This window comes from Crenobacter intestini (assembly GCF_004919095.1).
Classification (GTDB): Bacteria; Pseudomonadota; Gammaproteobacteria; order Burkholderiales; family Chromobacteriaceae; genus Craterilacuibacter; species Craterilacuibacter intestini.
Genome location: NZ_STGJ01000008.1, coordinates 33,964 through 143,650, shown reverse-complemented (window position 1 = coordinate 143,650; position 109,687 = coordinate 33,964). Strand labels below are relative to the sequence as shown.

The following is a 109,687-nucleotide window of genomic DNA, read 5'->3' as shown; positions in this document are numbered from 1 at the left end:
CCCGCATGAGCGACACCGTCAGCCTGATGCACGAACGGCTCGCCGCGCTGTCGCCGTCCCTCGTTGAAATCGACGACGAGAGCGCGCGCCACGCCGGCCACGCCGGCGCGCGCGATGGCGGCCACTACCGGCTGACCATCGTCAGCGTCGCGTTCGAAACGCTCGGGCGCGTCGCGCGCCACCGCCTGGTGTACGACTCGCTGGGCGACATGATGCAGGGGCGCATCCACGCGCTGGCGATCAGCGCGCACACGCCCGACGAATCCACACCCCGATAACAAGAAAGCAGGAACACACATGAAGAAAACCAAGCTCGCGCTGGCCCTCGCGGCCATGCTGTCCGGCCAGGCCTTTGCCGCCTCGGTGAACGGCCAGGCGATCAGCCCGGAGCGCATCCGCGCCGCCGGCGAGATGATGCAGGCACAAGGGGGACAGGCCGCGCCGCAACAGGTGGTCGACCAGCTGATTACTGCCGAAGTCTTGCGCCAGGAAGCGCTCAAGCGCGGCATCGACAAGCAGCCGGCCGTGCGCGCCCAACTGGACAACCTGCAGGCGATGACGCTGGCCGACGCGCTGCTGCGCGACCATGTGAAGCGCAACCCGGTAACCGATGCCAAGCTGCGGGCCGAATACGACGCGCTAAAGGCGCAGATGCCGGCCAAGAAGCAGTTCAAGGCGCGCCACATCCTCGTCAAGAGCGAGGCCGAGGCGAACGCGGTGATCGACGCGCTGCGCAAGGGCAAGCCGTTCGCGCAGCTGGCGAAGGAAAAGTCGCAGGACCCGGGCAGCGCGCAGCAAGGCGGCGAGCTGGGCTGGAGCGCACCGGACGTCTACGTCAAGCCGTTCGGCGACGCGCTCGCCAAGCTCTCCAAGGGCCAGGTCACCGCGACGCCGGTGAAGACCGACTTCGGCTACCACGTGATCCAGCTGGAGGACGTGAAGGAAGAGTCGCTGCCGCCGCTGGATTCGATCCGCCCGCAACTGACCCAGCGCGTGCAGGGCCAGATGATCGAGTCGTACATCCAGTCGCTGAAGGCCAAGGCGCAGATCGCGCAGTAAGCGCTGCTCCGCAAACCCCAAACCGCCCCGAGGGGCGGTTTCTCATTTCAGGCAGGCTCAGGCTCGGGCTCGGCCAGGCGCCAGCGCGCGCGGGCCTTTTGGCACTGCGCGCTACCCTCTTCCAGTTGCCGGCACACCGACGGGCGCTGCGCATAGACCGCGCAACCAACCTGCTGGCCGACTTCGCCTTGCAGCGCGGCGCACCGCGGCGCGTCCGACCAGGTACCGACCATGCAGCGACGCCAAGGGTCGAGCGGCTCGGTCAGGGCAGCCGGCACCGTGCCACCGCCGTCGTCGGCTTCCGCCCAGTAAAAGGACACCCGGAAACTGGCGCAACACGCGCCACAAGTCATGCACAGTGACATCGCTCAAAAAACAAAAACGAAACCGCCACATATTTTATAAAAACGCTATTGCAAGACAAGTAGTATGCAGAAGAGATTTTACAGCCCGCCAAGATTGACAAGCGGCTAGTCGGCACCCATACCGTGTAGGTCAACCATCAGGAGAAGACTATGCGCGCCCTCATTCCCGCCCTGTTCGCCGCCGCCCTCGCCCCTGCAGCGTACGCTGCCCCGACCATGCAGCCCGGCCTGTGGGAGATCACCACTGAAGTGACGGTCCCCGGCCACCCCGGCCCCATCCCGCCGATGCGCGTCGAACAGTGCTTCACCGCCGAACAACTGGCCAAGACCGAACACCCGCTGCCGCAGATGCAGGGCTGCACGCTCGACGACAGCCGCCGCGACGGCGACATCACCCGCTGGCGCATGCATTGCGACAACAAGCAAGGCCGTATGAGCGCGCAAGGCGAAATCCGCTACGGGCCAAACAGCTACAGCGGCGGCGCGAGTTTCACCCAGACCGTCGACGGCAAGCCGATGACGCTGACCCACCGCTACCAGGCCAAGCGCGTCGGCGTCTGCCCGAAACCCTGAGGAGGCATGATGAAGAAAGTACAGCGGCTACTCGCCTGCGCGGCCATGCTCGCGGCGCTCACCGCCCACGCTGGCGCGCAGGTTCCGCCCGCACAAGCCATGCCGCAGGGCATGACCCCGGGCATGATGGGTGGCGGCATGATGAACAGCGCCCCGGCGCCGCTGCCCGGACGCGACCTCACTGCGGGCGCGCGGCTCACCGGCGAGTACTGCAGCCAGTGCCACCGTGCGCCGCTACCGGGGCGCGAGCCGCCCCTGGCGTGGCCGGGCATCCTCAAGCACATGCAGGCCTACATGCAAAAGGCCGGCGGCCAAATCCGCCAACCGACGGCGGCCGAGATCAGCCAGATCGCCGCCTACCTCGAAGGACACCCCTGGCAGTAAGCCAGCCCAGGCTGAAGAGGCGCTGGCGGTGCGCGATATGCAGCACCGTCAGCACGACCGCCAGCCAGATCGGGCCGTAGGTCAACAGCCGCGCCGGGGTCATCGGCTCGCCCATCACCGTGATCGCCAGCATGAAGAGTAGCACCGGCTCAACGTAACCCAGAATCCCCATCATCCCCAGCGGCAACAACCGGCTCGACGCGAGGTAGCACAACAGCGCGACGGTACTGATCAGGCCCAAACCCGGCAGCAGCAGCCAGAAGCGGCCGTGCTCGAGCACGGCGATGCTCGAGGGCGCCTCCAGCCTCAGCATCCACAGGGCAAACGGCAGCAGCAGCAGCATCTCGAGCGTGAAGCCGGTCAAGGGCTCGAGCTTCACCCAGCGGCGCAGCACGAAGTAAGGCGGGTAACCCAGCGCGACCACCAGGGTCGGCCACGCCAGCGCGCGCGTCAGCCACAACTCGTGCAGCACGCCCGCGAGCGCGCAGGCGACCGCCAGCCACTGCATGCGGTACAGGTGCTCGCGGTAGAGCACGCGCCCGAACAATACCATGGTCAGCGGCAACAGGAAGTAACCCATCGCCACCGACATCGCCTCGCCGTTGACCGGCGCCCACATGAACAGCCATTGCTGCACACCGAACAGCGCAGCGAGCGCGGGCAGCGCCCACCACAGGTGCGGCTCGTTGCGGAAACGCGCAAGCAGGGCCGAAAACGCCGGCCACTGCTGGCGCACGTGCAACAGCAGCAAGGCGCCAGGCACGGTGAACAGCACCCGCCACGCGAAGATAGACATGCCAGAGAGCGGCGCGAGCAGCAGGGTATAGCCCGAGAGCACCGCGAACAGCACCGAGGCCAATACGGAGAGCGCGATCCCCGCCAGGGGAACGCCGGAAGTTGGATTCATCGATTGTCAGATAGAAACGCGCGGTTTTTGGCCACGCAGGTAGAAGCGGTAGTAACCGACCAGGTTGCCGCCGAGGAACAGCACCTCCATCAGCACCGCCATCGGCGAGCCGATCGCCGCGTTATGCGTGATCCAGATCAGCGTGCTTACCATGATCAGCACGCGCATGCGCTTGTCGGAGCGGCTGAACATCGCGAAGTTGGGCAATAGCGCGGCGGCACCGCCCAGCAGGCTCAAGGGTCCGGCCCAGGTGGCGGCGACCGCGGCCACCGTCAACGACACGAACACCCACATCAGGCGACGCGACGGCCCACGCAGGCTGACCAGGTTGCGCGTGGCGGCGAGCGCCATCATCAGCAGCGCCGTCCAGTGCCCGAGCAGGCCGAAGTGCACGCCGATGAGCACGTTGGCGCAGACGAGGCAGTACACCACATGGCGGCGCTGCCGGAACTGGAAAGTCATCGCGTCGAAGCACATGGCCAGCGCGATGCACAACTGCGACAACAGGAACGGAGTCATGGCGGCGGAAAAACAGGGCAAATGCTTGCGATCTTAGCACCGCAACCGCCATGCCGCACGCATGGCCCGCACACTCAGGCGCCGACGCGCAGGTCGGTGCCGTCGTCCGTTGCCACCGCTGCGTAGGACAGTTGCCCGGGCAGCGGGTAGGCGCACTCGCCGCGGGTCAGGGCCGCGAGCACCGGCGCCACGACAAGCGCGTCGATCGCGGCAGCGTCGCAGAGCGCTGCCAGCGGCAGCGTGTACAGCCATTCGTCGCCGTACGGCGACTCGGACTCGTCCCAGCGCACACGGCCGCCCTCGATCGCCGCCCACGGCTGCCATGCCGTCGCCGGGAAGCCGATATACGCGTCGTACTCGAAGCTAAACTCGCACGCCCAGTGCGCGACGTGCACGACGGCTTCGGCGACAGGAACGCCGCCTGCCGTCAGCGGCAGGCCGTTGCCGGCGACGCTCACCTGGACATTGATCCACGCGACTTCGACGTCGCGGCGGTTCTCGCGCGCCATCAGGGGCACGCTCAGCGCGAGCGCGACCTGCTCGCCGCCGATTTTCTGCACTTCGTAGAGGGGCTTGCCGGTCTTCAGCCCCTTTTGCGCGCCGATGGCCTCGGGCAGCCGCGCGCGCAGCGCGTCAGACAGTGCGCAAGCCGCGCGCCACGCTTGCCGTTGACCGGCGGTTTGTTCAGTCATGAGGATTCCCGCGTTTCAAGGACAGGCCGGCATGATAAGGCAAACGCCCCGTACTGTCCGCCCGTGCGCCATGCAGCGGGCAAAGCACCTGCCGGCCGGGCATGAATATAACTAAATAGACTAATAGAACGTAAAAGCCACGCCCGTTATTTATAATGGTGCCTCAACAACCCGCGAGGTAAGCACAATGGACATTCGTGACAGCAACGGCAACCTGCTGCAAAGCGGCGACACGGTGACGGTGATCAAGGACCTGAAGGTCAAGGGTTCGTCGGCCGTGATCAAGCGCGGCACCGTTTTCAAGAACATCCGCGTCAGCGAGGACGACGACGAGCATGTCGAGTGCCGCAACGACAAGATCAAGGGGCTGATGCTGAAGACCTGCTTCCTGAAGAAGGGCTAAGCCGACCCGGCGGCGAGCGCCGCCGGGCCTTGCACGCTCAACGCTCGTGCAGCTTGAATTCGCCGATCAGTTTTTGCAGCACCTTCGCCTGCTCGCGGACTTCGTCGGCCTCGTGCTTGGCCAGGTGAACGGTCAGGGTATTCGACTCGACCAGCAGGCTGATCCGCTGCATGCTCTGCGCGACATCGTCACTGGCGACACTCTGCTGGCTGGCCGCCGCGGAAATCTGCTCGGCCATCTGCGAGACCTGCTCGGACGCGCTGGTCACGCCGTCCAGTTCGCCCACGCTGGTGCGCAGGCCGCCGATGCCGGCATTCACCTCGCGCACGGCCTCTTCCATCGCCGCGACCGCCTCTTGCGTGACCTGCTCGATGTCCTTGACGGTCTGGCCGATCTCGCCGGTCGACGTGGTGGTGCGCTCGGCAAGCTTCCTCACCTCGTCGGCCACCACCGCGAAGCCGCGGCCCTGCTCGCCCGCGCGCGCCGCCTCGATCGCCGCGTTCAGTGCGAGCAAGTTGGTCTGGCTCGCGATCTCGGCGATCACCTGCGTCATGTCGCCGATCCGCCCGATCGACTGGTTCAGCCGTTCGATGGTGCGGCTTGACGCGTCCACCGCCACCACTACGCGTTCGGTCGCGGCCATGCCCACACCGATGCTCTCGCGCGTCTGCCGCACCTGCGCAAGCGTACGCTGCGCGGCACCGGCCGCATCGCCGGCATGGCCGGCGACTTCCTGGATAGACTGGGTGAACTCCTCGGTCACCGACGCCACCGCGACCGCGTCGCCCTGCTGGCGGCTCGACTGCTCGACCACCTCGTCGGTGCGCGCGTCAAGTTCGGCGCAGCGCGCGTTGATCTGCCGCGCGCAGGCGTGGATCTCGTCGAGCATCGCCTTCAGCGTCGCCTGCATCACCGCGAGGTCCGCCTGCAGCACGCCGGTCTCGTTACGGCCGTCGATCTCGATGCGGTCGGTCAGCTTGCCTTCGGCGATGCGGTCGAAATACGCCATAACCCGCCGGATCGGCACGACGATCGAGCGCGTCAACATCAGGCCCGAGATCAGCGCGACCAGCACCGCGCCGAGTAGCGCGCCCAACTGCAGCCAGCGCGCACGATCATTCACGGCGCTGGCCTGTTCGTAGCGTTCCTGAGCGTGCTGCTTGAAGGTGTCGACCAGCGCCTGCCCGTCGTTTTGCATCTGTGCGTACAAGGGGTTCACATTCACGAGCAACACCTTGTTCGCCTCGGCGAACTGGCCGGCCTTGATCAGGTCGCGCATCACACTGATGCCCTCCTTGGAGTAGCGCTCGCGCGTCGCCGAGAAGGCGTCCAGCATGCGAACTTCCTCTTCGGACAGCCCGGGCTTGGCCAGTTGCTGCAGCGTCTCGTTGATCTTGGCGCGGTTGGCCAGCGTGGCGTCGACATGCTGGACCACCTCGTGCTCATGCAGCGCCGCTACAGCCGTGGCCGGGTCGTGCTGCAGGGCCAGCATCATCTGCGAACGGTTGTCGGCGAGCAGGAACATAACCCGGTCCACCTGCATCGCAGGGAGCATTTCCTGCTCGTACAGTTCGGCCATCTCGCGCTGGTTGCGCTCGAGCGTGAACATCCCCTGCATGGCCGCCCCGGCGCAGCAAAGCACCACCACCCCCATCGCCGCCCACACCCTGGTCTTCAGCCCAAGGTCGGACCAGAAGCGCTTTTGTTTGGGCAAGGGCCGCTTGGGCTCGGCGCGCAGCGACGCGTACGCCGCTTCGGCGCGGGCGACCGCGTCCTCGGCTGGCGGCGTGCGCACCGACATATAGCCGATCACCTGCCCGTCACGCTTGACCGGGACGACGAAGGCCTCGACCCAGTAATAGTCGCCGTTCTTGCAGCGGTTCTTGACGAGGCCGCGCCACGGGTGCCCGCCCTTGACCGTCGACCACAAGTCCCCAAACGCCTGCGGCGGCATGTCAGGATGGCGGACGATGTTATGGCTCTTGCCGATCAGCTCTTCGCGGCTGAAACCGCTGATTTCGACGAAGGCGTCGTTGGCGTAGGTGATCACGCCTTTAAGGTCGGTCTTGGAGACCAGGTAGCACTCGGCAGGAAATGGCACCCGGTTCTGGGTGACGGGCTGGTTGATTTTCACAGGTGGCCCCTATCTATCTTGCGTTACAGCAAATCCATAATTAATCAAAAAGGATTATATAGATAGCCGCCGAATCCAATCCGGCTAATGCATTGATGTTTGCCTGTAATCAAATACCCGAGACATTAATGCAATAGCGGCGCCAGCCCTTGCTGCCAGGCGGCGAGCTTTTCGGCGAAGGGGCGCGCGTGCGCGGGGCTGGTCGACGGCAGCGCGATGCAGGGAATGGCCTGCGCCAACTGGCGCCAAGCCCCCGCGTACGCGGCCGCCCCGTTGCAGGCGACCGCGACGAGCGAAGGCAGGCGCGCGCACAGCGCGGTGAGATCGTTGGCCGCCACGTCGCGCATGGCCGCATCCAGGCTACCCGCCCGCCTGGCGCTGCCGACCACGTCCCACAGGCCGACCCCGTGTGCGAGCAGGCAGGCGAGCCGCTCAGCGTAAGGTCGGGATACGAGGTCGGGGGTGAGGGTCAGCTCGGCCATGATCGGCCAGAACGCGTTACGCGGGTGCGCGTAGTACTCGGCGGCAGAGAGTGAGGCATCGCCCGGCAAGGAGCCGACCACCAGCACGCGGGTATGCGGGTCGACGACCGGCTCGAAACAATGCTTGCGCATTCAGAACAGCGAACCCTGCGCCGCATCCAGCAGGCGGCGCACCGGACCGAAGCTCTTGCGGTGCTCAGGCAACACCCCCAGCCGCTCGATCGCCGCCAGGTGCTCGGCCGTCGGGTAGCCCTTGTGGCGGGCGAAACCGTAACCGGGATGGCGCGCGTCAAGCTCATGCAGCTGCGCGTCGCGCACCGTCTTGGCGAGGATGGAAGCCGCCGAGATCGCCGGCTCCAGCGCGTCGCCCTTGACGATGGCGCGCGCGGGCACCAACAAACCCTTGGGCACGCGATTGCCGTCGATCAGCACTTCCTGCGGCGTCACGCCAAGGCCTTCGACGGCGCGCCGCATCGCGAGCATGGTCGCGTGCAGGATGTTCAGCGTGTCGATCTCGGCGACGCTTGCCTCGGCGACGCACCAGGCCAGCGCCTGTTCGCGGATCAGGGGCGCCAGCGCGTCACGCTTCGCCTCGGATAGCTTCTTGGAGTCGGCGAGCCCCGCGATCGGCCGCGCAGGGTCGAGGATCACCGCGGCGGCGACTACATTGCCGGCCAGCGGCCCCCTGCCCGCCTCGTCCACCCCGGCGATCAGCAGCGTGCTCACCGGGCGACCTCCAGCACCGCGCCGGCGGCAAGCTGGTCGGTGTCGGCGAGCAGGCTCTCGTGCAGGCGGGTGAACTCGGCATTGAGTTCGGCCTGGTAGGCCTTGTCGTGCCAGATCCGCGACACTTCGGCCGCGAGTTTCTCCGGCGTCGCGTCGTGCTGCAGCAACTCCGGCACCAGCGGGCGGCCGGCCAGGATGTTGGGCAGCCCGACCCACGGCAGGCGGATCTTGCGCTTGACGATGCGGTAGGTCAGCGCCGAGAGCTTGTAGGCGATCACCATCGGCCGCTTGGTCAGCGCGACTTCCAGCGTGGCCGTGCCGCTGGTGACCAGCACCACGTCGCTGGCGATCATCGCCATCTGCGCGTGGCCGATCAGCTTTCTGATCGGCAAATCGTGCGCCTTGCAGCGCGCGACGATCTCGTCGAAGCGCGCCATTGTCGCGCGGGTCGCCAGCGGCACCAGGAAGGTCGCGTCGGGAAACTCGGCGAGCAGCAAGCGCGCGGCCGCCAGGTAAGGCGGCGCCATGTAGTCGAGTTCGGACACCCGCGAGCCCGGCAACAGCGCGAACACCGGCGCCGCCCGCGGCAGGCCGAGTTGCTCGCGCATCGCGCGCGCGTCGGGCATCATCGGCACCTCGTGCGCGAGCGGATGGCCGACGAAGGTCACCGGCACGCCGTACTTCTCATACAGCGGCGGCTCCATCGGGAACAGGCACAGCATGCGCGACACCGACTCGCCGATGCGCGCGACCCGCTCGGGCCGCCACGCCCACACCGAAGGGCTCACGTAATGGACGGTCGGGATGCCGGCTGCCTTCAGCTTTTTTTCAAGCCCAAGGTTGAAGTCCGGCGCGTCGATGCCGACGAACACCTGCGGGCGCTCGGCCAGCAAGGCCTGCTTCAGGCGGCGGCGGATGCCCAGCAATTCGGGCAGCCGGCGCAGCACCTCGAGGTAGCCGCGCACGGCGAGCCGCTCCTGCGGCACCTGCGTCTTCAGGCCGCGCGCGACCATGCGCGGCCCGCCGATGCCGGCGAACTCGGCGTTCGGGTGCCGCGCGCGGATCGCGTCGATCAGGTGGGCGCCCAGCACGTCGCCGGACGCCTCGCCCGCGACCATCGCGACCTTCAGCGCGCCCGGTTTTTCGAAGAGCGGCATTGTCAGCGGATGATCCCGCGCGCCGATTGCGCGAAGAAGCGGTCGAAGGCGGCAAGCTCGGGCTGGGCCGCCGCCAGGGCGGCGATCTCGGCCTTGGCCTCGTCCAGCGTCAGCCCCTTGCGGTACAGCGCCTTGTACGCGTTCTTCACCGCGCGGATCGCCTCGGGGGAGAAGCCGCGGCGCTTGAGCCCTTCGCTGTTGATGCCGGCAGGCTCGGCGCGGTTGCCGGCGGCCATCACGAACGGCGGCACGTCCTGCGTCACCGCGCTTGCGAACGCGGTCATCGCGTGCTCGCCGATCACGCTGAACTGGTGCACGCTGGTGAAGCCGCCCAGGATCACCCAGTCGCCGACGTGCACATGGCCCGCCAGCGTGGTGTTGTTGGCGAAGATGGTCTTGTTGCCGACCTGGCAGTCGTGCGCGAGGTGCACGTAGGCCATGATCCAGTTGTCGTCGCCGACCCGGGTGACGCCGACGTCCTGCGCGGTCCCCAGGTTGAAGGTGCAGAATTCACGGATGGTGTTGTTGTCACCGATCTCGAGGCGGGTCGGTTCGCCGGCGTACTTCTTGTCCTGCGGGGCGGCGCCCAGCGAGCAGAACTGGAAGATGCGGTTGCCGCGGCCGATGCGAGTATGCCCCTCGATCACCACGTGCGGGCCGACCCAGCTGCCCGCGCCGATCTCGACGTCGGGGCCGATGATCGAATACGCGCCGATCTCGACGTCGTCGGCGATCTTTGCGCGCGCGTCGACGATCGCTGTCGGATGGATGGCCATGCTTACACCTCCCGCTTCGCGCACATGATCTCGGCTTCGCACGCGACCTGGCCGTCGACCAGCGCGCGCGCGCTGTATTTGGCGATGCCGCGCTTGGCCTGCAGCTGCTCGACCTCGAACACGAGCTGGTCGCCCGGCACCACCTGGCGCTTGAAGCGCGCCTTGTCGATGCCGACGAAGAAGTACAGCTCGTTTTCGGCACGGCCGCCCGCGCTCTTGATCGACAGGATGCCGGCTGCCTGCGCCAGCGCCTCGATGATCAAGACGCCCGGCATCACCGGGTAGTCGGCGAAATGGCCGACGAAGAACGGCTCGTTAATGGTCACGTTCTTGATCGCGCGGATGCGGGTGTTCGCCTCGAAGTCGAGAACGCGGTCGACCAGCAAGAAGGGGTAGCGGTGCGGCAGGTGGCGCATGATCTCGCGCACGTCGATGGTCACGGCTTCGTTCATTGTTCTTTTCCTTGTTGCGGTGTAGAGGAGGCCGGCTCGGCGGCCAGGCGCTTTTCCAGCGACTTGACGCGGCCGGCGAGCGCGTCCAGGTGGCGCAGGTGGACGGCGTTGGCCATCCACTCCTTGGCGGTCGACATCGGGTAGCTCGACGCGTAGTTGTCGGGTTTCTTGATCGACTTGGAGACCAGCGTGCCGCCGCCGATATGGGTGCCGTCGGCAATCTCGATATGGCCGACCATCATCACCGCGCCGCCCAGCGTGCAGCGCGCGCCGACGCGGGTCGACCCGGCGATGCCGGTACAGCCGGCGATCGCGGTGTGTTCGCCGATCTCGCAGTTGTGCGCGATCTGCACCAGGTTGTCGATCTTGGCGCCGCGGCGGATCACCGTATCGGCGAGCGCACCGCGGTCGATGGTGGTGTTGGCGCCGATTTCGACGTCGTCCTCGATCAGCACGCGGCCGGTCTGCGGGATCTTGAACCAGTGGTCCTTGTCCCAGGCGAGGCCGAAGCCGTCGGCGCCGATCACGGTGCCCGAATGGATGCCGACGCGCGCGCCGATCACGCAGCCATGGTAGACGGTCACGTTGGCGTAGAGCGTGGTGTCGTCGCCGATCGTCACGTCGTCGCCGACCACGGTGCCGGGCAACAGGCGGCAGCGCTCGCCGACGACGGCACGCGCGCCGACCACCACGTTGGCGCCGATCTCGGCGGACGCGGCGACGCAGGCGGTCTCGTCGACCACCGCGCTTGCGTGCACGCCGCCGATGGCCACAGGCGCCGGGTTCAGCAAGGCGGCGACGCGCGCGAAGTAAAGGTAGGGGTTGGCGGCGATAATCAGGCTGCGCCCGTCCCGTGCGGCGGCCGCCTGCATGTCCTCGCGCACGATCACGCACGAGGCGCCCGACGCGTCGAGGTCCTTGCGGTACTTGGGGTTGGCGAGGAAGGTGATCTCGCCTTCGCCGGCGCCGGCGAGCGGCGCGAGGCACGCGACCTCGCGGTCGTCCCCGATGAGTTCGCCCCCCAGGGCGGCGATGATTTCGGTCAGTTTCATCTTGCGCAACAAAGCCGACTTGCGTCGGCTCTCGCTGTTAAGCCCGCCAGCGGCGGGCTGTGGTCACTAATAAAGGCCGCTCAGCGTTCGAGTTCCTTGAGCACCCTCGGCGTGATGTCGAGCTTGGGGTTCACGTAGACCGCGTCCTGCAGGATCAGGTCGTACTGCTCGCGCTCGGCGATCAGTCGCACGATGCGGTTGGCCCGCTCCTGCACCGATGCGAATTCCTCATTGCGGCGCTGGTTCAAATCGTCGCGGAATTCTCGCAGTTTGGCCTGGTACTCGCGCTCGAGCGCGGAGAGCTCGCGCTCCTGCGCGCGCCGCGCCGCGTCGTCGATTTTCTTGCCAAGCTGCGCCTGCAGGGCCTTCGCCCGCTCGGCCATCCGCTTGAGCTCGGTCTCGCGCGGCGCGAACTCGCGCTCGAGCTTCTTCTGCGCGGCCAAGGCCGGCGCCGATTCGCTGTAGATACGCTCGATCTTCACATAGCCGAACTTGAACTCGGCCGCCAGTGCCGGCATGGCCGCGCCCAGCGCGGCCACCAATAGCAGCACATGCTTTTTCATCTGGGCTCTCCTTGCTTAGAACACGGTTCCCAGCGTGAACTGGAAGCGCTGCAGCTTGTCGCCCTCTTCCTTCTTCAGCGGGAACGCATAACTGAACTTCATCGGGCCGACCGGCGACAGCCACGCCAGCGCAAGGCCGGTCGAATAACGCAGGTAGTCGGACGCGCCGCCGGCTTCCTTCGGGTCCCACACGGTGCCCGCGTCGAAGAACACGCTGGTACGTACCGAGCGGTTGTCCTTCATGCCAGGGAACGGGAACAGCAACTCCACGCTGCCGTTGACCTTGCGGGTACCGCCGAGGTAGTCGGTCTCGCCGTCGTTGTCGTCGTCGGCGTTCGGGCCCAGCGAGCCGTTGTCGAAGCCGCGCACCGAACCGATACCGCCGAGGTAGAAGTTCTGGAAGAACGGCACGTCCGGCGTCTTGCCGTAGCCGTTGACGAAGCCTGCCTCGGCGCTGGTCGCCAGCACGAAGGTTTTGCTCAACGGGTAGAACCAGGTCGCGTTGCCGGTGACGCGGTAGAACTGGATGTCGCCGCCAGGCAGGCCTGCCTCCAGGCGGGTGCCCAACACACCGCCGCGGGTTGGCCACAGGGCGCTGTCGCGGGTGTCACGACCCCAGCTCGCGCTGCCGGTCAGCGTGGTGTTATCCGGGCCATACTTCTCGACGAACTCCTTGTAGCGGTTCGGGCTGTCCTCGAACAGGGTCAGCTTGGTATTCTCCGCGCCGAGGCCGAGGTTGACCCGGTCGTATTCGGTCAGCGGCACGCCCATGCGCAGGCCGAAACCGGTGGTCTTGCTCTTGTAGCGGCTCTGGTCGACCGCGTCCGGGTCGTACACGCGGTGGTAGAGATCGTAACCCAGGCTCACGCCGTCCGGCGTGAAGTACGGGTCGGTGAACGAGATCGACGCCTGCTTGTTCGACTTGCCGTTGGAGAAGGCGACGGCGACCGACTTGCCCGAACCCAGCACGTTGCTTTGCGACACCGAGGCGGACAGCTGCAGGCCTTCGCCCTGCACGAAGCCGACGCCGGCCTGGATGCTGCCGGTCGGGCGCTCCTTGACAGAGATGTTCATGTCGACCTGGTCGGCAGTCTCGGTGACCGGCGGCGTCTCGATGTTGACGGTGTCGAAGTAGCCGAGAAGCTCCAGGCGCTCCTTGCTGCGCTTGATCGCCGCCGAGTCGTAGGGCGCGGCCTCGAGCTGCCGCAGTTCGCGGCGGATCACCTCGTCGCGGGTGCGGGTATTACCGGCGATGCTCACGCGGCGCACATAGGTCTTGCGGCCCGGGTCGACGAAGAAGGTCAGCCCGACCACCTGGTGCTCGCGGTCGAGTTCCGGCACCACGTTGACGTTGGCAAACGCGTAACCCTCGGCGCCAAGCTTGTCGGAGATGGCGGCGACGGTGTCGTTGACCTTCTCGCGGGCAAACAATTCGCCCTCCTTCACGGTCACCAGCGGCAGCAGTTCCGCCTCGGGTACCTTGAGGTCGCCCGCCAGCTTGGTCTTGCCGACCTTGAACGGCTTGCCCTCGGTCACGTTGACGGTCAGGTAGACGTCCTGCTTGTCCGCGCTGATCGACACCTGCGTCGACTCGATATTGAATTCGGCGTAGCCCTGGTTCTGGTAGAAGGCCTTGAGCTTCTCGAGGTCGGCCGACAGTTTCTGCTTGGAGTACTGGTCGTCCCGTGCGATCCAGCTCATCCAGCCGGACGGCGCGAGCGAGAACTCCTCGAGCAGCGTGTCCTGGTCGAAGTCGCGCGCGCCGACGATGTTGATCGCGCGGATCTTGGCGGTCACGCCTTCGGTGATGTCCAGCCGCACCGCGACACGGTTGCGGTCGAGGCGGGTGACGGTCGGCGTGATCTCGACCGAGTACTTACCGCGGCTGTAGTATTGGCGCTTGAGTTCCTGCACCGCCTGGTCAAGCAGCGCCTGGTCGAAGATGCGCCCGTCGGCGAGGCCGTTATCCTTCAGCGCCTTCTTCAGCTGTTCCTTGTCGAATTCCTTGGCGCCGTCGACGGTCAGTTGCGCGACGACCGGGCGTTCGGACACGGCGACGATCACCACGTCGCCCTCGTGCTCGACGCGCACGTCGTTGAAGAAGCCGGTCGCGAACAGCGACTTGATCGCCTCGGACGCCTTCTGCTGGTCGAAGGTGTCGCCGACCTTGACGGGGAGGTAGCTGAACACGGTGCCCGGCTCGGTCCGCTGCAGCCCTTCAACCCGGATGTCCTTGATCACGAAACTTGCGTCGGCGTGGGCGCCGGTGGCGGCGAACGCCAGCGCGAGCGCGGCGACGAGCGTTTTGGATTTCATTCGATTATCAGCCTCCGAGCATTCGGCCCAGATCATTAAAAAGGGCAATCATCATCAGTGTCAGGATCAGGGCTAAGCCCAGCCGCTGCCCGATCTGCTGGGCGCGTTCGCTCAAGGGACGCCCCCTGACCAATTCCGCGACATAATACAGCAAGTGCCCCCCATCCAGCACGGGTACGGGGAGCAGGTTGAGCACCCCGAGGCTGACGCTGATCACCGCCATGAAGGAGAGGTAGCTCTGCCAGCCCATGCTGGCCGTCTTGCCAGCGTAGTCGGCGATGGTCAGCGGCCCGCTGATCGCGTCGAGCGAGACCTGGCCGACGAACATGCCGCCCATCATCTTGAGGGTCTGCGCCGACATCCGCCAGGTGCGCTCAACCGCCTGCACCAGCGCGCCGAAAACGCCGTAATCGACCGGGCGGCGCAAGCTGGCGAGCCACGCCTCGTCGAGCGCCGGCGCGGCGCCGATCCGCCCCTGCACGACGCCGCCCGCCTCGACGGACGCAGGTCGCAGCGCAAGCTGCAGCGTGCGCCCGGCGCGCTCGACGCCGACCTGCATCAACTGGCCTGGCCTGTTCTGGATCGCCACCACCCATTCACCCCAGCCGGCGACGGTACGGCCGTCCAGCGTCTTCAATATGTCGCCCTTGGCCAGCCCCGCCTGCTCGGCGGCGCCACCGGGCTCTACAAACGCGATCTTGGGCAGGAAGCGCTGCGGCAGCACGCCGATCCGGCCGACGGTCTTTTCGTCCAGCCGCGTCAGGCCGAAGCGTTCGAGGTCGACCGGCAGGTTGAGCACCCGCTGGCCGCGTTCGACTTCGACGACGAGTTGCCCCGCGCTGCCGACCCCTTCGGCCATCGCCGAGCGCAGTGCGTCCCAGTCCGCCACCGGCTCGCCGTTGACGGCGCGCACGGTGTCCCCCGGCAACAGGCCCGCCGCCGACGCGGCGCTTTGCGGCACCACCATGCCCACGCGCGGCGCCAGCGTCTCGCCGCCGGGCAGCAGCACCGCGTAAAAAAGGACGATCGCCGTCAGGAAGTTGGCGAGCGGACCGGCGACCACGATCGCGATACGCTTGAACACGGACTGCGTGTTGAAGGCCTGGCTGCGCTCGGCCGCGTCGACCGGCCCTTCGCGCTCGTCGAGCATCTTCACGTAACCGCCCAGGGGCACCAGCGCGACCACCCACTCGGTGCCGCCGCGCACGAAGCGCAAGATCGGCTTGCCGAAGCCGATCGAGAAGCGCAACACCTTCACGCCGCACCAGCGCGCGACCAGGTAGTGGCCGAATTCGTGCACGGTCACCAGCACGCCGATCGCGACCAGGAAGGCGACGACGGTCAGCATGCGGCGATCCGTTGCCAGGCCCACGCGCGCACTTCGGCGTCGCGCGCGAGCAGCGCGTCGACCGAGCCGCTAGCGATAAGGTCCTGCGTGGCGAGCGCGTCCTCGATCAGCGCGGGGATGCCGGAGAACGGGATGCGCCGCTCGAGGAAGGCGGCGACCGCGACCTCGTTGGCGGCGTTGAGTACGCAGGTCGCATCCCCGCCCGCCTCCAGCGCCTGGTAGGCCAGGCGCAGACAGGGGAAGCGCGCAAGGTCCGGCGCCTCGAAGGTGAGCCCGGAGAGCGCCATGAAGTCGAGCGGCGCGACGTCCGCCCGGATACGCTCGGGCCAGGCCAGCGCGCAGGCGATCGGCGTCTTCATGTCGGGCTCGCCAAGCTCGGCGATCACCGAGCCGTCACGGTAGCGCACCATCGAGTGGATCACGCTTTGCGGGTGGACGACGACCTCGATGTCGGCGGCCGGCACATCAAACAGCCAGCGCGCCTCGATCAGCTCGAGCCCCTTGTTCATCAGGCTCGCCGAGTCGACCGAGATCTTGCGCCCCATCGACCAGTTCGGGTGCGCGCACGCCGCCTCGGGCGTCGCCCGCGCGATCGCGTCTGCGCCCCAGGTACGGAACGGGCCGCCGGAGGCGGTCAGCACCAGTTTCTCGACGCCGGCGGCGCGCATGTCGCCCGACCACGCGGCCGGCAAGGACTGGAAGATCGCGTTGTGCTCGCTGTCCACCGGCAACAGCGTCGCGCCGCAGCGCGCCACCTCGCGCATGAAGAGCGCGCCGGCAACCACCAGCGACTCCTTGTTGGCGAGCAGCACGCGCTTGCCCGCACGCACCGCGGCCATCGAGGGCGCGAGCCCCGCCGCGCCGACGATGGCCGCCATCACCACGTCAGTCTCGTCTAGGGCGGCGACGCGGCACAGCGCATCCTCGCCACACAGCACCTCGGTGGCGCAGTCGGCTTCCGCCAGCAGCGTGCGCAGGCGCCGCGCGCCCGCGTCGTCGGGGACGACCGCGAAGCGGGCCGAAAAACGCACGCACTGGGCGGCCAGCCTGTCCAGTTGCGAGAAGCCGGTCAGCGCGACCACGTGGTAGCGCTCGGGGTGCAGCGCGAGCACGTCGAGCGTGCTGCAACCTATGCTGCCGGTCGCGCCCAGTACGGTAACGCCGAGTGTCATGAGGGATTCCTTGTCAGCCGAACAGCACCAGCAGCGCGTGGGTGACGGCCAGCACGGCGATCAGGCTGTCGATGCGGTCGTAGACGCCGCCGTGGCCGGGCAAGAGTGCGCTGCTGTCCTTGATGCCCGCCGAACGCTTGAACCAGGACTCGAGCAGGTCACCCTCGACGCTGACCGCGGTCAAGGCGAGCGCGACCGGCAACAGCGCCGAGAGCGGCAGGGCCACCTGCACCCAGCCCAGCCGGGTAACCAGCACCGTATAGACGCACACGGCGATGAGCGCGCCGTACACGCCTTCCCAGCTCTTGCCCGGGCTGATCGCCGGCGCGAGTTTCCTGCGGCCGAAGGCCTTGCCGGAGAAGTACGCGGCGACGTCGGCCACCCATACGAGGCCCATCACTGCAAGCAAGGACAACCCTGCATCAGGCTTCGGGCGCAAGCCCACCAGCGCGAACCAGCAAGGCAGCAGCATCAGCCAGCCCAGCAGCATCGCGCGCGCGCCCGAACCCAGCACCCAGCGCCTGGCAAGCCACATCGGCGCGCCTACCAGCCAGAAAGCGAGCACCGCCCACTGCGCGGCGGCAGGCAATTGGAAACCGGTGGACCAGGCCGCGCCGGCCAGAGCCGTCGATACCGCGAGGTAACCCCAGCGCAGCGCACCGCCAATCGCGGCCATGCGGGTGAACTCCCACAGGGCGACGACGACGATCAGCCAGGAGAAGGCCGCCCAGGCAGCCGGCGGCAGCGCAAACAATGCATATAGCATTATCGGCAGCAGGACAAGGGCGGTCAGGATGCGGGTCTTGAGCATGTCAGCCTCGCTGCGCCTCGGGCGGCAGCTGTTCGCTGGTGCGGCCAAAACGCCGCTCGCGCGCACGGTAAGACGCGAGCGCGGCGTCCAGCGCGCTACGGTCGAAGTCGGGCCACAGCAGGTCGGTGAAATACAGTTCGGTGTAGGCAAGCTGCCACAACAGGAAGTTGCTGATGCGCTGCTCGCCGCCGGTACGAATGAAAAGGTCGGGCTCGGGTGCATCGCCCAGCGACAGCTGGCCATACAGCTTGGCCTCGTCGATTTCGCGCACACCCTCGGCGATCAGGCGGTTGACCGCCTGCAGCACGTCCCAGCGGCCGCCGTAGTCGGCGGCGATCGAGAGCGTCAAGCCGGTATTGCCGGCCGTGCGCGCCTCGGCCGCCTCGATGCGTGCGACCAGTTCCGGCGCAAAGCGCTCGCGCGCGCCGATCACCCGCAGGCGGATGTTGCGCTCGGCCAGGCGCTCGACCTCGCGCTCAAGTGCGCCTATGAAGAGCCCCATCAGGAAGGAGACTTCGTCCGGCGGACGGCGCCAGTTCTCTGTCGAGAAGGCAAACAGCGTCAGGTAGCCGACGCCGAGCTCGGCGCAGGCCTTGACCGTCTCCCGCACGGCGTCCAGGCCCTTCTTGTGCCCGGCCACGCGCGGCAGCAGCCGCTTCTTGGCCCAGCGGCCGTTGCCGTCGAGGATGATCGCGATATGGCGCGGCACCGCCGAAACCGGCGGCACCGACTGGGTGGAAGTCGTGTTCAAGACGGCCCCTTACACGGCCATCAGGTCGGTTTCCTTGGCCGCCAGCGCCTTGTCGACCTCGGCAATGTACTTGTCGGTCAGCTTCTGGATGTCGTCCTGCGCGCGGCGCTCGTCGTCCTCGGTGATCGCCTTGTCCTTGATCAGGTTCTTCAGCTCGTTGTTCGCGTCGCGGCGGATGTTGCGCACGGCGACACGCGCACCCTCGGCCTCGCCACGCACCACCTTGATCAGGTCGCGGCGGCGCTCTTCGGTCAACATCGGCATCGGCACGCGGATCAGGTCGCCCATCGACGCGGGATTCAGGCCGAGGTCGCAGTCGCGGATCGCCTTCTCTACCTTGGCAAGCATGTTCTTTTCCCACGGCTGCACGCCGATGGTGCGCGCGTCGATCAGGTTGACGTTCGCCACCTGGTTGACCGGCGTCGGGTTGCCGTAGTAATCGACCATGACGTGATCAAGAATGCCGGTATGCGCGCGGCCGGTACGGACCTTGTTCAGGTCGTTCTTGAAGGCCTCGAGCGATTTCTGCATCTTCTGCTCGGCCGTGTTCTTGACGTCGTTGATCATGTTCACTCCACTTTCTCAATCGGAAAAACAAGGCGGAAAGCGGCGATACGCCGTTTCCGCCCGTCAAAATCTGTAATGGTTCAGCAGTGTACCAGCGTGCCTTCGTCTTCGCCAAGCACGACCCGGGTCAGCGCGCCCTGTTTGAAAATGCTGAACACCTTGATGTTCAGGCCCTGGTCACGGCACAGCGCGAACGCGGTCGCGTCCATCACCTTCAGGTTGCGGCCGATCGCCTCGTCGAAGGTCAGCGTCTGGTAGCGCACGGCCTCGGGGTTCTTCTTCGGGTCGTCGGTGTACACGCCGTCGACCTTGGTCGCCTTGAGCATGATGTCGACGTTCATTTCCATGCCGCGCAGCGCGGCCGCGGTGTCCGTGGTGAAGAAGGGGTTGCCGGTACCGGCGGCGAAGATCACCACCTTACCCTCTTCCAGGTACTGGATCGCCTTGCCGCGCACATAGGGCTCGGCAACCTGCTGCATGGTCAGCGCGGACTGCACGCGGGCGATGATGCCGGCGTTTTCCATCGCGTCCTTCAGCGCCAGCGCGTTCATCACGGTCGCCATCATGCCCATGTAGTCGGCGGTCGCGCGGTCCATGCCGGAAGCCGCCTGCGAGACGCCGCGGAAGATGTTGCCGCCGCCGATGACCACCCCGACCTGCACCCCCAGATCGACGACCTCCTTCACCTGACCGACGATCGCCTCGATCGTCGCGCGGTTGATGCCGTAGCTGTCGTCCCCCATCAGGGCTTCGCCCGAGAGTTTCAGCAGGATGCGTTTGTAAGCGGGAGTCTGGCTCATGGTGACCTCGGTCCGGATGGTTTGGGTATGTATATTTGCAAAACGGCACCCCTCGGGGTGCCGTCGGTTCAAGGCAGCTTGACGCTTAGACCTTGGCAGCCGCAGCGACTTCAGCCGCGTAGTCGACCACTTTCTTCTCGATGCCTTCGCCGACCACGAACATCGCGAACGCGTTGACAGACTGGTTCGCGTCAGCGAGCAGTTTCTCGACGGTGATGTCCGGGTTCTTGACGAACTGCTGGCCCAGCAGGGTCACTTCGGCCAGGTACTTGCGCACGCGGCCTTCGACCATCTTCTCGGCGATCTCGGCCGGCTTGCCTTCAGCCATCGCCTGCTCTTTGTAGATGCGGCGTTCGGTTTCCAGCGTTTCGGCCGGCACCTGGTCCTTGGACACGCAGATCGGCTTGGAAGCGGCGATGTGCATCGCGACGTCGCGGCCCATGGCCTCTTCGCCGTTGATGTCGACCATCACGCCGATCTTCGCGCCGTGCAAGTAGGTTGCGATGGTGCCGGTGGTTTCGAAGCGTGCGAAACGACGCACGTTCATGTTCTCACCCAGCTTGGCGATCGCAGCCTTGCGGATTTCTTCGACGCTCTGGCCGTTCACTTCAACAGCGAGCAGCGCCTCGACGTCGGCCGGGTTGGCCTTGGCAGCCGCTTCGGCAGCCGCGCGCGCGAAGGACAGGAAGGTCTCGTCCTTGGCGACAAAGTCGGTTTCGCAGTTCACTTCAACCATTGCGCCCACGCCGCCTTCAACGAAAGTCGCGATCACGCCTTCGGCTGCGGTACGGCCGGCCAGCTTGGAAGCCTTGTTGCCGGACTTGATGCGCAGGATTTCTTCAGCCTTGGCCATGTCGCCTTCGGCTTCAACCAGTGCCTTCTTGCACTCCATCATGCCCAGACCGGTCGCAGCGCGCAGGTCGCCAACCATTTTTGCGGTGATGTCCGCCATCTTCAATCTCCTGGATTATGTAAATCGGGTATCAAGGTCGGAAAAAAGGGGCTTGCGCCCCTTTGACCGATCCGCTTACTCGGCAGCTGCCGGTTCGGCGGCGACGATTTCCTGGATGGCCTGTGCACGGCCTTCCAGCACCGCGTCAGCGATGCCGCGAGCGTACAGGCGGATCGCACGGCTGGAGTCGTCGTTACCCGGGATCACGTAATCGATACCGTCCGGATTGTTGTTGGTATCAACAACGCCGATCACCGGGATGCCCAGCTTCTGCGCTTCGACGATGGTGCCCTTCTGGTAACCGGTGTCGATCACGAAGATCGCGTCCGGCAGGCCCTTCATGTCCTTGATACCACCCAGCGAGCGCTCGAGCTTGTCGACTTCGCGCTGCAGGTCCAGCAGTTCTTTCTTGTTGAAACCGGTTTCGTCCGCGTTGGCGAGCAGTGCGCTCTTTTCTTCCAGACGCTTGATGGACTGCTTGACCGTCTTGTAGTTGGTCAGCATGCCGCCCAGCCAGCGGTGGTCGACGAAGGGCACGCCTGCGCGGGATGCTTCTTCGCGGATGATGTCACGCGCCTGACGCTTGGTGCCGACAAACATCACGGTACCCTTGTTCGCCGACAGGCGACGAACGTAGTCCTGTGCCGAGATGAACAGCGGCAGGGTCTTTTCCAGGTTGATGATGTGGATCTTGTTACGGCTGCCGAAGATGTACTGATCCATCTTCGGGTTCCAGAAGCGGGTCTGGTGGCCGAAGTGTACGCCGGCTTCCAGCATTTGACGCATGGTCACGGTGGTGCTCATTCAATAAACTCCCAAGGGTTATGCCTCCATTCGCGCAAAAATCCTTGCGGACACCCTTTGGCGCGAATGTGCGTGATGATCCCCGGCCATTCCGGGGACGCGGGATTCTAGCACCGAGCCTGCCGCCGCTCAAGCGTCATCCCGCTCCCGCGCGCGCTCGCGGCGGCGCACGCGGCGCATCCAGCCGATCAGCACCACCGGCAGCACACCGAGGAACAACAGGTAAAACACCGTGGCAAGCACGCTCTCCTGGGCGAGCGAGAACATCAGTACCACGTACAGCCAGCCTATCAGCGCAAGATACATATCCGTGTCAAACAACCGTTTGAAAAATTGCTAAAAGCATAACAGAATGGAGACCCTCCTGATCAGCCCGGCCTGCCATGCACACATCCTTCACCCAGCGCTTCGGCGTCGACCTGCCGCTCGTCTGCCCGGGCATGTCCTATATCGCCACCGCGGAGCTTGTCGCCGCCGTCGCCAACGCAGGCGGGCTCGGCATCCTTGCCAGCGGCCCGCTCGGCCCAGATGCCACCCGCGCCGCCATCCGCCGCATCCGGCAACTGACAAACCGGCCGTTCGGCGTCGGCTGCACCTTGCTGATGCCGGGCAGCGCCGACAACGCGCGGGTCGCGATCGAAGAGCAGGTTCCGGTGATCAACTACTCGCTGGGCAAGGGCGAATGGATCGCCGAGGCCGTGCACGCTTACGGCGGCAAGGTGATCGCGACCGTCACCAGCGAGAAGCACGCCCGCTCGGCCGAAGCCGCAGGCGCCGACGCGCTGCTCGTTACCGGCCACGAGGCCGCCGCGCATGGCGGTGCAGTCACCTCGCTCGCCCTGATCCCCGCCGTGCGTGCCGTCAGCGACCTGCCCGTCATCGCGGCCGGCGGTTTCGCGAACGGGGCCGGCCTTGCCGCCGCGCTGACGCTCGGCGCGGACGCCGTCGCCATGGGCAGCCGCATCGCGACCACCCGCGAGAGCCCGCTGCACGACAGAAGCAAGGCCGCGATCGTCGAGCGCGGCGTCGCCGACACCCTCTACTCGAGAAACTTCGACGGCCTGCCCTGCCGCGTGATGGACACCCAGCACGCCCGCAGCGCCACACGCCGCCCGCTACCCTTGCCGCTGGCCAGCCTGCGCTCAGTCAGCATGGCAAGGCAGATGGGCATGTCGCCACTGAGAGTCGCGCTCGGCGGCCTGCTGCAAAACCCGTGGGGATTGCGCCAGCTCGCTCAGTTCGGCGCGGCGACCGACAGCATCCGCCGCGCCGTCGAGGATGGCGACCTTGAACGCGGCGTGCAGCTGATCGGGCAGTCGCAGGGCCTGATCGCCGACGTGCCGACCGTCGCCGAACTGTTTGCCCGCGTGATGGCCGAGGCAAACGCCAGCCACGCGCGCGTAGGCACCCTACTCCAGCCGTAACGGCGCCGCGTGCTCCGACAGCGGCCACGCGAGACGCGGCAACCTGAGCGAAGGGTCCTGCCGGTAAAACGCCACCAGATGGCGGTAAAGCGCCGGGTAGTCGTCGGCGACCCAGTGCGGCGTCTCGAAGAAGGCTTCGGAGAGCACCGCGAAAAATTCCGCCGGGTCTTCGCCGGCGTAAGGGTCGAGCCAGCCTTCGTGCCCCGCGTCAAGTTCGGCGCAGAACGCCGCGTATGCGGCGCTCCAGTCGCGCGCCCACGCCTGGCGGTCCATCCCCTTGTGCAGGGGCGGACAGCCGTTGGGGGCCCCATCCAGCATGTCGAGCTTGTGCGCGATCTCGTGGATCACCACATTCCAGCCGTCGAGCTGCGCCGAATCGACCGCGTCGGGCAGCGACAGCACCAGCGGCCCGTCCGAGCGTGCCTGCCCGATCAGCACCTGCTCACCCTCGTGCGCGAGACCGGCGTGATCGAGCCACAAGTCACGCGTGACAAAAGCGTCCGGATACAGGATCACCTCGCGCCAGTCTGCCAGCGCAGCGGCGCCCAGGCCCAACACCGGCAAAGCCGCCTGCAGCGCGATCGCGGCCACCGCGTCGTCCTCCAGCGCCCCATCGTCGACGCGCACCAGCGACTTGCCGTCGATAAAGGCGAGCGCCAGTTGCGCCAGGCGCTCAAGCTCCGCCTCGCTCAAGCCGTCCAGCACAGGCAAATGCGCCGCCACCTGCACCAACGTGGCGAGCCTTGCCTCGTCGCGCCGCCGCGCAGCGGGCCACCAGCGTTTCCAGAACATCACCCCTCCTGCACACCAGGCGTAAAAAAGCCCGCGCAACAAGCGCGGGCCTCTTGGACAGCGAAAGCTCAGTTACCCGACTTCAGGCCGAACGATTCGGCGGTCTCGCGGGCGACGCGCGACTCGTCTTCCAGCAGCGCCTTGATCGAAAGGCGGACGCGGCCGCGGTCGTCGGTCTCGATCGCCTTCACGCGCACGACCTGGCCTTCCTTCAGGTGGTCGGACACGTTCTTGATGCGCTCGTTGGCGATCTGCGAGATGTGCACCAGACCGTCCTTGCCCGGCAGGATGGACACGATCGCGCCGACGTTGTTGTCGAGGATCTTGACCACGGTACCTTCGTAGATCTTGCCCACTTCGACTTCGACGGTGATCTCTTCGATCTTCTTGCGGGCGGCGTCGGCGCCTTCCTGCGTCACCGAGGCGATGGTGATGGTGCCGTCGTCCTCGATATTGATCTCGCAGCCGGTTTCCTTGGTGATGCTGCGGATGGTCTCGCCGCCCTTGCCGATCACTTCGCGGATCTTCTCCGGGTTGATCTTCATGGTGAAGAGGCGCGGCGCGAACTCGGACAGGGTCTGCGGGCCTTCGACCGCTTCCTGCATCACGCCGAGGATGTGCAGGCGGCCTTCCTTGGCCTGCGCCAGCGCGACCTGCATGATTTCCTTGGTGATGCCCTGGATCTTGATGTCCATCTGCAGCGCGGTCACACCTTCGGCGGTACCGGCCACCTTGAAGTCCATGTCGCCGAGGTGGTCTTCGTCACCCAGGATGTCCGACAGCACGGCAAAACGGTTGCCTTCGAGGATCAGGCCCATGGCGATGCCGGCCACGTGCGCCTTCAGCGGCACGCCGGCGGACAGCAGCGCGAGGCAGCCGCCGCAGACGGACGCCATCGACGAGGAACCGTTCGACTCGGTGATTTCCGAGACGACGCGCATGGTGTAGCTGAACTCGTCCGCCGGCGGCAGCACGGCCATCAGCGCGCGCTTGGCCAGACGGCCGTGACCGATCTCGCGGCGCTTGGGCGGGCCCATGCGGCCGGCTTCACCGGTCGAGTACGGCGGGAAGTTGTAGTGCAGCATGAAGCGGTCGGTGTACTCGCCGGCCAGCGCGTCGATGATCTGCTCGTCGCGGCTGGTACCCAGCGTCGCGGTCGCGATCGACTGGGTTTCGCCACGGGTGAACAGCGCCGAGCCGTGTACGCGCGGCAGCACGCCGGTACGCACGGCGATCGGACGCACGGTGCGGGTATCGCGGCCGTCGATGCGCGGCTCGCCCGACAGGATCTGGGTGCGGACGATCTCGGCTTCCATGCCCTTGAAGATCGCCTTGATCTCGTTGGCGACCAGGGTCTCGGTCTCTTCGGTGATCAGCGCGGACTTCACGGCGTCCCATGCTTCGGCGAGGGCGGCGGAGCGCAGCTGCTTCTGGCGGATGCGGAAGGCGGCGGCGATCTTCTCGCCAGCGATCTCGCGGATCTTGGCGGTCAGCGCCTCGTCGTGCGCCTTCGGCGCCCAGTCCCACATCACCGGGTTGACTTCGTCAGCCAGCTCGTTGATCGCCTTGATGGCGGCCTGCATCGCGTCGTGGCCGAACACCACGGCGCCCAGCATCACCGCCTCGGACAGCTCCTTGGCTTCGGACTCGACCATCAGCACCGCGCGGTCGGTACCGGCGACCACCAGGTCAAGCGCGGAGGTCGCAAGCTCGGTCTTGGTCGGGTTCAGGATGTATTCGCCGTCGGCGTAACCGACGCGGGCGGCGCCGATCGGACCGGCAAACGGCAGGCCGGAGATCGCCAGCGCGGCGGACGCACCGATCATGGCCGGGATGTCAGAATCGACTTCCGGGTTCAGCGACATCACGGTCGCGACGATCTGCACGTCGTGGTAGAAGCCCTCGGGGAACAGCGGGCGGATCGGACGGTCGATCAGGCGGCTGGTGAGGATTTCCTTCTCGGACTGCTTGCCTTCGCGTTTGAAGAAGCCACCCGGGATCTTGCCGGCGGCGTAGGTACGCTCGAGGTAGTCGACGGTCAGCGGGAAGAAGTCCTGGCCCGGCTTGACGTTCTTGGAGCCGACGACGGAAACCAGCACGACGGTCTCGTCCATCGACACGAGGACGGCACCGGAGGCCTGACGGGCGATTTCGCCGGTCTCGATGGTCACGGTGTGGCGGCCGTACTGGAAGCTCTTGGTGATCTTGTTGAACATGGGGAACCCCTGTTGATTTGGTGAACCTTCGCCGATAACGGGAACCCCTAGAAATGCCGGCCGGATGGGACCGGCATTTCTAGAGGCACACCCCGTCAATTTCGGCGCTGAAACCTGATAAGAAAAAGTCGCAGCCTAGGCTGCGACTTTTCCCGGCTATCCGCTTACTTACGCAGACCCAGACGGGCGAGCAGGCTGCGGTAGCTGTCGACGTTGGTGCGCTTGAGGTAATCAAGCAGGCGACGACGACGGCTAACCATCTTCAGCAGGCCGCGGCGGCTGTGGTGGTCTTTGGTGTTGGCCTTGAAGTGCGGGGTCAGATCGTTGATGCGGGCAGTCAGCAGCGCGATTTGCACTTCCGACGAACCGGTATCGCCTTCCTTGTGCTGGAAGTCCTTGACGATGTCTGCTTTCTGAGCGGCGGTGATGGCCATTTCTTAACTCCAATTTGATGAAGGGCTTGCGCCCGACAAGCAAGGCGAGCCTAGACCCATCCTTGCTTCGCTTAGTCGGCGACCTTGGTCGCCATGAGCCTGGCAGGATGCAGGAAACCTGCCTCCCGTACTTCTCCCAGACCCAGGAAGTCCCGTGTCAACGCTCGGTAAACGCGGAACCGCGGCATTATTGCACGATCCTGGTCGAATTGGACAGCCATGCCGTGCATGAAACGCGAAAAATCCGCCTCGTCCAGCGCGTGTTCGGGCAAATGGCCGACCAGCACGTCGACCGGCAACAGGCAGACGTCACGCCCTGCTTCGTCCATTTCTTCCAGCGCGGGCAGCGTGCACGAGGCGTCCAGCGTGAAGCCGGCGGTCGCGGTTCGGCGCAGCGCCGACAGGTGCGCGCCGCAACCGAGCGCCTCGCCGATGTCCTCGCCCAGCACCCGGATATACGTGCCCTTGCTGCAACGCACGTTAAGCTCCGCGCTCACGCCGTCGAACGACAAGAGCTCAATCGAATGGATGGTCACCCGACGCGCCTGCCGATCGATTTCGACCCCGGCACGAGCGTACTCATAGAGCGCCTTGCCCTGGTGCTTGAGTGCCGAGTACATCGGCGGCACCTGGTCGATCACGCCGGTAAAACGCGTGATCGCCGCACGCAGCGCCGCCTCGTCGAAGGCCACCTCGCGCTCGCTGATCACCTCGCCCTCGGCGTCGCCGGTCGTCGTCTTCTGCCCGAAGCGCACGGTGGTGCGGTACGCTTTGTCCGCGTCGAGCAGGAAGGACGAAAACTTGGTCGCCTCACCGAAGCACACCGGCAACAAGCCGCTGGCGAGCGGGTCGAGCACGCCGGTGTGGCCGGCCTTGGCCGCCTGGTACAGCCTGCGCGCGTGCTGCAGCGCGCCGTTGCTCGACACGCCCAAGGGCTTGTCCAGCAGCAGCACGCCATCTACTACACGCTTGACCCTGCGAAACTGCGTCATTCTGCCGCGTCGTCCGCAAGCTTGCCGCGGTTCGCCGCGTCCTGGCCCGACACCTCGTCGATCAGCCGGCTCATGTGCACGCCACGCTCGATCGACTCGTCGTACACGAAGTGCAGTTGCGGCACTGTAAACACCTTGAGGCCGCGCGCGAGTTCGCTCCGCAGGTAGCCGGCCGAGTGGTCGAGGATTTCCTGCGTCAGCGCGCGCTTGTCTTCCTGCATCACGGTGTAATAGATCTTGGCGTGCGAGTAGTCGCGCGTCACTTCAACCGACGTGATCGTCACGAAGCCCACGCGCGGGTCCTTCAGGCCGGCACGGATCAGCTCGGCAAGATCACGCTGGATCTGGTCGGCCATGCGGTCGGCGCGGGAAAAGGTCTTCCTAGCCATCTTGATGTCCTTTTGTTTCGTTCAGCAAAAAGGCGGGGGCGCCGGGCTTGCCCGGCCGCCACCCGCCTTGCGGTCCGCCGTAGGCTTACAGCGTACGCGCGACTTCGACGATCTCGAACGCCTCTAGCTGGTCACCTTCGTGGATGTCGTTGAAGTTCTTCAGCATCAGGCCGCACTCGTAGCCCTGCTTCACTTCCTTCACGTCGTCCTTGAAGCGCTTGAGCGACTCGAGTTCGCCGGTATGCACGACCACGTTGTTGCGGATCAGGCGTACCAGCGACGAACGCTTGACCAGGCCGTCGGTCACCATACAGCCGGCGATGTTGCCGACCTTGGACACGGTGATCACCTGACGGATCTCGACCATGCCGGTAATGGTTTCCTTCTTCTCCGGCGCGAGCATACCGGAGAGCGCCGCCTTTACCTCATCCACGGCGTCGTAGATGATGTTGTAGTAGCGGATGTCGACGCCTTCGTTCTCGGCAAGCTTGCGCGCGGCCGCGTCGGCACGCGTGTTGAAGCCGATCACGATGGCCTTGGACGCGATCGCCAGGTTGACGTCGGATTCGGTGATGCCGCCGACGCCCGAGTGCAGGATGTTGACGCGGACTTCGTCGGTCGACAGCTTCTGCAGGCTGCCCGCCAGCGCTTCGTACGAACCCTGCACGTCGGCCTTGATGATGATCGACAGCGATTGCACCTCGCCTTCGGCCATCTGCGCGAACATGTTCTCCAGCTTGGCCGCCTGCTGCTTGGCCAGACGCACGTCGCGGTACTTGCCTGCACGGAACAGCGCGATTTCGCGTGCCTTCTTCTCGTCGGCCAGCACCATCGCGTCCTCGCCTGCCTGCGGGACGTCGGACAGTCCGAGGATCTCGACCGGGATCGCCGGGCCGGCCGCATCGACCTGCGCGCCGTTCTCGTCGATCATCGCGCGAACACGGCCGAAGGCGGTGCCGGCGAGCACGACGTCGCCCTTCTTCAGGGTGCCGGACTGCACCAGCAGCGTCGCCACCGGGCCGCGCCCCTTGTCGAGGCGCGCCTCGACGATGATGCCCTTGGCCGGCGCGTCGACCGGCGCGTGCAGTTCGAGCACTTCGGCCTGCAGCAGGATCGCCTCGAGCAGGCCGTCGATATTGATGCCCTGCTTGGCGGACACCTCGACGAACTGCGTGTCGCCACCCCAGTCCTCGGGCACCACTTCCTGCGCAACCAGTTCCTGGCGGATACGCTCGGGGTTCGCGCCTTGCTTGTCGATCTTGTTGACCGCGACGACCATCGGCACACCGGCCGCCTTCGCGTGGTGGATCGCCTCGATGGTCTGCGGCATCACGCCGTCGTCGGCGGCAACCACCAGCACGACGATGTCGGTCGCCTTCGCGCCGCGGGCACGCATCGCGGTAAACGCCTCGTGACCCGGGGTATCGAGGAAGGTGATCATGCCGCGCGGTGTCTTCACGTGGTAGGCCCCGATATGCTGGGTAATGCCACCCGCTTCACCGGCCGCCACCTTCGCGCGACGGATGTAGTCGAGCAGCGAGGTCTTGCCGTGGTCGACGTGACCCATCACGGTCACCACCGGCGAACGCGGCAGCGACTCGACAGCTTCCTCGCCGGCCTTCTCCAGGTAAGCTTCCGGATCGTCGGTCTGGGCTGCCTTGGCGACGTGACCCATTTCCTCGACGATGATCATCGCGGTTTCCTGGTCGAGCACCTGGTTGATGGTCACCATCATGCCCATCTTCATCAGGACCTTGATCACCTCGGCCGCCTTGACCGCCATCCTGTGCGCGAGGTCGGCGACGGTGATCGTCTCCGGCACCAGCACTTCATGGATGATAGGCTCGGTCGGCGCGTGGAAGGCGTTCTGGCCGTTGTTCTTGTTGCGGCCACCCTTCTTGGACTTCCAGCCGCCACCCATGTCGCCGCCCTTAGTCTTCAGGCCACGGCCACCCTTCTTGCCGTCTTCCCAGCCACCGTCACGGCCACCCTTCTTGGCACCCTTCTTATCGCCAGGACGAGCACCCGGCGACGAAGGCGCCGGCGCTGCCGGCTGTGCACCACCCGCTGCAGGCAGGCGTGCGGTCGGGTTGCGCGGGGTCGACGATACCGACTGGCGGTTGGCCGACGGACGCGCCGAACGCACCGACGCCTCGTCACGCTTCTCGGCGGGCTTCGCAGCCGGTGCGGGCTTCGGTGCCTCGACCGGCTTGGGCGCGTTCTTCGCGGCGATCGCGGCCTGACGGCGCGCTTCACGCTCCTGCTTCTCGCGGATCATCGCTTCCTGACGCGCACGCAGTTCGGCGTGGCGACGCGCCTCGGCTTCACGGGCAGCGACTTCTTCCGCGGACAGGATGGACTGCGGCGCAGCCGGCTGCGGAGCGGCCTTGGGCACTGCCTTCGGCTCCGGCTTCGGCTCTGCCTTGGGCTCGGGTTTCGGTTCCGGCTTGGGTTCAGGCTTGGGTTCAGGCTTCGGCTCAGGCTTCGGTTCCGGCTTGGGCTCGGGTTTCGGCTCCGGCTTCGGCTCGGGTTTCGGCTCCGGCTTGGGTTTCGGCTGCACGGCCGGTTGCGCCAGTTCTTCCGGCGGACGCACGAATACACGCTTCTTGCGGGTTTCCACGGTCACGGCCTTGCCGTCGGCAGCGCGCACTTCGCTGGTCTGCTTGCGCGCAACGGTTACATGCGGATCCTGCGCGGTGCCGTGGGCACGCTTCAAGTGGCCCAGCAGCTGGCTCTTGTCCTGTTCGGTCAAGGAGTCGTCCGCGGAGCGCTTGGCGACGCCGGAGGCACGCAACTGCTCAAGCAGGCGTTCCGGGGTCAGGCCAAGCTCGGCCGCAAACTGTCTTACATTAGTCAATGCCATTCGTCTTCCTACAATCAGTCAATTCAGCTCGATGCTTACTCGGCAAACCAGTGCTCGCGCGCCTTCATAATCAGCGCCCGCGCCGGCTCGGCTTCCATGCCGGTGATGTCCACCAGATCGTCGACGGCAAGATCCGCCAGGTCGTCGCGTGTCACCACGCCGTTCTCGGCCAGCTTGCGCACCAGCTCGGCATCGAGGCCTTCCAGATTGCGAAGCTCGTCTTCCACACTTTCCACCTTCTCTTCGGTGGCAATCGCCTGGGTCAGCAGCGCGTCACGCGCGCGGCTACGCAGGTCGTTGACGAAGGCTTCGTCAAAGCCCTCGATTTCCAGCATTTCGTCGATCGGCACATAGGCCACTTCTTCCAGCGAAGTGAAGCCTTCCTGCACCAGGGTTGCAGCCTCGTCCTCGGTCAAGGCCAGCAGGTCGACGAACAGCTGACGCACCACCGCGTCCTCGGCCTCGAGTTTTTCCTCGGCCTCTTCCACGGTCATGATGTTGATGTTCCAGCCGGTCAGTTCGGCCGCCAGGCGGACGTTCTGGCCACCTCGGCCGATCGCGAACGCCAGCTGGTCTTCGGCAACCACGACGTCCATCGCGTGGTTGTCCTCGTCGATCATGATGCGGCTCACTTCGGCCGGCGACAGCGCGTTGATCACGAACTGAGCCGGATCCGGCGACCACAACACGATATCGACGCGCTCGCCGGAGAGCTCCTGCGTCACGGCCTGCACGCGCGAGCCGCGCATGCCGATGCAGGTACCTTGCGGGTCGACACGCGGATCGTTCGACTTGACGGCGATCTTGGCGCGCATCCCCGGGTCGCGGGCGGCTTCCTTTATCTCGAGCAGGCCTTCCTCGATTTCGGGCACTTCAAGCTCGAACAGCTTGACCAGGAATTCCGGACAGGTCCGCGACAGCACCAGTTGCGGGCCGCGGCCCAGACGGTCGATGCGCATCAGGTAGGCACGCGCGCGGTCACCGACGCGCAGGTTTTCCTTCGGGATCATCTGGTCGCGCGGCAGCACGGCTTCGAGCTTGCCCACTTCGACCACGGCGTTGCCGCGCTCGATGCGCTTGATGGTACCCAGCACCATGTTGTCGCTGCGTGCGAGGAAGTCGCTGAGCAGCTGCTCGCGCTCTGCGTCGCGGATTTTCTGCAGGATCACCTGCTTGGCGGTCTGCGCGCCGATGCGGCCGAATTCGACCGCCTCCATCGGCTCTTCGATCACGCTACCGATCTCTGCGCGCGGGTCCTTCTCGCGCGCTTCCTCCAGGGTGACTTCGCGCGCGGGCACTTCAAGCAGATCGTCCTCGACGACCGTCCAGCAGCGGAAAGTACTGTAAAGACCGGTCAGGCGGTCGATCTCGACGCGCACATCCATGTCTTCCTCGTTGTGGAACTTCTTCTTGGTGGCAGACGCCAGCGCCATTTCCAGCGCGGAAAACACCACATCACGGCTTACATTCTTCTCGCTTGCCAGCGCGTCGACCAGCAACAAAATCTCGCGACTCATTCATTCCTCCGCATTCTTGACCCCGGGACGGGATCGCTGACCTTGGCCTTAAAACTCGGGCTCGAGCCTAGCCTTGTCGATATTGGTCAGTTCGATTGCCACCATCCGGCCTTCCACTTCGAGGCTGAGAACACCGTTCTCGACCCCGATGAGACGGCCGGTAAACTTCTTCTGCCCGTCCACCGGCAGACGCGTGCGCAGCTTGGCCAACTGGCCGGCAAATCGCACGAAATCCGCTTCCTTCTTCAGCGGCCGATCCAGACCCGGGCTCGAAACTTCCAGCCGGCTGTAATCGATGTTTTCCACCATGAAAAGACGGGTCATGTGGTTGCTGACGCTCACGCAATCCTCGACCGTCACACCACCTTGCTTGTCCATGAAAACACGAATGCCGCCGCCCGGCGTCAGCTCGCAATCGACGAGCTCGTAACCCAGGCCCGGCAGGGTGTTTTCCAACAGCTGACGTACATCCATTAGTCGTTTTCCGCAAATAAAAAATGGGCGAACCGCCCATCACTAAACATCCAGAGTGTAAACCATTCAGCACAAAAAAGAAAATGGCGCAGCCGGAGCAGCCGCTTGTCGCGCACGACAGACGCCCCATGACAACGGAGCGCTTTGCAGGGATGTTTTAGTTCCGGTAAATTGGAGGATGGGCAAAACAACAATGCAAACAGGCTAGAGCCTGCGCCAAAGATGCACAGGCAGCCATCACGAAGGAGAAGGGCTAACCATGGACAAGGTGTGGTTCAAGAACTACCAGCAGGGGGTCGCGCACGAGATCGACGTCAATACCTTCGCCTCGATCAACGAAGTGTTCGACAAGAGCGTCGCACGCTTCCGTGACCGCCCTGCCGTCGCCTGCATGGACAAGGTGCTCAGCTACTGCGAACTCGACCGCAAGGTTTCCGACTTCGCGTCCTACCTTCAGCAACTTGGCCTCTCCAAGGGCAGCCGCGTCGCCATCATGATGCCCAACCTGCTGCAGTACCCGATCTGCGTGTTCGGCACGCTGCGCGCAGGCTGCACCGTGGTCAACGTCAACCCGCTCTACACTCCGCGCGAACTCGAGCACCAGCTGAACGACTCGGGCGCCGAAACCATCGTCATCCTCGAGAACTTCGCTTCCGTGCTCGAGGACGTGATCCGCAAGACCCGCATCAAGCATGTGGTGGTCGCGTCGATCGGCGACATGCTGGGCTTCCCCAAGGGTGCGATCGTCAACTTCGTCGTGCGCAAGGTCAAGAAGATGGTGCCGGCGTGGCAACTGCCCGCCTACACCCGCTTCAACGACGCGCTCGCCCAGGGCGCACGCAAACCGCCGGTCAAGGTCGCGGTCGGCCACGACGACATCGCCTTCCTGCAGTACACCGGCGGTACCACCGGTGTCTCCAAGGGGGCGATGCTGATCCACCGCAACATCGTCGCCAACATGCTGCAGGCCGGCGAATGGATCAAACCCGCCGTGCGCGAAGGGCAGGAGGTGATCATCACTGCGCTGCCGCTCTACCATATCTTCTCGCTGACCGCGAACCTGATGGCGTTCACCGAGATCGGCGCGCTCAACGTGCTGATCACCAACCCGCGCGACATCCCGGGCTTCATCAAGGAGATCAAGAAGTACCCGATCACCGCGATGACCGGCGTGAACACCCTCTTCAACGCCCTGCTCAACCACCCGGACTTCAAGACTGTCGACTTCTCGACCTGGCGCCTGACGCTGGGCGGCGGCATGGCCGTGCAAAAGGCCGTCGCAGAACGCTGGAAGCAGATGACCGGCGTGACGCTGGTCGAAGCCTACGGCCTGACCGAAACCAGCCCGGCCGCGTGCATCAACCCGCTCGACCTCAAGGACTACAACGGCACCATCGGCGTGCCGGTGCCGTCGACCGACATCCAGATCCGCGACAGCGAAGGCCGCGAAGCCGCCCAAGGCGAGGCGGGCGAGCTGTGCATCAAGGGGCCGCAGGTGATGAAGGGCTACTGGAACCGCCCGGAAGAAACCGCCAAGGTGATCGACGCCGAGGGCTTCCTCGCCACCGGCGACATGGCCATCATCACGCCCGAGGGCTTCGTCAAGCTGGTCGACCGCAAGAAGGACATGATCCTGGTCTCCGGCTTCAACGTCTACCCGAACGAGATCGAGGACGTGGTCGCGATGCACCCGGGCGTGCTCGAGGTCGCGTGCATCGGCGTGCCGGACGAAAAGTCCGGCGAACTCGTCAAGGTGTTCGTGGTCAGGAAGGATCCGGCGCTGACCGCCGAAGCGGTGATCGAACACTGCAAGCAGAACCTGACCGGCTACAAGGTGCCGAAGTTTGTCGAGTTCCGCGACGAGCTGCCGAAGACCAACGTCGGCAAGATCCTGCGCCGCGCACTGCGCGACGCAGCGCCCGCCAAGGCCTAAGAACCATCCCAAGAAGCCCCGGAGCCGGCCCCGCCGCTTCGGGGCTTTTTTGCTCACAGCAAGGAAGCCCGCCCGATGATGATGCTGCCCTTTTTCCGGCTGATGGCCGAACACGCCGCCAGCGACACCTTCTACACCGGCGGCGCGCCGGTCCAGATCAAGATCGACGGCGTGCTGCGTGCTGTCGGCGACAAGGTGCTCGGCCACGAACAGGTGCAGCAGCTCGCGTACAGCCTGATGGACGCCGACGAGATCGCCCGCTTCGAGCGGGACCTGGAAATGAACTTCGCGCGACAGGCCGAAGGCCTGGGCAACTTCCGCGTCAACCTGTTCCGCCAGCGCGGGCAGGTCGCGATGGTGGTGCGCCGCATCGCCCCCAAGGCTCCCGACCTTGACGAGCTGAACCTGCCGCAATCACTGCAGTCACTGGTCGGCCTCAAACGCGGGCTGATCGTCGTCGCCGGCGCCACCGGCTCGGGCAAGAGCTCGACCGTCGCCGCGCTGATCGAACAGCGCAAGCGCACGCAAAGCGGCCACATCCTCACCGTGGAAGACCCGGTCGAGTACCTGTTCGAGCATGGCCGCTCCATCGTCAACCAGCGGGAGATCGGGCTGGATACCCACTCCTACGGCTCGGCACTCAAGAACGCGATGCGCGAGGCGCCCGATGTGCTGATGATCGGCGAGATCCGCGACGCCGAGACGCTGACCCACGCGATCAACTACGCACAGTCGGGCCACCTGTGCATCACCACCTTTCACGCGAGCAACAGCTACCACATGCTCAACCGCATGATCAGCTTCTTCCCCCCGCAGACGCGCGAGGCGCTGCTGATGGACCTGTCGCAGGCGCTCAAGGCGGTGATCTCGCAGCGCCTCCTGCCGTCGACCGGCGGCAAGCTGATCCCGGCGGTCGAGCTGATGCTCAACACCCCGCATATCGGCGAGCTGATCCGCGCCGGCGAGATCGACAAGATCAAGGACGCGATCGAGGCGACGCTGGCCGAAGGCGCGCAGACCTTCGAGCAGGCGCTGTTCCGCCTCTACAACAGCGGCCAGATCACGCTGGACGAGGCGATGAAGAACGCCGACTCGCCGACCAACCTGTACTGGCTCGTCAACAACAACGAAAATGCCAAGCGCCCGTCGACCGGCGCCGCCCAGGAGGCCGCGCCCGACTTCGACGGCTTCATCCTCAACCAGTGAGTCCCGCCCCATGCTGACCGTTTACGGCATCCCCAACTGCGGCACCGTCAAGAAGGCCCGCCAGTGGCTCGTCGACCACGAGGTCGACTTCGCCTTCCACGACTTCAAGAAACAGGGCGTCCCGCAGGACACGCTCGCGCGCTGGGCCGACGCCGTCGGCGTCGAGACGCTCGTCAACCGCAAGGGCACCACCTGGCGTGCACTCCCGCCCGACGCGCAGGCCGCCTGCGTCAGCCGCGAAGGCGCACTCGCCCAACTGGCGGCAACCCCCTCGCTGATCAAGCGCCCCGTCCTCGACGACGGACAGGCCGTCACCGTCGGCTTTGACGAGGCGGCCTACCGGACGCGGCTGGGCCGATGAGCGCGGCGCTCGAACTGGCGCGCGAATTGATCCGCCGCCCGTCGGTCACCCCGCACGACGCCGGCTGCCTTGATGTCATCAGCCGGCGCCTCGCCGCGCTGGGCTTCACGCTCGAGCGTTTCGACCATGCGGGCGTCAGCAACCTGTGGGCACGCAAGGGGCGCAGCGCCCCCTTGCTGTGCTTCGCCGGCCACACCGACGTGGTGCCGAGCGGGCCGGAAGAGCGCTGGCGGCACCCGCCGTTCGCCGCGGCAATCGAAAACGGCAAGCTGTACGGCCGCGGCGCGGCCGACATGAAGGGCGGCATCGCCGCCTTTGTGACGGCACTGGAAGAGTTTCTCGCCGAACACCCCGCGCACGCAGGCTCGGTCGCGCTGCTGTTGACCTCGGACGAGGAAGGCCCGGCCGAACACGGCACGCGGCGCGTCGTCGACGCGCTTGTCGCACGCTCCGAGCAGATCGACTGGTGCCTGGTCGGCGAGCCGAGTTCGGGCGCACGACTGGGCGACACCCTGCGCCACGGGCGGCGCGGCTCGCTGTCGGCGACGCTGACCGTCGAGGGCGTGCAAGGCCACGTCGCCTACCCCGGGCTTGCCGACAACCCGCTGCACCGGCTCGCGCCGGCGCTGGCCGAACTCGTGGCCACCCGCTGGGACGACGGCGACGACGACTTCCCGGCCACCGGCCTGCAGGTCTCCAACCTCAACGCCGGGACCGGCGCCGGCAACGTGATCCCGGGCCACGCGACCCTGCGCTTCAACTTCAGGCACGGCCCGGCCAGCCCGGCCGACACGCTGGTCCGCCAAAGCGAGGCGCTGTTTGCGCGCCACGGCATCCGCGGGCACTGGCAATGGCGCAGCGGCGGCGAACCCTTCGTGTCGCAACCGGGTGCGCTTGCCCACGCACTTGAAGCCGCGATCGCCGCAGAAACCGGCCTGACGCCGGCGCACTCGACCGGCGGTGGCACCTCGGACGGGCGCTTCATCAAGCGCATCGCCGGCGAGGTGATCGAATTCGGCCTCAGGAACGACAGCATCCACCAGATCGACGAATGCGTGTCCGTCGCCGATCTTGACGCATTAACGGCCATTTACCGGCGCACGCTGGCCACGCTGCTGGCCGGAAATTGATGGTGTCATGACATAGACTGGTATCGGCCGGCCGCCGGCCGGCCGGCTGACGCGGGCGTATCCGTTCCCGTCACCAGCTTGAAAGCCCTTGCCGACCCTTAGCAGGTAAGATTCGCCGCCATGGAACTGGAAATCATCAAGATCTTCACCGCCCTCTTGGTACTGGTGAACCCGCTGGGCGCTATCCCGATCTTTATCAGCCTCACCCCGAACGCATCACAATCCGAACGCAAGTCGATCGCCAAGACCACCGCGACCGCGGTCGCCGTGGTGATGGTGGTGTTCGCGCTGGTCGGCGACGCGCTGCTCAAATTCCTCGGCATCAGCATCGGCTCGTTCCAGGTCGGTGGCGGCATGCTGCTGATGCTGATCGCGATCTCGCTGATGAACGCCAAGTCCTCGCCGACCAAGACGACCAAGCAGGAACGCGAGGAAGCCGAAGCCAAGACCAATATCGCGGTGGTACCGATGGCGATCCCGCTGATGACGGGTCCGGGCACCATGTCGACGGTGATCATTTACGCGAGCGCGGCGCATGGCTGGCTGCAGATGCTCGCGCTGATCATCAGCGGCCTCCTGGTCGCCGCCGCCTGCTACGTGACGCTGGTGATGGCCACCCCGATCAGCCGTGTGCTGGGCCAGACCGGCATCAACATCGTCAACCGGGTGATGGGTATGATCCTCGCCGCCCTGTCGATCGAGATCATCGTCGACGGCATCTACCGCCTGTTCCCGCAACTCACGCGCTAGCGCGGCCCGCGCAAGCAAGAGCTCAGCCCGCCGGCAAGCTTCGCACGTCGGCAAGCGGCGCCTCGCCGAAGGCGCCGGACTCCAGGTAAGCCAGCACCTTGGCCGCCGCCGCGCCGGGCGACGTCAAAGCCCCCGTGTCCTTCAGCGCGACAAAGCGCTCCCGAGCCGGAAAGTCGCCGGGCGTCGTCCTGCGGATCTGCGCCTGCATCGCGGTGTCGATTACGCCGGGCGCGACCGAGGCGATGCGCAGCCCGGCGTGGTTTTCCGCGGCCAGCGTGCGCGCGTGCATGTCGAGCGCCGCCTTGCTCGCGCAGTACATGCTCCAGCCGGGGTAAGGCTGGCGGCCGGCGCCGCTACCCACGTGCAGCACCCGCCGGTCCGCCAGCGCCGCCGTCGCGCCGACGAAGGCGTCGGCAAGCATCATGGGGGCAGCCACATTCAGCGCAACGGCCCGCGCGAGCAGCGCGGCGCCCTGCGCGCCGGCCTGCGCCTGTGGCGTAAGCGTCCCCGCGTTATTGACAAGCCACGCCCGCCCGGCCCCGGCCAGAAAACGCGCAAGCGTCCCGCCTGCAAGCCAGCGCGCCAGCGCCTCGCTGTCGGCAAGATCGAGCCGGACCTCGGCGAGGTGCGCATGGCACGCGGCGAGTGCCGCGTTTTTCGAGCGCGAGAGCGCCAGCACCGGCACGCAGCGATCGAGCAAGGCGGCGGCCAGCGCCGCGCCCAGCCCCTGGCTGTGGCCGGTCAACACGACCTTGAGCATGAATACCCCCTGAAAAGCCGCGCCGCGCCTTGAGGCTGCCGACGCGGTAGAATGCCGCCCTTTGCAATACCGAGCCCACAAGGAGGCACAGCATGCAGCAGGAAGTCCGTATCGAAGAGATCGTCGCAGGCGAAGGCAAGGCCGCCGTCAAGGGCGCGCTGATCACCGCCCACTACACCGGCTACCTCGCCGACGGCACCCGCTTCGAGTCCTCGCACGACAAGGGCCGGCCGTTCCAGTGCGTGATCGGCACCGGCCGCGTGATCAAGGGCTGGGACATCGGCCTGATGGGCATGAAAGAAGGCGGCCAGCGCCGCCTGTTCGTCCCCGCCGCGCTCGCCTACGGCGAGCGCGCGATCGGCGACCGCATCCCGGCCAATTCCGACCTCGTGTTCGAGATCGAGCTGATCGAGGTGCTGACCCGCGACTGAGCGCTGCCCTTACTTGTCGGCGAGGCTGAAGCCCTGCCGCGCGAGCACGTCGCCGACGGTCGGGAAGTAGTCGCTCTGGTAGTAGCCGGCGGTGGCGCGGCAGTAGGACGGCATGTCGGTGATGCCCTGTTCCTGCCACCACGCGGCGAGCGTGCGGTCGTATTCGGTCACACCGGCGGCGACCGCCGCGTCGTCGTAACGCTCGTGCATCGCGAAGCTTGAGAGCGGCACCCGCGGCTTGACGCGCGGCAGGCGCGTCTTGTCGGGCACGCCGATGGTGGTGCCGACCAGCGGAAAAGTCCCGGCCGGCAGGCCGAGCAGTTCGACCAGCGCCTGCGGCGCGCGGCGGATGCCGCCAATCGCGGTGGTGCCGTAACCGAGCGACTCGGCGGCCACCTGCAGCGCCATCAGCATGATGCCGGCGTCGACCGCGCCGACCATCAGCCCCTCGGCCGAGTCCGCGATCTGCTGGGTGACGCCCGCCGCCTGACACGCGTGCGCGGTACGGTTGAAGTCGACCACGATGGTGACGAACACGTCGGCGGTCGCGACCTGCACCTGGCCGCCGGCGATGTCGGCGATGCGGCGGATGGTCGACTTGTCTCGGGTGACAATCAGTGAGACCTGCTGGCCGTTGACCGAGGTCGGCGCCTGCTGCGCCGCACGCAGGATGGTCGCAAGGTCGTCGTCACTCACCGTCTCGCCGCTGAAGGCGCGCACCGAGCGGCGGTTCATCAGCTGGTCGATCACCGGGTTGCCCATAATCTTTTCTCCGTTGGAATGGCCGTGGCCGCGCGCCTGCGCAGCCCTCTGTCATCCGGCATTCTACAGTGCGTTGCGCGCGCCCGCAGGCGGGGACGCAAACGAGAACGCCGCCATAGACAGGGCACCGTAGCGCCAGCCGTCAAACAGCTTGCGCGCCTGCGCGCCCTCGCCTGCCGCACCCAGCGCGACAAACAGCGGCGCCAGGTGCTCGCTGCTCGGGTGCGCGCGCCGGGCAAACGGCGCCTGGCCTTCCCAGTCTAACAGGCGCTGCCTGTCATCCGAGCGCAGCGCGTCGTCCAGCCACGCCGCGAACGCACGGGCCCACGCAGGCGGCGCCGAGCCATCTTCCGCGAGTTCGGACAGGTTGTGCACGTAGCCGCCCGAACCCAACACCAGTACGCCCTCATCCGGCAGCACCGACAGCGCGGCACCCAGCGCGGCCAGCTCGGCGGCCGACGCGCCATGCGGCAGCGCCAGCGTCACCACCGGCACGTCGGCCGCCGGCCACATCTTCATCAATGGCACCCACACGCCGTGGTCGATGCCGCGGCTGTCGTCGCGGCCACAGGCGATGCCCGCCGCGGCGAGCGCCGCCTCGACTTCACCGGCGAGCCACGCCGAACCTGTGGCCGGGTAGCTCAGCCGGTAGAGCGGCGCAGGAAAGCCGTAGAAGTCATGCACGGTCCGAGGCGCCGGCGTCGCGCTCAGCGTCACGCCCCGCGCCTGCAAGTGCGCGGAGACCACCAGCACCGCGCGTACCGGCGCGAGCGTCGCCGGCAAGGACGCGAGCAGCGCCGCGTCCGGCCCCGCCTCCAGCGCCAGCGTCGGCGCACCATGCGACACGAACAGGGTCGGCAGCCTCATCCTCTTCTACTTACTGCGCCTTCGGAGCTTCCAGTGCGATCGCGAGCGTCACTTCGTCGCCGACCCCCGGCAGGTACTTGGACATGCCGAATTCGCTGCGCTTGAGGCGACCCTCGGCGTTCACGCCCCAGGTCTCGACCCCGCTCATCGGGTTGGCGAGCCTTGCCGCGCGGGTGACGGCCAGCGTGAGCGGGCGGGTCACGCCCTTGAGCATCAGCTGCCCCTCGACCCGCTCGGGCTTGCCCTGACGGAACACCACCTTGTCGGCGATGTAACGCATCTCGGGGTAACGCGCGACGTCGAAGAAGTCCGCGCCCTTCAGGTGTTCGTCGCGCTTGGCAAAGTGGCTGTTGAGCGTCGCGGTCGGCACCACCACCTCGACCTTGCCGGTGCCGGCGGCCTCGTCGACGATGAGGCGCCCGCTCACCTCGCTGAAGGTGCCCTGCTGGAGCGACAGGCCCAGGTGGTTGACCGAGTAGCTGGCGGTGGTATGCGTCGGGTCGATCGTGTAGGTCACCGGCGCGGCGATGGCACCGAAGGCGGCGGACATGAAAAAGGCGGCAAGGGTGGGCTTCAGGATGGTCATGGTGTGCTCCTTGGGTTGGGGGTGCGGTCAACGCCCGGCCAGTGCCAGACGGAATTTGAGTTCTACGGTGTCGGCGACCGTGTCGGTATCGCGCCACTCGCCGTCACCGACGCCGAAGGCGAGGCGCGAAATCGGCAGCGAACCCTCGAGCCAGCGGGTACCGCCCGCCTCGCGCAGGGCAAACGGCGCCGACAGCTCGCGGCTGACCCCCTTGAGCGTCAGCTTGCCAGACACCTGATAACGGCCATCGGCCAGGCGGGTGAAGCGGCTGGCGACGAAGCGCGCCTGCGGATGGCGTGCGCTGTCGAACCAGGCGGCACGGGCCGCCTCGGCGACGGCGTCGGGTGCCGGCAGGCGGATGCTCGCAGTGTGCACAGTCAGCGTCGCACGGCTTTTTGCCGGCTCGGCCGCGTTGAAGGCGACGTCGGCGTCGAAGCGGGCGAAACTGCCGGCCACCGGCACGCCCATCTGGCGGAAGCTGAAGGCAAGGCTGCTCTTGGCAAGGTCGACGCCTGCGGCGTTGACAGGCAGGGCCAGCACGAGGGCGAGCAGGCCGGCGTAGGCTTGGGTCACGGTTGTCCTTTCGGGGAAGAAGGTGCCGGCGCGAAGGCCATGCGGGAAATCAGCCCGTCGCGGTCCAGCCACTGGTGCTTGCAGGCCGCGGCCACGTGCAAGAGCACCAGCGCGCCGAAGGCGTAGGCGAGCGTCGAGTGCAGCAGCGCAAGCCGCCCGGCGAGCATGGGGTCGGCACCGATCGGCGCGGGCAACGGCAGCACGCCGAACAGCACAACCGGGAAGCCCTTGGCGAGGCTCGCGAAATAGCCGGCCAGCGGCACCGCGAGGAAACAGAGGTAGAGCGCGCCATGCACCGCGTGCGCAGCCCGGAGGGCGGCACGCCTGGTCGTCCCGGGCAGCGGCGGCGCGCCGTGGCGCAGCCGTACGAAAATGCGCATCAGGACGAGGCCGAACAGCAGCACGCCGCCCCACTTGTGCCAGGCAATCAGGCGGAACATCGCCGGAGAGACCGGCAACTGGCTGACCAGCACGCCCAGCGCAAAGGTGGCAAACACCAGCGCAGCCATCAGCCAGTGCAGGCGCACCAGCGCGGGGGTGTATCGGGAAGTGGTCATGTGTGTGCCTGTCAGGTGGCTTTGCGAAGCGCCACTTTATTGTCATCACGCACTGCAATAAACTATCCGAACTGCAATTCATTGGTGCGATAAACGGGACAATGGACAAATTCGAAGCGATGCGTGCGCTGGTCGCGATCGCGGACACCGGCAGCTTCGTCGGCGCCGCCAACGAGCTTGAACAATCGAAGAGCGCGCTGTCGCGCCGGGTAACCGAACTCGAACGCGCGCTCGGCGTGCGCCTGATCCAGCGCACCACGCGCAGCCTCGCGCTGACCGACGAGGGGCACACCTACCTCGCCCGCTGCCGCGAGATCCTGCAGACGGTCGCCGAGGCCGAGGAAGAGGCGAGCATGAACAGCAGCGAGGTGCGCGGCTTGCTGCGCATCAGCGCGCCGCTGAGCTTCGGCACGCTGCGTCTCGCCCCCCTGTTCGCCGAGTTCGCGCGCCGCCACCCGCAGGTGCGGCTCGACGTGGTGCTGTCCGACCAGATGGTCGACCTGCTCGAGGACGGCTTCGATTTGGCCATCCGCATCACCGCCGAGCCGCCGCTTACCCGCGCGGTCGCCCTGCCCTTGTGCCGCTCGCGCATCCTGATGTGCGCGAGCCCCGCCTACCTCGCCCGCCACGGTGCGCCCACGGACGTCGCCGGGCTCTCAGCGCATACGCTGATCGAGTACAGCCTCGCCCGCGCGCGCGGCGAGTGGACCTTGTCGCGCGGCGACGAACGCGAACGCGTGCGCGTCACCAGCCCGCTGGTTGCCAACAACGGCGAGCTTTGCCGCGCGTTCGCGCTGGCTGGGCTGGGCATCACCCGCCAGCCGGACTTCATCGTCGGCGACGACATCGCCGCCGGCCGCCTGCAGGAGGTGCTGCCCGGCTGGCGCTGCGGCGAAGTGAGCGTGTTCGCGCTCTACCCGACCCGCCACCACCAGCCGGCCCGCCTGCGCGCGCTCATCGCCCTGCTGCGCGAGGCGCTGGGCGGCGCGCCGGCTTTACCATCGGCATAAAGTCGCGCAATATACGGCGCTATATAACGCCCCGAATGCCGACCGATGCCCCGGATAGCCACCCTACTCACCGCCCTTGCCATCGCCCTGCCCGCGCACGCGGGCGAGGTGACCGTCTCCGCCGCCGCCAGCCTCGCCGACGCGATGCGCGAAATCGCGGCCAGCTACGAGGCAGGCCAGCCCGGCACGCGCGTGCGGGTGAACGCCGGCGGCTCGGGCGCGCTCCTGCAGCAGATCGCGCACGGCGCGCCGGTCGACCTGTTTGTCAGCGCGGACGACAAGACCATGGACGAGGCGGCGCGCCGCGGCCTGGTCGACGGTGCGTCCCGTTTCAACCTGGCCGGCAACCGCCTGGTGCTGGTCGCGCCAGCGGCTAGCACGCTCAAGGTGGACAGCCTGTCCGCGCTGACGCAGCCTGCGGTGCGCCGCGTCGCGCTGGGCCAGCCGGACAGCGTGCCAGCCGGCCGCTACGCGCAGGCGGCGCTGATGTCGGCCGGGCTGTGGCCAGCGGTGTCCGCCAAGGCCGTGCGCGCGCAGAACGTGCGCCAGGCGCTCGACTACGCCGCGCGCGGCGAAGTGGACGCCGCCTTCGTCTACGCGTCGGACGCGCAGGCGTTCCGCGGCAAGGTGAAGACGCTGTTCCCGGTCGACACGGCACCCCCGGTACGCTACCCGGCCGCCGTGGTGGCCGGCAGCCGCAACAGCAAGGACGCGCACCGCTTCGCAAGCTACCTGCAAGGCGCAGCCGCGCAAGGCGTGCTCGCCCGTCACGGCTTTACCCGGCCGTAAACATGAACGAGCCCACCCTTACCGCGCTGTTGCTGTCGCTGAAGGTCGCCTCGTGTGCGACACTGGTCAACCTGGTGCTGGGCACCGCCACCGGCTACCTGCTCGCCCGCGCCCGCTTTCCCGGCCGCGACCTGCTCGACACCCTCTTCACGCTGCCGATGGTGCTGCCGCCGACGGTGCTCGGCTACTACCTCCTGGTGCTGGTCGGGCGCAACGGACCGATCGGCGCGTGGCTTGAATCAAGTTTCGGCGTCAACCTGATCTTTACATGGCAAGGCGCGGTACTCGCCGCGTCCATCGTCGTGTTCCCGCTGGTTTTCAAGCCGGCGCGTGCCGCCTTCGAGGCGGTCGACGGCCGCTACGAGTCGGCCGCGCGCGTGCTGGGCCTCTCCGAGAGCGCGGTGTTCTTCCGCGTTACCCTGCCCCTGGCGTGGCGCGGCATCCTCGCAGGCTTGCTGCTCGCCTTCGCGCGGGCGATGGGTGAATTCGGCGCGACGCTGATGGTCGCCGGCAGCATCCCCGGCCAGACGCAGACGCTGTCGGTCGCCGTCTACGAGGCGGTGCAGGCCGGACAGGACGACACCGCGACCACGCTGGTACTCATCACCTCGGCGGTGTGCGCGGCGGTGCTGCTCGCCACCCTCGCCCTCGCCCCGAGCCGGCCCACCACCCAGGAGGCGCGCGATGCAGCTTGAAGTCGACATCCGCAAGCGCTTAGTGCAGGGCACTTGCCGCTTCGAGCTTGACGTCGCCTTTCGCTGCGACGCGCAGCGCCTGGTGCTGCTCGGCCCGTCCGGCTCGGGCAAGAGCCTGACCCTGAAGGCGATTGCCGGGCTGATGACGCCCGATGCCGGGCTGATCCGCCTGGGCGGGCGCACGCTGTTCGACGCCGCGCGCGGCGTGGCGCTGCCGGCGCGCGAGCGCAGGATGGGTTACCTGTTCCAGGACTACGCGCTGATGCCGCACCTGACCGTGCGCCAGAACGTCGCCTTCGGTGTCGCCGGCAGCCGCTGGTTCAACCCTGCGCGGCGCGTGCGCGCGCCCGAGGCCGAGCGCTGGATCGACGCGTTCGGCCTGGCCGCGCTCGCCGACGCTTACCCGCACACGCTCTCCGGCGGCCAGCGCCAGCGGGCCGCGCTCGCGCGCGCGCTGGCGGCCAAACCCGAGGCGCTGCTGCTGGACGAGCCGTTCGCCGCACTGGACGCACCCTTGCGCGCACGCATGCGTGCCGAACTCTCCGGCCTTCTCGCGCACACCGGCATCCCGCTGGTCCTGATCAGCCACGACCCGGACGACGCCGCTGCCTTCGGCGACGCGGTGTTCACCCTCGCCGACGGGCGCCTGGCCACACGGGGGGCAACATGAACGAAGCGGTCAAGGCGAGCGCCGAGTTGTGGCTGAACGCGGGCGAAACGCGCCTGGCCGGCGGCGCGCGCATCGCGCTGCTCGCCCAGGTCGGCAAGACGGGGTCGATCACCCGCGCCGCCGCCGCCTGCGGCGTCAGTTACAAGGGCGCGTGGGACGCGATCGACACCATGAACCGGCTCAGCGGCGAGCCGCTGGTCGAGCGCGCCGCCGGCGGCAAGGGCGGCGGCGGCACCCGGCTGACCCCCCGCGGCCAAAGGCTGGTCGAACATTACGCCCGGCTCGACCAGGCCCTGCAGTCGCTGCTGGGCACGCTGGCCGACCCTGACCTTGCCGACGACTGGCAGCTGATGCGCGCACTCTCGCTGCGCACCAGCGCGCGCAACCAACTGGCGGGCACGGTCGAAGCGCTTTTCTCGCACGCGGGCGGCGAGCGCCTGACCCTGCGCCTGGCAGGCGGCGAGCGCGTCGTCGCACAGCTCACCCGCGCCAGCTGCGAGGCGCTTGGCCTGACTGTCGGCCGCGCAGCGTTTGCCCTGATCAAGGCGCCGGCCTTGCATCTGGCACCGGCCAATGCAACGCACGCCGACAATTGCCTGGCGGCGACCGTGCTGGATGCAGGCTCCACGGACGACCAGGGCGAACTACAGCTGGTAAGCGGCGGCGGCGAACGGCTGGTCGTAAGCTGGCCCGCCGCTGGGCAACAGCCCGCGCCGGGCGAGGCGGTGACCGTCTCTTTCGACGCGGCCAGCGTGATCGTCGCCGTCGCCGGCTGAACCCATGACAGAAGCACGCAAGGCTGCGACAATCGTCGCCTCCATTTCTTCCCCACAGGACGCGCGATGAGCAAGCAGGCCGGCCAGCAGTTGCTGGCGCAAGCGATCCGGGTCGGCGAAAACTTGCCGGTCAGCGTGTACGCGGACAACGGCATGCTGCTGCTTGGCCGCGGCCACTACGTGCTGACCGAGGCGCAGCGCGCGCGACTGCTCGCGCACTCGGAGAGCGGCCCTGCCCAGCAGGGTGCCGAGGCGGCCATCCCCGGCCGCGCGCCGGCGAACGACGCACCGCGCACGCTCAACCCCTTCGAAGAATTGCTGCACCTCGCGCGCAGGCTGAACACCCTGCTCGCCCACCCGCTTGCCACCAGCGGTTTCGAAGAGAAGGTGCGCGCGCTGGCATCCGACATCGGCATGCTTGCGCGGCGCGCACCCGACGCGATGATCGCGTCGCTCTTGCTCGCCCCCATCGTCCGCTACGCGTCGATGCACAGCGTGCACGTCGCCCTGCTCGCGGCGCTGATCGCGCAGCGCCTGCCGCTGGAAAATACCGAGCGAGAAGCGCTGTTGTGCGCGGCGCTGACCATGAACATCGCCGTCCCCGGCCTGATGGACACGCTGCACGGCCAGCAAGCACCCTTGACCCCGTCGCAGCGCGAAGAGATCGACGCCCATCCGCTGCTCGGCTCGGCGATCCTGCGCGAATCAGGCGTGACCGACGAGTGCTGGCACACGCTGGTGCAGCAACACCACGAGCGGCACGACGGCACCGGCTACCCGCTCGGGCAAGGCGCAGGCGCGCTCGACGCGCTGGTCCCGCTGCTGCAGCTTGCCGACGTCGTCGCCGCCAAGCTCGCCCCGCGCAGCTACCGCTGCGCGCAACTGCCGCAACTGGCGCTGCGCCAGGTATTCAGCGCCAACACCGGTCAAGACAGCGCGCGCTTTGTCGCGCTGATGGTCAAGGAACTCGGCATCTACCCGCCGGGCAGCTTCGTCCGGCTCGCCAACGGCGAGATCGGCGTGGTGCTCGCCCGGCGCGACAAGGCGACCGAACCCTTCGTCGCGGCCTTAAGAAAAGAAAACGGGCCGCCTTACGGCGACCCCTTGCTGCGTGAAACCCGTCAGGCTTCTTTCGCGGTCAGCTGCGCGGTCGCGCCGCAGGCGGCCGGCGTGCGCACCGCCTACCTGTCCACCTTGTGGCGCACCACCCTGCCCGCCTGAATCAGCGCGCGCGCGGCCATACCAAGAGCAGCACCCACATGATGACACCGGCAAAGAAGGCGGCGGACAGTTGCGGCAGCGTGAAGCCCAGCAGCGTCCAGTCGACGTTCGCGCACTCGCCGCTGCCGGCAAGCACCTTGGAGAGCACGTTCCACAGGGGCATCGTCTCCATCATGTACTCGAGCCCCGGACCGCAGGCCGGCACCTGGTCCCACGGCAACTGCTGCATCCATACCTGGCGCGCCGCCACGCCAAAGCCCGCCGCCGACGAGAGCGCACTCAAGACGCCCCACGCCCGGTAGCCACACGCCCCCGGATTGTGCAGGCAGGCCGCCAGCGCGAAGAGGCCGGTGAAGATCACCGCGACACGCTGCAGGATGCACATCGGGCAAGGTTCGAGCAGCAGGTAGTACTGCGCGAACAGCGCGAAGGCGATCGCGCCTACGCAGGCCAGGAACAGCAAGGCGAAACCCGCACGCGGGCCCGGCAAGAACTTGAACATCATCGTCCCCCTACAGGAAATACGTTTGTCGCGCCGCAAGCGGGCGGCGCTTTGTTGTTTTCAGTACTGGACCTCGACAGGGTCGAGGCTGCGCCACAGATACCAAGTCGCCAGCGTGCGCCACGGCCTGAAGCGCTCGCCGAACGCCGACGCCTGGCGCGGCGTCGGCCGCGCACCGGCAAGGTAATGGACGGCTAGCGCACGCAGCAAGCCGATATCGTCGACGGGCCACACGTCCGGGCGGTTGAGGTTGAAGATCAGGAACATCTCGGCGCTCCAGCGGCCGATGCCGCGCACCGCGGTCAGCCTGTCGACCACAGCCTCGTCCGGCAGCGCAGCAAAATGCGCGGGGTCGATGCGGGCGTCGGCGAAGTGGCCGGCCAGACACCGCGCGTACTCGGCCTTGCGCACGGACAAGCCGGCGCCGCGCAATGCGTCGGGCGACATGGCCAGCACACCCGCTGGCGTCGCCGGCGCCAAGGCGGTCAGCCGCGCCCACAGCGCGTCGGCCGCCGCCACCGAGATCTGCTGGCCGACGATCGCGCGCAGCAGCGTCTCGAATGGCGCGCCACGGCTGGTGAGCCGCGCGTCCGGGTAGCGACGGATCAGCGCCGCCATCACCGGGTCGGCCGCAGCGAGCGCGTCGCAGGCGGCGCCCCACCAGGCAGGCGTGCTCAATGGCTGCCGGCCACCGTCATCGAGCCGACCAGGATCGAGCCGCAGCGTTTGCCGCCGCGCGTGAGGCAGTCGGTGCCGACCGCCTCGATCGCCTGGAACATGTCGGCGAGGTTGCCGGCGATGGTGATCTCCTCGACCGGGTACACGATCACGCCGTTCTCGACCCAGAAACCCGCCGCGCCGCGCGAATAGTCGCCGGTCACCAGGTTCAGCCCGTGCCCCATCAGCTCGGTCACCAGAAGGCCGGTGCCCATGCGCGCGAGCATCGCCTCGAAGCTCTCGCCGGTGTCGTGCACGATCAGGTTGTGGCTGCCGCCGGCGTTGCCGGTGCTCTGCATGCCGAGCTTGCGCGCCGAATAGCTGCCGAGGAAGTAGCCGCCGAGCACGCCGCCGTCGACCAGGCGTCGCGCGCGCGTGGCGACGCCTTCGCTGTCGAACGCGCCGGAGGCGAGGCCGCGCGGCACGAACGGGTCTTCGTCGATATGCATGCAGGCGGCCATCACCGGCTTGCCGAGCGTATCCAACAGGAAAGTCGACTTGCGGTACAGGCTGGCGCCGGAGACGGCGCTGACCAGGTGGCCGATCAAGGAGGACGCGATCGGCGCCTCGAACAGCACCGGGTAGTTGCCGGTCTTCACGCTTTTCGCACCCAGCCGGCGCAGCGCGCGCTCGCCCGCACGGCGGCCGACGCTGACCGCGTCGTCGAGGTCCTCGGACGCGCGCGCGCTGGTAAACCAGTAGTCGCGCTGCATCGCGCCGTTCTCGCTGGCGATCACCGCCGCCGACAGGCTGTGCCGGGAGCCCGGGTAGCCGGCGAGAAAGCCGTTGCTGTTGGCGTACACGAAGTGGCTGGTCTGGGTGGAGACGCCAGCGCCTTCGGAATTGCTGATGCGTGGATCGACCGCGCGGGCGGCGTCCTCGCAGCGGCACGCCATCTCGATCGCGTCTTCGGCCGACAGCGCCCACGGGTGGTAGAGGTCCAGGTCGGGGAAGCTGGCCGCGAGCAGCGCCGGGTCGGCGAGCCCGGCGCACGGGTCGGCGCCGGTGTAGCGGGCGATGGCGAGCGCGGCCTTGACGGTGTCCTTCAGCGCCTCGCTGCCGAAGTCCGACGTGCTGGCGTGGCCCTTTTGCTGGCCGACGTAGACGGTGACGGTCGCACCCTTGTCCTGGTTGTACTCGAGCGTCTCGATCTGCCCCAGCCGCACGTTGACCGACTGCCCGCAGGCCTCGGAGACGTCGACTTCGCAGGCGGTCGCGCCGCCCTCGCGCGCGAGCGCGAGCACCCGGTTTGCGACGTCCTGCAGCTGACCTTGACTGAAACTGAATGCTGCGTCTGCCATAGTGTCCTTTGCAATGGAGCCGGCGTCCGGCTTGGCCGCCGTCAATTTCGGGTATCATACCAGCCTTGAATGGAATCAACCGACAAGCATGACCTACCCTCAACACGATAGTGCAGACGAAGGCATCCCCAGCAAATCCGAGCTCAAGCGGCAGATGGACGCGCTGCAGGACCTCGGCCGCGCGCTGACCGAACTGCCCCGCGACAAGCTGAAGAAGTTCGACCTGCCCGAGCAGTTGCTCACCGCGGTGCTCGAACACCAGCGCATCCCGTCTTTCGGCGCCAAGAAGCGCCAGGAACAATACATCGGCAAGCTGATGCGCAGCATCGACCCCGAGCCGATCCGCCAGCAACTGGCCATCATGCGCGGCGACTCGGCCGAGCACGCCGCGTGGCTGCACCAGCTCGAACGCTGGCGCGACAAGCTGATGGCCGACGACAAGACGTTGGGCGCCTTCGTCGCCGAGCACCCCGACGCCGACGTGCAACAACTGCGCACCATGATCCGCAACGCGCGCAAGGAGCTGGCCGAGCAGAAGCCGCCCAAGGCCTACCGTCAGCTGTTCCAGACGCTGAAGGAATTCCTGCCCGAGCCGGGCACCACCGCCGCGCGCGACGCGAGGCAGGACGACAGCGACGAGGCATGACACCCACCCCGCCCTACCAAGCCCCGCGCTGGCTCAGGGGCGGACACGCGCAGACCATCTGGCCTGCGCTTTTTCTGCGCCCCAAGCGCCCGGCGTACACCCGCGAAGTATGGGACACGCCGGACTACGGCCAAATCGCCGTCGACCGCGTCGGCAACGACCCGGCGGCGCCGCTTGTCGTGCTGTTCCACGGCCTGGAGGGCAGCAGCGACAGCCACTACGCGCGTGCGCTGATGCTCGAAGCGGCGCGCCTGGGCTGGCGCGGCGCGGTGCCGCACTTTCGCGGCTGCGGCGGCGTCGACAACACGCTCGCGCGCGCCTACCACGCCGGCGACTCGGCCGAGGTCGCGTGGATCCTCGCACGCTTCGCCGCCGAGAGCAGCGCGCCGGTGTTCGCCGCCGGCGTGTCGCTCGGCGGCAACATGCTGCTCAAGTACCTGGGCGAGACGGGCGACGCCGCGCTGCCGGCCGCCGCCGCCGCGGTATCGGTGCCGCTAGACTTGACCGCCGCCAGCACCCGGCTTGACCGCGGCCTGGGCCGCCGCCTCTACACGCGGATGTTCCTCAAGACACTCAAACCCAAGGCGCGCGCCCAGCTCACACGCTACCCCGCGCTGTTCGACGGCGCGCGGCTTGAACGCACCCGCACCTTCGCCGAATTCGACGACCTGGTCACCGCGCCCTTGGCGGGCTACCCCGACGCGCGTGCGTACTGGGCTGGTGCCAGCAGCAAACCGCTGCTGCACGCGATCCGCCGCCCGACGCTGGTGCTCAACGCGCGCAACGACCCTTTCCTGCCCGCGTCGGCACTGCCGCACGTGGCCGAGGTCGCCCCTGCCGTGACGCTCGAGCAGCCCGAACACGGCGGCCACGTCGGTTTCGCCGCCGGCCCCTTCCCCGGGCGCCTCGAGTGGCTGCCGCGCCGCCTGACCACTTTTTTCAGACAACACCTATAAGAACGACCGATTCAGGAGAAACCATGTCCGACATCCTGGCGAAGATCCTCGCGACCAAGGCCGAAGAAGTCGCCCGCGACCAGCAACGCGCGCCGCTTGCCCTGCTGCGCGAACAGGCCGAGGCGCGCCGCGCCGACAAGCGCGATTTCGTCGGCGCGATCCGCGCCAAGCACGCCGATGGACTGCCCGCGGTGATCGCCGAAGTGAAGAAGGCGAGCCCGAGCAAGGGCGTGATCCGCGCCGACTTCGACCCGGCCGCGATCGCGCGCCAGTACGAGGCGGCCGGCGCCGCCTGCCTGTCGGTGCTCACCGACACCGACTACTTCCAGGGCGACGCCGCCTACCTGAAGGCCGCCCGCGCCGCGTGCGCGCTGCCGGTGCTGCGCAAGGACTTCCTGATCGGCGACTACCAGGTGGTCGAAGCCGCGGCGATGGGCGCCGACGCCATCCTGCTGATCGCAGCCGCGCTGCCGGCCAGCCGGATGCGCGAGATGGAGACGCTCGCCAACGAACTGGGCCTCGCCGTGCTGGTCGAGGTGCACGACGCGCAGGAACTCGACGCCGCGCTGACGCTGAAGACGCCGCTGATCGGCGTCAACAACCGCAACCTGAGGACGTTCGAAGTCAGCCTCGACACCACGCTGTCCCTGCTGCCGGCGATCGGCGAGGCGCGCGTCTGCGTGACCGAGAGCGGCATCGCGACGGGCGGCGACGTCGCACGCATGCGCGAGGCTGGCGTGCACACCTTTCTGGTAGGCGAAGCGTTCATGCGCGAAGCCGACCCGGGCGCGGCACTCGCGCGCCTGTTCGGCTGAAGCTCTGGCCCGTTTACTGCGGGCGGCCCCCGGCCGCCACGCATGCGGCGCCCGCTGCCGGCCGGCCCTGCCAGAACTGGTAGGCGAGCGTGGGCACGAAGGTGCTCATGGCGGCCAGCGACAGCACACCGCCGTAGCTGCCGCCACTGGCCAATTCGCCTGCCAGCGCCGGCCCGACCATCGACCCCAGCGCGAAGGCCGCCGGCACCAGCATCACCGCACGGCCCTCGCCGTCACTACGGGCGATGGCCGCCGAGTGGTAGATGCAGCCGCAGGTGAAGGCAAACTCCCAGACCCACGCGCCTAGCGCGTACGACCAGAACGCGCCGCCAGCGGCGAGCAAGCCAAGTCCGGCCCCGACGCCGGCCAACACCAGCCACAAGGGCAGACGCATGCCGCCGCGCTCGCCGATGGCGGCGATGCTGAAGGCGGCGACACCGCCCAGCAGCTTGAGCACCGCGAACACCAGCCCCATCTCCAGCGGCGCCACCGCACGCGCCTGCCCTATCCTCTCCAGAAACGCCCATAACGCGACGTTGCCCGTCAGGAACACGAAGAAAAGCCCGAGGCTGACCCAGGCCTGCGCGGGCAAGCCTCTGTGGCCAGCCGATGCCCCGGCGGAAGGCTGCAGGCGCGGGTGCGCCGGCACCCAGCGCGCGGAAAACCCGAGTACACCGACCACCAGGGCCAGCGCGACCCCGGCGCCTGGGTAGTGCCACACCGAGATCACTAGGGGCGGCAGCGCGAACAGCACCAGCGCGGTCACCGACAACTCGACCCCTTGGCGCACGCCGTAGGCGCGCACCTTGTTGGGCAGCTCGGTCAGGATGCGCATGCCCAGGCAGGTCATCGTCGACGCAAAAAAACCGATCAACGCCCAGACCGCGTAAAGCGCGCCGAGCGAGCTGACCTGGGTGCTCAAAGCGAAAGAGGCGGCCACCCCCAACGCGCTCAACGCCGTCAGCACCCGCCAGTTGACGCGGTTAAGCCACAGTGGGGCGGCCAGCGTGCCGGCCAGGTAGCCCGCAAAGCACACCGAACCGATGCGGCCGATCTGCCGGGCGTCCAGCGCGAACGAATCGGCCAGGCTACCCAGCAGCACCGGCAGCGCGTTGAACGGCAGGCCGCCTATCGTCGAGGCGAGGCTGGCCGCCAGCATGAATGCGGCCAGTTTCCGGCCGCCGGGTACCGGGTTTGCGGATATGGTCATCTGAGTGGGCTGCCTGATGTGGATCCTGGATCATGTGATTATCGGCATCAGCCCCGACAGCCGGCGCCATGCAAACGGACGATACCCGCGCGTGAACGGCTTAACAGCGCTTAACAAACACGGGCCGTCCGGCGTTCCTTGCCAGGACCCGCACGTGATATGCTCATCGCACTCGCACCCACTCATCATGAGGAGTCCACATGAAGCTGACCCGTTTCGTCCTCGCTGCCGCGATCGCCGCGGCCTGTGGCAGCGCGCTTGCCGCCGACCCGATCACCCAGCGCCAGGACGTCTTCAAGGACTACAAGAAGACCTTCGGCACCATGGGCGACATGGTCAAAGGCAAGACCCCGTACGACAAGGCCGAGTTCGCCAAACTGGCCGCCCACATGGAGGTGATCTCCAAGCAGCCGTGGCAGTACTTCACGCCGGGCACCGACAAGGGCAAGACCGGCGCCAAGGCCGAGATCTGGAGCAAGGGCGCCGAGTGGAAGCAGGAAATCAGCAAGCATGAAGCGGCGACCGCCGAGCTTGCCAAGGTGGCCGCCACCGGCGACCTCGCCGCGATCAAGCCTGCCTTCGGCAAGGTCGGCCAGACCTGCAAGTCCTGCCACGACACCTTCCGCAAGCCGGACTAAGCCCCTTCAGGGCCAGCGCGCCTCCCCCGCGGGAGGCGCCCGTTTTCTCCCCTAGTGACACCAACGATGTACAAGACCCTGCTGTTTGCCGCCCTCGCTGTTGCCGGCACCGTCCACGCCAACCCCGCCGCCGAAGCCCGTGTCAAGGACTTCAAGGTCATCCTGCGCAGTTTCGAGCCGATGGGCGTCGTCGTGCGCGACCGCGCGCCCTACCGCAAGGACGACTTCGCCCGCCTCGCCGCCAACCTCAAGGCCGCCGCGCCCGTGCCGTTCACGCGCTTTGCCGCCGGCAGCCAGGCCGGCAGCCGCGCCAGGGCCGATATCTGGAGCCAGCCGGCCAAATTCGGCGCCGAGAAGAAGCAGTTCCTCGACGCGGTCGGCCGGCTCGACGCCGCGGCCCAGGCCGGCGACCTCGCCGCCATCCGCGCAAGCTACGGCCAGGTCGGCCAAAGCTGCAAGAGCTGCCACGACGCCTTCCGCGGCCCGCCGCTGTAAGCGTGCAGCCGGCGCCTTAGCGCCGCGCAAGCCACGCAAAAAGGGGAGGCTTGGCCTCCCCTTTTTCATGCCCCGCTCAACCTGTCAAAACCGCGTCAGCACGAAGTACACCGCGCCGGCGGCGACCACCAGCGTCACCAGCGCGATGACCACCGGCGCGAAGTAGAGGCTGGGCGCCTCGCCCTCGATGCTCTTGTAGCCGGTGAGCATCGGCTTGACCAGGTTCTGCCGTTTCACCACGCGGTAGAACACGATGGCCGCCAGGTGCAGGCCGACCAGCGCGAGCACCAGGTTGAAGTTCAGCCGGTGATAGCTGTTCATCTGCTCGGCCGTCTCGCTGCTGATCGCCGCGGCCAGCGGGCCGTCGTAGATATAGGCGTTGACGTCGGCCGAGAAGAGCCCGGTTGTGACTTGCGCCGCCAGGGCGGCGAGCATGGCCAGCACCATCCAGCCGCCTAGCGGGTTGTGGCCGGGCTGTTCGCGTTCGGTCAGCTCGCCGCGCACATAGCGCAGGATGGACGCCGGCCCCTTCAGGAAGTCGGCAAAACGCGCGGTCTGGCTGCCCAGCACGCCCCAGAGCAGACGGAACACCAAGAGCACCGCGATCAGCACGCCGCCCCTCAAATGCCACGCCATCCAGTCGCCACCCTGTTCGGCGCTCCACCACATGAAGGCGAAGCTGGCGGCCAGCGTCCAGTGGAACAGGCGGGTCGGCGCGTCCCACACCTTGACCTGATGCTTCATCTTGTCCTCCTTACAAATTGGATGCTTTCTATTCTACTTGAATAATGGCGCCGCCAGCCTCGGCGCGGGGCGTGCTTTCGGGTAGAATTGTCAATCTTTTTGAAGCGGGCTCCGTCAGCGGCGCCCGCCGCTTTTTGCACTATTTGGAGAGCCCATGCAACCCACCTCCCTGATCCAGGACATGCAGGCCCGGGGCCTGATCGCACAGGTCACCGACGCCGCCGCCATCGAAGACATGCTCGCGCAAGGCCAGGTCACCCTGTATTGCGGTTTCGACCCGACCGCCGACAGCCTGCATCTCGGTCACCTGGTGCCGGTGCTGGTGCTCAAGCGCTTCCAGATGGCCGGCCACAAGCCGATCGCGTTGGTCGGCGGCGCCACCGGCATGATCGGCGACCCGAGCTTCAAGGCCAACGAGCGCAAGCTCAACACGCCGGACGTGGTCGCCGACTGGGTCGGCAAGATCAGGAAGCAGGTCGAGCCCTTCCTGAGCTTCGAGGGCGAGGCCGCTGCCGTCATGGCCAACAACCACGACTGGTTCGGCCAGATGAACGTGCTGGACTTCCTGCGCGACATCGGCAAGCACTTCTCGGTCAACGCGATGATCAAGAAGGAGTCGGTGCAGCAGCGCATCAACCGTGACGACGTGGGCATCTCGTTCACCGAATTCACCTACAGCCTGCTGCAGGGCTACGACTTCGTCGAACTGAACCGCCAGCACGGCTGCCGCATGCAGATCGGCGGCTCCGACCAGTGGGGCAACATCACCGCCGGCATCGACCTCACCCGCCGCATGAACCAGCAGCAGGTGTTCGGCCTGACCCTGCCCTTGGTCACCAAGAGCGACGGCACCAAGTTCGGCAAGACCGAGGGCGGCGCGGTGTGGCTGGACCCGAAGAAGACCTCGCCGTACGCGTTCTACCAGTTCTGGCTGAACACCGCCGACGCCGACGTCTACAAGTTCCTGCGCTACTTCACCTTCCTATCGGTCGCCGAGATCGAGGCGATCGAGGCCGAAGACAAGGCGCGCGCGGGCAAGCCCGAGGCGCAGCGCATCCTCGCCGAACAGGCGACCGCGCTGGTGCACGGGCAGGACGCGGTCGTCGCCGCGCAGCGCATCAGCCAGTCGCTGTTCAGCGAAAACCTGGACAGCCTGACCGAGGCCGACTTCGCGCAGCTCGCGCAGGACGGCATGCCGACGGTGACCGTGGCCAAGGGCCAGGACAGCCTGATCGAGGTGCTGGTGGCGGGCTCTCTTGCCAAGAGCAAGAGCGAGGCGCGCACCTTCATCCAGAGCGGCGCGGTCAGCGTCAATGGCGTGAAGGCCACTGCGATCGAGCAGACCGTGACCGACGCCGAACGCCTGTTCGGCCAGTACACGCTGATCAAGCGCGGCAAGAAGCTGTATAGCCTGGTGCGCTGGCACTAAGCCTTCCGGCCGCCGCGCCCGCGGCGGCCTCACCCATTTTGGGCAACTGCGGTCTTGCTCCCGAATCCCTCCCGATAGAATAACCACCTCTATCGAATGGCTACGACCAGTGGCTAGTGCCGGGGGAAAATCATGTTCGACCGTCTGACCATTTCGCGGCGGATCACGCTGCTCGCCACCCTGCTGCTCACCGCCTGCGCCCTCGTCGGCGCCGTCGGTTGGCGCTCGCTCGTCACGCTGGACGACGAGGCCACACGCCTGCTCCGCGAAGACATCGCGCTGCGCCACTCGCTGGCCGAGTTGCAGCTCACCCTGCGCTCGGTGCGCCAGGACGAAAAAAACATCTTCATCAGCATCGGCAACCCGGCTGGCAGCGAGCAGAGCATCCAGACCAACAAGCAGGACCTCGACAAGCGCATCGCCCGCTTCAAGGAACAGCTCGCCAAGGTGCGCGGCGAAAGCGCCGCGGCGCCGTTCGCGACCGAACTCGACCGGGTCGGCGCCGGCATCGGCCGCTACGAACAGGGCATGAACACGCTGTACGGGCAGATCGAACGCGGCGAGATCGCCAGCGCCAACCTGGCCGACGCCGCCATCATGCCATTCAAGCCGGCGCTCTACGACGCGCGCAATACGCTGGACAAGGTCGACGGGACGGTCAACGCGCAGACGAAGGCCGCGTCGAGCGAGCTCGAATCGGGCACCCACCGCGCGATCACGACGCTGCTCGCCATCGTCGCCGCGGCACTCGCAGCCGGAATCGCCCTGTCCTGGCTGCTCGCCCACTCGATCACGCGGCCGCTGAACGCGCTGCAGGGCAAGCTTGTGGAAGCCGCCCGCAACAACGACCTGACGCTGCAGGTGGGCACGCACGGCGATGACGAAATCAGCCGGACCACCGAGGCGCTGGAGGCACTGCTTGGCCAGTTGCGCGCATTCATCGAACAAACCCGCACCGGCGCCGCCCGGCTGGGGGACACCGCGGCGAGCCTGTCCGGCGTCTCGCAACGGGTCGCCGACGCCAGCCGCCAGCAAAGCGACGCGTCCTCGTCGACCGCCGCCGCGGTCGAACAGATGACGGTCAGCATCGACCTCGTCGCCGACCACGCCCAGCAGATGGCCGAAGAGGCGCGCACCAGCCGCCAGGAGGCCGACGAGGGGCTCGCCCTGGCCGGGCGCTCGAGCAGCGAGATGCAGGCGATCGCCGGGACGATCAGCCAGTCCGAAGCCATCATCGACCAGCTCAACCAGCGCTCGGAAGAGATCGGCAGCATCGTCGGCGTGATCCGCGACATCGCCGAGCAGACCAACCTGCTGGCGCTGAACGCGGCGATCGAGGCGGCACGCGCCGGCGAGCAGGGCCGCGGCTTCGCGGTGGTCGCCGACGAGGTGAGGAAACTCGCCGAGCGCACCAGCCAGGCAACCGGCGAGATCAGCGACAAGATCCGCGGCGTGCAGGCCGACACCGGCAAGGCCGTCGGCAGCATGCAGGAGGCGGCCAGCCGTGTCGCGCAGGGCGTCGAGTTGAGCCAGTCGCTCGGCGCGCGCCTGGCCACCCTGCAGGGGCGCGCCAGCCAGCTGCTCGACAAGACGCAACAGATCGCCGCGGCGATGCGCGAACAGAGCACGGCCAGCAACGACGCCGCGCGCAACGTCGAGCGGATCGCGGCGATGGGCCACGAGAACAGCCAGGCGGTCGGGGATTCGAACCGGATGACCGGCGAGATGGCGACCCTCGCCAGCGAACTCAATAGCGCGATCGGGCACTTCCGTACGCGCTAAGCCGCACGCATTGCGCGTACAATGGCGCGATGCCCGAACGGATGCCCACCACCCTGCCCGACAAGACCGCCATCGCCGAGCTCCCCCTGTTCGAGGGGCTCGCGCGGCAGGCGGTCACCGTCGTGGCCACCGAAGCCGAAGCCGAAGCCGCCTACCGCGCGCTGGCCGCCCAAGCCGAGATCGGCTTCGACACCGAATCCAAACCCACTTTCAGCCGCGGCGAAGCGTCGACCGGCCCGCACCTGTTGCAGTTTTGCACACGGGAGCACGCGTGGCTGTTCCAGAGCTGCCGCCCGGAAACGCTCGCACCGGCGCTCGCGCTGATCGAGGCCGAATCCCCCGCCAAGGTCGGCTTCGGCCTGCGCGGCGACCTCGCGCAACTCGCGCGCCGCTTCGAGGTGACGGCCCGCGGCATCGTCGATTTGGGCCAGGTGCTGCGCGCCTACGGCTTCAGCCAGGAAGTCGGCGCCAAGACCGCCATCGCGCTTTTGTTCGGTCAGCGTCTGGCCAAGAGCAAGCAGGTCGGCACCTCGAACTGGGCCGCGACCCAGCTTGCCGACCGTCAGGTGCTATACGCGGCGAACGACGCGTACGCCGCGCTGTGCGTCAAGCACCGGCTCGCCGACTTCGAACCGCCCAAGGCGCAGGCCGCGCGCAAAGGGCAGCGGCCGCGCAGCCGGGTGCGCGACGTGCACGTCGACGACGTGCCGGTGCTCGCCGCCCTCTCGGGCCTGCCCGAGGCGCTGCTGGCCGCCGAGGTCCGCGCCGCGCAAGCGGCGCGCACCCCGTGGGTGGTCGCCGTGCGCGAAGGCGCCGTCGTCGGCTTTGCCCGCGCACACGCGCAAGAAGCAGGTACCACACTCACGCTCGTGCCCGCCAACACCCAAACCGCCCTCGCCCGCCAGCTGGTGCAGGCGCTGTTCACCCGCCTGGCACGACAAGGCTGCCCCGAGGTCCAGCTTGGTGCGACAAGCAGCGCGCACGCCGCGCTCTACGCGCGGCTCGGCCTCGAGGCGCTCGACAACGGCCGCTGGCGCAAGGTGTTCACCGCCGCCTGACGCCGTCCGGCAGCCCAAAACGAGCGACCGCTGCGCACGCCAGGTGCCGGCGGGCCGCCACCCAGGCGCCAGTCACGGTAAAATGCCGGCGAACAAGTCTTCTGCCGGACAATACACGTGAAAATCATCATCCTCGGCGGCGGCCAGGTCGGTGCGCGCGTCGCCGAAAACCTGGTCTCCGACGACAACGACATCGTGGTGGTCGACCTCGACGCCGCCTTGCTCAAGAAGCTGCAGGACAGGCTGGACATCCAGACCGTGGTCGGCAACGCCGCGCACCCGTCGGTGCTCGCGCGCGCCGGCGCCGCCGACTGCGACATGCTGCTCGCGCTCACCCGCAACGACGAGACCAACCTCGCCGCCTGCAAGATCGCCGGCAGCCGCTTCAACATCCCGACCAAGATCGCGCGCATCCGCGCCAGCGACTACGTCGAGTACGGCGGCGAGGGCCTGCTCGAGGAGTTCATGGTCGACTACGCGATCTGCCCCGAGCAGATCGTCACCCACAACCTGTTCCGCCTGTTCGAGTACCCCGGCGCGCTGCAGGTGCTCGACTTCGCCGAAGGCCAGGTACAGCTGGTCGCGACCGAGGCGCTCAGGGGCGGCCTCCTGGTCGGGCGCGAGCTGCGCCGCATCCGCCAGGACCTGCCCGACGCCAACTGCCGCATCTGCGCGATCGCGCGCGAGGACGCGCTGATCCTGCCCACCGGCGAGACCGAGATCCAGTGCGACGACGAGGTGTTCTTCCTCGCCCAGCCCGACGCGGTGCGCGACGTGCTCTCCGAGCTGCGCAAGGACGACCCGCCGATCCGCCGCGTGATGATCGCCGGCGGCGGCAATATCGGCTTTCGCCTGGCGCGGCTGCTCGAGCAGGCGGGCTACGAGGTGAAGATCATCGACCACGGACTCGAGCGCTGCCGTCGCCTGGGCGAGTCGCTCGAGCGCACGCTGGTGCTGCAGGGCGAGGCCACCGACGAGGAACTCTTGGAAGCCGAGAACATCGACGAGATGGACATGTTCTGCGCGTTGACCAACGACGACGAGGACAACGTGATGTCGGCGCTGCTGGCCAAGCGCATGGGCGCGCGCCGCGTGATCGCGCTGGTCAACCGGTCCAGCTACGTCGGCCTGCTCGAGGGCCACCGCATCGACATCGCCGTCTCGCCGCACCTCTCGACCATCGGCTCCATCCTCGCCCACCTGCGCCGCGGCGACGTCGAGGCGGTCCACCCCTTGCGCGGCGGCAGCGCCGAGGCGATGGAGGTGGTGATCCACGGCGACGTCAAGACCTCGCGCCTGGTCGGCCGGCGCATCGACGAGATCGAGATGCCTCAAGGCTGCCGCATCTGTGCGCTGGTGCGCGGCGACGAGGTGCGCATGGCGCACCACGACGAGGTACTCGCCGACGGCGACCACCTGATCATCTTCGTGTCGCGCCGCCACCAGGTGCGCGAGATCGAGCAGCTGGTCCAGGTCAAGCTGGGGTTCTTCTGATGCACACCGTCGCCCACCGCGCGAGCGTCGGCGCGCTCGGCAAGCTGTTGCCGGTCGCGCACATCATGTCCAAGCTGATCATGCTCTTTTCGTGCATGTTCGCCGTGCCCGCCGTCGTCTCGGTCGTCTACCGCGACCAGACGCTGGAGAACTTCCTGCTGGCGGCGGTCGCCGGCCTCGCCATCGGCCTCTTCATGTGGGCGGCAACCCGACGCTACGAGGCCGAACTCAAGCCACGCGACGGCTTCATCCTGGTGGTGACGCTGTGGGTGGGGCTGGCTGCGACCTCGGCGATGCCGTTCATGCTGCACGACCCCGAACTCTCGTTCACCGACGCCTTCTTCGAGTCGATCTCGGCGCTGACCACCAACGGCGCGACCGTGCTCTCCTCGCTGGACTCCCTGCCGCCGGCGATCAACTTCTGGCGCCACTTCATGCAGTGGCTGGGCGGCATGGGGATCATCGTGCTGGCGGTCGCCATCCTGCCGATGTTCGGCGTCGGGGGCATGCAGATCTACAAGGCCGAGATGCCCGGCCCGATGAAGGACGCCAAGCTCGCGCCGCGCATCGCGCAGGCCGCCAAGAGCCTGTGGCTGCTCTATTGCGTGTTCACCCTGCTGTGCATCCTCGCGCTGAAGGCCGCCGGCATGGACTGGTTCGACGCGCTGTGCCACGGCCTCTCCACCGTCGCGCTGGGCGGCTTCTCGACCAAGGACGCCAGCGTCGGCCACTTCGACTCGCTGTCGATCGAGATGATCATCGCCGGCTTCACGCTGATCTCCGGCCTCAACTACGCGACGCACTTCTACGCGCTGCGCCAGAAGTCGCTCAGGCCCTACCGCGCCGACTCCGAGGCGGTGGCGGTGTTGGCGGTGATCTTCGGCTCCATCCTGATGCTGTCGGCCTTCCTGTGGTGGCGCGAGATCTACACCTTCGGCGCCGCGCTGCGCCATGTCAGCTTCAACGTGATCTCGATCGCGACCGACTCGGGCTTTGCCAGCGCCGACTACGCGCAGTGGCCGATCTTCGTGCCACTATGGATGATGTTCCTGTCGTGCTTTACCGCGAGCTCCGGCTCGGTCGGCGGCGGCATCAAGATGATCCGCACGCTGATCCTGTTCCGGCAGGCGCAGCGCGAGACGACGCAACTTCTGCACCCGCGCGCTGTCCTCCCCCTGAAGGTCAACGGCCGCGCGCTGCCGAACAGCGTCGCGTTCTCGGTGCTCGGCTTCATCTTCGTGTACGTGATGAGCATCATCGTGCTGACCTTCGTGATGATCGCCTCGGGGCTGGACTTCATGACTTCGTTCAGCGCGGTGATCTCGTGCATCAACAACACGGGCCCGGGCCTGGGCCAGGTCGGCCCCGCCGCCAACTACGCGGGGCTGACCGACTTCCAGACCTGGGTGTGCGCGCTGGCCATGCTACTGGGCCGCCTCGAGCTCTTTACCCTGCTGATCCTGTTTACGCCCGCGTTCTGGCGAAAATGACGCCCAATACGATGAAAAAGACTTTGCTGCTCGCGACCCTGGTCGCGGGCCTGACCCCCTACGCCGCGGCGGACACCGGTGACGAACTGGTCGCCGCACGTGCCGCGTGGCGCCAGAAGGACGCCGCGACGCTTGCGCGCACCGTCGAGGCGACCCGCTCCGACACCCTCGCCGCCTACCCGCGCTACTGGCAGGCGCTGCTCGCGCTGGAAAACGGCGACGACGCGCCGGCGCGCGCCTTCCTTGCGGCCGAGCCCGCGTCGACGCTGACCGAAAGGCTGACCGGCGAATGGCTCAAACGCCTGGGCAAGGACAACGACTGGACGGCCTTCGCGCGCGAGATCCGCCGGGTCCCCGCGGACGAGCGCGACACCGAGACCGCGTGCTACGCGACGCTCGCCGAATTGAAGGCCGGCCAGAAGGCCCAACCCGACGCCGACCTGCTCGACAACCTGAAACTGCCGGACGGCTGCAACGCTTTACTTAACGAGGCGGCGCGGCAAGGCACGCTGTCGGCCGACGAGGTTCGCTCGCGCGTGCGCTCGCTGGTCGCCATCAATTACGTGACCGTCGCCCGGGGACTCGCCTCCGCCGCAGGTCTCTCCGAAGAATTCTTCACGCCGGGCAGCAACGAGGCCGCGGTGATCGCCGTTGTCCGCCAGGGCAAGAGCGACCTTACCGGCGCCGCTGCCGAGCTCACCCGTCTGGCGCCCTCGCTCACCGCCGAGCAGTCGGCGTTCGGCTGGGGGCAGCTTGCGCTGTTGGCCGCCCGCAAGCAGGACGCGGGCAACGCGCTTGTCTGGTTTTCGCGCGCGCTGCCGTCCGAGCTGACCCCCGAGCAGTGGGAGTGGTGGGCGCGTGCGGCCTTGCGCGCCGAAGACTGGAACACCGTACTCGCCGTCACCTCGAAGATGCCGGCCAAGCTTGCCGCCAAGGGCGCGTGGCGCTACTGGCGCGCTCGCGCCGAGCTTGCACAGGGACAGCGCGCACAAGGGCAGGCCCGCCTCGCGCAGCTCTCGTCCGAGCACAACTACTACGGCATCCTCGCGCGCGAGACACTGGGTAGCAGCGTCTCGGCGCCGCCCTCGCCGCTGTCCGCCAGCGACGCCGATATCGCGCGCGCCGGCGCCGAGCCGGCGGTCCGCCGCGCGAGCCTGCTGTTCGACTACGCGCGCGAGAAAGGCGAGCCGGCACTGCTGGAAGAAGGCCGGCGCGAGTGGCGCTGGGCGATGCGCGGCAAGGACGACAAGGCACTCATCGCCGCCGCCGAGTATGGCCGCGCGCGCGGCTACTACGACATGGCGATCTACAGCGCCGAGCGCACCAGGAACCAGCACAACTTCGGCCTGCGTTTCCTGACCCCGTACCGCGACGCGACGCGCCGCTACGCCGCGCAGCTCGAAGTCGACCCGGCGTGGATATACGGGCTGATGCGCCAGGAGAGCCGCTTCGTCACCGTCGCGCGCTCCGGCGTCGGTGCGCAGGGGCTGATGCAGCTGATGCCGGCCACCGCACGCTGGGTCGCCGCCAAGGTCGGCATGGACAGCTTCGACGTGAACGACGTCGACACCAACATCCACTTGGGCACCTGGTACTTGCGCCACGTGCTCGACACCACCGGCCACCCGGTGCTGGCGACCGCCGGCTACAACGCAGGCCCGGGGCGCGCGCGCGCCTGGCGCGACAGCCGCCCGCTGGAAGGCGCGATCTACGCCGAGACCATCCCGTTCACCGAGACGCGCGACTATGTGCAGAAGGTGATGGCGAACGCCGTCGAGTACGCGGCACAGTCGGGTGAAGGCGAGACCTCGCTGAGCGCCCGCATGGGTACCATCGCGGCCAAATAGGCCGAAACACTGACAAGGAGACGGACATGGATGCACCCCGCATCGCGCTGATCGGCGGCACCGGCTTTATCGGCAGCACCGTCGCCGAGTACCTGACCCGACAGGGTGCGCTGCTCACCGTCGTGAGCCGCCGCCCGGACAGCCACCCGGCGCTGTCGGTGCTGCCCGGTGTAAGCGTGGTGGCGGCCGACGTCTACGACGAGGGTTCGCTCACGCGCCTGCTCGCCGGGCACGACGCGGTGGTCAACCTCGTCGGCATCCTGCACGGGCGCCGCCGCGACTTCGAGCGCGCGCATGTCACGCTGCCCGAGACCCTCACCCGCGCGATGCGCGCGGCCGGCGTGCGCCGACTGGTCCACGTCAGCGCGCTGGGGTCGGACGCGCACGCGCCTTCCGACTACCAGCAGACCAAGGCGCTGGGCGAGCGCGTCGTCGAACAGAGCGGCCTTTCCTGGACCATCCTGCGCCCGTCGGTGGTGTTCGGGCGCGGCGACAGCTTCCTCAACCTGTTCGCCAGCCTGTGCCGGCACCTGCCGCTGCTGCCGCTCTCCGGCGCCGCCACCCGCTTCGCACCGGTGTGGGTCGAGGACGTCGCACGCGCCATCGCCGCCTGCCTTGAGCGCCCCGCGACCGTCGGCGAGGTGCTGGAACTGGCCGGGCCGAACAGCTATACGCTGGCCGAACTGGTGCGCTACGTGGGCGAGGTCACCGGCCACCCGCGCACGGTGATCCCGCTGCCGGCCGCCCTGGCCATGCTGCAGGCGTCGGTGATGGAGTGCCTGCCGGGCCCCACGCTGATCAGCCGCGACAATGTGCGCTCCTTGCAGGTCGACAACGTCAGCCTCGCGCCCTTCCCCGCCGACCTGCTGGGCTTCACGCCCAGCGCGCTGGAGGCGGTGGTGCCCGGCTATCTGGGCAAGGACAGCCACGCGGCGCGCCTCAACCGCTACCGAGCCAGTTAAGACATCAAGATGAAATGCTATACCGTCGGCGGCGCCGTGCGCGACCGCCTGCTGGGCCTGCCGGTGAAGGACCGCGACTGGGTGGTGGTCGGCGCCAGCGCCGACCAGTTGGTGGACCTGGGCTTCCGCCCGGTCGGTCGCGACTTCCCGGTGTTCCTGCACCCCAAGACCCACGAGGAATACGCGCTCGCGCGCACCGAGCGCAAGACGGGCGCCGGCTACCACGGTTTCGTGTTCCACGCCTCGCCCGAGGTCACGCTGGAAGAAGACCTGGCTCGTCGCGACCTGACCATCAACGCGATCGCCGAGGACGATAACGGCGAGCTGACCGACCCTTACGGCGGCCAGGCCGACCTCGCCGCCGGCGTGCTGCGCCATGTCAGCCCCGCCTTCGCAGAGGACCCGGTGCGCATCCTGCGCGTCGCGCGCTTCGCCGCGCGCTTCGGCTTTGCCGTCGCGCCCGCGACCATGACGCTGATGCGGACGATGGTGGACAACGGCGAAGTCGACGCGCTGGTGCCCGAGCGGGTGTGGGCGGAACTGGCCAAGGGGCTGATGGAAGACCATCCCTCGCGCATGCTCGACGTGCTCGCCGAATGCGGCGCGCTTGCGCGCGTGCTGCCCGAAGTCGCCGCCCTCGTAGGCGTGCCGCAGCGCGCCGACTACCACCCGGAGGTCGACACCCTGCTGCACACGCGAATGGTGCTCGACACCGCCGCGCGCATGAGCCTGCCGCTGGACGCGCGCTTCGCCTGCCTGACCCACGACCTGGGCAAGGCGCTGACACCCGCCGACATCCTGCCGCGCCATATCGGCCACGAGGCGCGCGGCGAGAAGCCGCTGATGGCGCTGTGCGAGCGGCTGCGGGTGCCGGCCGAATGCCGTGACCTCGCGCGCGTCACCTGCCTCTACCACACCAAGGTGCATATCGCGCGCGAGATGCGCGCCGACACCGTGCTGCGCCTGTTCCGCGACACCGACGCGCTGCGTCGCCCCGAGCGCTTTACGCGTTTCCTTGACGCCTGCGTGGCCGACGCGCGCGGCAGGCTGGGCTTCGAGGACACACCCTACCCGCAGGCCGCCTACCTTGCCCGGCTGCTCACCGCCGCACGCGGGGTCGACGCCGGTGCCATCGCAGAGGGCTGCACCGACAAGCGCGCCATCCCCGCCGAAGTCGAGCGCGCGCGCGTGGCGGCGATCGCGCAGGCGATGGCAGGCGCCCACGCATGAGAAACCTGCGCACGGTGCTCGAAAACGCGGCCAAGCTTGGCGAATGCCCGCGCTGGAGCGTGCGTGAACAGGCGCTCTACTGGGTAGACATCACAGGGCAAACCCTGTTCCGGCTGGACGCCAAGGGCGCGCTGCGCCGCTATCCGCTGCCACAGCAGATCGGCTGCTTCGCGCTGAGGCAAAACGGCGGCTTTGTCGTCGCGCTGCGCGACGGCGTGTACCTCACCGACGCCGACGGCGTGCTGGAAAAGATGCTCGCGCCCAACCCGACCGACCCGGCGTGCTCGCGCTTCAACGACGGGCGTGCCGACGCGCACGGCAACTTCTGGGCCGGCACCCTCTGGGAGCCGCGCGACGCGGCAAACGGCAAGCTCGTGCGGGTGCGCCCGGACGGGCACAGCGATGTGGTCGCGGGAGAGGTGACCGTCTCCAACGGGCTCGCGTTCAGCCCCGACGGGCAGTGGCTGATGCACGCCGACACCCGCGGCCCGGCCATCTGGCGCTACCCGCTGGATGCGCACGGCGAGATCTGCGGCGCCCGATCGTTGGTGCGCCGCTTCGCGGCGGGCGAAGGCAGGCCGGATGGCGCCGCCTTCGACTCGGCCGGCACCTACTGGGTCGCGCTGTTCGACGGCGCGTGCGTGCTGGGGCTGGACGCGGCGACAGGCCGCACCGTCGGCCGGCTGGACGTGCCCGCGCGCTGGCCGACCATGGTCGCCTTCGGCGGCGCGGACCTGAAGACCCTCTACATCACCACGTCGCGCGAGAAGCGCAGCGCGGCCGAACTCGCCGCGTGGCCGCGCTCGGGCGACCTGTTCGCCGCCGACATGGACGTCGCCGGCCTGCCCGAGCCCTGCGCCGCCCTCTGACGCTCCCGGCCGGCAAGGACAAGCAACATGCAGAACAAGGGACTGGGCGGCCTCGTCTACTCGACCGAACACGGCGACATGTGCCCCGCCTGCCGCCAGCCGCTGACCGGCTGCCGCTGCCGGGAAAGCAAGCCCAAGGGCGACGGCGTGGTGCGCGTGCGCCGCGAAGTGCGCCGCGGCAAGGAGGTCGCGGTGATCAGCGGCGTGCCGCTGACCGGCACCGAGCTTGCCGCGTTCGCCAAGGCCCTGCGCACCGCGTGCGGCGCCGGCGGCACGCTCAAGGACGGCGTGATCGAGATCCAGGGCGGCCACCTCGACAAGCTGCTGCCACGCCTCGCCGCCGAGGGCTGGACGGTCAAGCGCGCCGGCGGCTGAGCGTCCGCGCCGCCAGCATCTCCTCCGCCTAAGCTGCAATCAGGGCCGCACTTCACAAGAAAAACAGCGACCCGCCACGCACAAGGGGGACACCATACAGCAACCGAGCGCCGCGCCGCTTCTACGCGCCCGCCTGCTTGAGCGGCTGGCCAAGCAACAGGCCTGGGACGTCGCCGTGATCGGCGGCGGCGCGACGGGGCTGGGCATCGCGCTGGACGCGGCGAGCCGCGGCTACTCGACGCTGCTGGTCGACGCGCAGGACTTCGCCGCCGGCACCTCCAGCCGCAGCACCAAACTCGTCCACGGCGGCGTGCGCTACCTGCAGCAAGGCCGCGTGGCGCTGGTACGCGAGGCCCTGTACGAGCGCGCGCTGCTGCTGAAGAACGCGCCGCGCCTTGCCCGCCGCCTGCAGATCGTCGTCCCCTGCTACGGCTGCTTCGAACGTACGCGGCTGCGCATCGGCCTCGGCCTCTACGACGCGCTCGCCGGCGAGGCTGCCTTGGGCGACACCGGGTGGCTGAGCCGCGAAGCAACGCTGCAAAGGCTGCCCGGCCTACTAAGCCGCGGGCTGCGCGGTGGCGTCGCGTACTGGGATGGCCAGTTCGACGACGCCCGCCTCGCCATCAGCCTGATGCGCAGCGCGCACGCGCTTGGCGCGCTGCCGCTGAACTACATGCGCCTCGTGAGCCTTGCGCGGGACAACACAGGCGTGAACCGGCTGACCGTCAGCGACACGGAAACCGGCCACAGCTACACCGTCTCGGCCAGGGTCGTCTTCAACGCCGCCGGCGTGTGGGCTGATCGGGTGCGGCGCCTGGCCGACCCCGACGCCCCGGCGCTGCTGCGCTTCTCGCGCGGCTCGCACCTGCTGCTCGACCCCGCCGTGCTGCCGCTATCTTCGGGCATGCTGATCCCGAAAACGCCGGACGGGCGCGTGCTGTTCGCGCTGCCCTGGCACGGCCGGGTGCTGCTCGGCACCACCGATGTCGAGGCAGGCGCCCCCGACTGGGCGCCTGTACCGAGCGCCGCCGAAACCGGCTGGCTGCTCGAGACGGCGTCGGCCTACCTGGCCCAGCCGCTTGGCCACGCCGACATCCGCGCATCCTTCGCCGGGCTGCGCCCGCTCTACTGCCCGCAAGACACGGTGGGTGGCACCGCGCGGCTGTCGCGCGAGCACGCGCTGGTGCACGAATTCGGCAATATGATCACCGTCACCGGCGGCAAGTGGACGACCTACCGCAAGATGGCCGAGGACGCGGTCAGCCTCGCCTGCGCGCGCGGCCTGCTGCCCGTGCGCGAATGCGTGACGGCGACGCTGCCGCTGCTGGACGAGGCAGGTTGGGACACCGAAGCGCTGGAGTCAGCCTTGCTCGCAAGCGACCCGCAGGCGGACGAGGCGCTGGTGCGCTTCGCGCGCCACGCGCTGGCTTGCGAGGCCGCGCGCACGGCCGAGGACGTGCTGTTCCGCCGCCTGCGCATCGGGATGCTCGACAGCGCGCGCGCAGCCGCGCTCGAGGGCAGCGTCAGCACGGCGCTGCAGGCGGGTGGGCCGCATTAAGCCTTCAGGCGCCGGCGAGCAGCGCCTGCCCGGACGGGGTCAGCAAGTAGAGCACGCCGAGCACGTTACAGAGCACGGCCGCCTTGAACACCCCCTGGAATTCCTGCTTGACCGTCTTGTGGCGGAACTGGCGCTGCGCGAGCAAGGCGCCCGGCCAGCCGCCGGCCAGCGCCCACAGCTGCAGGGTGCGCTCGGGCGTGCGCCAGCGGTTCCTCTGCGACGCCGCCTTGTCGAAGTAGTAGAGCAGGTAGCAGACCAGGCTGGTGCCGGCCTCCAGCCACAAGAAGGCGCGCGGCAGGGCCTCGTACGCGGCCAGCAGCAGCAACGTCACGCACCACAGCACGCCCAGCCACCACGGCAGGGGCAGCGTGCGCGCCACCCTGGCGCTGCGCGGCGCCGCCGGGTAGGCAATATCGATCGCCTGCAAGCGCCCCTGCGCGTCCTGCTCGGTGCGGTACATGATCACGTCGCCCTCCTGCGGGCGGCGCCCGCCCGGGCGGAACGCCTTGATATGCACGAAGGCCTGTTCGCCTCCGTCCTCGGGCGCTACGAAGCCGTAGCCCTGCGCGTCCTTCCAGTTCCTGAGCCTGCCCTGAAACCGCATCCTGTCCCCTCTGTCGCCCACCGATCCTCCCGTATATTCTAAAGTCATTAAGGATGGCTGCCCACCGCGATCACGCGCGCGGCGGCCGGCACCAGGAACGCAAGCGATGCCCACCAACGGACTGACGAGCCTGCAAGCGCGCGAGCGCCTCGCGCGCGACGGCGAGAACACCCTGCCCGGCCAGGCGCCGCGGGGGCTGGTGCAGATCGGCGCCGACGTCGTGCGCGAGCCGATGTTCCTGCTGCTGATGGCGGCAGGCGGCGTCTACCTGAGCATGGGCGAGCCGCGCGAGGCGCTGGCGCTGCTGGGCTTCATCGCGGTCATCATCGTGGTGACGGTGCTGCAGGCGGCGCGTACCGAACGCGCGCTCGATGCGCTGCGCGAACTCGCCGCCCCGCCGGCAACCGTGCTGCGCGACGGACAGTGGCTGCGCGTCCCCTCGCGCAGCCTGGTGGTGGGCGACGTGATCGAGCTTGCCGAAGGGATGCGGGTGCCGGCCGACGCGTGCCTCACCGACGCGCACGAGTGCGCACTCGACGAGTCCTTGCTGACCGGCGAGTCGGTGCCGGTGGCCAAGGCGGCCGGGGACGAGGTCATGGCCGGCACGCTGATGGTCGGCGGCCAGGCGCACGCCACCGTCCGCGGGACCGGCCGCCACACCGCGCTGGGCGGCATCGGCGCGTCGCTTGGCACGCTGGAAGCGGCCGCGTCGCCGCTGACCCGCCAGCTAGGGAAGATGACGCGCACGCTCGCCGTCGCCGGTGGCGCGTTGAGCGGGCTGCTCGCGCTGCTGGTCTGGCTGGGGGGGGAGCGCTGGCAGCAGGCCGTGCTCGCCGGCATCACGCTGGCGATGGGCGTGTTGCCGCAGGAGTTTCCGGTGATCCTCACCGTGTTCCTCGCTCTGGGCGCGCGCCGCCTCGCCGCGCACGGGGTGCTGGTGCGCAGGCTGCCCGCGCTGTCGACGCTGGGGCAGGTCGACGTGCTGTGCGTCGACAAGACCGGCACGCTGACCGAGAACCGCATGCAGCTTGCCCGGCTGTGGGCCGGTGGCGAAACCTTCGACACCGCGGGGGACGCACCGCTGCCCGAGCCCTTCCATCGCGTGCTCGAATACGCGGTGCTCGCCAGCGAACAGACGCCGCTCGACCCGATGGAGCGCGCGTTCCACCGCTACGCGAACGCGCAGCTGGCGGGCAGCGAACACCTGCACCCTGGCTGGCAGCTGAACTGGGAATATGCGCTAAGCCCCGAACTGCCGGCGATGAGCCACGGCTGGCAGGACGGCGGCGCCGGGCGCGAGATCGCCGCCAAGGGCGCGCCCGAGGCGGTCGCCGAACTCTGCCACCTGGATGCGGCGCACAGGCAGCGGGTCGCCCAAGCCGCCCGCGCGATGGCCGCGGACGGCCTGCGCGTGCTGGGGGTCGCCCGCGCGCGCTGGACGGACGACACGCCGCCCGCGATCCAGCACGACTTCGACTTCGAGTGGCTGGGGCTGGCGGGCCTCGCCGACCGGCTGAAGGCGGGCGTGCCCGCGGCGGTGGCCGAGTGCGCGCGCGCCGGCGTGCGCGTGGTGATGATCAGCGGCGACCACCCGGAGACCGCGCGCGCGATCGCCCGCGAGGCGGGCATCGCCGGGGCCGAAGTGATCACCGGCAGCCAGTTCGGCGCGCTTGACGAGGCCGGGCGCGCCCGGGTGCTCGCGCGTTGCAGCGTGTTCGCGCGAGTCAGCCCGCTGGCCAAGCTGGCCATCGTGCGCGCCTTGCAAGGCGCCGGGCATGTGGTCGCGATGACCGGCGACGGGGTGAACGACGCGCCGGCGCTCAAGGCGGCCGACGTCGGGCTGGCGATGGGTGCGCGCGGCACCGACGTCGCGCGCGAGGCGGCGGCGATGACGCTGTCGGACGACAGCTTCACGGCCATCGTCGGCGCCCTGTCGCAGGCACGGCGCATGAACGCCAACCTTGCCGCCGCGCTGCTCTACACCTTCGCCGTGCATGTGCCCATCGTCGTGCTCTCGCTCGCGGCGGTGCTGCTCGGGCTGCCGCCGCTGCTCACCCCGCTGTGCATCGCCGTGCTCGAGATCCTGATCGACCCGGCGTGCTCGGTCGCGTTCGAGGCCGACCAGGGCCGCGCCGACCCGCTGGATGCGCCGCCTGCGCGGCACGCGCGGCCCGGTGGCGCCGACATCGTCGCCGCGCTGGCCGCGGGGCTGGCGGTCGCGCTGATAGCCGGCGGCGTCTACGCGCTGGCGCTCGCGCAACTGGCGGCGCCGGCCGCACGCGCCACCGCCTTCGCGACCCTGCTAATCGCCAGCGTGCTGCTGATCGGCGCGCTGCGCGAACAGGGACTCGCCGCCCTGCCCAAGGCCGCGCGCTGGGTGATGGTGTGCGGCGCCGTCGCGCCGCTGCCGCTATTGGGCTTTGCGCCACTCTCCGGCGCGTTCGGCTTCGCCTGGCCGCCGCCGTCCATGCTGCTTATCGCACTCTCCGGCGCGCTCGCAAGCCTGCCGCTCGCGCGCGCGGCCCGCGCCCTGGCCCGCTCAGCCACAGGTCACAGGGCTTCGGCGTCCCCGAAGTAGTGCCCCTGGCAGGCGTGAAAACCCAGTTCCTCGCACAAGGCGTATTGGGCTGCGGTGTCGACGTTACGGGCCACCACGACCACGCCAAGCGTCGCGCACAAGGCGAGCACCGCGCTTGCAAGCGCACGGGCGCCCGCCTCGCCCTGCAACGCCCACAGCTGGCGGCAATCGACCTTGAGTTCGGACAGCGGCAGGCTGCCCAGTTGCGCGATCGTCGCGAAGGCCAGGCTGAAATTGTCGAGCGACAGGCGCACGCCGACCCCGGCAAGCGCCGCAAGGCGCCCCTGCGCCTCCTCCTCGCGGCCGGCCAGCGCCGCCTCCGGCACTTCCAGCGTCAGCCGCTCGGGCGCTAGCGCGTACCGCTCGAGCGACAGCGCCAGTTCACGCGGGAAATCCGGGTGGTAGAGCTGGACGGCGTCGACGTTGAGCGCGAGATGCCAATGGCCGTGCTCGCCGTCGCTGCGCCAGCGCGCGAGCGCCGCGCACGCGGCGTCGAGCAGGTAACGGCCAAGCTGGACCGACAGCCCGGCCTCGGCGGCGAGCGCGAGCACTTCACGGGCGCGCAGCACGCGGCCGTCTCGCCGCGGCCAGCGCAGCAGCGCCTCGGCGCCCACCACCTGGCGGGCACGGCCATACTGACGCTCGAAATGCAGCTTGACGCCGCCCTCGGCCAGCGCCCGGCGCAGGGACTGCCCGCCTTGCACGCGCGCGCTGAACGCCTCCTGCATCGCCTCGTCGAAAAAGCGCAGCGTATGCCGGCCGGCCCGCTTGGCGTGGTACATCGCCATGTCGGCCCGGCGGATCAGGGTGTCGGCGTCGGCCAGCGTGCCGTCGAACAGCGCGACACCGAAACTTGCCCCGGTGTAGCGCTGGTGCCCGCCAAGCTGTACCGGCTGCCCAAGCTCTGCGAGCATGCCCTGCACCACGGTTTCGGCCTGCAGCGCGGCTGCCCGCGCCTGGCCGGAGAGGCCAGTCAGCATCACGACGAACTCGTCGCCGCCCAGCCGCGCGACGGTATCGCTTGCGCGCACCGCCCCTTGCAGGCGCCGCGCAACCTCGACCAGCATCGCGTCGCCCATCTCGTGACCCAGGGTGTCGTTCAGCTGCTTGAAGCGGTCGAGGTCGACGAAAACCAGCGCACCCTGGCTGCCCGCGCGGCGCGCGGCGGCGATCGCCTGCCCGATGCGGTCGAGCAGCAAGCGCCGGTTCGGCAAGCCGGTCAGCGTGTCGTAGAAAGCCATCCGCTCGATCTTCTCTTCGCTCGCCTTGCGCGCCGAGATGTCGATATGGGTGCCCAGCACCCGCCGCATCCGGCCATCCGGCCCCGCCTCGACCGCCTTGCCGCGTACCTCGGTCCACTGCCACGCGCCGTCGGCACGCCTGAGGCGCAGCTCGATCACGAAGGCCTGCGCGCGCGCGAGCTGCTCGCGCAGCGTCTCCAGCGCTGCCGGGCTGTCGTCCGGGTGGACTAGCGTCTTCCAGCGCGAGTAGTCCATCGCGAACGCCTGGTCTTCGTAGCCGAGCATCTGCCAGCACCGCGCGTCCCACAGCACGCGGTCGCCGGCAAACTGCCACTCCCAGATGCCGGCGCCACTCGCCGCCTGTGCAAGGCGCAGCCGGCGTTCGCTCTCCTGCAGCGCGTTTTCCGCTTCCTTGTGGCGGGTGCGGTCGATCAGGTAGCCGCGGATACGCACAAGGCGCCCGTCCCGGTCCCATTCGGGCCTCGAAAAATCGTAGAACCAGCGCCAGCGCCCGTCCTTGCCGCGCAGGCGGTACGACTGCTCGTACTCGGACAGGCCGGCGGCGACCCGCTCGCCCACTTCGCGCCCGACGCGCACCAAGTCGTCCGGGTGCACGAGGTCCGCGTAGCGGAACCCCGGTACGAGCATTTCGCGCGCGGTATAGCCCAGTTGCGCCTCGACATTCGCCGACGCGTACGCCAGCGGCCAGCCGTCCTCGGGCAGCCACACCAGCACCACCACCGGCCCGCTGTCGAACAGCTTGCGTTCGGCCGCCTGCTGCGCGCGCAGGTGGCGAACCAGCTCGCCGACCGGAGCCTGCCCCGCCTGATCCAGCGTTTCCATCACGACCTCCTTGTCCCTGTGTCCGGTGCCTGCGGCCACGCGTCGGTGATCGACCGAGCCAGCACTCCGCCCCAAGCCCGGTAGCATTCGGCCCCCGGGTGAAAACCGTCTGACGCGACCCAGCCCGGCCCCAGACGGCCGGTAAAGCCGACCCGCCGGCAATCGCTCAAATGCGCGCACAGCGCTTCGAGCGCCGCGTCGTAACGCCTGGCCCGTGCCCCCAGGTAGCCCGCCAGCGGCGCGGGCAGGGCTGGAAAGTACTGCATCGGCGGCAACGCGCACAGCAGCACCTGCCGCGCGCCGAGGCCCTGCAGCCGTGCGACCAGCGCCCGCTGCGCCTGGACAAACCGCGCCAGTGGCTGCTGCGATATCACGTCGTTGACGCCGAGGACGGATACCGCAACCTCGCAGCGCGCCGGCGGATCGACGGCGAGCCAGGCGAGCATTTCCTCGCTGGTCAGCCCGCTTTTGGCCCGCAATTGCCAGCGCACCCGAAGCCCGGGCGCAAGCGCCGCCACCAGGCAACCGGACAGCGCATCGGCCTGGCTGGCGACGCCGACACCCGCGGCGGACGAGTCGCCGACGATCAGCAGCGACAGGGGCGTGCCCTCGCCGGCTTCGCCCTCGCGCGCGCCATCCGGTTCGGCCAGCTTCGGCGTGCGCTGGCGCACCTGCTTGCCCTGCCAGGCCAGCAGCGGTGCGAGCGGCCAGTACGCCCAGCCAGGCGCCCTCACACGCGCCCGCTCTCGAGCGCACGCGCCCATTCGGCACGGCCGTTGCGCGCGGCCAGCGCCGCCATCGGCCGCCAGTCGTACGGCACCGAGACGAGGTCGACGTGCCAGCGGCCGTCCAGCCGCTCGATCAGCGCGTAGCGGGCGTCGGGCGAGCCGTTCTCGACGCGGTGGTACATGGGCGTCGTATCCGCGTACGCCGGCAGGCCGACGCTGCCGGGGTTGACCAGGGTGACGCCCGCCTCTTCCAGCGCGCGCGGCAAATGGCTGTGCCCGCACGCGACAAGCGACGCCGTCTCGCCGGCGAGCCGCACGGTGATTTCGTCGCCGTGCGCCAGGCGGATCCCGCCGCCATCGACCGTCTCCAGCAGGTAATCGCAGTCGCTGAGCGGCGTGCCGTGGCAGAGCAGAATGTCGGGGAATGGGCGCAACGTCGGCGGCAGGGTCGAGAGCCAGGCGAGCGACACCGCGTCCAGCTCGGCGAGTGCCGAGCGGTCGGACGCCTCGCGCACGGCCGGGTCGGCACTCAAGAGCTGGCGCTCGTGGTTGCCGGCCAGGCACGGCCAGCCGCTCGCCATCAGCCAGTGTGCGGTGTCCCGTGCCGCAAGCGGGCCGGACAGCAAATCGCCCAGCGCGTAGACGGCGTCGGCGCCCCGGCGGCGGATGTCGGCGGCGACGGCTTCCAGTGCAAAGAGGTTGCCGTGAATGTCTGACACGAGCGCAATACGCATCAGGAGTTGCTCCCATGCTTAACAGGGTTTTTATATGATATGTGCAATTCATGCTGCCAGGTCCGAAACGGCACGCCGCACGCGAACTGTTTGTGGCAACGCTACACTCACGCCCGAGATATTCGTCAATAAATACATATAATTAGCGAATTAGTGTATATTGATTGTCAAATCAATAGTCTTGCTTCACCTCAATGTCTCACCGCTCTCTCCCCGTCTCCGGCTCCCCCGCCCGGCCCGATGACTCCTTTACCCATTCATTGATGCTTAAGGCATTACCTCACAGCCCAAACGTCGCATTCATCAAAGATGAACAGGGTCGCTTCGAGGTCGTCAACAACAAGTTGGCCACGCTGTACGACACCACAGCCGAATCACTGATCGGGAAGCGCGACGAGGATTTCAACCCGAACGCCGCGCAGGTCGAGTCCTACCGGAAGAGCCACGAAGAGATCCTCAAGAGCGGGGAACAACAAACGGTGATCGAGACCGCGACCGATCTGAAGAGCGGCAAGGTCCGCCACTTCCGCTCGGTCAAGACGCCGTTCGAAGGGCCTGACGGCCGACGCCACCTGCTAGTGGTCGCGACCGACATCAGCGACCTGGTCGACGCGCGCGAGGCGGCCGAGGCCGCGCACCAGCGGCTCGATTACGCGCTCGCGACCATAGACGAGGGGGTGTGGGACTGGGACATCAGGCAAGGTATGGTCAGGCACAACCGCAAGTGGTGCGAGTTGCTCGGACTGGATGCGTCCTACCTCGAACACCCGATGCAGGTCTACAGCGACGCGATCCATCCGGACGACCGCGCCTGTGTCTTTGCCGCGCTCGAGCGTTGCCTGGCGGGCACCGAGCGCTACCTGGTCGAATACCGCATGCAGCGCCCTGACGGCAAGACCTTGTGGGTATGCGACCGCGGCGACGTCGTCGAGCGCGACGCGGACGGCCGGCCGCTGCGCATGGTCGGCGCGCTGCTCGACATCAGCCGCCGGCGCGAGGACGAGGCCGAGATCACCCGCCTCGCGTATACCGACCCGCTGACCGGCCTTGCCAACCGCCGCCGCTTCCAGGAAACCCTCGCGCGCGTCCTCGCGCACTGCGCACGGGAAGGCGAGCAAGGCGCGCTGATCTACCTCGACCTCGACCACTTCAAGGAAACCAACGACACGTTGGGTCACGCGGCGGGCGACCGGCTGCTGCAGGACGTCGCGCACCGGCTGTGCGACGCCGCACGCGACAGCGACCTGATCGCCCGTCTGGGCGGAGACGAGTTCGTCGTCCTGCTAGGCGGCCTGCCCGCCTCAACCGCGCTTGCCCGCGCGCAGGCCGGACGCTGCGCCAGGCGCCTGCTGGCACGGCTGTCGGACTCAGCCCCTGGCGGCAATGACCCGATCCGCGCCCAGGCTAGCGCCGGCGTGACCGTCTTCTCCGGCCTCGCCGAGAGCGTGGAGACGGTACTGATGCAGGCCGACCTCGCGCTCTACCAGGCCAAGGCGGAGGGCCGCGGACGACATGCGCTGTTCGAGCCCGAACTGCACGAAAAGATGGCGCGCCGCACCCAGCTCGTCGCAGACCTGGACACGGCGCTCTCGGCGCGGGAATTCTTCCTAGAACTGCAGCCGCAACACACCCCGACAGGCACGCTGACCGGCGCCGAAGCGCTGCTGCGCTGGCGCGACGCGAACGGCATGCGGCACCCGCCGTCAACCTTCATCCCGGCGGCCGAAGCGAGCGGGCAGATCCTGCCGATCGGCCGCTTCGTGCTCGCAGAAGCCTGCGCGCTGCTCGCGCGCTGGCAGGACATACCGGCACTCAGTGGGGTGACGCTGGCGGTCAACGTCAGCGCCGCCCAGTTCGCGCAGCCGGATTTCGTCGAACAGGTAAAGTCCATCCTCGCCGCGCACGGCGCGCCTCCCGGGCGCCTCAAGCTCGAATTGACCGAAACGGTGCTGCTGGGGAGCTTCGACGAGACGCTTGCCAAGATGCAGGCGCTCTGCCGCCACGGCGTGCGCTTCTCGCTGGACGACTTCGGCACCGGCTACTCTTCGCTTGCCTACCTGAAGAAACTGCCGCTGCACGAGCTGAAGATCGCCCAAGAATTCATGCGCGCGCTGCCCGGCAACGCGGACGACTGCGCGATCGTCGACACCGTGATCGCGCTGGGCAAGGCGATGGGGCTCACGCTGGTCGCCGAGGGAGTGGAGAGGGACGCGCAGCGCGACTACCTGTGCGCGCGCGGCTGCGACACCCTGCAAGGTTACCTGCTTGGCCGCCCGCAGCCGGTTGGCGCGTTCGAGCAGCGCTATGCCTAGCGCCTACTCTGCCGTGGTGTCGACCAGCAGCGCCTGCGGCGCGTGCTCGAGCACTGAGTCGATGCCCTTTTCCATCGCAGTGTTCGACGAATACATCTGGCTGCGCGCGATCACCTTGTCGCCGTCACCGTGGATGCTGAAATAGGGCTCGCCGGCAGTGGACACCTTGCGGTGGATGCGGTCGGCGAGCTTGTTGTCCTGCTGCAAGGCCTGCGCCGCCTCGACAGCGTGGTGCAGCGAATCGAACAGCTGGCTGGTGAGGATCACCTGCCCGTTGCGGGCCTTCAGGTTGAACAGGAACTTGCCGTTGCTCGACGCGCTGATTTCGAATTTTCCGGACATCTGACCCTCCGCTGGAAGAACGCGGGCAAGCCGCCCGCCTCCAGTCAATCTAGATCAGAAGAAGCAGACCATCATCCGATTTGCAAGGCAAGACGCTGCCTGACCCGTTCGAACAGGCAGACGGTCGCCGCCATCGCGACGTTCAGCGACTCGGCGTGGCCGGGCATCGGGATCAGGATGCGCGCGTCGGCGCGCGCGACAAGCGCGTCCGACACGCCGGCGCCCTCGTTGCCGAACACCAGCGCGACCTGCCCGCTCAGGTCTTCCGCGTACAGCGAATGCGCGCCGGCAAGATGGGTGACCAGGCGCCGGCCGGGGAAGACGTCCAGCAAGGCGGCAAGGTCCGCCCCCTCGTGCAGCGCCAGCGCGAAGTGCGCGCCCATGCCGGCACGCAACACCTTGGGCGAGTAGACGTCTACACAACCTTGCGACAGGTAGACGTCGCGCACGCCCGACGCGGCCGCCGAGCGCAGGATGGTGCCGACATTGCCCGGGTCCTGTACGTCCTCCAGCAGCACGCAGCTCGCGCCAGCCGCCTGCGGCTTCGGCCGCGCGGCGAGCGCGATCAGCTCGGGCGCCGAGGCGAGCGCGCTGAACCTTCCGAGCACGCCCCGCGCGAGGAGCAGCACCTCGCAGCGCCCGGCCAGCGACGCGAGCAAGGCCGTCACCTCCGGGTGCGCGTGCGCGTCTTCGTTCACATACAGCGTGTGCGGCAGCACGCCGGCGTCGCAGGCGGCCGCGATCAGGTGGATGCCCTCGAGAACCATCAGGTCCGCCTTGCGTCGCGCGCGCGCGCTGTCGGAAAGCCTGGCCAGCGCCTTGATAGCGTCATTGTTCGGGGAGGTGATCAGTTTGCTCATGCGGGTGTCCGCCCCGGCAGCCCGGCTGCCAGTGCCTTGAATTGGTTGAAAGTCGCCGGATCGATCGCCCGGCCGCCAGCTCCGTTATCGGCGACGAACAGCCCCAGCGGTACGCCTTGCGCCCACAAGGACAGGAAGACCTTGTCCCCCGGCCCCAGCGCCGTGAGCAGCGCGTCGCCGTAACGGCTGGCAAGCTGCTCCAGTGCATGCGCGGGCGTGAACAGACACTGCGCACGCGACATCAGGGTCGAGAGCAGGCACCCCTCGCCCAGTTCGGGCGCAAGCCTGGCCAGCGGTTCGCCCTCGCGCACGCCGACCTGGAAGCGCAGGCGCAGGCATGCAGCGGCCGGGTCCACCCGGTAGTAAAGCACGCGCGAGAAACCCAGGTCGTTGGCGAGGTGGCGCAGCGCCTCGCGGATTGCCGCGTCCGGGCGCGCCTTATCGATGGCCGCAGCCGCGTGCACGCGCGGCAACGGCAGCGGCACCGATCCCTCGAGCGCGAGCAGGCGGCGCGCGGCAAAGCCGTACTCCGGCGCGGTGCCGCTTCTGGCCACCTGCAACACGGCGCGCTGCACGACTTCGAGCGCATCGTCCAGCGACGCACCGCAGAGCGACGCTGCCGCCTCGACGCCAGCGAGCCACGGCGCGCGCCAGACGCCCTGGTCGACTCCTTCTGCAGTCGCGACCGCCAGCTTGAGCAAGCCGCGCTGGCGGTTGGGCGAGCCCGGCCCCAGCAAGGCGCCTAGCGCCGCGGGCAGGCCCAGCGTGCGGACAAAGGCGGACAACAGCAACGGATAGTCAGTGCCGAAAGCGTCTGCCGCCGCCTGCAAAGGCGGCTTGCCGGTCAGGGTGTTGCAGTCGAGCAGGTAGACGCACGCCGGCAGGTTGTAGAGCTCGGCGGCGATGAAGCAGTCCTCGACCCGCGGCTCGCCGGCGAGCGCGAGCCAGCCCTTGACGATCTGCGCCGCGATGCGGCCACGCCCCAGCATCGCGCGCACCTCTTCGGCGACGTCGGCGTCCAGCTGGCCAGGCGAGACGCTCAGTGTGTCCAGCGCCGCAAAACGGCTGCGCACGGTATCGACCCCGAGCAGCATCAGCATCTGCTCGACCGCCGGCAACTTGCCGGAGGCCTCGAGACGCGAGACCGACCCGCAAAGCCGCATCAGGTCGAACAGCATCAGCGGGTCGGACAGGGTGAGGTTGGCCAGCGCCTCGAACGAGAGCGCGTCGCCCTCGACGAGCAGGCGGCCCAGCGCACGCCGGCTGCTGGGCAGCACGGGAAGACGACGGGGCACGAGGCCGGCGAGCCACTGTTCAAGTTGCATGGGGTCGACGCCAAAGAAGAAGTTCGGTCTGCAAGGGGCCGCCCAGCGGCAGCCTGCGCTCGACAGGCACCGCCGGCACGGCAAAGGTATTACTGACGAGCCAGGCCCCCGCGTCCGCCTCGCGCCGGAAACGTTGCCACAACTCGGGCATCGGCGCGGGCGACAGGAAGGCGTACAGCACGTCAAAGCCCGTCAACGGCAGGCGGCGCAAGTCGCCGAAGACGATCTTCACGTTCGCCGGCCGACCCGCCAGGCACCAGCGGGTGCGGGCCGCCAGCCACGGCAGGGGCGCGTTCTCCACGCCGGTGAGCACAAGGTCGGGGCGCAGATGCGCGAGCGAAAAGAGCATGCGCGCGTCGGCGCAACCCAAATCACACAGCCGCGCGCCTTGCGGCAACCAGTGCGACAGCACCCGGCTCACCTCGTCCGAGGAGCGGTAGAGCGGTACGCGCTGCGTCGGCGCATTGCGCGCGATCGCGAAGGTCAGTAGCGCCGCGAGCGCCCAGACCCAGGGCGGCAGCGACCACTGCTGCGCCAGCAGCAGCGCGGGCGCGAACAGGACAAGCGCGATCAGGCGCACGCCGCGAAGCGACAGCATGCGCCCGATCACCAGGCAGAAAACCGCCTGCGCGAGCGCCCAGCGCCCGGGCTCGGCCAACGGCGCAAAGAGTGCCCACGCCGCGAGCGAGGCGAGCAAGACGGCGAGCGCCGCGCGCAGCATGGCCGCTTAGCCTGCGCCGCCCGCCTGCATGCCCTCACCTGCCGGCGCAGGCATGGCCTCGGGCACGGCGGTCTCGGCGCTCGCGCCGTCCGAGCGGATGCGGTCGACCGCGTCCCGGTTGAGGATCACGATCTCGATGCGACGGTTTTCGGGGCTGAAGTGATTCTGCCGGTTCAGGGGGTTGGCGCTGGCCAGGCCGACCACGCGCAGGATCTTGGACGGGTCCATCGACCCCAGGATCAGCTCGCGGCGCGCGGCGTTGGCACGGTCGGCCGACAATTCCCAGTTGCTGTAGCCTTGCTGCCCGCCCGAAAACGGTGCGGCGTCGGTGTGGCCGGACACGCTCAGGAGATTGGGCACTGCATTCAGCTCGTAGCCCAGCTCGCGCAGGATCTCGCGGGTGTGCGGCAGCAAGGCTGCGCTACCCGAGGCGAACATCGGCCGGTTCTTCTCGTCGAGCAGCTGGATCTTCAGCCCGTCCGGCGTCATCTCCAGCCTGAGCTGGTCCTTGTAGAACTTCAGCACGTTGCTGGTGCGCAAGTCCGCGCTGATCTTGTCGTGCAGCGCCTTCAGCCGTTTCTTCTCGGCCGCGACATCCTCGGGCGAGCGGTTGGAACGCTTGACCTGGCCTGCCTGGCGCGTGAGGTCGGTGCCGCCACCCTTGATGACTGCGGTCGCGTCACCCGCGCCCTGCCCGCCCGACAAGGCGACCTTCAGCGGTGTCTTGAAGTACTCGGAGATGCCCTGCAAGGTTCCCTGCGAAACCGAACCCAACAGCCACATCAACAGGAAAAACGCCATCATCGCGGTCACGAAGTCGGCGTAGGCGATCTTCCAGGCGCCGCCGTGGTGGCCGTGGCCACCCTTCTTGACCCGCTTGACGATAATGGGGCGCTGCGACTCGTCTGCCATCGTCGGCGCTCCTTACTTGGCCTTGGCCTGCTTGACGTGCTCTTCGAGCTCGCGGAACGACGGGCGGTCATGGCCGGCCAGCGCCTTGCGACCGAACTCGACCGCGACTTGCGGCGCGTAACCGTTGAGGCTGGCCAGAAGCGTGACCTTGACCGTCTGCAGCACGCGGGTCTGGTCGGAAAGCTTGTGCTCGAGCGCGGTGGCCACCGGCGCGACGAAGCCGTAGGCTAGCAGGATGCCGAGGAAGGTACCGACCAGCGCGGCGCCGATCAGCTTGCCCAGTTCCGCCGGCGGCAGGCCGACCGACTCCATGGTGTGCACCACGCCCATCACGCAGGCGACGATACCGAAGGCCGGCAAGCTGTCGGCCAGGCTCTTCACCGCGTTGACCGGCACCTCGCCCTCGTGGTGGTGCGTCTCCAGCTCGACGTCCATCAGGTTCTCGATCTCGAAGGCGTTGAGGCTGCCGCCGACCATTAGGCGCAGGTAGTCGGTGATGAATTCGACCACATGGTGGTCGGCCAGGATGGCCGGGTATTTGGAAAACAGCGGGCTGGACTCGGGCGCGTCGACGTCGGCCTCGACCGACATCAGGCCTTCCTTGCGCACCTTGGCGAGCACTTCGTAAAGCAGCGCGAACAGGTCCATGTAGAACGCCTTGCTGTACGGCGACGCCTTGAATACCTTGGGCAACGCCTTGCCGGTCGCCTTCAGCGGCGCACCGCCGTTGGCGGCGATGAAGGCACCGACGGCCGCACCGCCGATGATCAGGAGCTCCACCGGCTGGAACAACGACGCCAGGTGCCCCCCCGCCAGCGCGAAGCCGCCCAGACACGCCGCGAAGATGACCACGTAGCCGATTGGAATGAACATGCAGACCCCCAAAATGAAAATCCGGCCTGCAATGTCCCCTGTGGCGGGGCTCTGGCGTCACGCGCGTGGCGACACCTGCGGCCGTAAAAGCGCCGCTAGTATATTACAGGCAGGTCTGCAAGCCCAAGCGCAGCCCGCCTGACGGTGAGCGGCGGTTTCAGAGAAGCAGGCTGGCGTCCATACCCTCGCGCCGCAACTGGCGGCGCAAGGCTTCCAGCGCCTCGATCTGCGACTGGCGGACCCGCTCGCGGCTGATGCCCAGCCGCGCGCCGACCGCCTCGAGGGTCAGCGGCGCCTCGTCGCCCAGCCCGTAGCGCAACTCGATGATCGCGCGGTGCCTGGGAGAGAGTGCCGACAGCCAGCGCCCCATCCCTTCGTCGAGCTGCCTCGCGCCGAGGAGGCCTTCCGGCCCGCGTGCGTGCGGATCGGGCAGCACGTCGGTCAGGGTCAGCTCGGACTGGCCCGCGATCGCCGTCTCGAACGATACGCAACCTTTTTGCAGGGCCAGCAAGCCGGCCACCTCCGCCTCGTCCAGCGACAGTGCACGCGCAAGCTCGGGTACGCTGGCTTCGCGGGCATGGCAGCGCTCGTGCTCGCGCGCGGCACGCAACAGCCGCGCGAGCTGCTTGCCCACGTGCACCGGCAGGCGCACGGTACGCGACTGGTTGAGCAAGGCGCGCTCGACGTTCTGGCGGATCCACCACACCGCGTAGGTCGAAAAGCGGTAGCCCAGGTCGGGATCAAATTTCTCCAGTGCGTGCATCAAGCCGAGGTTGCCTTCCTCGATCAGGTCCAGGAAGTCGACCCCGCGCCCCTGGTAGCGCTTGACGACCGAGACGACCAGCCTGAGGTTGCGCTCTATCATCTGCCGGCGTGCATCGTCGTCGCCATCTCTCGCCAAGCGAGCCAGATGCTGCTCCTCCGCCTGCGTGAGCAGCGGCTTGCGGCCGACCTAGTTCAGATAGACCTGCGCGAGGTCAGCCGCCCCGCTGCGCCAGTCTTCGCCCGCCTCCGCCAGCGGCAGGCCGTCCGGCTCATCGGCCACCGCCTCGGCTTCCGCCTCTGGGTGATCGGCGCCCTCCAACATTACCCAATCTGCACGAAACACCATATCCTGACCTCCCGATAACATAACTCACTACTGAGTGTGTTCATCATGCTAACGGGCACCTCAGGCAATACCAAACGCTATCGCGAACAGCTCGCAGCACAGCCGGACAGACAACTCCGGAATGGGCGAACATTCGATTTTTATGGCATTCCAATGCAGTTTACCGGCAGCGCGGACAGTTTATTGCCACGCCGGCCGCCACAACCCTCATCGGGCGGCAATGCGTTGGTAGCAGGCACTAGCACGACGTGCGCCACCTTCCGGCAAATCGACTGGCAAACACACCGGGCTACATCTATAAATTGAATAATTTATCCTGATTATTGATTTGACCTCTTTTAGGACAGATACAGATTGCAGCACGCCCGCTCACAAATCACCCGCGACAAGCTTGTCGACGCCGCACTCAACAGCGTCTACCGCCATGGCCACAAGGGGACGACCACCCAGCAGATCTGCGAGGGCACCGGACTCACCCAGGGCGCGCTGTTCAGGCACTTCGAAACCAAGAACGAAGTGCTGCACAGCGCCTTTTCCCGCGCGCTCGAACGCATCCTCGAGCACTGCGACGCTTCGCTGCACGCGAGCCGGGGACAGGCCGACGCCGCGCACCGCTTGTGGCAACTGGCCGAAAGCACTGCAGCCGGCCGTTGCCACCTGGTCGCCATCGAGCTGGCGGTCGCCGCGCGCACCCAGCCTGAACTGCACCGGCTGCTGCATGAGGAAGCGCTGCACTACCGGGACCGCTTCGTCGCCCTGCTCGGCGCCCACTTCCCGGAGTACGCCAGCCACCGCGAATTCATCCCGGTCGTGCTCTCGCTGATCACCCAGTATGTCGGGATGGCCGTGACCAACTGCCTGCTCTTCACCCACTCGCCGTCCAGCGAGCGCACCGAGTGGGCACGCCGCGTCCTGCAATCGGAAATTGCCCGCATAGCGGGCACTCCCTGCCCGACGATCTAGCAGGCACAAAAAAAGAGGCGCTTGCGCGCCCCTTCAAGGTCGGCTTCGGCCAGGCGTTCAGCCTGGCTGGCCGCGCACCACCACACGTTCGAATTCCTCGACGCAACGCGCGGCACGGCCGAGCATCTCGTCGATTTCCGGCTTGCTGATCACCAGCGGCGGCGCCGCGACGATATGGTCGCCGCACGCGCGCATGATCAGGTTTTCGCGGAAGAAGATGTCGCGGCAGGCAAGGCCCATGGTGCCCCAGTTGTCGAACAGCGCGCGCTTTTGCTTGTCCTTGACCAGGGTGAACGCCTGGATCAGGCCGACGCCGCGCACGTCGTCGATATGCTCGAACTGGCCGAAGGTCTCGCGCCACTTCGCCTGCATATAGGGACCGGTCTCTTCGCGCACGCGCGCGACAATGCCTTCGTCACGCAGGGCAGTGACGTTGGCACGCGCCACCGCGCAGCACACCGGGTGGCCCGAGTAGGTGAAGCCGTGGTTGAAGTCGCCGCCGTGCTCGATCAACCCTTGGGCGACGCGCTCGCCGACAAACACCGCGCCGATCGGCAGGTAGCCCGACGACAAGCCCTTGGCGGTGGTGAAGAGGTCGGGCTTCACGCCGTACAGCTCATGCCCGAACCACTGGCCGGTACGGCCGAAGCCGCAGATCACCTCGTCGCACACCATCAGGATGTCATGCTTGCGGCAGATGCGCTCGACTTCCGGCCAGTAGGTCGCAGGCGGGATGATCACGCCGCCGGCACCCTGGATCGGCTCGCCGACGAAAGCGGCGACCTTGTCGGCACCGACTTCGAGGATCTTGTCCTCGATCCAGCGCGCGGCGGCAAGGCCGAACTCTTCCGGCGTCATATCCTTGCCGTGCTTGTAGTACCACGGCTGCTCGACGTGGACGATGCCCGGGATCGGCAGGTCACCCTGTTCGTGCATATAGGTCATGCCGCCCATCGACGCGCCGCCGATGGTCGAGCCGTGGTAGCCGTTCCAGCGGCCGATCAGCACCTTCTTCTCGGGCTTGCCGACCGACGACCAGTAGTGTCGGACCATGCGGATCATGGTGTCGACCGACTCGGAACCCGAGTTGGTGTAGAACACGTGCTCGAAGCCGTCCGGCGCCACCTCGGCGAGCAGCTTCGAGAGTTCGGCCACTTGCGGGTTGGTCGTCTTGAAGAAGGTGTTGTAGTAGGCGAGCTCTTCCATCTGCCGCTTGGCCACCTCGGCGAGGTCCTTGCGTCCGTAGCCGATGTTCACGCACCACAGACCGGCCATGCCGTCGATGATCTGGTTGCCCTCGGAATCCCACAGGTAGATGCCTTCGGCGCGGGTGATCACCCGCGCGCCCTGCGCGTTCAGGCCCTTGGTGTCGGAAAACGGATGCAGGTGATGCGCGGCGTCGAGCGCGCGCCAGGCTTCGGTATTCTGCTTCATGGTCTCTCCATCTTGTCGTTCAGGCGCCTGCCGCCCCCAAGCGACAGGCCGGCCGGCTTACACGTGCAACAGCAGGAACTTGCGCTCCCACGGGCTGATCACGCGGAAGTATTCGGAGAATTCCTTCTCCTTCACCGCCACGTACATCTTGAGGAACTGCTTGCCCAGCACCTCGGCGATCGCCTCGCAGCGGGAAAGGCGCTGCAGCGACTCTTCTGTCGAGTGCGGGAACTGGTAGGGCAAGGTGTACGCGTCGATCTGGCACGGGTCGCGCGGCTTCAGGCCTTCCTTGATGCCGAGGTAGCCGCAGGCCAGCGTCGCGGCCATCGCGATATACGGGTTGACGTCGACCCCCGGCACCCGGTTTTCCACCCGGCGCCCGGCCGGGCTCGAATGCGGCACGCGCAGGCCGACGGTGCGGTTGTCGTAGCCCCACTCTACGTTGGTCGGCGCGGCCGTATAGCGGCTCAGGCGGCGGAAGGAGTTCACGTACGGCGCAAAGAGCGGCATCACTTCCGGCAGGTAGTGCTGCAGGCCGCCGATGAAGTTGAAGAACAGCTCGGACGGCTCGCCATCCGGTCGGCTGAACAGGTTCTTGCCAGTCTCGCGGTCGGCCAGGCTCTGGTGGATATGCATCGCGCTACCCGGCTCGTTCTCCATCGGCTTGGCCATGAAGGTCGCGTACATATTGTGGCGGAACGCCGCCTCGCGCACGGTGCGCTTGAACAGGAAGACCTGGTCGGCCAGCGACAGCGCGTCGCCGTGCAGGAAGTTGATCTCCATCTGCGCGGTGCCGACCTCGTGGATCAGCGTGTCGACTTCGAGGTTCTGCGCGTGGCAGTAGTCGTAGATGTCCTCGAACAGCGGGTCGAACTCGTTGACCGCGTCGATCGCGTACGAGCGGCGGCCAAACTCGGCGCGGCCGGTACGGCCGATCGGCGGCGCCAGCGGGATGTCCGGGTCCGGGTTCGGCGACATCAGGTAGAACTCCATCTCCGGCGCGACCACCGGTGCCCAGCCCTCTGCCTCGTAGAGCGACAGCACGCGCTTGAGCACGTTGCGCGGGGCGACTTCAACAGGCCGGCCGTCGGCGCGGAAGCAGTCGTAGATCAACTGGGCCGTCGGATCGCTCGCCCACGGCACGCGGCGCAGCGTGCTCGGGTCGGGCCGCAGCACCATGTCCGGATCGGTCAGGTCAAGCAGGCTGTCGTCGGGCCAGTCGCCGGTCACCGTCTGGATCAGCACCGCCTCGGGCAGGCGCATTTCCGTCTCGCTGATGAACTTGTCCTTGGGGACGATCTTGCCGCGTGCAACGCCGGTCATGTCCGGAACGATGCACTCCATTTCGGTGATCCGGTGCTCGCGCAGCCAGTCCAGGTTCTCTTGATGCATGATGGTTTCCTTGGTTTTGCCGGTTATCCTCCGGCCAGGAGCCGAGTCGCGACTTATTCCTTGCGTCGCTGACGGCGCTGTCGGCAAGCCTCGCCGAAAGCCTCAAAAATCTTGCAGGAGAGCGGGTTCTCCCAGTATTTCCACTCCGGGTGCCACTGCACCGCGTAGGCAAAGGCCCGCGCGGCCTCGACCCGGTATGCCTCGATCAGGCCGTCGTCGGCGACGGCCTCGGCGATGAGCCCCTCGCCCAGCGTGCGGATGCCCTGCTGGTGGATCGAGTTGACGCGGGCGCGCTCGCCCCCCGCCCAGCCGGCGATCCAGCTGCCCGGCAACAGGCGGATGTCGTGCGCTTCGCCGTACATCAGGTCCAGGTCGTCGGTGTCGGGCTCGCGGTGGTCGAGCATGCCCGGCTCCTCCTGCACATGCTGATGCAGGGTGCCGCCCATCACCACGTTGATCTCCTGGAAGCCGCGGCAGATGCCCAACAGCGGCACGCCCCGCTCGATCGCGAGGCGCGCGAGCGGCAGCGTGGTCGCGTCGCGGCGCACGTCGTGCAGGGTGCCCTCGCGGCTCGGGCCCGCCCGGTAGTGGTGCGGTTCGATGTTGGACGGCGAGCCCGGCAACAGCACGCCATCGACCAGTTCCAGCGACGCGGCGATCAGTTCGGCGTCCCCGAGCGACGGCAACAACAGCGGCACGCCGCCGGCCGCGCCCGCCGCGGCGGCGACGTACTTGTCGCCGACGGCGTGGAACGGGAAGTGGCCGATCTGCTTGACGTCGCAGGGGATGCCGATCAGGGGTTTTTGCTGCATGGTGTCCTCAAAGTGGATGTGGCGACGCTTATGCGGCGGCCTTCACCGTCGCGACCGGGTCGGCGTACGGGTAGCCCAGGGCGCTGGCGACCGCCGCGTAGGTGACCTTGCCCGCGCAGACGTTCAGGCCGTTCATCAGGTGCGGATTCTCAAGCAAGGCGCGTGCCCAGCCCTTGTTGGCCAGCTCCAGCGCAAACGGCAGCGTCGCGTTGGTCAGCGCCATGGTCGAGGTGCGCGCGACGCCGCCGGGCATGTTGGCGACGCAGTAGTGGACGATGCCGTCGACCACGTAGGTCGGTTCCTGATGGGTAGTCGGACGGCTGGTCTCGAAACAGCCGCCCTGGTCGATCGCGACGTCGACCAGCACCGCGCCGGGCTTCATGCGGCCCAGCATCTTGCGGGTGACCAGCTTGGGCGCGGCCGCACCCGGGATCAGCACGGCGCCGATCACCATGTCGGCGTCCCGCACCATCTCCTCGATATTGGCGGTGTTCGACATCAGGGTCTTGATGCGGCCCTCGAACAGCATGTCGATTTCCTTCAGGCGCGGCAGCGACTTGTCGAGAATGGTCACGTCGGCGCCCACCCCCATCGCCATGCGCGCAGCGTTCAGGCCGACCACGCCGCCGCCGAGCACGACCACGCGCGCAGGCGAAACGCCAGGCACGCCGCCCAGCAGCACGCCGCGCCCGCCCTGCGCCTTCTCCAGCGCGTGCGCGCCGGCCTGGATCGCCATGCGGCCGGCCACCTCGGACATCGGCGCGAGCAACGGCAGGCCGCCCTTGTCGTCGGTGACCGTCTCGTAGGCGATCGCAATCGCGCCCGAGTCGACCAGCAGCCGGGTCTGGTCCGGGTCCGGGGCAAGATGCAGATAGGTGAACAGGACCTGGCCCGGCCGCAACATCCGGCATTCGACCGGCTGTGGCTCCTTGACCTTGCAGATCATCTGCGCGCGCTCGAACACCTCGGCCGCGTTCGCCGCGATGCTGGCCCCCGCCTGCAGGTAGTGCTCGTCGGTAAAACCGACCCCGAGGCCCGCCTGCGACTGCACCAGCACCGAGTGGCCGGCCGCGACCAGCTCGCGCACGCCGGACGGCGTCAGGCCGACGCGGTACTCGTGAACCTTGATCTCTTTCGGAACACCGATCAACATCTCTGCCTCCTGTCATAATTACGGGTCGACCCGGCCTGGCTCGTTTAAAAAAATCACCAAGCTGTCCGACAACCGCTGAGCAGATACTGGCTGCAAAATAGCCAATTTGCAACGTGAATGCGTTTTGCATTGCAACAGCGCCCACCGGAAGCACATTCCGGTTGACTTACCCTCGTCTAATATTATTAACATTAGCCACAGGAGGCAGAACTAAGCATGGATATCGGGGCAAGACTGAGGATGGTGCGCGAGAACATGAACCTCTCGCAGCGCGAACTGGCCAAACGGGCCGGGGTGACCAACGGGACGATCTCGCTGATCGAGCAGAACCGCGTCAGCCCGTCGATCAGTTCGCTGAAAAAGGTCCTCGAAGGGCTGCCGATGACGCTGGCCGATTTCTTCACCTTCGACGCCGAACCCAAGCAACCGACGGTGTTCTACCAGGCAGGCGAGCTGCCCAACCTCGGCAACGAAGAAATCGAACTGTTGCTGGTGGGCACCGCGCACGAGCGGCGCGACTTGGCGATCCTCAAGGAGCGTTACCTGCCGGGCGCCGACACCGGGCCTGACATGCTCGAGCACGAGGGCCAGGAGGGCGGCGTCGTGATCAGCGGAGAAGTCGAGCTGACCGTCGGCAGCGAAGTGCGCACCCTCGGCCCCGGCGACGCCTACTACTTCGACAGCCGCCTGCCCCACCGTTTCCGCAACCTGGGCGACGCGCCCTGCGAGATCGTCAGCGCAAGCTCGCCACCGACATTCTGAACGACACAACAGGCCGCCACGAGCGGCCGCCAAAAGGAGCACACCATGAGCCGCACCCTGCAAGCATGGCAAGAGATGGCCGCACAGCTGGCCATCGAAGGCCGCGCCTTCATCAAGGGCGAGTACACCGCCAGCGCCGACGGCAGGACCTTCCCCTGCGTCAACCCGGCCAACGGACAGGAACTCGCCCGGATTTCCTGGTGCGGACAGCCCGAAGTCGACACCGCTGTTGCGTGCGCGCGACAGGCGTTCGAGTCGGGTGAATGGTCGGGCCTCGCCCCGCTTGCGCGCGGCCGCATCCTCAAGCGTTTCGCCGCGCTGATCCGCGAACACGCGGACGAATTGTCGCTGCTGGAAACGCTGGACGCCGGCAAGCCGATCTCGGACACCCAGAGCGTCGACGTCGCCGGTGCCGCGTACTGCGTCGAATGGTTCGCCGAGGCGATCGACAAGATCGGCGGCGAAGTCGCGCCGGTCGACCCCAAGCTGGTCGGCCTCGTCACCCGCGAGGCGGTCGGCGTGGTCGCCGCGGTGGTGCCGTGGAACTTCCCCATCCTGATGGCGAGCTGGAAATTCGGCCCGGCGCTGGCCGCCGGCAACGCGGTGATCGTCAAGCCGTCCGAGAAGTCGCCGCTGACCGCGATCCGGCTGGGCGCGCTCGCCCGCGAAGCCGGCATCCCCGCCGGCATCTTCCAGGTGCTGCCCGGCGCCGGCGACGTCGGCCGCATGCTTGCACAGCACATGGACATCGACTGCATCGCGTTCACCGGCTCGACCGGGGTCGGCAAGCTGATCGCCGGCTACGCCGCCGAATCCAACCTCAAGCGCGTGTGGCTGGAGCTGGGCGGCAAGTCGCCCAACATCGTCCTCGCAGACTGCCCGGACATCAGGAAGGCCGCGCGCACCGCCGCCGCCGCGATCTTCTACAACATGGGCGAGATGTGCACCGCCGGCTCGCGCGTACTGGTGCAGCGTGAAGTGAAGGACGCGTTCCTCGCCGCGTTCCGCGAAGCCGCCCAGGGCTGGCAGCCGGGCAACCCGCTCGACCCGGACACCTCGATGGGCGCGATCGTCGACCGCATCCAGTACGACAAAGTGCTCGGCTACATCGAGAAGGGCTTGGCCGAGGGCGCACAACTGGTGACCGGCGGCAAGGCCGCGCACACCGACACCGGCCTCTTCATCGAGCCGACCGCGTTCGACTGCCCGCGCGCCGACCTTTCCATCTGCCGCGAGGAGATCTTCGGGCCGGTGTTGTCCATCATCACCTTTGACACCGTCGACGAGGCGGTCGCCATCGCCAACGACAGCGAGTACGGCCTCGCCGCCGCGGTGTGGACGTCCAACCTCACCACCGCGCACCAGGTGTCGCGCCGCCTGCGCGCGGGCACGGTGTGGGTGAACTGCTACGACGAGGGCGGCGACATGAACTTCCCGTTCGGCGGCTTCAAGCAGTCGGGCAACGGGCGCGACAAGTCGCTGCACGCGCTGGAGAAGTACACCGAGCTCAAGAGCACGCTGATCAAGCTGGCCTGAGCGGGCCGGCCAATAAAAAAAGGGAGGCCGCTGGCCTCCCTTTTCTTGTGGGGCGTTTTAGCGACGCATCGAGTCGAAGAACTGCTGGTTCGACTTGGTCGCACGCACCTTGTCCTGCAGGAACTCCATCGCCTCGATGTCGTCCATCGGGTAGAGCAGCTTCCTGAGCACCCAGATGCGCTGCAACTGTTCCGGCGGGATCAGCAACTCTTCGCGGCGGGTGCCCGAGCGGTTGATGTTGATCGCCGGGAAGATGCGCTTCTCGGCCATCTTGCGGTCCAGGTGGATCTCGCAGTTGCCGGTACCCTTGAATTCCTCGTAGATCACGTCGTCCATGCGGCTGCCGGTGTCGACCAGCGCGGTGCCGATGATGGTCAGGCTGCCGCCCTCTTCGACGTTGCGCGCGGCACCGAAGAAGCGCTTCGGACGCTGCAGCGCGTTGGCGTCGACACCGCCGGTCAGCACCTTGCCCGAGGACGGGATCACGGTGTTGTACGCACGCGCCAGACGCGTGATCGAATCCAGCAGGATCACCACGTCCTTCTTGTGCTCGACCAGACGCTTGGCCTTCTCGATCACCATATCGGCGACCTGCACGTGACGGGTCGCCGGCTCGTCGAAGGTCGAGCTGACCACTTCGCCCTTCACCGAGCGCTGCATCTCGGTCACTTCTTCCGGACGCTCGTCGATCAGCAGCACGATCAGCACCGCTTCGGGGTGGTTGGCGGTGATCGCGTGCGCGAGGTGCTGCAGCATCACCGTCTTGCCCGACTTCGGCGGCGCGACCAACAGCGCGCGCTGGCCTTTGCCGATCGGCGCGACCAGGTCGATGATGCGGCCGGTGATGTTCTCTTCGGCGCGGATATCGCGTTCGAGCTTGAACTGTTCGGTCGGGAACAGCGGCGTCAGGTTCTCGAACAGGATCTTGTGCTTGGAGTTCTCCGGCGGCTCGCCGTTGACGCGGTCGACCTTCACCAGCGCGAAGTAGCGCTCGCCGTCCTTCGGCGTGCGGATCTCGCCCTCGATGCTGTCCCCGGTGTGCAGGTTGAAGCGGCGGATCTGGCTGGGGCTGACGTAGATGTCGTCGGGACCGGCCAGGTACGAGGTGTCGGGGCTGCGCAGGAAGCCGAAGCCGTCCGGCAGCACTTCGAGGGTACCGTCGCCGTAAATGCTTTCGCCGCGTTTGGCCTGGTTTTTCAGCAGGGCGAAGATCAGGTCCTGCTTGCGCAGCCGGTTGGCGCCGTCAATTTCATTGGCGATCGCCATTTCAACCAGCTGGGTGACATGAAGGTGTTTGAGGTCGGATAGATGCATGGCAGCCGTAAGTCGACTCATTGTCGAAACGAAGCCGCGAACGGGCTTCTGAAGTCTACGAGTGAGGAATGAAACAGGAGGACGGGCGGCGGAAACGCCACCCGTGCTTGAAAACTCAGGGAAGGATAGACGCGATCAGATGTGGCTGTCAATGAACGCGGTCAACTGGCCCTTGGCCAGGGCGCCCACCTTGGTCGCGACCACGTTGCCGTCCTTGAACAGCATCAGGGTCGGGATGCCGCGGATGCCGAACTTGGGCGGGGTCTGCTCGTTCTGGTCGATATTGAGCTTGACCACCTTCAGGCGGCCGGCGTATTCGCCGGCGACGTCGTCGAGGATGGGAGCGATCATCTTGCACGGGCCGCACCATTCTGCCCAGTAGTCGACCAGTACCGGGCCCTGGGCTTTCAGGACCTCCTGCTCGAAGGATTCGTCGCTGACGTGCTGGATAAGATCGCTCATAGTGTCCTCTGGAAGAAGCGTGCGCTGTTGTGCTCGAAACACGCATGGTAGCAAAGCCGCCAAATCCGCAGCAAGACGGCGCGCGCCTCTTGGCATGACAAAGATATTACCAGGCGTATAGTTGGAGTCTGCACCGACTCCTGCCCAACCCATGCCCAGCCCGCACCCATCCACCCCGAACCTGCTGCGCCGCCTGATGCCGGGCGCCGCCGCCCTCCTCGCATACCGGCGCGCCGACCTGGCCGCCGACGTGCGGGCCGGCAGCGCGGTGGCCGCGGTCGCGATACCGGTCGGCGTCGCCTACGCGCAACTGGCCGGCTTCTCGCCGGCACTGGGTCTGTACGCGTCGCTGCTGCCGCTCATCGCGTACGCGCTGTTCGGCACCTCGCGCCAGTTGGTGGTCGGCCCGGACGCGGCGACCTGCGCGATGGTCGCCGGCACCCTCGCCACGCTCGGTGCGGTCGACGCCGACACCCGCCTCGCACTCTCGGCGCTGCTCTCGCTGTTCGCGGGCCTACTCCTGATCGGCGCGAGCCGCCTGCACCTGGGCGCGCTGGCCGACTTCCTGTCCCGCCCCATCCTGCTGGGTTTCCTCAACGGCGTCGCGCTGAACATCCTGCTCGGGCAAGGCGGCTGCCTCATCGGCATCGAGCTTAGCGCGCACGATGCCCTGCACCGCGTCTCTGAACTAACGCGCGGGCTCGGGCATGCCAACCTGCCGACCTTGCTGCTCGCCCTTGCGACCTTCGCCCTGCTCAGGCTGACCGCAAGACATGCTCCCAGGCTGCCCGCCGCCTTGCTCGCGCTGATCGGCGCGACCCTGGCCACCCGTTTCGCCGGCCTCGAAGCGCTGGGCGTCAAGACGCTGGGCGAGGTGGCCGCCGGCCTGCCCACACTCAGGCTGGACCTCGCCGTCGTTCCCGGCCTCGAACTTGGCAAGCTTGCCTCGGCCGCCGGCGGTGTCGCGCTGATCAGCTACTGCAACGCGATCGTCATCGCGCGCAGCTTTGCCGCACGTGGCGGCTACGAAGTCGACGCCGACCTTGAATTGCGCGCGCTGGGCGCCGCCAATATCGCCTCAGCCCTGTCCGGCAGCTTCGCCGTCAGCGCGGCCGACTCACGCACCGCGGTCGCCGAACACGCCGGTGCGCGTACCCAGATGACCTCGATCGTCGCCGCACTGTGGGTCGCGCTCTGCCTGATCTCGCTCACCCCGCTGCTTGCGCTGGTGCCGACCGTCGCGCTGGCAGTGATCCTGGTCGACGCCGCACTGTCGCTACTCGACACGCGCGGGGTGCGCGAGCTCGGCCGCCTCAGCCGCCACGAGATGTGGCTATCGCTCGCCACCACCGCCGGCGTGCTTGGCACCGGTGTGCTCGAAGGGATCGCCGTCGCGCTCGCGTTGTCTCTGTTGCGTTTCATCCACGCGATGGCGCGCCCCGAGGACGAAGTCCTCGGCCAGATCGACGGCGTGCCCGGCTTTCACGACACCGGCCGCCACCCGGACGCGCGGCAGACCCCGGGCGTGCTGATCTACCGCTTCAACGCGCCGCTGGTCTTCTTCAACGCACCGACCTTCAGCCACCGGCTGCTCGCTGCCTGCCACAGCCGGCCGGGCCTGAGCACCGTGATCCTCGACATGATGCCTGTCTCTAGGCTGGACGCGACCGGCCGCTACACCCTCGACGAAGTGGCGCAGCGTCTCGACGCGCAGGGCATCCGCCTGGTGATCGCCGGGCGGCGCACCGAGCTGTTGCAGTGGCAGGCGGCACACCTGTCACAGTTCTGGGCACAGGAAGACCGGCTGTTTCCGACCGTCAAGCAGGCGCTCAAGGCGTGTACCGGACAGGACAAAACAGCAATGACATTGTCAGACAGTTAGGCGGCGCGGCCACATCGGGTATAATGCGCGACTGTTTCAAGCAAAAGGACTCCAACAATGGGTTTCCTGCAAGGCAAAAAGATTCTGATTACCGGCATGATCTCGAACCGCTCGATCGCCTACGGCATCGCGCAGGCATGCCACCGCCAGGGCGCCGAGCTCGCGTTCACCTACGTGGTCGACAAGCTCGAAGACCGCGTCCGCGACATGGCCGCCGACTTCGGCTCCAAGCTGGTCTACCGTTGCGACGTGCAGAACGACGAAGAGATCAACCAGCTGTTCGCCGAATTGGGCAAGGAATGGGACGGCCTAGATGGCCTGGTGCACGCGATCGCGTTCGCGCCGCGCGAGGCGCTCGAGGGCGACTTCCTCGACGCGCTCAGCCGCGAAGCGTTCCACACCGCGCACGACGTATCCGCGTACAGCTTCCCGGCGCTGGCCAAGGCCGCGCGCCCGATGATGCAGGGCCGCAACGGCGCGCTGCTCACCCTGTCCTACCTGGGCGCGGTGCGTGCCATCCCGAACTACAACGTGATGGGCTTGGCCAAGGCCAGCCTGGAGGCTGCAGTGCGCTTCATGGCCGCCAGCCTCGGCCGTGACGGCATCCGCGTGAACGGCATCTCGGCCGGCCCGATCAAGACGCTGGCCGCCGCCGGCATCTCGGGCTTCTCGCAGCTCCTGAAGATGGCCGCCAGCCAGAACTGCCTGCGCCGCAACGTGACCATCGAGGAAGTCGGCAACACCGCCGCCTTCCTGCTGTCCGACCTCTCCTCCGGCATCACCGGCGAGATCACCTACGTCGACGCGGGCTTCAGCGTGAACTCGCTGAACGTACCCGAGTAAGGCCGGCCGCACGGCAAGCCCGACCGGGCGCCCGCTGCGGGCGCCCTTTTTCTTGCCCGTCCCGCAACAAGGACCCCACCATGAACGGACTCACCCACTTCGACGCGGCAGGCCAGGCACATATGGTCGACGTCGGCGGCAAGGACGAGACGCAGCGCGTCGCGCGCGCGACCGGCCATATCAGCATGCTGCCCGACACCTTTGCGCGCCTGATGGGCGGCACCAGCAAGAAGGGCGACGTGATCGGCATCGCGCGCATCGCCGCGATCCAGGGCGCCAAGCGCTGCGCCGACCTGATCCCGCTGTGCCACCCGATCGCGCTGACCCGCGTCGCCGTCGAATTCACGCCGGAACCCGACGCGCACCGCCTGCATATCGAGGTCACCTGCGAGACGGTCGGCCGCACCGGCGTCGAGATGGAGGCCTTGAGCGCGGCGAGCGCGGGCCTGTTAACCGTCTACGACATGCTGAAAGCCGTCGACCGCGGCATGCGGATCGACGGCTTGCGTCTCTTGGAAAAACAGGGCGGCAAGTCCGGCCACTGGCAGGCCGAACCCTGACGCCTTAACCGCGCGCGGCGAGCCTGGCAAGCACCCCCTGCAGCAGGCGGATGCGCGGCTCGACGCTCCCGAGCATCAGGAACTCGCTCGCCGCGTGCCACCCGCCGCCCTGCGGGCCGAAGCCGTCGAGCGAGGGCACGCCGGCCGCGGCGGTAAAGTTGGCGTCCGAGCCGCCACCCGCCTCCTGCCAGCCGATCGGCAGCCCCTGCTCGGCAGCCACGGCCTCGACCAGCGCGATCAGCGCCTCGGTGTCGGCGCTCGGCCGCATCGCCGGCTTGAAGGTTTGCCGCTCCACCTCGACACGGCAACCCGCGACAAACGGCGAGTCCGCCAGCGCGCGAAGGTGCGCGTCGATGCCCTCGGCAGCGTCGTTGTCCCAGAAACGCAAGTCGACGATCGCCTCGGCAAAGTCGGGCACCACGTTGACGCCGGTACCGCCCTTGATTAGCCCCACGTTCAGCGTGGTGCCGGCTTCAAGGTCGACCATCTGGTTGATCGCCAGCGTCCAGTTGGCAAGCTCGGTGATCGCCGAGACGCCCTCGGCCAGCGCGTTGCCCGCGTGCGAGGCCTTGCCGTGGAAGGCGATGCGGTACTTGGCGTTTCCCTTGCGCGCCTTCACCAGTTGCCCATTGGCGCGCGCCGCCTCGGCCACCAGCACGCAGGCACTTTTCTTCGCCGTGTCGACCAGCCAGTCGCGCGAATACGGCGAGCCGATCTCTTCGTCGCAGTTGTAGCAGACCACCACCTTCAGGCTGCCGTCCGCCGCCTGCGGCAGGTCTTTCAGCGCGTACCACAGCGCGAGCACGCCAGCCTTCATGTCGGAGACGCCGGGGCCGTACGCCATGTCACCCTCGACCCGCAGCGGGCGCTCGGCGGCGGTGCCGACCGGGAACACGGTGTCCATGTGACCGGAGAGCATCACGTCGTACTGCGCCGCATCCGGCGCGTTGGTGATCTCGAGGCAGGGGCCGCACGCGTCGGAGAACTGGCGGCGCGTCACCCGGTAGCCGATGCGCTGGTACAGCGCGGTCACGTAATCGGCGACGGCGGCGACCCCCTCGGGGGTACGGCTGCCGCAGTCGACGTTGACCATCGGTTCGAGCTTGGCGAGGTAGTCTTGCAGGCTGAAGAACATGGCAACTCCAAAAACTGGCCGCCGGCGGCACGCTTACCGCCGGCGGTGGGGATTACATGAAGAAGGCGTAGTTGAGCGACAGCGCGGTCACGAGCGCGCCGGCCATCGGCACGCTGGTACGGCGTACGATCTCGAACGGAGAGACCTTGGCGATGCCCGCGCAGGCGATGATCACCGCCGCGATCGGCGACACGGTGCGCCCGATTGACGACGCAAGCTGCATCGGCAGCAGCATGGTCACCGCCGGCACTCCGAACTTGGCGGCCACTTCGGGCGCCAGCGTCGCGAAGCTCAGGAAGGAGGCGTTGCCCGAGCCCATCACCACCGCCGCGCCCATGATCAGGCCGACCAGCACCAGCGTCATGAAGGTCACGCCCAGTCCGACGCCATCAGCCGAATGCAGCAGCGCGTTGATCGCACCGATGGCCTTGAGCGACTCGGCGAACAACTCGGCGCACACGATCAGCGCCACCACCGGGCCGAACACCTTGCCCATCCCGTCGAGGAAGCTGCCGAAGCCCGACAGCGACTCGCGCAGCGAACGGGTGCGCAACAGTTCGCAGGCCATGCCGGCGAACACGGTCAACAGCATCGCCACTTCCACGCTGAGCTTCACGTCGCTGATCATCAGCTTGGAAAACACCATCATCAGCACGAAGGGGATCATCGGCAGCAGGCCGTACAGCGCAGGCGCCTCCACTTCGCTGCTGCGGACCTCGTCGAGTTCCGCCGCGTCGCCGCGGTGGGCGACCGGGTCCCAGCCGGCACGGCGGTCGCAGTGACGCTGCCACACGTAATGCAGGAGCATGGTCACCAGCACCATCGGCACCACCAGCCACACCTGGTAGTCGACGAAGTAGGTGGTCGGGTCGAGGCCGGACTGGCCGGCGGCAAAGATCGCGTTGGTCATGGTCGGCCCGATCTCGAACGCCTGCGAGCTCGCGATCACGCCGACAGCGGCGCCCGGGCTGATGCCGAGGTTACGCATCACCGGGTACATGGTGACCATCAGCAGCAGGCCCAAGCCGGTCGCCGAGGTGACGAACAGCGAGACGAAGATCGAGATCAGGTAGCACGCCATCAGCAGCACGTAGCTCGAGCGCACGCCCGCCAACGGACGCACCGCGGCACGCACCAGCGCCTGCGACGCGCCGATATGCGACATGTAGGTCGCGAAACCGGCGACCGCCATGATGGTCAGGCCCAAGGCGGCGGCGCGCTTGGAGAAGATGCCCTTGAACACCTCGAAGAGGTCGAACAGCGCAAAGCCGGTGCTCTTGTCGGCCGGCAGGATCGGATGGATGCCGGACCAGTAGGCGACGGCGAACAGCGCCATGCCGGCCAGCGCGAGTACCGCCTGCGGGTTGTAGTCCTTGATGATGCCGTAGACGACCAGCCCCAGCACCAGTAAGACGACGATCAGTTCCATCGGTTATTCCATGTTTGACGAATTACCGACGAACTCTATCAAAAAAAGCATGTCCTCGCTTGATTTTGCTCAAGCGAGGACAGCCTCGTTCAGGATCAGGCGCCGATCAGTGCAAGGGCGAGCACCACGGCCAGGGTCCCGGCCAGCGCGCTGCCGTACACCAGCAACCGTGCGCCACGGCCCGCATGGATGCCGAGATCGTGCAGGCTGTGGAAGATGCGGTGCACCGCGTGCCAGAAAAACAGCGACACCACCACAAAGAGGAAGACCTTGCCCAGAGCGTTTTCGGCGAAGGCACGGGCCGACGCGTAAGAGAGTGCCTCAGCCGGCATCAGCCCCAGCGGCACCGCGAACACCAGCACGAACACCAGTGCTGCGCCGATCAGCGCCGCGAGCATGCCGCCCGCGCCGAACAGCAGCCAGAACACCGGCTCGTTGCTGCGTTTGAGTCGATCGCTCATCCCTGCCCCCCGTTCGCCAGCAAACAGAAAAAGCCGACCACCGCGACGCTGGCAACCAGCATCGACGCGAGGCCGACCGCGCTGATGGTCGAGCCCGCCACCCGGCGCCCGCCTACCCGCACAGGCGGCAGCGTGCGCGGCATGATCAGGAACCAGCTCACGCCGTGGTAGAGCAGCATCGCGAGGATCAGCGCGTTGACGACCAGCCCCGGCAGCGAGGCAAGCCAAGCGGCAAAACCCGCCCACGCCGCCTCGCCCGCGGCGAGCGCCCAGAGGCCCGCCAGCATCTCAAGCGCGAACAGCCACACGAAAACGGCCGTCCCCTCGTGCGCCATATACTCGATAAAGAACGGGTCGCGCTTGAACCAGCCGTCCATGGGCCGGACATAAGGCCTGCGTTTACTCATCGGCAGCCTCCTTGCTTGGGCGACGGGCGCAGGAAACGGAAGAAGTAGTCGCGCGCGCTGTTCATCTTGTTGACGTTGACCGCGTTCGCCGGGTCGACCATCTTCGGGCACACCTCGGAGCAGAAGCCGACCGCGGTGCAGTTGAACACGCCAAGCTCGGCGTTGATCAGCGCCATCCGCTCGTCGGTACCGCCGTCGCGGCTGTCTAGGTTGTAGCGCTGCAGCAGTGCGATCGCACCGGGGCCGAGGAAGTCCGGATTGAGGCCGACCTGCGGGCACGCCGCGTAGCAGAGCCCGCAGTTGATGCAGCCAGCGAACTGCGCGTAGAGATCCATCTCCTCGGGCGTCTGCAGGTACTCGCCCTCGTCCGGCGAGCGCTTCTCGCGCGGGATCAGGTAGGGTTTGACCTTCTCGAGCTTGTCGATGAAGCCGTCCATCACCACCACCAGGTCGCGCTCGATCGGGAAGTGCGCGAGCGCCTCGACCGTCACCCGCTCGGGGTAGTCGCGCAGGAAGGCCTTGCACGCGAGCTGCGGCTTGCCGCCTATCATCATGCCGCAGCTGCCGCAGATCGCCTGCCGGCAAGACCAGCGGAAACTCAGCGTGCCGTCGAGCTCGTCCTTGATGTAATTGAGCGCGGCAAGCACCGAGGTGTCGTCGCCGTACGGCACAGCGTATTCCTGCCACACCGGCGTGTCGTCCTGTTCGGGCCGGTAGCGCAATACCGCGATCGTCTTCATTTTTTCCGTCATGCCGCCCCTCCCTTCGCGGCCTGCTCCGCCGCGTGCTGCGCGGCGCCGTAGGCGCGCACCGCCGGCGGCGAGCGGGTGATCTTCACGTCCTGATAAGCGATCTGCGGCACGCCATCGTCCGCGCGCGTCGAGAGCGTATGCTTGAGGAAATTCACGTCGTCGCGCGCCTCAAAGCCGTCCAGGCGCTGGTGCGCGCCGCGCGACTCGCGCCTGAGCAAGGCCGAATGCGCCATCGCGCGCGCGACGTCCAGCTGGTAGCCCAGCTCGATCGCCAGCAGCCATTCGCTGTTCCACACGCTCGAGCGGTCGGTCAGGCACACCCGCGTATAGCGCTCGGCCAGTTCGGCGAGCTTGTCGCAGGTCGCCTGCATCCGCTCCCCGGTTCGGTAGATGCCGCAACCCTCTTCCATGGTGGCAGCCATCTCGCGGCGGATATCGGCGATGCGCTCGCTGCCTTCGCTTGCCAGCAGCGCACGGGCCGGCCTGGCGGCTTCTTCCGCCCGTTGCAGCAGACGGGCACTGTCGGCGCGTTTGACCTCGCGCGCATGGCGCGTCGCCGCCTCGCCGGCGCGCCTGCCGAACACCGACAGCTCGGCCAGCGAGTTCGACCCTAGCCGGTTGGCGCCGTGGATGCCGACGCTCGAACACTCGCCGGCGGCATAGAGACCCGGCATCGGCGACGCGCAGCCGCCGTCGACCAGGATGCCGCCCATGGTGTAGTGCACCGCCGGGCGCACCGGGATCGGCTCGCGCGCAGGGTCGATGCCCATGAATTCGCGGGCCAGCTCGCAGATCTGCGGCAGCCGCTCGTGCAGCCTCGCCTCTCCCAGGTGGCGCAAGTCGAGGTGCACCACCGGCCCGTAACGGCCGTCGATGGTGCGGCCCTTCTGCATCTCGTGCCAGAACGCCTGGCTCAGCCGGTCGCGCGGCCCCAGTTCCATATACTTGTTGCGCGGCTTGTCCTCGGCCGGCCCCAGGCCGTAGTCCTGCAAGTAGCGGTAGCCGTCACGGTTGACCAGCAAGCCGCCCTCGCCGCGGCACGCCTCGGTGAACAGCAGGCCGGTGCCCGGCATGCAGGTCGGGTGGTACTGCACGAACTCCATGTCGCGCAGCGGCACGCCGTGCCGGTAGGCAACCGCCATGCCGTCGCCGGTGACGATGCCGCCGTTGGTGTTCTCGCGGAACACCCGCCCGGCGCCGCCGGTGGCGAACACCACCGCGCCGGCCTCGATCAGCGTGAACTCGCCGCTGGCGATCTCGACCACCAGCACGCCGGCGGCGCGCCCCTCGTCGACGACCAGGTCGACCAGGAAATATTCGTCGAAGCGGCGGATCGCCGGGTAGCGCAGCGAGGTCTGGAACAGCGTGTGCAGGATATGGAAGCCGGTTTTGTCGGCGGCGAACCAGGTGCGCTCGATCTTCATGCCGCCAAACGCACGCACGTTGACGTGGCCGTCCGCCTTGCGGCTCCACGGGCAGCCCCAGTGCTCGAGCTGCACCATCTCGCGCGGGCACTCGCGCACGAACTCGTCGACCACGTCCTGCTCGCACAGCCAGTCGCCGCCGGTGACGGTGTCGGCAAAGTGGTGGTCGAAGCTGTCGTGCGCCTGCACGACGCCGGCCGACCCGCCCTCGGCCGCCACCGTGTGGCTGCGCATCGGGTAGACCTTGGACACCAGCGCGATGGTCTGCGCCGGGTCAACCTCTGCCGCGGCGATCGCCGCCCTGAGCCCGGCACCGCCGGCGCCGACGATCACCACGTCGGCCTTGAATACTTGCACGCTGCTCCCTCCGTTTTTGTGCGGACCTGGCCGCGCAAACAGCGCGCGGCGGCACGACCCTCAGGCTGAATCTAGCAAACGGCGGCCGGCCAACCGTTGACACCGGTCAACAGTGCGCCGGCTACCCGGCGCAAAAAACCGGCCTTGCGGCCGGCTGCGGGTGCTTCGTGCGCGGCGTGCGCCGATCAGGCGGCGCTACAGCAGCCGCGCGAGCGCCAGCGCCAGGAACAGCAGGACCGCCGGCGCACCCAGCAGCAGGCGCGCCAGCCGGTTGAACGGCACGAAGCCGACCCCGCGCACGAAGGCTGCGCTCATCGCCCAGAAGGCGGCCAGCGCGGCTAGGTGGTCGGCGCGCCCGTCGCCATCCGCGAGCAGCGCCGGGTTGATGGTGAGGCCGAGCATCAGCGCGAGCCCCACCAGCAAGAGCGGCACGCTGCAACCGGACTTGCCTTCAGTCATCGTGACGGCGCAGCGGGTGGCCGAGCGAAGCGGCGCGCGCGTCCTCGTTCTCGCCCCACATCGCGTTGAGGATGGCGAGCAGCACGGCAAAGCCGATGCCCAGCGTCCAGGCGAAATACCACATGGTTTTCCTTTCCGCGCTCAGTACGCGCTATGGCTGTTTTCCTTCACGTACGCGGCGGTCACCTTGCCGCGCATCACGCTGTACGCCCAGCGCGTGTAGAGGATGATGATGGGTATGAAGACCAGCGTCGCGACCAGCATGATGAACAGCGTGCGGTGGCTGGAGACGCTGTCCCACACCGTCAGGCTGGCATCCGGCGCGAGGCTGGACGGCATCACGAACGGGAACATCGACACCGCCGCGGCGCCGATCACGCCGGCCATCCCCAGCGCCGAGCACCAGAACGCCGCGAAGGTGCGCCCGCCGCGCACCAGCAGGAGCGCGAGGACGAAGCCCAGGTAGCCCGCGGCCGGCACCAGCATGGCCGCCGGGGTGCGCGCGTAGTTGGCGAGCCACGCGCCCGGCGCCACGACGACGGTCTTGGCCAACGGGTCGGGCAAGGCGGCCGCATCGACCGCCGAGGTGATCACGTAGCCGTCGATGCCGCGTGCAAGCCACAGCCCGGCGACGCTGAACGCGGCAAGCACGACAAGCGCACACGCTTGCGCCCAGCGCGCGGCGCGCGCCTGGATCACGCCCTCGGTGCGGTGCGCAAGGTAGACCGCGCCGTGGCAGGTGATCATCGCGCTCGACACCACGCCGCACAGCAAGCCGAACGGGTTGAGCAACTGCCAGAAGCTGCCTTCGTAGTAAGGCACCAGGTTGGCATCGAAGCGGAACGGCACGCCCTGCAGCAGGTTGCCAAAGGCGATGCCGAACACCACCGGCGGCACGAAGCCACCGATGAACAGCCCCCAGTCCCAGGTCGAGCGCCAGCGCGGGTTGTCGATCTTGCTGCGGTAGTCGAAGCCGACCGGCCGGAAGAACAGCGCCCACAGCACCAAGAGCATGGCCCAGTAAAAGCCCGAGAACGCGGTCGCGTACACCAGCGGCCACGCGGCGAAGATCGCGCCGCCGCCGGTGATGAACCACACCTGGTTGCCATCCCAGTGCGGGCCGACCGTGTTGATGATGACGCGCCGCTCGATGTCGCTGCGCCCGACAAAGGGCAGCAACGTGCCCACCCCCATGTCGTGCCCGTCCATCACGGCAAAGCCGACCAATAGCACGCCGACCAGCAGCCACCACAGCAGTTTCAGCGTCGGGTAGTCAATCAGTTCCATATGTATTCCCTCAGTGCGCCGCTTCGTTGGCGTAACGGCCGGTGCCCAGGCTGCCCGGCCCTTGCCGCGCGAATTTCACCATCAGGTAGACCTCGACGATCAGCAGCACCGTGTAGAAGCCGACAAAGCCCGCCAGCGAGCCGTACAGCGACTCGACCGACAGCGTCGACACCGACAGGTGGGTCGGCAGCACGCCGTAGATCGTCCACGGCTGGCGGCCGTATTCGGCGACGAACCAGCCGACCTCGCACGCGAGCCACGGCGCGGGCAGGCTGTAGAGCGCGGCCTTCAGCAGCCAGCGCCGGCGGTCGAAACAGCCCTTGACCGAGAACCACAGCGCCGAGCCGAACAGCGCGAGCATCCACAAGCCCAGCCCCACCATCGCTCGGAACGCCCAGAACATCGGCGCCACCCTGGGGATGGTGTCGCGTGCGGCCTGCGCGACCATCGCCGGCGTCGCCTGCGCGACATCCGTGGTGTACTTCTTCAGCAACAGGCCGAAGCCCAGGTCGGCCTTGTGCGCCTCAAAGCGCGCGAGCGCCGCGGCGTCGCTGCGGTTGGCGCGCAGCGCCTCGAGCGCCTTCACCGCGTGGATGCCCGACTCGATGCGCCGCGCGTTCTTCCCGACGATCTCGTGGATGCCCGGGATCTCTTTATCCAGCGAGCGGGTGCCGATGATGCCCATCACCCACGGGATCTCGATCGCCCAGTCGTTTTTCATCTCGGCCTCGTTCGGCCACGCGACCAGGTTGAACGACGCCGGCGCGGGCTCGGTGTGCCACATCGCCTCCATCGCCGCGAGCTTGGTCTGCTGCGCCTCGCCCACCGTATAACCCGACTCGTCGCCCAGCACGATCACCGAGCACACGCTGGCGAAGCCGAAGGCCGCCGCGATGTGGAAGCTCTTCTTGGCGAACTCGGTGTCGCGCCCCTTGAGCAGATACCAGCTGGAGACGGCCAGCACGAACATCGCGCCGGTCACGTAACCGGCCGACACCGTGTGCACGAACTTGGCCTGCGCGTCCGGGTTGAACACCACCGCCCAGAAGTCGGTCATCTCCATGCGCATGGTGTGGTAGCTGAACTCGGCACCGACCGGGTTCTGCATCCAGCCGTTGGCGATCAGGATCCACAGCGCCGACAGGTTGGTGCCCACCGCCATCAGGAGCGTCACCAGCAGGTGCTGCTGGCGCGACAGCCGGTCCCAGCCGAAGAAGAACAGGCCGATGAAGGTCGACTCCAGGAAGAACGCCATCAAGCCCTCGATCGCCAAGGGCGCGCCGAAAATGTCGCCGACGTAGTGCGAGTAATACGCCCAGTTGGTGCCGAACTGGAATTCGAGGGTGATGCCGGTGGTCACCCCGAGCGCGAAGTTGATGCCGAAGAGCTTGCCCCAGAAGCGGGTCATGTCCTTGTACACCTGCTTGCCGGTCATCACGTAGACCGACTCCATGATCACCAGCAGCCAGACCATGCCGAGGGTCAGCGGCACGAACAGGAAGTGGTACATCGCCGTCGCCGCGAACTGCAGCCGCGACAGCTCGACCACGCTATCGATTGCCATTCATTTCTCCTTGTTGTGATACGGCGCCGGTCAGCACGCGCGCGACGGAGGCACTGTCGGCTTCGACGCGCGCATCGCGCACGAAAGCCCACCACAACAGTACGAGCACCAGCAGCTTGGCCACGACCACCAGCACTAGGTGGTCGCGCAGTTTTCGATCGCTATAGCCCATCACACTCCGCCCCTGTAAATGCACATTGCAAAGCAGGAAAAACACTGCCACCCACTGGTAGCTTGACCAGGCCCAATAAACATGTTTAATGCGCGGTTCATTTAATATGATCGCAATGCAGAATGGTATGCGACACAATGTCGCAGGGGCCGAGACTTCCTTTCCCGCCGCCACATTACATCGCCCTTTAACAATAAGCGTGCCAACGACATATGCATAAAAACGGTCTTGAGAATCAGTCGCTTGCATGACATAAGGGAAAAACACCGCCGGATGACACTGCCACGACCGCCACAACTGGCGGATAATGGCAGTCAACTGACAGGCCGGACCAAAAGATGACGGACGATAGATTCCTGCGCGGCTACCTCGACACCCTGCCCGAGCCGCACATCCTGTGCGACGCGCACTACCGCATCGTGCACGCCAACCCGGCCTAGCACGCGCGCTTCGGCGACGGCAAGGCGCTAGCCGGCCGCACCTGCTACGAGGTGTCGCACCACTACAGCGCGCCTTGCGAGGCGTGCGGCGAGAGCTGCCCCTTGCGTGAAGCGCTCGCGCGCGGCCGCCCGCACCATGTGGTGCACCTGCACCACGGCTGCGCCGGCAAGGAGTACGTCGACATCGAGCTGACGCCGATCACCGACGCGCAAGGCCGCCTCGAGTGCTTTATCGAGAAGATGAACCCGCTGCCCGCGCACGCGCATACCGGCGCCGGGCTGGTCGGTGAGGCGCCGGCGTTCACCCGCATGCTCGACCGCCTGGCGCGGGTCGCGCCCAGCGACGCCGCCGTGCTGCTGCTGGGCGAGTCGGGCACCGGCAAGGAGCTGACCGCGCAGGCGATCCACGCGGCAAGCCCGCGCGCCGCGCGGCCGCTGGTCACCGTCGACTGCACCGGGCTGCCGGAGACGCTGATCGAGAGCGAGCTGTTCGGCCACGAGAAAGGTGCGTTCACCGGCGCGGCCAGCCGGCAGGTCGGCCTGGCAGAGGCGGCCGCCGGCGGCACGCTGTTCCTCGACGAGATCGGCGACTTGCCGCTGCCGATGCAGGCCAAGCTGCTGCGCCTGATCGAGACCGGCACCTACCGCCGGCTGGGTTCGACCCAGTGGCGGCGCACCGACGTGCGCGTCGTCTCGGCGACCCACCGCGACCTCGCGGCGATGGTCGGCACCGGCGCGTTCCGCGCCGACCTCTACCACCGGCTGGCGACCTTTCCGCTCTACCTGCCCGCGCTCAGGGAGCGCACCGGCGACATCCCGCTGATCGCGCGCGGCCTGCTCGAACGCCACGCGCCTGCGATGCGCCTGGACGATGGCGCGCTCGCGCTGATCGCCGCCCAGCCCTTTACCGGAAATATCCGCGAACTGCGCAACGTACTGGTGCGTGCCTGCCTGCTCGCCGACGGCCCCACGCTGGACGCGGCCACCCTCCGCGAAGCGCTCACGCTGGGTTTCCCCGCCACGCCCACGCCGGCAGCCGACCCGCACACGCCCGCACAGCAACTCGCCGACACCGCGCACCTGGGACGCAAGGCGCAGGCGCAGGCGCTGGGCATCAGCGAACGCACGCTGTACCGCCTGCTCCGGCAGGACGGCAGCAAGGGTTCACAAGGGTGACAAGGCAACAGGATGACGGCACGCCGCGCTCGAACGACCACGTGCGTCTCGACGATGCGGGTTGGTGAGGGGCAGCCCCGGCGGCGAATGATCACCTGAAACTGGTAAGGAACCCGTCGGATGATGCTTGCCATACTGATCCTCCAAAGGTGGACGTGGGTATAGCGAAGCTGCGGTGCGGGAAGGGGCGGAAAATTTGCAGCAGGCTGCAAGGAGAGCAGCAGAAATGCAGCAAAAAGGCGGCGCAAAGCAAAAAGCCCACCTAG

Annotated in this window: 114 protein-coding genes and 1 pseudogene (1 of these 115 cut by a window edge); 44 read left to right on the top strand and 71 right to left on the bottom strand. The window is 67.6% G+C overall.

Annotation, left to right across the window (positions count from 1 at the left end):
* The 3 genes in view from E5K04_RS08825 to E5K04_RS08815 are tightly spaced (at most 19 nt apart) and all read left to right on the top strand, a layout consistent with a single transcriptional unit that may run on beyond the window.
* Positions 1 to 9: the end of a YciI family protein gene (locus E5K04_RS08825; protein ID WP_136553115.1), read on the top strand. The gene continues 294 nt to the left of window position 1, outside the view; the window shows 9 of its 303 coding nt (coding positions 295–303); the start codon falls outside the window, past its left edge; the stop codon is at positions 7 to 9.
* Positions 6 to 278 (top strand): BolA family protein, encoded by a 273-nt coding sequence (locus tag E5K04_RS08820; protein ID WP_136553113.1) that lies wholly within the window; start codon positions 6 to 8, stop codon positions 276 to 278. Before E5K04_RS08825 ends, E5K04_RS08820 begins: the two co-directional genes overlap by 4 nt.
* A gap of 19 nt (positions 279 to 297) precedes the next feature.
* Entirely contained in the window at positions 298 to 1,059 is a 762-nt protein-coding gene (locus E5K04_RS08815) for a foldase protein PrsA (RefSeq protein WP_136553110.1), read from the top strand.
* A gap of 47 nt (positions 1,060 to 1,106) precedes the next feature.
* On the opposite strand, the gene E5K04_RS08810 is transcribed toward E5K04_RS08815, so the two are convergent.
* Entirely contained in the window at positions 1,107 to 1,412 is a 306-nt protein-coding gene (locus E5K04_RS08810) for a YkgJ family cysteine cluster protein (RefSeq protein ID WP_268907634.1), read from the bottom strand.
* Positions 1,413 to 1,574: 162 nt separating this feature from the next.
* Here E5K04_RS08810 and E5K04_RS08805 point away from each other — a divergent pair, with 162 nt between their 5' ends.
* On the top strand, positions 1,575 to 1,997 hold the full coding sequence (locus tag E5K04_RS08805) for a DUF3617 domain-containing protein (RefSeq protein ID WP_136553105.1): 423 nt from the start codon (positions 1,575 to 1,577) through the stop codon (positions 1,995 to 1,997).
* 9 nt (positions 1,998 to 2,006) lie between these two features.
* Positions 2,007 to 2,381, top strand: coding sequence for a c-type cytochrome (locus E5K04_RS08800; protein ID WP_136553103.1), 375 nt, complete (start codon positions 2,007 to 2,009; stop codon positions 2,379 to 2,381).
* On the opposite strand, the gene rarD is transcribed toward E5K04_RS08800, so the two are convergent.
* The 3 genes from rarD to E5K04_RS08785 all read right to left on the bottom strand — a co-directional run bounded on the left by rarD (position 2,338) and on the right by E5K04_RS08785 (position 4,499).
* Entirely contained in the window at positions 2,338 to 3,288 is a 951-nt protein-coding gene (gene rarD, locus E5K04_RS08795) for an EamA family transporter RarD (protein ID WP_136553101.1), read from the bottom strand. The genes E5K04_RS08800 and rarD overlap by 44 nt on opposite strands.
* Positions 3,289 to 3,294: 6 nt before the next feature.
* Positions 3,295 to 3,807 (bottom strand): YgjV family protein, encoded by a 513-nt coding sequence (locus E5K04_RS08790; RefSeq protein WP_136553099.1) that lies wholly within the window; start codon positions 3,805 to 3,807, stop codon positions 3,295 to 3,297.
* Positions 3,808 to 3,881: 74 nt separating this feature from the next.
* Complete coding sequence (locus tag E5K04_RS08785) at positions 3,882 to 4,499, bottom strand: hypothetical protein (RefSeq protein ID WP_136553096.1); 618 nt, start codon at positions 4,497 to 4,499, stop codon at positions 3,882 to 3,884.
* A 187-nt stretch (positions 4,500 to 4,686) separates the two neighbouring features.
* On the opposite strand from E5K04_RS08785, the gene E5K04_RS08780 reads away from it, so the two are divergent.
* The gene (locus tag E5K04_RS08780; RefSeq protein ID WP_136553094.1) at positions 4,687 to 4,902 is read left to right on the top strand and encodes an alkylphosphonate utilization protein; all 216 of its coding nucleotides are present in this window, start codon (positions 4,687 to 4,689) and stop codon (positions 4,900 to 4,902) included.
* Positions 4,903 to 4,939: 37 nt separating this feature from the next.
* On the opposite strand, the gene E5K04_RS08775 is transcribed toward E5K04_RS08780, so the two are convergent.
* From E5K04_RS08775 to E5K04_RS16650, 18 genes are all read right to left on the bottom strand, one after another.
* Positions 4,940 to 7,036, bottom strand: coding sequence for a methyl-accepting chemotaxis protein (locus tag E5K04_RS08775; RefSeq protein ID WP_136553092.1), 2,097 nt, complete (start codon positions 7,034 to 7,036; stop codon positions 4,940 to 4,942).
* Positions 7,037 to 7,161: 125 nt separating this feature from the next.
* Entirely contained in the window at positions 7,162 to 7,650 is a 489-nt protein-coding gene (locus E5K04_RS08770) for a DNA-deoxyinosine glycosylase (protein WP_136553090.1), read from the bottom strand.
* Positions 7,651 to 8,244 (bottom strand): ribonuclease HII, encoded by a 594-nt coding sequence (rnhB, locus tag E5K04_RS08765; protein ID WP_235844313.1) that lies wholly within the window; start codon positions 8,242 to 8,244, stop codon positions 7,651 to 7,653.
* Positions 8,241 to 9,401, bottom strand: a complete 1,161-nt coding sequence (gene lpxB, locus E5K04_RS08760) for a lipid-A-disaccharide synthase (RefSeq protein ID WP_205700331.1) — start codon at positions 9,399 to 9,401, stop codon at positions 8,241 to 8,243. Before lpxB ends, rnhB begins: the two co-directional genes overlap by 4 nt.
* Before the next feature lie 2 nt (positions 9,402 to 9,403).
* Entirely contained in the window at positions 9,404 to 10,177 is a 774-nt protein-coding gene (gene lpxA, locus E5K04_RS08755) for an acyl-ACP--UDP-N-acetylglucosamine O-acyltransferase (protein WP_136553086.1), read from the bottom strand.
* Positions 10,178 to 10,179: 2 nt separating this feature from the next.
* A complete protein-coding gene (gene fabZ, locus E5K04_RS08750) occupies positions 10,180 to 10,629 on the bottom strand; it encodes a 3-hydroxyacyl-ACP dehydratase FabZ (RefSeq protein WP_136553084.1) in 450 nt (149 codons plus the stop codon).
* Positions 10,626 to 11,681, bottom strand: coding sequence for a UDP-3-O-(3-hydroxymyristoyl)glucosamine N-acyltransferase (gene lpxD, locus E5K04_RS08745; RefSeq protein ID WP_136553082.1), 1,056 nt, complete (start codon positions 11,679 to 11,681; stop codon positions 10,626 to 10,628). The genes fabZ and lpxD overlap by 4 nt, the downstream gene beginning before the upstream one ends.
* 80 nt (positions 11,682 to 11,761) lie before the next feature.
* Positions 11,762 to 12,244, bottom strand: coding sequence for an OmpH family outer membrane protein (locus E5K04_RS08740; protein ID WP_136553080.1), 483 nt, complete (start codon positions 12,242 to 12,244; stop codon positions 11,762 to 11,764).
* A gap of 15 nt (positions 12,245 to 12,259) precedes the next feature.
* Positions 12,260 to 14,560 carry an outer membrane protein assembly factor BamA gene (gene bamA, locus E5K04_RS08735; RefSeq protein WP_136553078.1) on the bottom strand — a complete coding sequence of 767 codons (2,301 nt, stop codon included), beginning with the start codon at positions 14,558 to 14,560 and terminating at the stop codon, positions 12,260 to 12,262.
* Between the two features lie 7 nt (positions 14,561 to 14,567).
* A complete protein-coding gene (rseP, locus tag E5K04_RS08730) occupies positions 14,568 to 15,908 on the bottom strand; it encodes an RIP metalloprotease RseP (RefSeq protein WP_136553076.1) in 1,341 nt (446 codons plus the stop codon).
* Entirely contained in the window at positions 15,902 to 17,080 is a 1,179-nt protein-coding gene (gene ispC, locus E5K04_RS08725) for a 1-deoxy-D-xylulose-5-phosphate reductoisomerase (RefSeq protein ID WP_136553074.1), read from the bottom strand. Before ispC ends, rseP begins: the two co-directional genes overlap by 7 nt.
* Before the next feature lie 13 nt (positions 17,081 to 17,093).
* On the bottom strand, positions 17,094 to 17,891 hold the full coding sequence (locus E5K04_RS08720; protein ID WP_136553072.1) for a phosphatidate cytidylyltransferase: 798 nt from the start codon (positions 17,889 to 17,891) through the stop codon (positions 17,094 to 17,096).
* 1 nt (position 17,892) lies between these two features.
* On the bottom strand, positions 17,893 to 18,642 hold the full coding sequence (uppS, locus tag E5K04_RS08715) for a polyprenyl diphosphate synthase (RefSeq protein WP_168929195.1): 750 nt from the start codon (positions 18,640 to 18,642) through the stop codon (positions 17,893 to 17,895).
* A gap of 9 nt (positions 18,643 to 18,651) precedes the next feature.
* Positions 18,652 to 19,209 (bottom strand): ribosome recycling factor, encoded by a 558-nt coding sequence (frr, locus tag E5K04_RS08710; RefSeq protein WP_136553070.1) that lies wholly within the window; start codon positions 19,207 to 19,209, stop codon positions 18,652 to 18,654.
* An 80-nt stretch (positions 19,210 to 19,289) separates the two neighbouring features.
* Positions 19,290 to 20,009, bottom strand: coding sequence for a UMP kinase (gene pyrH / locus E5K04_RS08705; RefSeq protein WP_136553068.1), 720 nt, complete (start codon positions 20,007 to 20,009; stop codon positions 19,290 to 19,292).
* Positions 20,010 to 20,094: 85 nt separating this feature from the next.
* A complete protein-coding gene (gene tsf, locus E5K04_RS08700) occupies positions 20,095 to 20,961 on the bottom strand; it encodes a translation elongation factor Ts (protein ID WP_136553066.1) in 867 nt (288 codons plus the stop codon).
* Between the two features lie 75 nt (positions 20,962 to 21,036).
* A complete protein-coding gene (rpsB, locus tag E5K04_RS08695) occupies positions 21,037 to 21,765 on the bottom strand; it encodes a 30S ribosomal protein S2 (RefSeq protein WP_136553064.1) in 729 nt (242 codons plus the stop codon).
* Positions 21,766 to 21,894: 129 nt separating this feature from the next.
* Complete coding sequence (locus E5K04_RS16650; protein ID WP_168929194.1) at positions 21,895 to 22,071, bottom strand: hypothetical protein; 177 nt, start codon at positions 22,069 to 22,071, stop codon at positions 21,895 to 21,897.
* A 77-nt stretch (positions 22,072 to 22,148) separates the two neighbouring features.
* Here E5K04_RS16650 and E5K04_RS08690 point away from each other — a divergent pair, with 77 nt between their 5' ends.
* Complete coding sequence (locus E5K04_RS08690) at positions 22,149 to 23,189, top strand: NAD(P)H-dependent flavin oxidoreductase (RefSeq protein WP_136553062.1); 1,041 nt, start codon at positions 22,149 to 22,151, stop codon at positions 23,187 to 23,189.
* On the opposite strand, the gene E5K04_RS08685 is transcribed toward E5K04_RS08690, so the two are convergent.
* The 8 genes from E5K04_RS08685 to rimP all read right to left on the bottom strand — a co-directional run bounded on the left by E5K04_RS08685 (position 23,175) and on the right by rimP (position 32,866).
* Positions 23,175 to 23,981 (bottom strand): M90 family metallopeptidase, encoded by an 807-nt coding sequence (locus E5K04_RS08685; protein ID WP_136553060.1) that lies wholly within the window; start codon positions 23,979 to 23,981, stop codon positions 23,175 to 23,177. The genes E5K04_RS08690 and E5K04_RS08685 overlap by 15 nt on opposite strands.
* Before the next feature lie 68 nt (positions 23,982 to 24,049).
* Complete coding sequence (gene pnp / locus E5K04_RS08680; RefSeq protein WP_136553058.1) at positions 24,050 to 26,197, bottom strand: polyribonucleotide nucleotidyltransferase; 2,148 nt, start codon at positions 26,195 to 26,197, stop codon at positions 24,050 to 24,052.
* A 164-nt stretch (positions 26,198 to 26,361) separates the two neighbouring features.
* The gene (gene rpsO, locus E5K04_RS08675; protein WP_136553056.1) at positions 26,362 to 26,631 is read right to left on the bottom strand and encodes a 30S ribosomal protein S15; all 270 of its coding nucleotides are present in this window, start codon (positions 26,629 to 26,631) and stop codon (positions 26,362 to 26,364) included.
* 71 nt (positions 26,632 to 26,702) lie between these two features.
* Positions 26,703 to 27,623, bottom strand: a complete 921-nt coding sequence (truB, locus tag E5K04_RS08670; protein WP_136553054.1) for a tRNA pseudouridine(55) synthase TruB — start codon at positions 27,621 to 27,623, stop codon at positions 26,703 to 26,705.
* A complete protein-coding gene (gene rbfA, locus E5K04_RS08665; RefSeq protein ID WP_136553052.1) occupies positions 27,620 to 28,018 on the bottom strand; it encodes a 30S ribosome-binding factor RbfA in 399 nt (132 codons plus the stop codon). The genes truB and rbfA overlap by 4 nt, the downstream gene beginning before the upstream one ends.
* Before the next feature lie 79 nt (positions 28,019 to 28,097).
* Positions 28,098 to 30,875 (bottom strand): translation initiation factor IF-2, encoded by a 2,778-nt coding sequence (gene infB, locus E5K04_RS08660; protein ID WP_136553050.1) that lies wholly within the window; start codon positions 30,873 to 30,875, stop codon positions 28,098 to 28,100.
* A 35-nt stretch (positions 30,876 to 30,910) separates the two neighbouring features.
* Entirely contained in the window at positions 30,911 to 32,392 is a 1,482-nt protein-coding gene (gene nusA / locus E5K04_RS08655; RefSeq protein WP_136553048.1) for a transcription termination factor NusA, read from the bottom strand.
* Positions 32,393 to 32,440: 48 nt separating this feature from the next.
* Positions 32,441 to 32,866 (bottom strand): ribosome maturation factor RimP, encoded by a 426-nt coding sequence (rimP, locus tag E5K04_RS08650; RefSeq protein WP_136553046.1) that lies wholly within the window; start codon positions 32,864 to 32,866, stop codon positions 32,441 to 32,443.
* Between the two features lie 259 nt (positions 32,867 to 33,125).
* Here rimP and E5K04_RS08645 point away from each other — a divergent pair, with 259 nt between their 5' ends.
* From E5K04_RS08645 to E5K04_RS08625, 5 genes are all read left to right on the top strand, one after another.
* Positions 33,126 to 34,799 (top strand): long-chain-fatty-acid--CoA ligase, encoded by a 1,674-nt coding sequence (locus E5K04_RS08645; RefSeq protein WP_136553044.1) that lies wholly within the window; start codon positions 33,126 to 33,128, stop codon positions 34,797 to 34,799.
* Positions 34,800 to 34,874: 75 nt separating this feature from the next.
* The gene (locus E5K04_RS08640; RefSeq protein WP_136553042.1) at positions 34,875 to 36,005 is read left to right on the top strand and encodes a PilT/PilU family type 4a pilus ATPase; all 1,131 of its coding nucleotides are present in this window, start codon (positions 34,875 to 34,877) and stop codon (positions 36,003 to 36,005) included.
* Between the two features lie 10 nt (positions 36,006 to 36,015).
* Positions 36,016 to 36,366: an arsenate reductase gene (locus E5K04_RS08635; protein ID WP_136553040.1), complete on the top strand. Its 351-nt coding sequence runs from the start codon at positions 36,016 to 36,018 to the stop codon at positions 36,364 to 36,366.
* A complete protein-coding gene (dapE, locus tag E5K04_RS08630; protein ID WP_136553038.1) occupies positions 36,363 to 37,496 on the top strand; it encodes a succinyl-diaminopimelate desuccinylase in 1,134 nt (377 codons plus the stop codon). Before E5K04_RS08635 ends, dapE begins: the two co-directional genes overlap by 4 nt.
* Before the next feature lie 120 nt (positions 37,497 to 37,616).
* Positions 37,617 to 38,246, top strand: coding sequence for a MarC family protein (locus E5K04_RS08625; RefSeq protein WP_136553036.1), 630 nt, complete (start codon positions 37,617 to 37,619; stop codon positions 38,244 to 38,246).
* Positions 38,247 to 38,268: 22 nt separating this feature from the next.
* Here the strand turns inward: E5K04_RS08625 and E5K04_RS08620 are convergent, their stop codons facing one another.
* Positions 38,269 to 39,006 (bottom strand): SDR family oxidoreductase, encoded by a 738-nt coding sequence (locus E5K04_RS08620; RefSeq protein ID WP_136553034.1) that lies wholly within the window; start codon positions 39,004 to 39,006, stop codon positions 38,269 to 38,271.
* 92 nt (positions 39,007 to 39,098) lie between these two features.
* On the opposite strand from E5K04_RS08620, the gene E5K04_RS08615 reads away from it, so the two are divergent.
* Positions 39,099 to 39,437, top strand: a complete 339-nt coding sequence (locus E5K04_RS08615) for an FKBP-type peptidyl-prolyl cis-trans isomerase (RefSeq protein WP_136553032.1) — start codon at positions 39,099 to 39,101, stop codon at positions 39,435 to 39,437.
* 9 nt (positions 39,438 to 39,446) lie between these two features.
* Here the strand turns inward: E5K04_RS08615 and E5K04_RS08610 are convergent, their stop codons facing one another.
* The 5 genes from E5K04_RS08610 to E5K04_RS08590 form a co-directional block, all read right to left on the bottom strand.
* On the bottom strand, positions 39,447 to 40,199 hold the full coding sequence (locus tag E5K04_RS08610) for a nitroreductase family protein (RefSeq protein WP_136553029.1): 753 nt from the start codon (positions 40,197 to 40,199) through the stop codon (positions 39,447 to 39,449).
* Positions 40,200 to 40,262: 63 nt separating this feature from the next.
* The gene (locus tag E5K04_RS08605; protein ID WP_136553027.1) at positions 40,263 to 41,066 is read right to left on the bottom strand and encodes a DODA-type extradiol aromatic ring-opening family dioxygenase; all 804 of its coding nucleotides are present in this window, start codon (positions 41,064 to 41,066) and stop codon (positions 40,263 to 40,265) included.
* A gap of 10 nt (positions 41,067 to 41,076) precedes the next feature.
* Entirely contained in the window at positions 41,077 to 41,652 is a 576-nt protein-coding gene (locus tag E5K04_RS08600; RefSeq protein WP_205700330.1) for a YceI family protein, read from the bottom strand.
* Positions 41,653 to 41,679: 27 nt separating this feature from the next.
* The gene (locus E5K04_RS08595; protein WP_205700329.1) at positions 41,680 to 42,225 is read right to left on the bottom strand and encodes a YceI family protein; all 546 of its coding nucleotides are present in this window, start codon (positions 42,223 to 42,225) and stop codon (positions 41,680 to 41,682) included.
* The gene (locus tag E5K04_RS08590; protein WP_136553025.1) at positions 42,222 to 42,782 is read right to left on the bottom strand and encodes a cytochrome b; all 561 of its coding nucleotides are present in this window, start codon (positions 42,780 to 42,782) and stop codon (positions 42,222 to 42,224) included. The genes E5K04_RS08595 and E5K04_RS08590 overlap by 4 nt, the downstream gene beginning before the upstream one ends.
* Positions 42,783 to 42,883: 101 nt before the next feature.
* Between E5K04_RS08590 and E5K04_RS08585 the strand changes: the two genes are divergently transcribed.
* The 6 genes from E5K04_RS08585 (at position 42,884) to E5K04_RS08560 (ending at position 47,943) form a co-directional block, all read left to right on the top strand.
* Entirely contained in the window at positions 42,884 to 43,792 is a 909-nt protein-coding gene (locus E5K04_RS08585) for a LysR family transcriptional regulator (protein ID WP_136553023.1), read from the top strand.
* A gap of 45 nt (positions 43,793 to 43,837) precedes the next feature.
* Positions 43,838 to 44,581, top strand: a complete 744-nt coding sequence (gene modA / locus E5K04_RS08580) for a molybdate ABC transporter substrate-binding protein (RefSeq protein ID WP_136553021.1) — start codon at positions 43,838 to 43,840, stop codon at positions 44,579 to 44,581.
* Positions 44,582 to 44,583: 2 nt separating this feature from the next.
* Positions 44,584 to 45,276: a molybdate ABC transporter permease subunit gene (gene modB / locus E5K04_RS08575; RefSeq protein ID WP_136553019.1), complete on the top strand. Its 693-nt coding sequence runs from the start codon at positions 44,584 to 44,586 to the stop codon at positions 45,274 to 45,276.
* Positions 45,266 to 45,946, top strand: a complete 681-nt coding sequence (locus E5K04_RS08570) for an ATP-binding cassette domain-containing protein (protein ID WP_136553017.1) — start codon at positions 45,266 to 45,268, stop codon at positions 45,944 to 45,946. Before modB ends, E5K04_RS08570 begins: the two co-directional genes overlap by 11 nt.
* Positions 45,943 to 46,722, top strand: coding sequence for a TOBE domain-containing protein (locus E5K04_RS08565; protein WP_136553015.1), 780 nt, complete (start codon positions 45,943 to 45,945; stop codon positions 46,720 to 46,722). Before E5K04_RS08570 ends, E5K04_RS08565 begins: the two co-directional genes overlap by 4 nt.
* A 66-nt stretch (positions 46,723 to 46,788) precedes the next feature.
* On the top strand, positions 46,789 to 47,943 hold the full coding sequence (locus E5K04_RS08560; protein ID WP_136553013.1) for an HD-GYP domain-containing protein: 1,155 nt from the start codon (positions 46,789 to 46,791) through the stop codon (positions 47,941 to 47,943).
* Position 47,944: 1 nt separating this feature from the next.
* Here the strand turns inward: E5K04_RS08560 and E5K04_RS08555 are convergent, their stop codons facing one another.
* Genes E5K04_RS08555 through pmbA form a run of 3 tightly spaced genes read right to left on the bottom strand, consistent with a single transcriptional unit; the run spans position 47,945 to position 50,463 of the window.
* Positions 47,945 to 48,448: a disulfide bond formation protein B gene (locus tag E5K04_RS08555; RefSeq protein ID WP_235844312.1), complete on the bottom strand. Its 504-nt coding sequence runs from the start codon at positions 48,446 to 48,448 to the stop codon at positions 47,945 to 47,947.
* Between the two features lie 57 nt (positions 48,449 to 48,505).
* Positions 48,506 to 49,123 (bottom strand): DNA-3-methyladenine glycosylase family protein, encoded by a 618-nt coding sequence (locus tag E5K04_RS08550; RefSeq protein WP_136553011.1) that lies wholly within the window; start codon positions 49,121 to 49,123, stop codon positions 48,506 to 48,508.
* Positions 49,120 to 50,463 carry a metalloprotease PmbA gene (pmbA, locus tag E5K04_RS08545; protein WP_136553009.1) on the bottom strand — a complete coding sequence of 448 codons (1,344 nt, stop codon included), beginning with the start codon at positions 50,461 to 50,463 and terminating at the stop codon, positions 49,120 to 49,122. Before pmbA ends, E5K04_RS08550 begins: the two co-directional genes overlap by 4 nt.
* Before the next feature lie 88 nt (positions 50,464 to 50,551).
* On the opposite strand from pmbA, the gene yjgA reads away from it, so the two are divergent.
* The 3 genes from yjgA to trpC are packed head-to-tail and all read left to right on the top strand — an operon-like array spanning position 50,552 to position 52,880.
* Positions 50,552 to 51,109 (top strand): ribosome biogenesis factor YjgA, encoded by a 558-nt coding sequence (gene yjgA, locus E5K04_RS08540; protein ID WP_136553007.1) that lies wholly within the window; start codon positions 50,552 to 50,554, stop codon positions 51,107 to 51,109.
* A complete protein-coding gene (locus tag E5K04_RS08535) occupies positions 51,106 to 52,065 on the top strand; it encodes a YheT family hydrolase (protein ID WP_136553004.1) in 960 nt (319 codons plus the stop codon). The genes yjgA and E5K04_RS08535 overlap by 4 nt, the downstream gene beginning before the upstream one ends.
* A gap of 23 nt (positions 52,066 to 52,088) precedes the next feature.
* Complete coding sequence (gene trpC, locus E5K04_RS08530) at positions 52,089 to 52,880, top strand: indole-3-glycerol phosphate synthase TrpC (RefSeq protein WP_136553002.1); 792 nt, start codon at positions 52,089 to 52,091, stop codon at positions 52,878 to 52,880.
* 13 nt (positions 52,881 to 52,893) lie between these two features.
* Here the strand turns inward: trpC and E5K04_RS08525 are convergent, their stop codons facing one another.
* Positions 52,894 to 54,090 (bottom strand): MFS transporter, encoded by a 1,197-nt coding sequence (locus E5K04_RS08525; RefSeq protein WP_136553000.1) that lies wholly within the window; start codon positions 54,088 to 54,090, stop codon positions 52,894 to 52,896.
* 200 nt (positions 54,091 to 54,290) lie between these two features.
* On the opposite strand from E5K04_RS08525, the gene E5K04_RS08520 reads away from it, so the two are divergent.
* Positions 54,291 to 54,728 (top strand): c-type cytochrome, encoded by a 438-nt coding sequence (locus E5K04_RS08520; RefSeq protein WP_136552998.1) that lies wholly within the window; start codon positions 54,291 to 54,293, stop codon positions 54,726 to 54,728.
* A 66-nt stretch (positions 54,729 to 54,794) separates the two neighbouring features.
* Entirely contained in the window at positions 54,795 to 55,223 is a 429-nt protein-coding gene (locus E5K04_RS08515; protein ID WP_136552996.1) for a c-type cytochrome, read from the top strand.
* 84 nt (positions 55,224 to 55,307) lie between these two features.
* On the opposite strand, the gene E5K04_RS08510 is transcribed toward E5K04_RS08515, so the two are convergent.
* Entirely contained in the window at positions 55,308 to 55,967 is a 660-nt protein-coding gene (locus tag E5K04_RS08510) for a cytochrome b/b6 domain-containing protein (protein WP_136552995.1), read from the bottom strand.
* A 154-nt stretch (positions 55,968 to 56,121) separates the two neighbouring features.
* Here E5K04_RS08510 and tyrS point away from each other — a divergent pair, with 154 nt between their 5' ends.
* The 11 genes from tyrS (at position 56,122) to E5K04_RS08455 (ending at position 70,061) form a co-directional block, all read left to right on the top strand.
* Positions 56,122 to 57,396, top strand: coding sequence for a tyrosine--tRNA ligase (gene tyrS, locus E5K04_RS08505; protein WP_136552993.1), 1,275 nt, complete (start codon positions 56,122 to 56,124; stop codon positions 57,394 to 57,396).
* A gap of 132 nt (positions 57,397 to 57,528) precedes the next feature.
* Complete coding sequence (locus E5K04_RS08500; protein WP_136552991.1) at positions 57,529 to 59,178, top strand: methyl-accepting chemotaxis protein; 1,650 nt, start codon at positions 57,529 to 57,531, stop codon at positions 59,176 to 59,178.
* A gap of 41 nt (positions 59,179 to 59,219) precedes the next feature.
* A complete protein-coding gene (locus E5K04_RS08495; protein ID WP_205700328.1) occupies positions 59,220 to 60,236 on the top strand; it encodes a 3'-5' exonuclease domain-containing protein 2 in 1,017 nt (338 codons plus the stop codon).
* A 117-nt stretch (positions 60,237 to 60,353) separates the two neighbouring features.
* On the top strand, positions 60,354 to 61,730 hold the full coding sequence (gene trkA / locus E5K04_RS08490; RefSeq protein WP_136552987.1) for a Trk system potassium transporter TrkA: 1,377 nt from the start codon (positions 60,354 to 60,356) through the stop codon (positions 61,728 to 61,730).
* The gene (locus tag E5K04_RS08485) at positions 61,730 to 63,220 is read left to right on the top strand and encodes a TrkH family potassium uptake protein (RefSeq protein WP_205700327.1); all 1,491 of its coding nucleotides are present in this window, start codon (positions 61,730 to 61,732) and stop codon (positions 63,218 to 63,220) included. Before trkA ends, E5K04_RS08485 begins: the two co-directional genes overlap by 1 nt.
* A gap of 11 nt (positions 63,221 to 63,231) precedes the next feature.
* Positions 63,232 to 65,067 (top strand): lytic transglycosylase domain-containing protein, encoded by a 1,836-nt coding sequence (locus E5K04_RS08480; protein WP_136552985.1) that lies wholly within the window; start codon positions 63,232 to 63,234, stop codon positions 65,065 to 65,067.
* A gap of 26 nt (positions 65,068 to 65,093) precedes the next feature.
* On the top strand, positions 65,094 to 66,029 hold the full coding sequence (locus E5K04_RS08475; RefSeq protein WP_136552983.1) for a complex I NDUFA9 subunit family protein: 936 nt from the start codon (positions 65,094 to 65,096) through the stop codon (positions 66,027 to 66,029).
* Positions 66,030 to 66,038: 9 nt separating this feature from the next.
* Positions 66,039 to 67,259: a multifunctional CCA addition/repair protein gene (locus E5K04_RS08470; RefSeq protein WP_136552981.1), complete on the top strand. Its 1,221-nt coding sequence runs from the start codon at positions 66,039 to 66,041 to the stop codon at positions 67,257 to 67,259.
* On the top strand, positions 67,256 to 68,128 hold the full coding sequence (locus E5K04_RS08465) for an SMP-30/gluconolactonase/LRE family protein (RefSeq protein ID WP_136552979.1): 873 nt from the start codon (positions 67,256 to 67,258) through the stop codon (positions 68,126 to 68,128). The genes E5K04_RS08470 and E5K04_RS08465 overlap by 4 nt, the downstream gene beginning before the upstream one ends.
* Positions 68,129 to 68,155: 27 nt before the next feature.
* Complete coding sequence (locus E5K04_RS08460; protein ID WP_136552977.1) at positions 68,156 to 68,503, top strand: SUI1 family translation initiation factor; 348 nt, start codon at positions 68,156 to 68,158, stop codon at positions 68,501 to 68,503.
* Positions 68,504 to 68,678: 175 nt separating this feature from the next.
* Positions 68,679 to 70,061, top strand: a complete 1,383-nt coding sequence (locus E5K04_RS08455; protein WP_205700326.1) for a glycerol-3-phosphate dehydrogenase/oxidase — start codon at positions 68,679 to 68,681, stop codon at positions 70,059 to 70,061.
* Positions 70,062 to 70,065: 4 nt separating this feature from the next.
* On the opposite strand, the gene E5K04_RS08450 is transcribed toward E5K04_RS08455, so the two are convergent.
* Positions 70,066 to 70,665 carry a DUF1294 domain-containing protein gene (locus E5K04_RS08450; protein WP_136552973.1) on the bottom strand — a complete coding sequence of 200 codons (600 nt, stop codon included), beginning with the start codon at positions 70,663 to 70,665 and terminating at the stop codon, positions 70,066 to 70,068.
* A gap of 106 nt (positions 70,666 to 70,771) precedes the next feature.
* On the opposite strand from E5K04_RS08450, the gene E5K04_RS08445 reads away from it, so the two are divergent.
* The gene (locus E5K04_RS08445; RefSeq protein WP_136552971.1) at positions 70,772 to 73,243 is read left to right on the top strand and encodes a cation-translocating P-type ATPase; all 2,472 of its coding nucleotides are present in this window, start codon (positions 70,772 to 70,774) and stop codon (positions 73,241 to 73,243) included.
* Here the strand turns inward: E5K04_RS08445 and E5K04_RS08440 are convergent.
* From E5K04_RS08440 to E5K04_RS08430, 3 genes are read right to left on the bottom strand one after another with little or no spacing between them, the layout of a single operon-like run.
* Positions 73,216 to 75,327, bottom strand: coding sequence for a putative bifunctional diguanylate cyclase/phosphodiesterase (locus E5K04_RS08440; RefSeq protein WP_168929193.1), 2,112 nt, complete (start codon positions 75,325 to 75,327; stop codon positions 73,216 to 73,218). The two genes, E5K04_RS08445 and E5K04_RS08440, sit on opposite strands and share 28 nt — an antisense overlap.
* Positions 75,327 to 76,061: an SGNH/GDSL hydrolase family protein gene (locus tag E5K04_RS08435; RefSeq protein WP_168929192.1), complete on the bottom strand. Its 735-nt coding sequence runs from the start codon at positions 76,059 to 76,061 to the stop codon at positions 75,327 to 75,329. The genes E5K04_RS08440 and E5K04_RS08435 overlap by 1 nt, the downstream gene beginning before the upstream one ends.
* Complete coding sequence (locus E5K04_RS08430) at positions 76,058 to 76,789, bottom strand: metallophosphoesterase family protein (RefSeq protein WP_136552965.1); 732 nt, start codon at positions 76,787 to 76,789, stop codon at positions 76,058 to 76,060. Before E5K04_RS08430 ends, E5K04_RS08435 begins: the two co-directional genes overlap by 4 nt.
* A gap of 194 nt (positions 76,790 to 76,983) precedes the next feature.
* Between E5K04_RS08430 and E5K04_RS08425 the strand changes: the two genes are divergently transcribed.
* Entirely contained in the window at positions 76,984 to 79,101 is a 2,118-nt protein-coding gene (locus E5K04_RS08425) for a sensor domain-containing protein (protein WP_136552963.1), read from the top strand.
* Positions 79,102 to 79,104: 3 nt separating this feature from the next.
* Here E5K04_RS08425 and E5K04_RS08420 read toward each other — a convergent pair whose 3' ends face one another.
* The 9 genes and pseudogenes from E5K04_RS08420 to E5K04_RS16645 all read right to left on the bottom strand — a co-directional run bounded on the left by E5K04_RS08420 (position 79,105) and on the right by E5K04_RS16645 (position 85,245).
* Entirely contained in the window at positions 79,105 to 79,443 is a 339-nt protein-coding gene (locus E5K04_RS08420; protein WP_136552960.1) for a YegP family protein, read from the bottom strand.
* A 71-nt stretch (positions 79,444 to 79,514) separates the two neighbouring features.
* Positions 79,515 to 80,303: a TrmH family RNA methyltransferase gene (locus E5K04_RS08415; RefSeq protein WP_136552958.1), complete on the bottom strand. Its 789-nt coding sequence runs from the start codon at positions 80,301 to 80,303 to the stop codon at positions 79,515 to 79,517.
* On the bottom strand, positions 80,300 to 81,628 hold the full coding sequence (locus tag E5K04_RS08410; protein WP_136552956.1) for a histidine kinase: 1,329 nt from the start codon (positions 81,626 to 81,628) through the stop codon (positions 80,300 to 80,302). The genes E5K04_RS08415 and E5K04_RS08410 overlap by 4 nt, the downstream gene beginning before the upstream one ends.
* Positions 81,618 to 82,325 (bottom strand): class I SAM-dependent methyltransferase, encoded by a 708-nt coding sequence (locus E5K04_RS08405; protein WP_136552954.1) that lies wholly within the window; start codon positions 82,323 to 82,325, stop codon positions 81,618 to 81,620. The genes E5K04_RS08410 and E5K04_RS08405 overlap by 11 nt, the downstream gene beginning before the upstream one ends.
* Positions 82,326 to 82,355: 30 nt before the next feature.
* On the bottom strand, positions 82,356 to 83,261 hold the full coding sequence (gene motB / locus E5K04_RS08400; RefSeq protein ID WP_136552951.1) for a flagellar motor protein MotB: 906 nt from the start codon (positions 83,259 to 83,261) through the stop codon (positions 82,356 to 82,358).
* A 12-nt stretch (positions 83,262 to 83,273) separates the two neighbouring features.
* Positions 83,274 to 84,134, bottom strand: coding sequence for a flagellar motor stator protein MotA (motA, locus tag E5K04_RS08395; protein WP_136552949.1), 861 nt, complete (start codon positions 84,132 to 84,134; stop codon positions 83,274 to 83,276).
* Between the two features lie 157 nt (positions 84,135 to 84,291).
* Complete coding sequence (locus E5K04_RS08390) at positions 84,292 to 85,035, bottom strand: sigma-70 family RNA polymerase sigma factor (protein ID WP_268907630.1); 744 nt, start codon at positions 85,033 to 85,035, stop codon at positions 84,292 to 84,294.
* A pseudogene (locus E5K04_RS17080) lies at positions 85,024 to 85,077 on the bottom strand (hypothetical protein); the annotation flags it as partial. The pseudogene E5K04_RS17080 and the gene E5K04_RS08390, both read right to left, overlap by 12 nt.
* Positions 85,078 to 85,086: 9 nt before the next feature.
* Positions 85,087 to 85,245: a hypothetical protein gene (locus tag E5K04_RS16645; protein ID WP_168929190.1), complete on the bottom strand. Its 159-nt coding sequence runs from the start codon at positions 85,243 to 85,245 to the stop codon at positions 85,087 to 85,089.
* Between the two features lie 354 nt (positions 85,246 to 85,599).
* Here E5K04_RS16645 and E5K04_RS08380 point away from each other — a divergent pair, with 354 nt between their 5' ends.
* A complete protein-coding gene (locus tag E5K04_RS08380) occupies positions 85,600 to 86,208 on the top strand; it encodes a TetR/AcrR family transcriptional regulator (RefSeq protein ID WP_136552945.1) in 609 nt (202 codons plus the stop codon).
* A 57-nt stretch (positions 86,209 to 86,265) separates the two neighbouring features.
* Here the strand turns inward: E5K04_RS08380 and E5K04_RS08375 are convergent, their stop codons facing one another.
* From E5K04_RS08375 to ald, 4 genes are read right to left on the bottom strand one after another with little or no spacing between them, the layout of a single operon-like run.
* The gene (locus tag E5K04_RS08375) at positions 86,266 to 87,642 is read right to left on the bottom strand and encodes an aspartate aminotransferase family protein (protein WP_136552942.1); all 1,377 of its coding nucleotides are present in this window, start codon (positions 87,640 to 87,642) and stop codon (positions 86,266 to 86,268) included.
* Positions 87,643 to 87,699: 57 nt separating this feature from the next.
* A complete protein-coding gene (locus tag E5K04_RS08370) occupies positions 87,700 to 89,034 on the bottom strand; it encodes a glutamine synthetase family protein (protein WP_136552939.1) in 1,335 nt (444 codons plus the stop codon).
* Between the two features lie 53 nt (positions 89,035 to 89,087).
* Positions 89,088 to 89,846, bottom strand: a complete 759-nt coding sequence (locus E5K04_RS08365) for a gamma-glutamyl-gamma-aminobutyrate hydrolase family protein (protein WP_136552937.1) — start codon at positions 89,844 to 89,846, stop codon at positions 89,088 to 89,090.
* 28 nt (positions 89,847 to 89,874) lie between these two features.
* The gene (gene ald / locus E5K04_RS08360; protein WP_136552935.1) at positions 89,875 to 90,999 is read right to left on the bottom strand and encodes an alanine dehydrogenase; all 1,125 of its coding nucleotides are present in this window, start codon (positions 90,997 to 90,999) and stop codon (positions 89,875 to 89,877) included.
* Positions 91,000 to 91,215: 216 nt separating this feature from the next.
* On the opposite strand from ald, the gene E5K04_RS08355 reads away from it, so the two are divergent.
* Positions 91,216 to 91,761: a cupin domain-containing protein gene (locus E5K04_RS08355; protein ID WP_136552933.1), complete on the top strand. Its 546-nt coding sequence runs from the start codon at positions 91,216 to 91,218 to the stop codon at positions 91,759 to 91,761.
* Between the two features lie 45 nt (positions 91,762 to 91,806).
* The gene (locus E5K04_RS08350; protein ID WP_136552930.1) at positions 91,807 to 93,297 is read left to right on the top strand and encodes an aldehyde dehydrogenase; all 1,491 of its coding nucleotides are present in this window, start codon (positions 91,807 to 91,809) and stop codon (positions 93,295 to 93,297) included.
* A gap of 57 nt (positions 93,298 to 93,354) precedes the next feature.
* Here E5K04_RS08350 and rho read toward each other — a convergent pair whose 3' ends face one another.
* A complete protein-coding gene (rho, locus tag E5K04_RS08345; RefSeq protein ID WP_136552928.1) occupies positions 93,355 to 94,611 on the bottom strand; it encodes a transcription termination factor Rho in 1,257 nt (418 codons plus the stop codon).
* Between the two features lie 135 nt (positions 94,612 to 94,746).
* Complete coding sequence (gene trxA / locus E5K04_RS08340; protein WP_136552926.1) at positions 94,747 to 95,073, bottom strand: thioredoxin TrxA; 327 nt, start codon at positions 95,071 to 95,073, stop codon at positions 94,747 to 94,749.
* Between the two features lie 151 nt (positions 95,074 to 95,224).
* Between trxA and E5K04_RS08335 the strand changes: the two genes are divergently transcribed.
* The 3 genes from E5K04_RS08335 to moaC all read left to right on the top strand — a co-directional run bounded on the left by E5K04_RS08335 (position 95,225) and on the right by moaC (position 98,358).
* Positions 95,225 to 96,955: a SulP family inorganic anion transporter gene (locus E5K04_RS08335; protein WP_136552924.1), complete on the top strand. Its 1,731-nt coding sequence runs from the start codon at positions 95,225 to 95,227 to the stop codon at positions 96,953 to 96,955.
* 57 nt (positions 96,956 to 97,012) lie between these two features.
* Positions 97,013 to 97,798 carry an enoyl-ACP reductase FabI gene (gene fabI, locus E5K04_RS08330; protein WP_136552922.1) on the top strand — a complete coding sequence of 262 codons (786 nt, stop codon included), beginning with the start codon at positions 97,013 to 97,015 and terminating at the stop codon, positions 97,796 to 97,798.
* A gap of 80 nt (positions 97,799 to 97,878) precedes the next feature.
* Positions 97,879 to 98,358, top strand: coding sequence for a cyclic pyranopterin monophosphate synthase MoaC (gene moaC / locus E5K04_RS08325; RefSeq protein ID WP_136552920.1), 480 nt, complete (start codon positions 97,879 to 97,881; stop codon positions 98,356 to 98,358).
* Between the two features lie 4 nt (positions 98,359 to 98,362).
* Here moaC and E5K04_RS08320 read toward each other — a convergent pair whose 3' ends face one another.
* The 11 genes from E5K04_RS08320 to cydP form a co-directional block, all read right to left on the bottom strand.
* On the bottom strand, positions 98,363 to 99,493 hold the full coding sequence (locus E5K04_RS08320; protein WP_136552918.1) for a M20 family metallopeptidase: 1,131 nt from the start codon (positions 99,491 to 99,493) through the stop codon (positions 98,363 to 98,365).
* Between the two features lie 52 nt (positions 99,494 to 99,545).
* Positions 99,546 to 100,922, bottom strand: a complete 1,377-nt coding sequence (gene dcuC, locus E5K04_RS08315) for a C4-dicarboxylate transporter DcuC (RefSeq protein ID WP_136552916.1) — start codon at positions 100,920 to 100,922, stop codon at positions 99,546 to 99,548.
* A 95-nt stretch (positions 100,923 to 101,017) separates the two neighbouring features.
* Positions 101,018 to 101,383 (bottom strand): fumarate reductase subunit FrdD, encoded by a 366-nt coding sequence (gene frdD, locus E5K04_RS08310; protein ID WP_136552914.1) that lies wholly within the window; start codon positions 101,381 to 101,383, stop codon positions 101,018 to 101,020.
* Positions 101,380 to 101,790, bottom strand: a complete 411-nt coding sequence (locus E5K04_RS08305; protein WP_136552912.1) for a fumarate reductase subunit C — start codon at positions 101,788 to 101,790, stop codon at positions 101,380 to 101,382. Before E5K04_RS08305 ends, frdD begins: the two co-directional genes overlap by 4 nt.
* A complete protein-coding gene (locus E5K04_RS08300; protein ID WP_136552910.1) occupies positions 101,787 to 102,542 on the bottom strand; it encodes a succinate dehydrogenase/fumarate reductase iron-sulfur subunit in 756 nt (251 codons plus the stop codon). The genes E5K04_RS08305 and E5K04_RS08300 overlap by 4 nt, the downstream gene beginning before the upstream one ends.
* Positions 102,539 to 104,323: a fumarate reductase (quinol) flavoprotein subunit gene (gene frdA / locus E5K04_RS08295; RefSeq protein WP_136552907.1), complete on the bottom strand. Its 1,785-nt coding sequence runs from the start codon at positions 104,321 to 104,323 to the stop codon at positions 102,539 to 102,541. Before frdA ends, E5K04_RS08300 begins: the two co-directional genes overlap by 4 nt.
* Positions 104,324 to 104,518: 195 nt before the next feature.
* The gene (locus E5K04_RS08290; RefSeq protein ID WP_136552905.1) at positions 104,519 to 104,782 is read right to left on the bottom strand and encodes a cyd operon YbgE family protein; all 264 of its coding nucleotides are present in this window, start codon (positions 104,780 to 104,782) and stop codon (positions 104,519 to 104,521) included.
* Positions 104,775 to 104,906, bottom strand: a complete 132-nt coding sequence (gene cydX / locus E5K04_RS08285) for a cytochrome bd-I oxidase subunit CydX (RefSeq protein WP_136552903.1) — start codon at positions 104,904 to 104,906, stop codon at positions 104,775 to 104,777. Before cydX ends, E5K04_RS08290 begins: the two co-directional genes overlap by 8 nt.
* 17 nt (positions 104,907 to 104,923) lie before the next feature.
* On the bottom strand, positions 104,924 to 106,069 hold the full coding sequence (gene cydB, locus E5K04_RS08280) for a cytochrome d ubiquinol oxidase subunit II (protein WP_136552901.1): 1,146 nt from the start codon (positions 106,067 to 106,069) through the stop codon (positions 104,924 to 104,926).
* 10 nt (positions 106,070 to 106,079) lie between these two features.
* A complete protein-coding gene (locus tag E5K04_RS08275; protein WP_136552899.1) occupies positions 106,080 to 107,633 on the bottom strand; it encodes a cytochrome ubiquinol oxidase subunit I in 1,554 nt (517 codons plus the stop codon).
* Positions 107,620 to 108,123, bottom strand: coding sequence for a cytochrome oxidase putative small subunit CydP (gene cydP / locus E5K04_RS16885; RefSeq protein ID WP_235844311.1), 504 nt, complete (start codon positions 108,121 to 108,123; stop codon positions 107,620 to 107,622). The genes E5K04_RS08275 and cydP overlap by 14 nt, the downstream gene beginning before the upstream one ends.
* Before the next feature lie 173 nt (positions 108,124 to 108,296).
* Here cydP and E5K04_RS08265 point away from each other — a divergent pair, with 173 nt between their 5' ends.
* Positions 108,297 to 109,421, top strand: coding sequence for a sigma-54 interaction domain-containing protein (locus tag E5K04_RS08265; RefSeq protein ID WP_205700325.1), 1,125 nt, complete (start codon positions 108,297 to 108,299; stop codon positions 109,419 to 109,421).
* Positions 109,422 to 109,687 lie beyond the last annotated feature (266 nt).

Excerpts from the sequence above, each read along its gene's own strand:
- rpsO (WP_136553056.1), bottom strand. The coding sequence starts at position 26,631 with ATGGCCATCACCGCCGCTCAGAAAGCAGACATCGTCAAGGACTTCCAG.
- modB (WP_136553019.1), top strand. The coding sequence starts at position 44,584 with ATGAACGAGCCCACCCTTACCGCGCTGTTGCTGTCGCTGAAGGTCGCC.
- E5K04_RS08555 (WP_235844312.1), bottom strand. The coding sequence starts at position 48,448 with ATGATGTTCAAGTTCTTGCCGGGCCCGCGTGCGGGTTTCGCCTTGCTG.
- E5K04_RS08500 (WP_136552991.1), top strand. The coding sequence starts at position 57,529 with ATGTTCGACCGTCTGACCATTTCGCGGCGGATCACGCTGCTCGCCACC.
- dcuC (WP_136552916.1), bottom strand. The coding sequence starts at position 100,922 with ATGGAACTGATCGTCGTCTTACTGGTGCTGGGGCTGGTCGTCTACGGC.
- motA (WP_136552949.1), bottom strand. The coding sequence starts at position 84,134 with ATGTTCATTCCAATCGGCTACGTGGTCATCTTCGCGGCGTGTCTGGGC.
- E5K04_RS08440 (WP_168929193.1), bottom strand. The coding sequence starts at position 75,327 with ATGGAAACGCTGGATCAGGCGGGGCAGGCTCCGGTCGGCGAGCTGGTT.
- rarD (WP_136553101.1), bottom strand. The coding sequence starts at position 3,288 with ATGAATCCAACTTCCGGCGTTCCCCTGGCGGGGATCGCGCTCTCCGTA.
- E5K04_RS08290 (WP_136552905.1), bottom strand. The coding sequence starts at position 104,782 with ATGACTGAAGGCAAGTCCGGTTGCAGCGTGCCGCTCTTGCTGGTGGGG.
- E5K04_RS08620 (WP_136553034.1), bottom strand. The coding sequence starts at position 39,006 with ATGCTCAAGGTCGTGTTGACCGGCCACAGCCAGGGGCTGGGCGCGGCG.
- E5K04_RS16645 (WP_168929190.1), bottom strand. The coding sequence starts at position 85,245 with ATGGTGTTTCGTGCAGATTGGGTAATGTTGGAGGGCGCCGATCACCCA.
- ispC (WP_136553074.1), bottom strand. The coding sequence starts at position 17,080 with ATGACACTCGGCGTTACCGTACTGGGCGCGACCGGCAGCATAGGTTGC.
- E5K04_RS08565 (WP_136553015.1), top strand. The coding sequence starts at position 45,943 with ATGAACGAAGCGGTCAAGGCGAGCGCCGAGTTGTGGCTGAACGCGGGC.
- E5K04_RS08355 (WP_136552933.1), top strand. The coding sequence starts at position 91,216 with ATGGATATCGGGGCAAGACTGAGGATGGTGCGCGAGAACATGAACCTC.
- bamA (WP_136553078.1), bottom strand. The coding sequence starts at position 14,560 with ATGAAATCCAAAACGCTCGTCGCCGCGCTCGCGCTGGCGTTCGCCGCC.
- rho (WP_136552928.1), bottom strand. The coding sequence starts at position 94,611 with ATGCATCTATCCGACCTCAAACACCTTCATGTCACCCAGCTGGTTGAA.
- E5K04_RS08495 (WP_205700328.1), top strand. The coding sequence starts at position 59,220 with ATGCCCACCACCCTGCCCGACAAGACCGCCATCGCCGAGCTCCCCCTG.
- E5K04_RS08640 (WP_136553042.1), top strand. The coding sequence starts at position 34,875 with ATGATGATGCTGCCCTTTTTCCGGCTGATGGCCGAACACGCCGCCAGC.
- moaC (WP_136552920.1), top strand. The coding sequence starts at position 97,879 with ATGAACGGACTCACCCACTTCGACGCGGCAGGCCAGGCACATATGGTC.
- frdD (WP_136552914.1), bottom strand. The coding sequence starts at position 101,383 with ATGAGCGATCGACTCAAACGCAGCAACGAGCCGGTGTTCTGGCTGCTG.
- frr (WP_136553070.1), bottom strand. The coding sequence starts at position 19,209 with ATGATCAACGACGTCAAGAACACGGCCGAGCAGAAGATGCAGAAATCG.
- E5K04_RS08425 (WP_136552963.1), top strand. The coding sequence starts at position 76,984 with ATGTCTCACCGCTCTCTCCCCGTCTCCGGCTCCCCCGCCCGGCCCGAT.
- lpxD (WP_136553082.1), bottom strand. The coding sequence starts at position 11,681 with ATGAAACTGACCGAAATCATCGCCGCCCTGGGGGGCGAACTCATCGGG.
- E5K04_RS08410 (WP_136552956.1), bottom strand. The coding sequence starts at position 81,628 with ATGCAACTTGAACAGTGGCTCGCCGGCCTCGTGCCCCGTCGTCTTCCC.
- lpxA (WP_136553086.1), bottom strand. The coding sequence starts at position 10,177 with ATGGCCATCCATCCGACAGCGATCGTCGACGCGCGCGCAAAGATCGCC.
- E5K04_RS08470 (WP_136552981.1), top strand. The coding sequence starts at position 66,039 with ATGAAATGCTATACCGTCGGCGGCGCCGTGCGCGACCGCCTGCTGGGC.
- E5K04_RS08430 (WP_136552965.1), bottom strand. The coding sequence starts at position 76,789 with ATGCGTATTGCGCTCGTGTCAGACATTCACGGCAACCTCTTTGCACTG.
- fabI (WP_136552922.1), top strand. The coding sequence starts at position 97,013 with ATGGGTTTCCTGCAAGGCAAAAAGATTCTGATTACCGGCATGATCTCG.
- E5K04_RS08485 (WP_205700327.1), top strand. The coding sequence starts at position 61,730 with ATGCACACCGTCGCCCACCGCGCGAGCGTCGGCGCGCTCGGCAAGCTG.
- rseP (WP_136553076.1), bottom strand. The coding sequence starts at position 15,908 with ATGCTGACCGTCGTCGCCTTCCTGGTCGCGATCGGCGTGCTGGTGACC.
- E5K04_RS08375 (WP_136552942.1), bottom strand. The coding sequence starts at position 87,642 with ATGAAGCAGAATACCGAAGCCTGGCGCGCGCTCGACGCCGCGCATCAC.
- modA (WP_136553021.1), top strand. The coding sequence starts at position 43,838 with ATGCCCCGGATAGCCACCCTACTCACCGCCCTTGCCATCGCCCTGCCC.
- fabZ (WP_136553084.1), bottom strand. The coding sequence starts at position 10,629 with ATGAACGAAGCCGTGACCATCGACGTGCGCGAGATCATGCGCCACCTG.
- E5K04_RS08460 (WP_136552977.1), top strand. The coding sequence starts at position 68,156 with ATGCAGAACAAGGGACTGGGCGGCCTCGTCTACTCGACCGAACACGGC.
- E5K04_RS08690 (WP_136553062.1), top strand. The coding sequence starts at position 22,149 with ATGCACACATCCTTCACCCAGCGCTTCGGCGTCGACCTGCCGCTCGTC.
- dapE (WP_136553038.1), top strand. The coding sequence starts at position 36,363 with ATGAGCGCGGCGCTCGAACTGGCGCGCGAATTGATCCGCCGCCCGTCG.
- E5K04_RS08520 (WP_136552998.1), top strand. The coding sequence starts at position 54,291 with ATGAAGCTGACCCGTTTCGTCCTCGCTGCCGCGATCGCCGCGGCCTGT.
- E5K04_RS08645 (WP_136553044.1), top strand. The coding sequence starts at position 33,126 with ATGGACAAGGTGTGGTTCAAGAACTACCAGCAGGGGGTCGCGCACGAG.
- E5K04_RS08420 (WP_136552960.1), bottom strand. The coding sequence starts at position 79,443 with ATGTCCGGAAAATTCGAAATCAGCGCGTCGAGCAACGGCAAGTTCCTG.
- pmbA (WP_136553009.1), bottom strand. The coding sequence starts at position 50,463 with ATGGCAGACGCAGCATTCAGTTTCAGTCAAGGTCAGCTGCAGGACGTC.
- yjgA (WP_136553007.1), top strand. The coding sequence starts at position 50,552 with ATGACCTACCCTCAACACGATAGTGCAGACGAAGGCATCCCCAGCAAA.
- E5K04_RS08450 (WP_136552973.1), bottom strand. The coding sequence starts at position 70,665 with ATGCGGTTTCAGGGCAGGCTCAGGAACTGGAAGGACGCGCAGGGCTAC.
- ald (WP_136552935.1), bottom strand. The coding sequence starts at position 90,999 with ATGTTGATCGGTGTTCCGAAAGAGATCAAGGTTCACGAGTACCGCGTC.
- E5K04_RS08370 (WP_136552939.1), bottom strand. The coding sequence starts at position 89,034 with ATGCATCAAGAGAACCTGGACTGGCTGCGCGAGCACCGGATCACCGAA.
- E5K04_RS08525 (WP_136553000.1), bottom strand. The coding sequence starts at position 54,090 with ATGACCATATCCGCAAACCCGGTACCCGGCGGCCGGAAACTGGCCGCA.
- E5K04_RS08815 (WP_136553110.1), top strand. The coding sequence starts at position 298 with ATGAAGAAAACCAAGCTCGCGCTGGCCCTCGCGGCCATGCTGTCCGGC.
- rpsB (WP_136553064.1), bottom strand. The coding sequence starts at position 21,765 with ATGAGCACCACCGTGACCATGCGTCAAATGCTGGAAGCCGGCGTACAC.
- rimP (WP_136553046.1), bottom strand. The coding sequence starts at position 32,866 with ATGGATGTACGTCAGCTGTTGGAAAACACCCTGCCGGGCCTGGGTTAC.
- E5K04_RS08780 (WP_136553094.1), top strand. The coding sequence starts at position 4,687 with ATGGACATTCGTGACAGCAACGGCAACCTGCTGCAAAGCGGCGACACG.
- E5K04_RS08535 (WP_136553004.1), top strand. The coding sequence starts at position 51,106 with ATGACACCCACCCCGCCCTACCAAGCCCCGCGCTGGCTCAGGGGCGGA.
- E5K04_RS08585 (WP_136553023.1), top strand. The coding sequence starts at position 42,884 with ATGGACAAATTCGAAGCGATGCGTGCGCTGGTCGCGATCGCGGACACC.
- E5K04_RS08415 (WP_136552958.1), bottom strand. The coding sequence starts at position 80,303 with ATGAGCAAACTGATCACCTCCCCGAACAATGACGCTATCAAGGCGCTG.
- E5K04_RS08805 (WP_136553105.1), top strand. The coding sequence starts at position 1,575 with ATGCGCGCCCTCATTCCCGCCCTGTTCGCCGCCGCCCTCGCCCCTGCA.
- E5K04_RS08560 (WP_136553013.1), top strand. The coding sequence starts at position 46,789 with ATGAGCAAGCAGGCCGGCCAGCAGTTGCTGGCGCAAGCGATCCGGGTC.
- nusA (WP_136553048.1), bottom strand. The coding sequence starts at position 32,392 with ATGAGTCGCGAGATTTTGTTGCTGGTCGACGCGCTGGCAAGCGAGAAG.
- E5K04_RS08300 (WP_136552910.1), bottom strand. The coding sequence starts at position 102,542 with ATGACGGAAAAAATGAAGACGATCGCGGTATTGCGCTACCGGCCCGAA.
- E5K04_RS16650 (WP_168929194.1), bottom strand. The coding sequence starts at position 22,071 with ATGTATCTTGCGCTGATAGGCTGGCTGTACGTGGTACTGATGTTCTCG.
- E5K04_RS08480 (WP_136552985.1), top strand. The coding sequence starts at position 63,232 with ATGAAAAAGACTTTGCTGCTCGCGACCCTGGTCGCGGGCCTGACCCCC.
- E5K04_RS08720 (WP_136553072.1), bottom strand. The coding sequence starts at position 17,891 with ATGCTCAAGACCCGCATCCTGACCGCCCTTGTCCTGCTGCCGATAATG.
- E5K04_RS08610 (WP_136553029.1), bottom strand. The coding sequence starts at position 40,199 with ATGGGCAACCCGGTGATCGACCAGCTGATGAACCGCCGCTCGGTGCGC.
- E5K04_RS08605 (WP_136553027.1), bottom strand. The coding sequence starts at position 41,066 with ATGAGGCTGCCGACCCTGTTCGTGTCGCATGGTGCGCCGACGCTGGCG.
- tsf (WP_136553066.1), bottom strand. The coding sequence starts at position 20,961 with ATGGCGGACATCACCGCAAAAATGGTTGGCGACCTGCGCGCTGCGACC.
- E5K04_RS08785 (WP_136553096.1), bottom strand. The coding sequence starts at position 4,499 with ATGACTGAACAAACCGCCGGTCAACGGCAAGCGTGGCGCGCGGCTTGC.
- trxA (WP_136552926.1), bottom strand. The coding sequence starts at position 95,073 with ATGAGCGATCTTATCCAGCACGTCAGCGACGAATCCTTCGAGCAGGAG.
- infB (WP_136553050.1), bottom strand. The coding sequence starts at position 30,875 with ATGGCATTGACTAATGTAAGACAGTTTGCGGCCGAGCTTGGCCTGACC.
- E5K04_RS08275 (WP_136552899.1), bottom strand. The coding sequence starts at position 107,633 with ATGGCAATCGATAGCGTGGTCGAGCTGTCGCGGCTGCAGTTCGCGGCG.
- E5K04_RS08515 (WP_136552996.1), top strand. The coding sequence starts at position 54,795 with ATGTACAAGACCCTGCTGTTTGCCGCCCTCGCTGTTGCCGGCACCGTC.
- E5K04_RS08790 (WP_136553099.1), bottom strand. The coding sequence starts at position 3,807 with ATGACTCCGTTCCTGTTGTCGCAGTTGTGCATCGCGCTGGCCATGTGC.
- motB (WP_136552951.1), bottom strand. The coding sequence starts at position 83,261 with ATGGCAGACGAGTCGCAGCGCCCCATTATCGTCAAGCGGGTCAAGAAG.
- E5K04_RS08810 (WP_268907634.1), bottom strand. The coding sequence starts at position 1,412 with ATGACTTGTGGCGCGTGTTGCGCCAGTTTCCGGGTGTCCTTTTACTGG.
- E5K04_RS08475 (WP_136552983.1), top strand. The coding sequence starts at position 65,094 with ATGGATGCACCCCGCATCGCGCTGATCGGCGGCACCGGCTTTATCGGC.
- tyrS (WP_136552993.1), top strand. The coding sequence starts at position 56,122 with ATGCAACCCACCTCCCTGATCCAGGACATGCAGGCCCGGGGCCTGATC.
- cydB (WP_136552901.1), bottom strand. The coding sequence starts at position 106,069 with ATGGAACTGATTGACTACCCGACGCTGAAACTGCTGTGGTGGCTGCTG.
- E5K04_RS08305 (WP_136552912.1), bottom strand. The coding sequence starts at position 101,790 with ATGAGTAAACGCAGGCCTTATGTCCGGCCCATGGACGGCTGGTTCAAG.
- E5K04_RS08590 (WP_136553025.1), bottom strand. The coding sequence starts at position 42,782 with ATGACCACTTCCCGATACACCCCCGCGCTGGTGCGCCTGCACTGGCTG.
- E5K04_RS08570 (WP_136553017.1), top strand. The coding sequence starts at position 45,266 with ATGCAGCTTGAAGTCGACATCCGCAAGCGCTTAGTGCAGGGCACTTGC.
- E5K04_RS08800 (WP_136553103.1), top strand. The coding sequence starts at position 2,007 with ATGAAGAAAGTACAGCGGCTACTCGCCTGCGCGGCCATGCTCGCGGCG.
- E5K04_RS08685 (WP_136553060.1), bottom strand. The coding sequence starts at position 23,981 with ATGTTCTGGAAACGCTGGTGGCCCGCTGCGCGGCGGCGCGACGAGGCA.
- E5K04_RS08365 (WP_136552937.1), bottom strand. The coding sequence starts at position 89,846 with ATGCAGCAAAAACCCCTGATCGGCATCCCCTGCGACGTCAAGCAGATC.
- truB (WP_136553054.1), bottom strand. The coding sequence starts at position 27,623 with ATGACGCAGTTTCGCAGGGTCAAGCGTGTAGTAGATGGCGTGCTGCTG.
- E5K04_RS08625 (WP_136553036.1), top strand. The coding sequence starts at position 37,617 with ATGGAACTGGAAATCATCAAGATCTTCACCGCCCTCTTGGTACTGGTG.
- E5K04_RS08635 (WP_136553040.1), top strand. The coding sequence starts at position 36,016 with ATGCTGACCGTTTACGGCATCCCCAACTGCGGCACCGTCAAGAAGGCC.
- E5K04_RS08335 (WP_136552924.1), top strand. The coding sequence starts at position 95,225 with ATGCCCAGCCCGCACCCATCCACCCCGAACCTGCTGCGCCGCCTGATG.
- E5K04_RS08465 (WP_136552979.1), top strand. The coding sequence starts at position 67,256 with ATGAGAAACCTGCGCACGGTGCTCGAAAACGCGGCCAAGCTTGGCGAA.
- E5K04_RS08320 (WP_136552918.1), bottom strand. The coding sequence starts at position 99,493 with ATGTTCTTCAGCCTGCAAGACTACCTCGCCAAGCTCGAACCGATGGTC.
- trpC (WP_136553002.1), top strand. The coding sequence starts at position 52,089 with ATGTCCGACATCCTGGCGAAGATCCTCGCGACCAAGGCCGAAGAAGTC.
- E5K04_RS08770 (WP_136553090.1), bottom strand. The coding sequence starts at position 7,650 with ATGCGCAAGCATTGTTTCGAGCCGGTCGTCGACCCGCATACCCGCGTG.
- E5K04_RS08350 (WP_136552930.1), top strand. The coding sequence starts at position 91,807 with ATGAGCCGCACCCTGCAAGCATGGCAAGAGATGGCCGCACAGCTGGCC.
- E5K04_RS08615 (WP_136553032.1), top strand. The coding sequence starts at position 39,099 with ATGCAGCAGGAAGTCCGTATCGAAGAGATCGTCGCAGGCGAAGGCAAG.
- pyrH (WP_136553068.1), bottom strand. The coding sequence starts at position 20,009 with ATGAGCCAGACTCCCGCTTACAAACGCATCCTGCTGAAACTCTCGGGC.
- cydX (WP_136552903.1), bottom strand. The coding sequence starts at position 104,906 with ATGTGGTATTTCGCCTGGACGCTGGGCATCGGCTTTGCCGTGCTGCTC.
- E5K04_RS08820 (WP_136553113.1), top strand. The coding sequence starts at position 6 with ATGAGCGACACCGTCAGCCTGATGCACGAACGGCTCGCCGCGCTGTCG.
- E5K04_RS08600 (WP_205700330.1), bottom strand. The coding sequence starts at position 41,652 with ATGACCATCCTGAAGCCCACCCTTGCCGCCTTTTTCATGTCCGCCGCC.
- E5K04_RS08740 (WP_136553080.1), bottom strand. The coding sequence starts at position 12,244 with ATGAAAAAGCATGTGCTGCTATTGGTGGCCGCGCTGGGCGCGGCCATG.
- lpxB (WP_205700331.1), bottom strand. The coding sequence starts at position 9,401 with ATGCCGCTCTTCGAAAAACCGGGCGCGCTGAAGGTCGCGATGGTCGCG.
- E5K04_RS08510 (WP_136552995.1), bottom strand. The coding sequence starts at position 55,967 with ATGAAGCATCAGGTCAAGGTGTGGGACGCGCCGACCCGCCTGTTCCAC.
- pnp (WP_136553058.1), bottom strand. The coding sequence starts at position 26,197 with ATGTTCAACAAGATCACCAAGAGCTTCCAGTACGGCCGCCACACCGTG.
- E5K04_RS08445 (WP_136552971.1), top strand. The coding sequence starts at position 70,772 with ATGCCCACCAACGGACTGACGAGCCTGCAAGCGCGCGAGCGCCTCGCG.